Raw genomic sequence first — 115,343 nt, forward strand, 5'->3', positions numbered from 1 at the left:
GCGCGTTCGAGAAACAATGTGTCCGCACGCATTGGGTTTTCCAGAGCGATGCGCAGCCCTGGCCCAGGCCGAACCCCCAACATCACCGCGGTTTCGCCGTTCTGTAAATGAAGATCGAGCAGCGCGACCTTGGCCTTCGTGGTCTCGGCCAGTTGCAGGGCGAGATTGATAGCGATACTCGTTGCCCCGGCGCCCCCTTGTGCGCCGCAGATCGAGATCACTTGCCCACCACGATCGGTCGCGGCGGGCGCCGTGTCGCCGAGCAGCTTCGGACGTAGCTGGTGCAGCACCATATCGCGCGTGAGCGGCCTCGGAAGGTACTCGGTCAAGCCGATTTCCATCAGCTCGCGGTAGAAGGTAATCTCTCTGCTCTCCCCGATCAGGGCCACCAGGACATCAGGTGGGCAGACGGCGGACAATCGCTCCAGCTCGGTGAAGGGATCATCGATCCCGCTGATGTCGGCCACTAACGCGAATAGCTCGGTGTCGGTCTCGAGCATCCGTATAGCGTTGCGAATGGTGCCACGCCTGATCGATAGGTTGCTGCCTTCGAGCCCTTTGCGCAACGCCGCTGCGCTCAGCTCGTCGTTTACGAAACAGACAATTCGGTCGCGCGTTGCAACAGATGGAGCTTCATCAAGCGGGTTGACTATAGCCATAACGCTCATCGCCGTTTCTCCTGCGGCTTTACCGCCTCAACCTCATCAGCTGCATGAACCACCACCGTGTCACTCTCGCGGGCCATTCTCGGCAAGACGCCACAGCCCGCAGTTGAATCTTGCTTCCTGACTGAGTATTCCTGAACCTTGCCGCCGCCATAAACCACCACCGCTGCAGTTTGGCCGGCAACAGCATTCTGGCGGGCTATTTCCGCCGACACGTCGCAGCTGGAAATAGTGCGACTGTCCGCTATGTCGCGTGGCTCGACGGCTGATCGCATAGCCAAGGAGAGCGTTCCGAGATTTTTTGCCACTGCAATCTTCTTGACCTGCTCTGGCGCAAGCTGCAGCGACACAGTTTGTGCGACCTTCGCGGCCCCGGTGTTATTGGGTCCGCCGGTTTGCACAATCTCCTGGTCAATCGCGATAATTCGAACATTTTGCAGAATGGTTTCGCTGAGAGCGCGACGCGCAACATCTGCGTTCGCGGCTACTTGGGTCAGGACAACATCCACATAGTCACCCGGCTTGATCAGCCCCGAGACACCAGATTCTGCGTCAACCTTGATGCTGATGGCACGGGTACCCGGCTCCAAGACGCTGGCAAGGAAACCGCGATCTCCCCGCAGCAAGACGTTTTCGGATGTGATAGGACTGCCCGTGTCGAGGTTCTTGCGAACCAGAGAACCGAGAAGTCTGGTCCTATCGTCGCTCGTATCACGGATCGCCCCTGTTGGAACGCTATCCAACGGATCGGCGCGAAAATCTTCCTCGCGTGTCAACGTACCAGCCTTCAGCGGACGTGCCGCGACAAGGTAACGAGTGAGAGGGGCTGCTGGCGCCTTCTCCGTGGCCTGTACTACCGGGGCCTGTGCAAGCGGCAGGTTCAGGCTGTAGGCAATAAGCCCGAGCGCAGTGGCCGCGAGCAAAAAAACCATTATGATCGAAAGACGCAGAGTAGATGACATGTTCAAAGCCCTTGACTGAAAATGGTACAAATACCGCCGCACGCAATCGCAACCCCGTAAGGTAGCGGCGCGCGTCGCAAATGGCGCCAACGTTCTATCGCGTAAACGCGGCGCGCGAACGACGATCTCGCTGGCGCGAGCCTGGGATACGGCAGAAGACGCATCATCAGATGCACCATGGCAAGGACGCCGCCGGCCAGAGCGGTGATAGTCAACAACTGAAGCACGCCCATCAGTGGGAGGCCAACCGACAACGCGACCAGCAGTTTGACATCGCCGCCGCCCATCCATCCCCGTTGGTAGATGACTAGGAGCAGCAAAAACAGGATTGTCGCGGCGACCAAAGATTCTGCCAAATGCATCGGGCCGGCAAAATGCCCGGCGAGCCCGAGGAGCGCCAGCACCAGACAAATTTCATTTCGGATCAATCGTGTCGCGATATCGATCGTTGCGACATAGAGCAACAAAAGGATTTCAAGAAACGACGCCGCGGGAGCAATCCAATCCATGGGAGCAATCCAGTCCATGAAATGCATGCCTGAAACGGGCGTGGCATTGGGACATCCACTGCCACGCTGTGGACGGATCTGTCATGAGACTCAGAAACTAGTCATGGCAGTCCAGTCATCGTAGTTGCGATCGCGCCGAACCCGGTGTTCAGCGCTCCGCTGAGGGTATTAGTACCGGTACCAGTAAACAAGAGAAGCACGACGGCGCAAACACAAGCCCCGACGATCACGTACTCGAGCGACACCACGCCGTCCTTGTCCGTGCGCAGACGCTCCAACGCTTTGGTGGCCTCAACATAATATTTCAACATAGCAGAATCCCTCCTTCGAAAGAGTGACGCGGCATTGGGATATCCAATTGCCGCGCTCCAGACTCCGCTTATGGCAGACCAGACATGGTGGTGGCGATCTTGCCGAACCCGGTATTCAGCGCTCCGCTAAGGGTGTTCGTACCCGTACCAGTAAACAGGAGAAGCACGACGGCGCAGACACAAGCCCCGACGATCACGTATTCGAGCGACACCACGCCGTCCTTGTCCGTGCGCAGACGCTTCAACGCTTCCGTGGCCTTGAAATAATACTTCAACATGAGGGAATATCCTTCTTGCAAGATGAAACGCAACTCTTACTGCTCGCTGACAAATCCCTGCCAACTGGGTAAACTTTCTGTTAAAGCGGCCGCTCAGTCAACGTTTACAGTGGTTTAACCTTAACCGTGACATCCCGGTGTCGCGTGGGGGCAACAACGCAAATTGTTGAGCAATTTCTGCGTTTTCTCGTTCAAGCGGCGAGTGACGACTGAGTGGTTACTCCCAAAGAGTACTGGCGAAATGTACCAGATTGATGCGCGGCATCCCCCGGCGGCGCTGTTATCGAGAGGAGAATGGCTGCGCAGACGCACGCTTGCCAATCTGAGCAAGCTGCCGAGGCGGCACGCTGATCGGCTCCGATCCGGAGGAATTGCAGATCGAGCTCGCTGCCGCATGGTTGGTTATGTCCCGGCGTCGCTGGAGAAGATCTGTGGTGGCGATGACGCTCGATTGGTAAGCGCTAGGCGGGAACCCTTGCTTCGGGACTGGGATGGCTGTGCGAAGAAGCCTCCGGTTAGGACGGAGGCTTCGGGTGGGATTGGACAGCAAAAAGGACGTCTATTTGGACGGCTCATCGGCGGGGTCGGTGAGCCGGCTGGAGATTCTTGAAGGGCCGTCAGGACGTCGTGTGCGGTCGGAAGCTGAGAGAGCTCGCATCGCCGCGGAGAGTCTGTTGCCCGGCGTCCAGGTATCCGAGGTAGCGCGCAAGCACGAGTGACGCGCTGGCAGGTCTACGATTGGCGACGGCGGCTTCGACAGCGAGGTATGTTGCCGCCGTGCGAGGCGTCTCCACCAACGTTTGCGCCGCTGGTTGTGGAAGATGCGTTGGAGAAGCGTCAGGCTCCGGCGGTCAAGCTTGAGATTGCGATCGGCGATGTCGTGCTGCGGACTGACACAGCCATAGATGCTGACCAGCTATCCCGGGTGATCCGTGCGGTGCGAGCGTCACGATGATCGCCGCCGGTGCTGATCTGAAGATTTACGTTGCCACGCGGCCGATCGACTTCCGCTGTGGCCACGACGGGCTTGCGGCGAAGGTACAGGAGATGCTTCGTCTCGATCCGTTCAGCGGAGCTGCCTTCGTGTTCCGATCGAAACGAGCGGACCGGATCAAGATTTTGGTCTGGGATCGAACGGGCCTGGTGTTGGTGCACAAGCGTCTCGAAGGTTGCAAGTTCGTTTGGCCAACGATCGCAGACGGCGTGATGCGGATATCGCCGGCGATGTTCGCTGCCCTGTTCGAGGGGCTGGATTGGAGGTTGGTTCGCCCGGAAGAAGCGCGGCGTCCTCAGGCGGCTGGATAACTGCGGCAGAATGACTCGGAAGCTATTTTGAACGTGGCACGCGCGGCGGCGATGTGCTCGAAATAGCGCATGAGCATCGCGACACTGCGCGACGAAAACGAACGCCTAAAGGCACTTCTGGCGCAAACGCAGGCGGCCTTGAGCGAGCATCAGGGGGCACTGGCGGCATCGGAGGAAGCGCGGCGTCGGCTGGAGGTCATTCTCGGCGAATTGCGACGCGACAAGTTCGGCTCGAAATCCGAGAAGCTACGACCAGATCAGTACCATTTGCCGCTCGAAGACGTGGAGATCGCGCAAGGCATTCTGGACGCGGCGCAGGAAAGAGCCGAGAAGGTCATCCAGGGTCGATCGCGCAGCGATCCGGATCGAGGCTCCCATCGCAATCGCGGCTGTCTGCCTGCCCATTTGCCGCGAGTGGATCGGATCATCGAGCCTGCGAGCACGCTCTATCCGTGCGGTTGCGGCGCCATGACGAAGATCGGCGAGGACGTCAGCAAGCGACTCGACGTGATCCCGGCGCAATGGCGCGTGCTGGTCACACGCCGCCCGAAATACATCTGTCGCCGCTGCTCGGGCCCTGTCGCGCAGGCGCACGCACCGGAACACGTCGTGCCCGGCGGGCTGCCGACCGAAGCGGCTATCGCTCATGTGATCGTCTCCAAGTTTGGCGACCACACGCCGTTTTATCGTCAGGCCGAGATCTATGCGCGTCAAGGCATTCGGCTTGATCGGGCGACTCTGGGCAACTGGTCCGGCCGCGCCTGCTTCCATCTTCAGCCCATCGCGGACCACATGCGCCGCCACCTGGCCGTGGCGGATCGCCTGTTCATGGACGAGACCACGGCACCGGTGCTTGATCCGGGGCGAGGTCAAACGAAGAAAGGCTACTTCTGGGCGATCGCGTCAGACGACCGTGGCCACAGCGGTCCAAGTCCACCGATCGTGTTGTTCCGATATGCCCCCGGTCGCAGCGGCGCCTTCGCGGAGCAGTTCCTGGACGGCTTTGGCGGAAGGTTCCTGCAATGCGATGCCTATGACGGATATGACCGGATGACCGAAGTCGTTCGACCGCAAGGGCCTTGGACGCTCGTGCATTGCTGGAGCCATTTGCGCCGGCGCTTTGTGAAATTGGCCCGCAACAGCAAGTCGCCGATCGCCGAGGCCGCCATTCGGCACATCGCCCAGCTTTACGCCACCGAAGCCATGGTGCGCGGCGCATTGCCGGACATCCGGCTGGCCGCGCGCAAGGAGCACTCGCTGCCCATGGTCGCTGCGTTGAAGTCCTGGTTCGAGAAACAGCTGTCGATGATCTCCAGCGGTTCGACGCTCGCCGAGGATATCCGCTATGCGCTCAATCATTGGCAGGGGCTGACCCGCTTCCTCGAAGACGGGCGTCTCGAGCTCGACACCAACCCGGTCGAGAACGCCATCCGGCCGATCTGCTTGACCAGGAAAAACGCGCTCTTCGCCGGACATGAAATCGGGGCGGAAAACTGGGCTTTGCTCGCCTCGATCGTCGCCAGCTGCAAACTCAACGACGTAAACCCTGCTGCCTACATTGCCGAAACACTCGAGGCGATCATCGACGGCCATCCCCACAGCAGGATCGAAGACCTCATGCCGTGGCGATTCCGCAAAGCGTCAAGCCCGCATCAATAGGGTGACGGCTAAGCGCTTACCTCGATTGCCTGATCGGCACGTACTCAAAGGTCGGCTTCGTGCAGCGGTGGATGGGAACGAGAAGCCTGGGCAAGATCTTGGGCCTGGACAAACGGAGGAGCATGAGCCCTGCGAGAGGCTCGATCGGCTGCTCGAACGCAGGTTATCATCGAGAACGGCCATGGCGCGGCGGCATCTCGCGGATGGCACGCTTAGATGATCCAGGCTGCCCGGCGCGACAGTCTGAGCAGCCTGATCCGGGTTGCTACTGCGACTTCCGCCCAATCGTTATTCGGATGAACGACGCCGGACCCGAATGCTCGTGTAGGCGGCAGATGCTGCAGTCCGCAAGTCAGGCCATCATGGCGCCAGCAACTACAGATTATATTACAGCGCAACAAACATCGACCCTGCGCACAAGCTGTACGGTTTCTCTCGGTCGCAGAACGGATGCTCAGAACAACTGGATTTTACCCATCAAACGCCAGCCTAACCACCTACTTGCTGGTTCGATATCCTGTAAAAAACTGGCCAAGCTTGGGGATCAGAAAAGATGTATTCGCAGCGTAGACGCGATATTCGGGAAAAACCGCCTGTAAAATCGCTTCTTCATTGATCATACGCCGACATTGAACCATCAGGATTGCCATGGCCATCAGTACGGCAAGCGGAGAAAGCACCTGCAATGTGATACCGATCAAAGCAACTCCTTCACAGAGGTAGAGCGGATGCCGGACGATCCGATAAGGTCCTTCTGTCACCAAGCGCCTTGCCTCGGCAAAAATGCTGAAAGATTTGCCCAACCAGCGGAGCACCACAAAACAAAGCGAACTGCCCATCAGGATCAACGTCGTCGACACGACCGACCAAACAGGATCCAACTCTGCCTTCGGTAGCAAAGCAAGTAGCGTGCTCAAGAACGTGCCCAGCAAGGCCGAGATCCGCGGCTCGATGCCCTTGGACTTCTGTATCGGTGCCAACCGGGTAATCGTTGTCGCTGCAACCAGACTGAGGAAAAGGACGTTAGCAAGCCTGGCCAAGATTATGAGCAGCTTGTGGCTGCTATCCAACGGAAGGAGGCCGGGAATTCCTGCAATGCCAATCACAACAAGGGTGGTAAAAACAACCACGACCGTCGCTCTCGCAGTCCAATCGAGCCAACGATTGACTGTCAACTCCACGGTCGCCGTCTCCGCCTGGGATCGATCGATCTCATCAAATTTGATATTCATCATCGTCTCGATCTCATGCTTTCGTCGTCGGCCCAAGTGTTCCACAAGCCCTAGAGTTTTGCCTCCGTTCGGCGCCCAAGCAAGATAGGTCATCGGTAAACAGCTTCGGGCTGCAAATTAACCGGACGAATGACCGAGGCTGGGCGAACGATTGGGCGCCTCCTCTGGGGGCCGCACCGCCTCCGCCAGCGCCGCTGTATCCGATTTGGACTGGAAGCTCCGCTCGCCGATGAAGGGATAAAGCAACTGAGGTAGGTAGCGTTGCGGCATCGGCCGATCCAGACCGTAGGTCGTCGGTTTTTGCCCTCGCGGCAAATGAAGGCTTCCAAACAACGCGTCCAGGAAGGACAGCTGGCCGGCGAAATTCCGGTCCCTGGCCTCACGTTGGTTACTATGATGCCAATGATGAAACTCCGGCGAAGCAAACAGGAAGCGCAACGGGCCAAACCCCAAGCGAACATTGGAGTGAATGAGAACAGCCTGCCACTGATAGAGCACGGCATAGACTCCAATTGCCCATTCGGAGAAACCCAGTGCGAAGAGCGGGATTAGCGAGGCCCCCTTGGTCAAAATCTGGTCGACCGGATGGACCCGGGCCGCGGCCAGCCAGTCAAGCTCTTCGATGCTGTGGTGAATGGAGTGGAATCTCCATAGCCAGGGAACGGCATGGAACATGCGATGGGTCCAATAGAATCCCAAATCAGCAAGGACGATGACGGCCGGCAGTTGCACCCAATAGGGCAAGCCACCGACCACGGCCTGAAGGGATGCCGGGACAATCCATGCGGCGGTAAAGATGACCGCCAGGACAACGGCGAGCAGACCAAGCTTGATCAGCACACCATTCAAGAACAAGAAGATCAGATCGTTGGCCCAATTGCGACGAAAGACCTTCTGCGGATGCATGGCGAACAGCCGCTCGAGCGGTATGAACACAAGAATGGTGATAAATATAACCTTAATGCCAAATGGATCCATCGAGTTCCTCGCTGGACGTCACCCTATCGCTATTTGCCGCTGGCATAAAGAGCAAAGGAACGGCCTGGTTAAGCGGTCCGGATGTTGACCATCTGCCGACGAAACGATCGGTAATCTAAATCGGTGCGCCAAGCGCGAACATGTTCTGGTGGCCAAGGCGTTGGCCATTTGCAACCATCGTTGGTGCCCACGAATGTTTAGGCTCGCCGTCAGATAGACTCATGAAAGCCTGCAGATGCGCGGTCGCAGCGCACTTGGCGGCGTCGCTACCATGGGGGGATCCAAGCGTTACAGTCGATCTGCTGGACGATCCTTCAGGCTGATCAACTAATCTCGGCGGAGCTGGTCTAGCTCATTTCGCCTCACGAATAACTCGGAAATGTCGTCAGAATATACGCCGACCCACTCCGATGACGCGCGAAATTCCTGAGACTCCATAGAGTTTGGCGCGACGAGACCGATAGAGACGCGGTACTTATCCAAGTATTGAATAAATTCACGCGGGCGTGCTGCGACAATTGTCCAATTTTCATCCATAAAGCCGTCATCGAAAACATTTCTACCGTCGACAAAGGTAGGAAGTCCTCTAAAAATCAAATAGCCGCCGAAGTTGTACGAATTATAGATATTGCCGTTTAACTGATGCCCAAAAATGTAATCGACGGCCCCCTTTGGAGAAATCTCCCTGAATCGCGGGCGCTCAAGAGAATCACCAAAGATGCAGATTCCAAGGATCATGATCGCGATTATTCCATAAGCCCCGTTGAGACCGCGCCTCCCTAGATGAGACGTTGTCGTGAAGAATTGCGGGCGAGTCGCAATTTGCTCAGAGAGGCGCAAAAATTGAAATTGCTTTGTTAACGGGGTCGCGAGCAGTAGAGGCGCAAACAAATTGAATAAGAAGATGAATCTCACCGCGGTGAGCATATACGCCGTGATTGATATCAATATTGTTAGTCTACAAAACCGAACTTTGACCCCGTTCAGCAAAGCGAAAAATAGGAGCGCTAGAACAGCGAACAGTGTAATCGGCGCCGTCTCGAAGCTCACGGCGCGCCACTCGTTAATGTAAGGCTTGGCTTCATGTGCCCCGATGAGTTGGAAGTCCATCAGGAACGGGCGAGCGCCGTAGGGCGTCACGCACGCGGCGCCGACCGCGGCGACAAAGAAGACAGCCCATCGTCGGGCCGCTAATAGACGCTCACTCCGTGGACATTCAAATAGGGCTTCTGTAGCGAGCGCGACCGTCAGGGCAAGCCCTACCACAAAGCTGCCGTGGACGTTCGCCCACAGCGTCATGACCGGGAGCAGCATCAAGCTCGGGGTAGTCTTGGTGTCGACAGCTCTCACCAGCGCCGCGACCCAGACCACCATCAGGCCATCGGCAAATACCTGCGGGCGAGCATGCAGGTGGTTGACCGACAGCACAAGCGCCGCTGTTGCGACCACGATTGCCACCGTGAGCCGCATCGTGCGTGCTAGCATAAGGAAAAGCAACGCGTAGGCGAGCGCCACAGCTCCGCCGGTAATCATCGCGACTCCGCGGAAGCCTGAAAGACTATACGCGCCGAAAAAGAGCAGATCGCTCAGCCAGTCTCTCGCTATCCAGGGATGCCCACGAAAGGTATGCGAGAATTCATCGACTTGAGGAAACGATCCGCTTTCCCAAATCTTGCGCCCAGTTGCTATGTGCCAATACAGATCCGGATCTAATAGAAGCCGATCGGCAGGAAGAAGCACGATGTACAAGAGTAAAAGAAGCGCGACCAACAGCACGAATATGAACCTTGTAGCCCGCTGAACGTCTTGATCGCTGGCGCGCGGCCTTTCGGGCTTCTCGCTGACCGTAACCGGAGCCACTGCATATCCGGCGTCGGACCTAGCCAAATCATCGAGATGGCTCATGCTCCCCTCTGCTCCTTCGCATTCCCGGGAATTTGCGAGCATATTGTAGCAATCGTCAGAGAATTTAGAAGGTGCTAAGCGAAGCTAGTCAGAGCCTCCTTTGGGATCTGCGTCTGAATCCCTTCGCTTCCATTAGCTATCGCTATTTATCGATCGCATAAAGACTGAATCGTCGGCCGTGCATCAAACCGGTTAAGCGGTCCGGGATGCTGGCGGGCTGATCTCCGACAACGTAGAGGTAATCGTAGTCGGTGCGCCAGGCGCGAACATGCGATGGCACTGTTCCTCCCGCCGGAGCGCTGTTCAATTGCGAAATAGTTGTTGGTAGGTAATCAAGCGCGTCTTCGATTTCGAATGCGGATTTCGAAGTCGACTTCTTGACGGGTTGCTGACCGGACAGCGTGTATAGCGACGGCACGAACGCAGTCGCATAGTGTACTGCCAGGGTTGGGGCATAGAACATCGGCGCATTTATGCGGCCGACCTCAACATCGCTGCGCGCGACCAGGATTGTTGCATCGGCACGAAGTAGCCGAAACGACGCGATGATCTCGGCGTAGTCGGAACGGTAGGCGGACCAAATCGAAGCTACATTCGCTTCATTAATGAGTATGATGCTTACAGCCAATAATGCGGCCACCGATCGAACAGCGGCTGACGGCCAGTGCACCGTCAAAAACGCCGGCAGGATTAGCATTATTGCAGGAATCAGGCGAACGTCAGCATAGGCACCGCCGAACAGACGGGCCGGCATCAACAGGTACGCAACGAGAAATCCGGATCCGATAAAAACGGCTGGTCGGGTCATACCCAGTATGCGGTTGTACCCCAGGAATACCAATAGCCCGGCAATCGAAACCGCAAGTGCGATCGATAGAAATATGTTGTAGCAGTTCATGACCAGCAATGGCCACATCAGCTTCAGTCCGAACCACCACGTAAATACTGGCTGCCCGGGCGCGCCGCCCGACCACATCAGAAACAGGTACGCCGCGACTGCCGGAAACGCCATCGCACCAAAGATTCGCGCGGCCTGACGATATCCGCGAATTTGGCTTGCTTCGTAGCAGCCAATCGTCAACCCATAGATACCGAGCGCGAACAAGTGTGCGAAGAACAACACGATGAAAAAGCAGGTGTGTAATACAACCAAAAAAAGCCAAGGCGCTTCGCGAAAGTGAATCCAAAACACGAAAGCCCACATTGCGATGCCACATCCGAATTCCCAGTTCATCAGCCCCCAAAGAAACGGCAAACTGTAAAGCGCGATCAGTGCGGCGAACCCCGACAGGTGATGACGCCCACGAACCTTCAGTTCCAGCGCTATCGCGCCACTCACCACCAATGTTTGGCTTACAAGTAGGAAAAGGCGGGCGGCCGTCTCGACGCTTACGAACCGCGCTAACACTGGGACAATGAGGTCGACCGCAAGATTCGGATAGAGCCGCCAATCTATTTCGTAAGCCGGATTTGGACGACCCGCAGCAGCGTCCACAAGAAGATGCATCCGGGCGAGGTGGTTAACATAATCGATCATCGCGGGAATTTCGACTGACAGCACCGGAACCACCGCCGCTGCAAACAGCAGACCGACGAGGATCAGACTTCGCTGATTTACGAGCTCCCCTGGCATAAAAAGTCCGCCTCTCACCCCTACACGGCTTTGGCCATCGCCGTCCCTCGACATCATCAGGTTCCTTTGGAACGCTATTCTGGGCTACTTTCCGAAAGCTGGTTTTCAGGCGAGCATGACGCTCGCCATGTGATCCGCATAAATCGAGTACGATTCGACTGATTACGCACCGACGACCTAGCTCAATAGAACCAGCAGGGTTGCGAACTTGGTCGCAAACCAGCGAAGCTCGGCTACGGCTGGTAACTGTTCCGTCAGGTGAAAGCCTCAATTCCTGGTTTTTCGCTTGTGCTGCGGCGGGGCATAGAAGGATACACAGCAGACAATGATTAATACCGGCACGCCAAATGACAAGTGAGGCCTTCTACGAGTGCTGCGAACCGGGGAAGCAGCAACAGCGACGACCCCCGGCAGTGAAGCGGCTCGGCTTCGGCATCTAATCATCCTGGTGGTCTTGCTTTTAACATTCTATCCGTGTGGGGCTTTAAATCCTCGCCGGGCGATCACATAGAAATCGGAAACGCCAAACCACGGCTGCGCAGGTTGCGCGAGGCTGGCGTTCCAGACGCAATTCTAAGTTGTCATAATCAGTAGTAGACTAGGACGCGAAACCCGGCAGAATAATCCTGCTTGTATAGCGAGTCGGATACTTATGGTACCCGCTTAACCTCACCGATTGTTCGGCGCCCAGCCAGTGTCACCGAATAGCGAAGCGATTTTAAGAAAACGTCCTTCGTCTCGGGGACCGACGGAACATCACGCGTATTGTTGGACATAGGTCCCGCTTGCAGGAGACAGGCCGCTATGATTGTCCAAAGGCCCTTATTCGCAGCGGCAAAGGTGGACTTCGTCCTACCGGCGTGGTTTTGGCTGGGGGCCGGTGTGTACGCGCTCCTGCTGGTCAACGGCGACGCTCTTCTGATGGATCCCGATACCCATTGGCACATCGCCGTGGGGAAATGGATCCTTGATCACAGCACCTTTCCGCGCGTCGATACTTATTCCTTTACGAAAGCAGGCGAACCGTGGATCTCGACTTCCTGGCTGGCGCAAGTTCTCTATGCCGGTAGTTTCGAGATTGGCGGCTGGCCCGGGCCGATAATCCTCGCTGCGACCTGTGTCGCCGGGACGTTCGCCTTTTTCGCCTTCATTCTCGGCCGACGCATTCGCTCGCCCCATGCAATCATGATCGCGCTGGCCGCTTTGGCAGTTACGGCGTCTCACTTGCTCGCGCGCCCACATGTGGTTGCGTTGCCGGTCATGCTTGCCTGGGTAAACGGACTTGTGAATGCAAGCGAGAGACGCGAACCACCGTCGTTCTGGCTTTTGCCACTAATGGCGCTCTGGGCAAACCTTCATGGAGGATTTGTTTTCGGGCTCGCTTTGATTGTACCACTCGCATTTGACGCCTGGTGGAATGCAGAGGGTTCGCAACGAGGACCATTGGCGCTGCGTTGGATCGTTTTCGGCGCCTGCGCATTTGTCGCTTGTTGCGCGACGCCCTACGGGTGGGGGTCGATCCTCGCGGCCCGCAAAATTCTAGCACTCGGGGAGTTGCTGAATCTCATTTCCGAATGGAGCGCGGCGGATTTCAGCCACTTCAGCATATTCGAAGGGGCTATATTGGCCTTAATAGCGTGTTCGCTTTATTTCGGCCTAAAACTTTCGCCGCCGCGAATTATCTTGGCGATGGGGTTGTTTCACATGGCGCTCTCCCACGTTCGAAACGCCGATATCTTCGCCTTTCTGATGCCGCTTGTGGTGCTGACGCCTGTGGCTTCGCAATTCAGCCTCAGAGCGGATCGTACCGGCAAGATGATCTTTCCGACCGTGCCGGCCGCGATGCTGGTCGCCGCTTTCGGTGCGTCGACATGGTTATTTGCGGCCCATCATAGGTTTTCCCCGCCGCTCGTCCATTCGCCTGCGGCTGCCATTGACGTGCTCAAACTCCAAGGTGCCAAGCGCGTTCTCAACGACTACCCGTTTGGCGGGTATCTGATCTCGCGACAGATCCCGGTCTTCATCGATAGTCGAGCCGAGTTATATGGTGAACTATTCGTCATGGCTTATTTCCGAGCGCTGCAGCTTAAGGACGTGAACCAGTTCCTGAGCTTACTCAAAGAGTACGAAATTGATGCAGTACTCTTGATGCCGGCAACACCGGCGACAGGTCTGCTTGATCATCTTGACGGTTGGCAGCGCGTCTACTCAGACGAGACCGCTGTCGTGCATATCCGCGACGCGGGAAATGCACAGAAAGACGGAGCTCTTAGATGATTAATTCATTCCGCGATCGTCAGCTCGTTCATTCTTGCGTTTCAGAATCGACTCCGTCCGGGCTAACTGCAGTTGCGCCTCACGAACGGTACTCTCTGCTGATTAACTTCTCCGTCGCCGCAATTGTTGTTGTCGCGATCTGCCCAGTACTGTTGGTCGCTCTTCCGGCGATGATGGACTATCCCTTCCACGTGGCCCGCATGTATGTGCTAACTGCAGCGGGCACGCCAGATGCCAACCCTTTCTACGAGGTTAGTAAAACACTCTACTCCAACCTCGCTATGGATCTTCTTGTTCCGCCGCTTGCGCGGATTATCGGCGTCGAACCGGCCAGCAAAGTCTTCCTGATTGCGTGTCAACTTCTGATCGTGAGCGGCGCGATTGCGCTCGAACTGGCAGTGAAGCGGCGGCATGAAATCTCGGGGCTCGCTGCGGTGATGTTGCTATATTCCTTCCCATTCGCGTGGGGATTTATCAATTTCCAGTTTGGCCTTGGGGTCGCACTATGGGGGTTGGCTACTTGGGAATTGATGCGTGATCGCCCGGTCGTTCTGCAACTGATCGTGCATTCACTTTTCGTCACGGTGCTCTATGTTGCGCATCTGTTCGCGCTGGGGCTCTACGCGGCAACGCTCGGCTTTCTTGTACTCTCGCGCTTCAATTGGCGTACCAGCATCGTGCAACTCGCCATCTTGTGCGCGCCCACGCTGGGTGTCCTTGCGGTCTTTCTCGCCTCACCCACTCATGTAGGAAACGGCCCTACCGAGTGGAATGTCTCGAAGTTGTTGTCGATCTTTGGATTCCTCAACGGCAACAACGGGGAACTAGCCGCGGTTGAGGCTGCTGCGTTGATCCTACTCTGCTACGTTTTGTTCCGTACCGGGAGGCTATCCCTGTGCCGCTCGGGTCTCTGGCTTGCAGTTGGCTTCGCGCTGTTATTCCTTGTGATGCCATTCCGCCTGCTCGGGGTATCGGGTGTCGATTTTCGCGTGCTGATCGCCGCCCTCCTGATTCTTCCGGCTTACAGCACGATCTCGATGACGGGGCGTGCTGCTGCCCTGGCGGTCGCCGTTCCAATCGGCATCGCACTCATTAACGTGGCGGTTACCACGGCCGTCTGGTTCAGCTATCAAGATGATTACGCAAAAATCAAAGCATCGTTCGCACTGCTCGACCGCCCGTCTCGCATTCTGGTCGGGCGCAGCACTGATGCACCGCTAGGATTGCTTCTATCGCCGATGGATCACGCCCCGACTCTCGCCGCCTCGGCTAAGGCAATGGTGACGACACTCATGGCGCTGCCAGGAGTCGTGTCGATCAATGTTGTTAAAGAACACCGAAACGAGGCAGTCGCTGACGCTCTCTACTTCGTCCCCGTGCCGCTCCCGATACTTGTGTCCCTGGCAACCGGCACGGACGACTCACGCGTGCCACGATTCCTGCACCATTGGACGAGCGAGTTTGACTATCTCTATCTGGTGGGACCGCACAACGCAAACCCTCTTCCCGGTCGGATTGAGGAACTTACTGGTGGAAGCTTATTCACCCTGTACCGGATCAGCCCGATTCAAAAGCCGTGACGGTGTTCAACGCTTCGGTGATGACAGTCTCCCGCGTTGATACAATGCGTCGTTTTTTCCTGAGCCGCTGCGCTCGACGAAGTTGGCCTGATTGGCAGCCTTCGCTGCTTAACTACATGTGGGATCATTAAACATGTCCCGCGAAAGCATTCAGGGCTTCCCTCCTATTTGCAATCACATGTTGAGGGTCGGAGCAGCTACTGCACAGGAAAATAATGCTGGGAAACGGTATATAAGACGGAGCTCTTAGATGATTAATTCATTCCGCGATCGTCAGCTCGTTCATTCTTGCGTTTTAGAATCGACTCCGTCCGGGCTAACTGCAGTTGCGCCTCACGAACGGTACTCTCTGCTGATTAACTTCTCCGTCGCCGCAATTGTTGTTGTCGCGATCTGCCCAGTACTGTTGGTCGCTCTTCCGGCGATGATGGACTATCCCTTCCACGTGGCCCGCATGTATGTGCTAACTGCAGCGGGCACGCCAGATGCCAACCCTTTCTACGAGGTTAGTAAAACACTCTACTCCAACCTCGCTATGGATCTTCTTGTTCCGCCGCTTGCGCGGATTATCGGCGTCGAACCGGCCAGCAAAGTCTTCCTGATTGCGTGTCAACTTCTGATCGTGAGCGGCGCGATTGCGCTCGAACTGGCAGTGAAGCGGCGGCATGAAATCTCGGGGCTCGCTGCGGTGATGTTGCTATATTCCTTCCCATTCGCGTGGGGATTTATCAATTTCCAGTTTGGCCTTGGGGTCGCACTATGGGGGTTGGCTACTTGGGAATTGATGCGTGATCGCCCGGTCGTTCTGCAACTGATCGTGCATTCACTTTTCGTCACGGTGCTCTATGTTGCGCATCTGTTCGCGCTGGGGCTCTACGCGGCAACGCTCGGCTTTCTTGTACTCTCGCGCTTCAATTGGCGTACCAGCATCGTGCAACTCGCCATCTTGTGCGCGCCCACGCTGGGTGTCCTTGCGGTCTTTCTCGCCTCACCCACTCATGTAGGAAACGGCCCTACCGAGTGGAGTGTCTCGAAGATATTGCCCATCTTTGGACTCCTCAACGGCAACAACGCGGAACTAGCCGCGGTTGAGGCTGCTGCGTTGATCCTACTCTGCTACGTTTTGTTCCGTACCGGGAGGCTATCCTTGTGCCGCTCGGGTCTCTGGCTTGCAGTTGGCTTCGCGCTGTTATTCCTTGTGATGCCCTTCCGCCTGCTCGGGGTATGGGGTGTCGATGTTCGCGTGCTGATCGCCGCCCTCCTGATTCTTCCGGCTTACAGCACGATCTCGATGACGGGGCGTGCTGCTGCCCTGGCGGTCGCCGTTCCAATCGGCATCGCACTCATTAACGTAGCGGTTACCGCGGCCGTCTGGTTCAGCTATCAAGATGATTACGCAAAAATCAAAGCATCATTCGCACTACTCGACGGCCCGTCTCGCATTCTGGTCGGGCGCAGCACCGATGCACCGCTAGGATTGCTTCTATCGCCGATCGATCACGCCCCGACTCTCGCCGCCTCGGCTAAGGCAATGGTGACGACACTCTCGGCGCTGCCAGGAGTCGTGTCGATCAATGTTGTTAAAGAACACCGAAACGAGGCAGTCGCTGATGCTCTCTACTTCGTCCCCGTGCCGCTCCCGATACTTGTGTCCCTGGCAACCGGCACCGACGACCCGCATGTGCCACGATTCCTGCACCATTGGACGAGCGAGTTTGACTATCTCTATCTGGTGGGACCGCACATCGCAAACCCCCTCCCCGGTCGGATTGAGGAACTTATTGGTGGAAACTTATTCACCCTGTACCGGGTCAGCCCGATTCAAAGCCGTGACGGTGTTCAACGCTTTGGTGATGCGGTTCACCTTGCTCCCAAGTCTTATCCAGCCCTGAGTTCGCCCCGGGGTCGTTGAATTTGCCCATTTGGGCGGCGATAGCGATGGGAGCCGGCGCGGAGCCCTCAGCATAGCGCAGCGCCGGATCAAGGACATCTGCGAGACGCGGGTGAGATGCGGCTATGGCCGGTCCATGTCCTGCAACGAGCGACTGCTGGGCCATCAACGTCAACGCATCTATCGTCTTTACGGGAATTAAGCCTGGAATTGTGCCATAAAACGCCGAAACGTCGCATCAGGGCCAAACTGCGCGGGGATCGAACCAATGCATGTCGAGACCTGGGCGATGGATTTGATTCACGACCAGCTTGCCATCGGCCGCGAGATCCGCGTGCTGACCGCCGTCGATACTTTCAGTCGCTTTTTGCCAGCGGTCGATCCCACGCTCTAGAGCGTTTCACGTTTTGATGGAAGCGTATCCGGCGTTTTCGAAGTAGTTGCTGCATTCGTTGGGCTGGATGGTTGTGATGAGGCCGCCGATATGGCGACAAATGTCGTCGATCGTGCGCTTCTGGGCGGAGCGCATCCAGTGCTTGATCTTGGCGAAGGTTTGTTCGATCGGATTGAGGTCGGGGGAGTATGGCGGTAGGTACCAGAGCCTGGCGCCGGCGGCTTTGATCAGGCTGCGCAGGGCAGCCGATTTATGGCTGCCGAGATTGTCCAAGATGACGATGTCACCCGGCTGAAGCTGCGGGACGAGAACCTGCTGGACATAGGCGCGGAAGCATTCGCCGTTGATCGGGCCATCGAACAGGCAGGGTGCGGTGAGACGGTCACAGCGCAATGCGCCAAGGAATGTCAGCGTCCGCCAGTGACCATGTGGCGTGAAGCTGCGCACCCGCTCGCCTTTTGGTCCCCATCCGCGCAGTGGGGCCATATTGGTTTTGATCCAGGTCTCGTCGATAAAGACCAGGCGCCGGGGATCGAGTTTGGCCTGCCATGAGCGCCAGCGCTGGCGTCTACGCGCGATGTCGGAGCGAGCTCGCTCGAGGGCGAGCAGCGTTTTTTTTGAACCGCAGTCCCTCGCGCCGTAGAAACAGCCAAACCGCATTGTGGGAGACCTTGACCCCGCGCGCGAAAAGCTCGTCCTTGAGGGCGTGAAGCGTCAAATGCGGCGTCTGACTGATCCGCTCCTTGATGAAGGCGCGATGTGGCTCAAGCACGGGCTTGCGATGGCCGCCCATCTTTCCGGGCGCTACCGAGCCGGTCGTCCGATAACGCTGCGACCAGTTCACAACCGACGAAACCGCAACCCCAAACCGTGTTGCTACCGAGCGGCAGCTCTCGCCCTTTACAACTGCCGCAACCGCACGCTTACGCAGATCATTGGAAATTGGTCGGACCATCGGATGCTGGCCTCCATCCCAGCCAGCATCTTGAATCATATTCGTCTCTGATCCGGAATCCCTTCCGATTCAATAAATTCGTGAACCGCTCTAGCTATCGAGGCGAGGAGGTCGTGTTGACACGGGAGCGCATCTGCAAAACCGTTGGCTACCCAAGAGGATCCGCGGCGGCCAGGGATCGGAATTTATCTCCCGCGATCTTGACATCTGGGTTTAACAAAAAGCCGTCGCGTCGGACTTCTCGCGGCCAGGCGAGCTCGACCAAGTTGAATAACCTCGAAGTGTCTGATGCAACAAAGGGTCTACCGCACCAACTCCCACAGCCCGAGTGCAACTGGATAGGAGCCGGCGGCAACGTTACGGGATCTGCGCTCGGTCTTAAGTAAAGGGTTTTTCTCAGCTGCGACCGCTAATGTCGTTACAAATGGTCTCATCCCTCTTGAAAGCTTTCCGCAAATCAAACTTGCCCTCATTCGCCACCAGGCTAAATGATCTTTCAATGGCAGATTCAAATAGAATACGTTCGGGAGGAGCTGGATCCCGTATCGCAGGAAAATAAAGTTGCCAATTATTTATCATTGCGTGATCAAGGACAACCCAATCCGCCGCGCGAATAACAGCTCTACATTCCTCTTCAAATTGATTTGCGGTCGTGTAATTGGGAATAAAGATATCTGATCTTGAAGGATGCCCACGAGCCGTGAGAAACGCCAAGAGCGGATCAAGAGGATAATAAAACACAGTACTGTCGATGGGCAGGTCAGCGACCCGACGAATGATTAGCCTTACGTCTTCGCGCAAAACTTTCACCCTGCCGCGGGGCGTCTCAATATTTGGTAATTGCATCACCAAGTAACTATTTATCAGAAGGACTGCGGTTGACAGCGCCATTGCAAGAACGAGTGCCGCTATAGTCGCAAACCGAATCGGCCTGAAAACGGCAACAAAGCGTCGGCCCGAATACAAGATTACTGGAAGCACCAAGGGTGCTGCGAATGTGATATGAACAATGTCCGGCCGCACCAACAGTCCGACAAATGCAGCCAACGCAAATGCTAGGCAAACGTGCAGCGTCCGGTCGCGGATAGCCGCGGGCCACTCGCGCGCAAAGTGAACCATCGCCAGCAACGCCGCGATCGGAAACGTAAGGGTCAGTGGCATGTTTTGAGCGTCAGCCGCAAAGGCATAGGGCACACTCTGAATATTGGCATAATGTAGCGCCGGATAGACAATAACGCAGTTAAAGGCTGGACCGAGCCCGCCTTGAAAGGCAACGTATGTCATGCATAACGTTGGCAAAATTGCAGCTGCAGCCATGTAATTTGTCAGAGCGATTACATCAAACCGTTTTCCTTCAGTGAGCGCCAATAAGCCAGCTGTAACTGCCAACGAACCTCGAGTCGGCGTAATCATTGCAGCCGCTCCTCCAGCCAAACCGGCGAAAATCAACCATGAAAGCCGACGCGCGTGGATCCACATGAGTGCGCCGAAAAGCGCCGATATACAGAACAACGTCGTAAACCAATGGTGGCTAACTTGCACCCAAGCGCCTTGCGACATAACGACGAAAGCGGCGACGGCGACAGCTGATGCTAACGTGCTGCGCGAGACACGAAGGGCTACGCAATAGAGAACGCAAGCAATTCCGACGAATGTGAAAGCTGCAAGCAAGCGCGCGGAGAAAAGTGAAACGTCGGTTAGTCGAAACCAGCCCGCAGTTAAGAGAAATCCACCAGGCGGCAGAAACTGAAAAAAATCACGATAAAGCTTTTCGCCGCGAAGCAGGCGATCAGCACCTTGCAGGAGCACGCCTTCGTCACCGAGCATGATAATGCTTCGCAGAAACGGCAAACAGCTCAATCCACTCAATACCGCGACTACGACGAGCGCGACGTGCTTGCCGCGGATCCCTATCGCAAATGACTTGGGTTCTTGCATGCCACGGTTTCCCCAATTGCCGAACAATGGCTTCGATAATCTCCAGCTACTGACTATTAGCTTCTCTGTTTCGCGCTGTGCCGATCGACAAGAGGTGGCCAAAACTAACCCAGCGGACGCCGAAACTTGGGTCACGAGCGGTCCAATGTCCTGCAGCTGTAAGGCTCTTGAAACTACTGGCCAAGCAGCTAACCGACACGGCCCCCTCTCACCGTCTATCCGCGGATATCTACGACTCCGCTTGCTTTCCATTCTTTCAGCGACGTTCCAGTTGCGCACCCAACGTCGAGAACGCTCCCCATTGGAAGATTATTCCGTAAGATCTGAATCATGGCACGTGCCAAACCGTGTTCGAGAGTAGCGTGTACTCCGCGAATGCGGCGTCGTACCAATGATGAACTGCCACGCTCGTCTGATCGCACCGGCATTGCATTTCCCCTGAATCACAGCGTATCAACTGGAATGGGTTTGCGATGTCTGCCGCGCCCCGGAATCCAATGTTGTTTCCACCGCCTTGTAGCCAACCGCTGCCCAAGACATTTCATTGACCCAAAACAGCCGAATATCATTGAGCCCTGCCTGCTGCATGAGTAACTCGACCTCATCCTTACGCCAATAGTTTGCAATGCGCGGAATCATCTGGTCGAACACAATGTGATGCAGGTGGGGAAATGAGAATCGTCTAAGTAATCTAAAATATTCGACACGCGACCAGCCAAGGCGAAGGAATATCCAGAGTAAGGCGGTCGGGATGAAAGCCAAGTGCCGGACAACGGAAACGGGCATCTTGCTGAAGACATAGTTTCGCAATGGGTTCAGCACCCAGACGTAGTGCTCCATGTTTTCGTAGCCGTATACCCAGATCAGAACGGTACCACCAGGCTTGACGGCTTGCCGCATGCGCTGGACTGCTCGAACGGGATCTGCGAGATGGTGAATGACCCCGATACTGAAGGCAATGTCGAAGACGTTCTGTTCGTCGAAATCGTACGCGCTTCGATGGAGAACCTCGACGCTCGGAAATCTTGCGAGATTGCGACGGGCGGCCGCTAACGAGCGCTCATCAACCTCGATGGCGACGCCACCGACGGCGCCATGCATCATAGGCCAATAGCTGTTACGACCCATCCCGCATCCGACATCCAGAAAGCGCTTGCCATGCCAATCCTTTTCAAGATCCAGCGGGGCCGTCCAGCGCCGAAACTGCTCTTCTTGATCGGGCGTCAAGTCGTTGAATTTCTCCCAAGAATAGCCGAAACGATCAGGCGAGCCGCCCTTCACATCAACTGGATCTTGTAGCACGCGAGGTTCGGTCATTACGTCGTCTCTGGTCTGCCAAATGGTTCGGCGAAAACTCAAAGCGTAGAGGAAACGATTCCAGCACCCACGATAACAGCCAGGCCTATTCGCTCACAACTTTGAAGATGTACTGCACTACGAAGAGCAACAATGCAGCACGAGTGGGTAGAATAAGAATACGAAGTCGAAGCAGACTAGGCCCGCCACAGTCTAGCTTGGCGACGTTATCAAGCACGATGGCCGCAGCGTCACCTGAGAACACGCCGAGCTTAACGGGCGTGCATCGCAGCGACATTAAAACCGAACTGCACCAACAACAGAACGTTGACGAACAGAGAACTAGGCCACGCACTCTGTGACCCTCGTTTCTTTGAGCAATCCATGTTGCACGGCCAACCATGCCCAGAGGATCAAACGATGGTCCGCCGTGCCTTGACGATGCTCCCGCCAAATCCGTTCTAGCTGATCCTGGCGAAAGCCGGGCAGCTCTCTGACCGTAGGCGTTCTCGGGATTTCTTTCAGCCAGGATGCGAGAGGAATGCCGAAACCCTTCTTGGGCCTGTCAATGATTTGTCGGGGCAGGAGGTCTCGCATTGCACGTTTCATGATGTATTTGCTGACGCCATTGCGTAGCTTGAAATGAGAAGGCAGCCGGCGACAAAAATCGACGAGGTCGTTATCGAGGAAAACGGCCCGCGTCTCTAGCGAATTCATCATCGCGGCTCGATCGACTTTCACCAGAATATCTTCCTGCAAATAAAGGCGCGTGTAAAACTCGAGTGCCTTGTCGAGCGGATTTGCCAAATTACTACTTTCCCACAGCTCAATAGCCTCCGAATACAGCTCCTCAGCGCTCGGCGCTTCGTGCATAATTTCGGCCAAAAGTCGCGGGTCTGCGGGCGACAACCAAATCGGGTTCCAAAGCGCGGCCTTGTAGTTGAGGCCGAGCAGCGTGCGTCGCAGCTTGAAATCGAGACTCATATTGGTTTCCGATTTCGGCAGGCGATTGGCGAGCTTCTCCACCATCTGATGCAACGGCCGCGGCACGCAAGCTGAATACCATTGCGCCGGCTTCACCGCACGGAAGGGGTCGTAGCCAGCAAGAAGCTCGTCTCCGCCATCGCCGGACAAAGCTACTGTCACTTCTCGACGGCAAAAGTGCGAGAGGAGAAATGTAGGGATCAGCGAGGCATCGCTGATCGGGTCATCCATCCGACGCAAGATTTCAACAAACAGCTCTTTTGCGACATCCAAGTTCAGCAGTTCGACCCGATGCACGCAACCGAAATGGTTGGCGACGTTGCGGGCGTATTCTGTTTCATCAAATGAAGATTCGTTGAAGCCAACGGTAAAGCATTTGACATTCGACTCAGATCGAAACTGCCTGGTCGCCCAAAGAATCGAACTGGAATCAAGCCCGCCACTGAGAAAGACCCCAAGCGGAACATCTGCAATGAGACGACGTCTGACCGCGTTCAGAAGGAGCTGCCGAAATGTGTCCGCGAGCCGCTCGTCGTCACGTTCGTGGAGATTGTCGTCCGGCTCGAGGCGGAACTCCCAGTATCTTTGCACATCGCAGTGGTGATCGTCGAGATTGACGCTCATCTGGCAGCCGGCGGGCAGCTTCAAGACCTCTCGATATGGAGTATGCGGCGCTGGTAGAAAGCCGTAAGCGAAATACTTCGCAATCAGCCGCGGCTCGAAGTTGAGCTCGAGTTCATGGTGTTCCTGAAAGCCTTTGAGTTCGCTGCAAAACGCAAAAAGACCGTGCTGCTGCGTATAATAGAGCGGCTTTTCGCCGAACCGATCGCGCGCCAGAAATAACTTGCGCGTCGTCGCTTGTCGAGTACCGCGAATGCAAACATTCCATTGAGCCGAAGCGGAAGTTGATGACCCCACTCCTCGTAGCCGTGGACCAAGACCTCCGTGTCGGAGTGGGTGGTCGTGAATATATGGCCGGCAGCCTCAAGATGCTCGCGGAGTTCCGGCGCATTGTAGATCTCACCATTGAAGACGATTCCGACCGATTCGTCCTCGTTCCACATCGGTTGTGCGCCGCCCTTGATATCGAGGACCGAGAGCCGGCGATGTCCTAGAAAAACCTGCAGAGTTGCATCGACGTGATAACCGGCGCCATCCGGACCGCGATGCCTGAGACGCTCCGTCATCGAGACGATATCGGATTTCTTTCCGCGGCCAACAAATCCTACGATGCCACACATCAGCGTGTTTTCTGAATATTCGCGAAATTGGTCTCGTCGCGGATTTCATAACCGAAGCGGCCCTGCGATTCGAAATAGGTGCGCGTCACGATTTCAGCCAGAAGTCCCAGCAACATGCTGACTGCCCCCATGAGGAGCGCCGTTGCAGAGAGGACAGGCAAAGGTGTTTGGATAAGTGAAGTGCCTTCAGCGAACTTTAGAAAAAATGAATAACACAAAACCAGCACAGAAATGACCAGGCAAAATGCACTGAACGCTCCAAACACGTAGATCGGCTTTGCAAGGTAGCGATCGAGGAACGTAATAAGCAACAGGTCGAGTAGAACTTTAAGAATGCGTTCCAGTCCGTATTTCGATGTACCAAACTTTCGCGGATAATGGCGAACCTCAACTTCTTCAATGTTGGCGCCCATCCATTTAGCGTAAATCGGGATGAAGCGGTGCATTTCACCGTAAAGGCGCACGCCATGAATCATCTCAGCGCGAAATGCTTTCAAGGTACAGCCATAATCGTGTAGGGAAACGCCGGATATTTTAGAGATCACTCGGTTGGCGACACGGCTAAGAAAATTTCGTCGGAGTTTTGCATCTTTTCGATTTTTGCGCCATCCACACACGACGTCTGCGCCGTTTTCAATTAGATCCACAAGCATCGGAATATCTCGCGGATCGTTTTGCAGATCGGCATCGATCGTGACGATTATTTCGCCCACAGAGTGATTGATACCGGCCTGCAGCGCGGCGGTCTGACCATAGTTGCGGCGGAATCGGATAACCCTGAGCCACGAATGCTGCGCTATGCAGGCCTTCAATTTCTTGAAACTGCCGTCGGTGCTGCCGTCGTCGACACAGATAACTTCGAAGGATCCGCGTCCCTCAAGAGCAGTATTGAGGGACGCGATCAGCAGGTCTATGTTTTCGACCTCATTAAAGATCGGCGTAACTATCGATATCCGGGGACGTATACTAGAGCTCTCAGAAAGAGGACGGACCGAACTATCGTTCTTCTCAGGGATCTGTATGTTCATCTGCACTGATCCTCAATCCATCCCGTCCGGCCGAGGCCGGCGCGTTTTTTGGCGAGGAATAGCCGCGTCGGCTCGGGCTCGAAGAGCAACGTCATTGTGCTAGTTCGCCGCCAATGCGGCTCTCGCCCGAAATTCGTCGGCAGGCCCGGGTTAAATTCACTCCACAAACCTTTTGCAAGCATACCAGCGCCCGATTGAGAAATGAGCGCAGAAACGGCCAAGCCGGCCATCGACAGGAGTTGCAACGCCCGCTATGCGATAGTTGAACGATACCGCAGTTCTACAAATCCGCAATGAGACTTGCTCGTTAACCTGAACGCCCGCGCGGGTTACTTGAGCAATTCCTGCCCCTTTTTGGCTCCCTGAGAGATCCGGCCGCTTCGGCCGAAATCGCAAGCCTGGATCCTTGCGCTTTGGTTGGGTTCGCTCTGCATGCGAGGACCTGACGACCGCCTTCTCGCCCAACGTCTGTTGCGTTGCAACAGTCTAATTTGACAGCGAGGGGGTTGCCCAAGCCCACCACTCGGTTCCCCGCACTTCCTGCCGTCCTGATATCTTGAGGCCTTTGATGGGGTGGAGTAGGCTTAGTGCATTCACTAAGTTTTTCTTGAGAGTTAAATGACTGCTTAAATAGGTATTTTACATGCGCCACCCGATCGACACCGCTCAAAAGGATGGGAGATTCGTCATTCTAGAGGATGACGTAAGCGGACGCTTCGAGTTTGGTCAGTGGTCGGCTAAGCGGCGTGGGTGGGTTAGGGATAATGGCGAGCCAAGCGAGATCACGGCGAGGCATTGGCAAACAATGCATCTCCCAGAAGAAGGTCATGAATTTATTCTGCAAGATGAATGTGTTCCGACAAAGGAAACTGGATCGATCGCCTCCCCGGCGTCGCTAGAGCCCCGCTCCTTTCGTTTTCCCTCGGGCCTGGCTGCGCGCGCGAGGGCGACGGAATTAACTGGTCAGGTTGCGAACGCGGATGCAGTCACTGGCGTCCGGGTCGAAGCGCTGGCCGCGCAGAGCAAGCCGGAGCGCGGAGCCAGGCGCGGCGCTGGTTTGCCGTCCCCTCGGTCGCCGCAGCGATGGTTGGGGCGTCGCTCATCGGCTGGCACTTCCACCCAGAGTTGGTGGCCGATGTGACGCGATACATTGGTGAGCAGGATAACGTCGGGCCGGCACAGCAGGTGGGGAGGCCGTCGAGCAAGAAACACAGGTCGCAAGCCAAGACCCGCAGAAAGCCGATTCATCGGCGCGGGATCTGGCTCTTCATCAGCAAGCCGACCGGGCGATCTCACAGGCACAGCACGGTACTGCGCAGGATAAGCAAGCTGCGGTGGCAATGCAGCCGGAAGTGCAACGATCTTTTGAAAACGAGCGGCGCCGCGCAGAGGCGCTAGCAAATGAACTGGCGAGGGCGCAGCAGAGCTATGAGATGCAGTTAGCGCTGGTGAACAAGACGCGCGATCAGGCGACGCAGCTCAGTCAAGCCGCGGAGAGCGGGATGGCGGAGCTGCGACAGTCGCTGCAGAAGGAACGCGACAGAGCCGAGACGCTGACTGCCGAGCTTGCGAAAACGCGGCGCGACCTCGAGACCCAGCTGACGCTGTCAAGGAAGGCCGGTGACGAGGCGGAGCAAGCGGAGAAGGCCGCCGAGAGCGAGACGGCAGAGCTGCGACAGCCTCTGAAGAAGGAGCGCGACCGGGCCGAGGCGTCGGCGCCGGGGCGCGAAGAACCGACGCAGTCCACGATCGGGGCGCGAGTCGAATGTGCGTCGAACAGCCAGATCGCCCAGGTGACTCAATCCGCGGAGGCGATTGCGACAGAGCAGCCAGCGGTCGGTGAAGCGCAAGACGGTCCGGAAGCGGCCAGGTTGATGTTGCGCGCCAGCGTCCTGCTCGGCCAAGCCGATATCGGCGCAGCGCGTATCGTACTCGAGCGCGCTTTCGAGACGGGTAGCGCGCAGGCGAGCTTCATGCTCGCGGAAACATATGATCCCCTCGTTCTTTCCGCGTGAAAGACCCACGGAACACGCGGCGATGTGCCGAAGGCGCGCGAGCTATACGCAAAGGCACTTGCTGGTGGGATCCGGCAGGCCAAGGATCGATCTGGGGCATTGCATTAGAGCATTTCCCTGCTTAATTGAACCGGGGGGATTCCGGTTTTTGGCGGATTGTGATTCAAGATGCTGGCTGGATTGGAGGCCAGCATCGCATGGCCCGACCTCTATCCCTAGATCTTCGCGAGCGTGTGGTGGCGTCGGTTTTGGCAGGCGAGAGTTGCCGGTCTGTGGCGGAACGGTTTGGTGTTGCGGTCTCGTCAGTGGTGAAGTGGTCACAGCGACAGCGGACGACCGGCTCGGCTGCGCCTGGCAAGATGGGCGGTCACCGTAAGCCCGTGCTTGATCCGCACCGCGCCTTCATTGTCGAGCGGATCACTCAGATGCCGCATCTGACGCTGCATGGTCTGATCAACGGCGAATGCTTCTGCGCTTATGTGAAGCACCTTCTCCTGCCAACGCTGCGCGAAGGCGACATCGTCATTCTCGATAATCTCGGAAGCCACAAGTCGAAAGCTGTCAGGCAAATGATCCAGGCTGCTGGCGCCAGGCTCTGGTACCTGCCGCCATACTCGCCCGACCTCAACCCGATCGAACAGGCATTCTCCAAGATCAAGCACTGGATGCGGCAAGCTCAAAAGCGCACCATCGAGGACACTTGGCGCCACATCGGTCACCTCATCCAGGACATCCAGCCTCGCGAATGCGCCAACTACTTCGCCAACGCAGGTTATGCTTCCGTCAAAATGTGAAACGCTCTAGGGGGAGGATGTAGCGCTTCAGCGCCCTGCTGAGCTTAGCATCCAATGCAAGGCAACGCAGTACTGCGATGGCGTCGCTGCTATTTCTGCCGGAATGACTGATTGAATGACATCACGAGCGGCCCAACGATATACTCAAAAGCCGTCCGCTGCACAGTCGGGATCATCACTGTTGCCGGCATGCCCGGGTACAGCCGAATGTTCGGCATGCCGGCGAGTTCGTCCCGATCAACCCGCACGAACGCCGTGAAATAGGGCGCGTTGGTCTTCGAATCGGTCAACCGATCGGCCGAGACCTGAATCACGTCCCCATGAATGATCGGAATGATGCGCTGCTTGTACGCGGTCAGGTGAACCTCCGCGCGCGTGTCCGGATGCACGTCGCTGATGTCATCGACGCCGACTTGTGCCTCAATGGTCAGTGAATCCTCATCAGGAACGATGTCGAGGATTTTATCGCCGCGCTGAATTACGCCACCGACCGAGAAGACAGTGAGGCCAACAACTCGTCCCGTGTAGGGCGCGCGGATCTGCATGCGGCCGAGAACCGCTTTGGCGTTCATCGCCTTTGGGATCACCTTGAGGACAAGCAGTGGCGATGATGCGATCGATTGGGTTCGAGATAGTTGTTGCATTCGTGTTCGAACAGATGGTCATGAAAAGCTGCCTTCTCAAATTGTATCGATGAATGCATGGTAGAGGATCGGTCGATTTGTTTCGTTCGCTCCACCAGACGTGGCGACACGAGGACTGGGGTAGCATCGCCTCTCGCCATTCCGGGCCGGTGGTTGCCTCTTCTCACGCAGCAAGCTTTATCCCGTGCGCGAAATCCCAATATAGCTTTCGTGCCCGCGCATAAAAGCGCCCAGGCGCGAGGTGCCGATCGTCGATCCGGATCACGGGCGCGACCTTTGCGAAATTTCCGGTCGAGAAGATCTCGTCTGCAGTGACGAAATCGGAATAGCGCAGCGTCGCCTCCAACACCGTGACGCCGTCGCTACGCAAAAGTTCGATCACGCGCTGCCGCGTGATTCCGTTCAGGAACGTGCCGTTCGGCGCCGGCGTATAGACGACGCCGTCTTTGCCCATGAATACGTTGGAATTGCCAAACTCCGCAACGTTACCCAGCATGTCCAGCATCAGGCAATTTTGGAAACCGCGCGAGGCGGCCTCGATGAGCGCGCGAGAGCAGTTCGGGTAAAGGCAGGAGGCCTTGGCACCAACAGGCGCGGATTCGGCGGTTGGTCTGCGGAACGGCGACAGCGTGATCGCGCTGCCGACCGGCTTGGGGATCGGCGCTTCGTAGATGCAGAGGCACCAGTCCGTCGTTTCCGGATCGAACAGCACGCCGCCGCCGACGCCGTTCTGCGGCCAGTACATCGGGCGGATGTAGAGCTCGGCATCGGGCGGGAAGCGCGCGATACCTTCACGCGCCAGTCCAAGCCACATATCGAGGTCGACGACTGGTTTGAGGCCGAAGTAGACCGCGGACTGATTGACGCGGGCGCAATGACGATCGAGATCGGGTGTAACGCCTTCAAAGGCGCGCCCGCCATCGAAGATGGTCGAACCGAGCCAGAGCCCGTGGGTGCGCGGTCCCATGATCGGCACGTTGCCTTCGTGCCATTGGCCTTGGAAAAATGTCCATGTCCGCGAATGGCTGACGGACATCGTGGTGAAAACCATGACGAAACCTCCATTCTGGGAGGACGGGTTATGGACCGTAGATCACCAGCTCGGAATCCGACAGATCGGCAAGCCGAGGGCAATGCGGGCCCTTGAAGTATTTGCGGCGTTCCCTAAACAGCCCGACCAGGCCCTTCATGCGGCCATTGGCGTCCAGAGCGACGGAGATCCGGCCGCGCCAGAGCAGGAAACGGCCAAGGGCGGCGGCGCAGGCGATGTAGTCCGCCACATCGGTGCAATAGATCAGCTGCATGGCAATGGGCGCAATTCTGCGGATTCGCATCGGCTGCAGGACGAACGGAAAGGCGCGGCCATCGGGGGCGCGGCATACCAGGCTGAGGCAGCCGTAGGCTGCGTGACGTGCAAGCAGCGCGACGTCAGTTTCGGACAACCCGCCGACTGCCTGTGCATCCCGCCGGATGACTTCGACACGCATACCCTTGACCGCACGGGACAGCGCTGGAAAGGAGAAGAACAAGCCGCGGCAATAGCGGCGGAATCCCTGCGCTTCGATGGCTCGCCAAGTCCACTCCGCTGGACTGATATTGACATAGGTAACGTCGTTATTGCGCTGCGCGACCTTGGTCAGCATCGGCGCATAGATGCGAAAGGCAGGTTCCACATACCAGCTGGAAAGGTTGCAGCGGATCGAGACACGGTCGCCATAGTTCCGTGCGGTGTGAATAAGCAGCAGAGCGCCGACGGGCGTCCGATGATGCTCGAGCTCGAGCATGTAACCGAAACGCGGGAAACCGTCGGGCGTGTCGCGCTCGGACAGGCGCCGCAGTCCGTCGATCCAGTAGTCGCGCGAGCGGATCGGAAAGCCGCGTGTCAGAAGATCAGCAATGGCGTCAAGATCGGCTAATGCTATTTCGCGGCATCGGATCATGGTCCGAACTTTCACTCTTAATATTCGAGCCGCGCCGTGTTCTTGGTCACGGCGAGCGCGCCAGGCGAGCAGATTGGGCGGCAGCCAACTTGCGTCCATGGCGACGCGCCGGACTCCCGGTTGCAGACAGAGCCGCTTCTCGCGCTGCTAACGGCTTTGATCGTCCCGCTCGGTGCGACACCAGGTACAGTAACCAGTTGCGATATATGCGCTTGGCTGGCAGATGCCAGACGTTGATCAGGTCCTTGGCCACTGGATCGACCGGAAAGTCGGCGAAAAGCTCTGGGCGTCTGTCGGAAAGGGCCTTCTGTCGGAACGCGATCTGTATCTCTAACGCTTCGTCGCCGAAGTAGCCCTTCGGTATCGTCGGACAGACGTCATTCTCTTCCCGGAGGAAGCGCCCCATATCTCTCCTATATTCGCCCAACAGGCTCTGGGTTTCGTATTCCGGGTGGCCCTGGAAATGGACGAAAAGGCTATTCCCCTGCTGCTTGACGAAGCAGTCGACCCCGGCCTCAGCCGACCAGGTGAGAACCGAATATCCGCTATTCGCGAGATCCCCCTCCTCCACCTCGTTCCACCGGGCGTGCGGTATTCTGAATGTCTTCGGCACATCTTGCAGCAACGGATGATGTCTCGTCTTTGTTTGAGCGAAGACACCGAAACATTTGTTGGGCAGCTTGCGACGGGCAACGCCGTCCATGTGCAAGACGGCCGCATGCACGGCCAGGCAGGAAAACACCGACGACACGGTATTCTCCGCGGCCCAGTCGGCGATCGCTGCGAAAGTCGCCCAATATGGCTCTTCCGTCAGACTGGCGGCCCTGGGTTCCGCGCCGGTGACGATCACGCCATCGAGCCGCCTGTTCAGCAGATCGTCGATGCCACGATAGTATCGCCGCACGTAATCGCGGCCCCATTCCGAACGGGGGGTCGCCGCCATCGTATAGAAATGCAGCCTGACGAAAAGGCGTCCGGCCGCCGCATTGATGAGATCGAACAGCTGGCGCTCGGTCGACATCAAGGCAGCATCCGACATGTTGTTAATGACCCCGATGTCGAGGCACTCCACCCGGTTTCCCGGTGATGCCGTCGCGTAAGCGCCTGCGCTCGGCGCTCTCGAGAAGAGGTGATGTTCGTGCGAATCGATGTCGATCAAGACAGTCATGCGAATGCCTTCATGGTTCACGACGCATCAATTCGCAGCACAGAGGGCCTGATCGAGGTCCGCGATGATGTCGTCGATGTGCTCGATTCCGACGCTCAGCCTGATCATCTCCGGCCGCACGCCGGCTTTGTCCTGTTCTCCGGGCGACATTTGCCGGTGCGTTGTCGACGCGGGATGACAGGCGAGTGTTTTCGCGTCGCCGATATTGACCAGCCGCTTGCTGAGCTTCAGCGCGTCGTAAAACCGCTTGCCCGCCTCGAAGCCTCCAGCCACGCCAAAGGTCAGCAACGAGCAGGCCAGGCCACCTAGATACTTCTGCGTCAGTGCATAATAGGGGCTGTCGTGAAAGCCCGCATAGTTCACCCATGCGACTCGGCGGTCATCTCGCAAGAACCGCGCGACCTTCTCGCCATTTTCGACGTGCCGCTCGATGCGGAGCGCGACTGTCTCAATACCCTGGAGCAGAAGGAAAGCGTTCATCGGCGCCAGGACGGCGCCGGTGGTCCTCTGGGAGACGGCGCGGCAACGCGCAATGTAGGCGGCGGCCCCGTAGCGCTGGGTGAAAACCAGCCCGTGGTAGGATTTCTCCGGCTCGTTCATCATCGGGAAGCGCCGGCGGTGCTCCGCCCATGGGAACCTGCCGCTGTCGACGATAATTCCGCCGAGCGTAGTGCCGTGGCCGCCCATGAATTTCGTCAGCGACTCCACGACGATGTCTGCGCCATACTCGATTGGCCGGAGCAGAATCGGTGTCGGCACCGTGTTGTCGACGATCAGCGGGACGCCGTACTTGTGCGCGACTTCGGCCATCGCTTCAATGTCGCAGACGTTTCCGGCCGGATTCCCGACGCTTTCGCAGAACACCGCCCTCGTATCGTCGTCGATCAGTCTTTCCACGCTCTCCGGCCGGTCATCCTCCGAAAACCTCACCGCAATGCCCTGCCTCGGCAGGATGTGCGCGAACAACGTATGCGTGGTGCCGTACAGCTGCGGAACCGAGACGATATTGGTGCCCATCTCCGCGATATTGACCACCGCATAGTTCACCGCGGCCTGACCACAGGCCACGCTGAGTGCCTCGACGCCTCCTTCCAGGGCGGCGACGCGCTTCTCCAGCACGGCGTTGGTCGGATTGCCGATCCGGGTGTAGCGGAATCCGTCCGCTTCGAGATTGAAGAGCGCGGCTCCATGATCAGCACTGTCGAATGCATACGAGGCCGTCTGGTAGATCGGCACGGCGACGGCCTTCGTTGCCGGATCACTTTCGAAGCCGCCGTGGACGGCGAGAGTCTCTCTTCTCATGAAGGCTTGCCCTTCGGCCTTTCCCTGCCGGGCCAGCTCCCGACTTCCGTCGCGCATCAGAGCTCCCCGGACACCGAAGGTCCCCCCGCGAATCCCAGAAGGTCCCGCACCGCGATCGGCCACTGGGCGACGTCTTTGCCGTGCGTATGGAACATGGCGACGGCGAGACGGTCCATTCCGAAAGCCACGCAGGCGGTGTGGGCCGGCTCGGAGGCTGCATCGACAATGCCCCAAGCCGTGCCGAAATGATCTCGGTGGTAGTTGAAGCTCATGCAAGCGGTGGGTCGCTGCTCGGAGCGTAGCGGCACCAGCAACTCGAACTTCAGCGACTGCTGCTTCTGGCTCACCGCCATCATCTGACCGATACGGCCGAAGAAGGGGTCGTTCGCATAGTCGACCTTGAAGGTCAGTCCGAGATCCCGGGCGATGTCCTGGGCGCGTATCATCCAGCGCTCCCGGAACGACGAGACATGATCGGGGCTGCCGATACAGACGAATTCGCGCATTCTGAAGGACTGCAGCCGGTCGAGATGGCGGGAGGGCTCGCGACGGAAGCAATCGGCCGCCACGTCGAAACTCCAGCCGCCAGCCGGCACCGGACCTCGGCTCGCCGCGATCGGATAGACCGGGTAGCAGGCGGCCGGCGACAGAACGAGATCGGCCGCTGACAGCGACGCGGTCCAGTCGCCCCCGGCATCGAAGCGGTTGACCGCCGCGTCGATCTCGCTTGCCGTGCCGTGCAAGCCACAGACGCAGCCGAGGAGGTTGGGAAAGCTCTTCAGATAGCCCGACCTTTCGAGCTGGGCCCGGTTCATGACAGGGGGGAAGCGCATCACCTCAGTGTTCGGTTCTCGATTCCGCGAGATCACCGCCCCAATTCGCTCTACGACCTCTTCATAGAGCGCGGTGCGGCCGTAGACACCGGGGGATCCCATCTCATGGAACAGCTTGTCAGCGAGATGGTCCAACGGATCGGCCGGAAACGGAGTGGAGTCCGCCGGTGCTTCGACAATGGTCAGGTTCATCAGTCCATTCCTTTGGGGAGAATTTAATCGCGCAGGGTCTCCGGGACGCTGCTCATCAGCGTGGCGGTGCCGATGCTGGCGAGGATGCGATCGTTGTTGATCATGATCGGAGCGGACAGCACGTCGCGCAGGTGGCGGCCGATACTTACGTCGGTGTCGTTGCGGTAACCGGACAGGCCGCAGGCGCGCATTGCGTGCATCACGGCCGCGACGGCGAGCTCGGAGGCCTCCACCTTGAGAAGATTGATCGAGGACTGGAAATCGACGGACGACAGCGCGCGCTCGTCCCGTTCGCGAGATTCATAGAACTGGAGATTGGCAGTGATGACGGCGCGCAGTTTCGTCAGTGTCATTTTGGCGGCGGTGAAATGCGCCGCCCCGGGAGGCATATTGCCGCCCGCCCCGCGCGCGGCCTTACGGATGAAGAGCTGCGCTCGATCCACCGCCGCAGCCGCGATACCCGCCCAGACCGAGGACCAGCACAGGTGGGCGACGGGTGTCATCGTCTGCGCATGGATCCTTTCGTAGGGCACGGGGAATATCCGGTCGGCGGCGCCCCTGAAATTCAACTTGAACCCGGCGCTGCACGTTCCGCGCATGCCAAGCGTCTCCCACGCGAGAGTGGGCTCCAGCGTATAGTCGTCGCGGGTGATGGCCAGCAGCACCTGATCGGATCCGGCGGAGGAGTCGGAGCGGCGGGCGACAGTGACGATGGCGTCGGCTTCGGCCCCGTACGAAATCACCGTCGCGTCGCGCACCAGCGAAATCTCGGTATCAGCGCGCTCCACTGCGGCCGAGCTGAAGCGTATGTTTCCGCCGTTCTGGCCTTCCGTGGTCGATGACGCCAGCAGCAGCTGTTCGGCAGCCACACGGCGCATGAGGCTTTCGTGCCAGCCGCTGCCCGCGCCGTGGCGGACCAGACACGCGATCTTGGTCTGATGCATGGCGAAGATCATCCCGACAGAGGCGCACGCACGGCCGAGCCCGTAACACATATCGGCCACCTCGGAGATAGATGCACCGTCCCCACCGAACTCTATCGGTATCTGAGCGCCGAGAAGTCTCTCCCTGCGCGCCGCATCGATCGCCTTCCGCGGGAAGCGCGCCTCGCGATCGACCGCCTCGGCCTCCGTCGCAGCGACCTCCGCGACATTCGCCAGCCGTTGCCCGAACAAGGAATCGTCGGGACAGAAAGCTGCTCGGCCGACTTCCATTGCGTAATTGCGACGCTTGACCTCCTGCACACTCATGCGCCAGAGCCTCCCTTTTTCATCATGGGACGATGCGAACCGGGTCGAGACTGGTCCCGCTCAAACTGCTAGCCCACTTCCCTTGCTGCGTCGTTGGCGCAGAAGTGGGTGTCAAGGAGCTACCACTCCCAGGCGAGGTACCTCCTAAGCAGAGCTATTGACCTGAGGAGCAGTTGGGTATCGTTGACTAGATTGTGATCACGCTCGACTACGGCGAGGAGCCAGTGAAATGCACGACTTTGTCGTCAACGTTCAGAACCGTGTTCTATCCGTCGTCAGAAGCGTCCTCCAGCAGAACGCGATCACCGCCGATGTCCACCTGGAATCGCGCTTGGTGGATATCGGGCTGAGCTCGATGGGCATGGTCGAGCTGATGCTCAAGGTTGAAGCGGAGTTCGATCTCATCCTTCCCCAACTCGAAATCACGCCCGAAAATTTTCAATCCGTGAAGACGATGGAGCGGATGATCCTCAACCAGCTCGGATCCGTGGCGGGATGAAGTCAGTTGAACGGCGATTCTGCCTCGACATCCAAGCAAGCCGCATCGACCATAATCGCAAAATCGCTGCGGGGACGATTACGCCAACCGGCAAGCGGCTGCACACGGACGCCGATCCAGCCAACCCGCATGATCGCATCGTGAAGACAGCCGTGATCCCGCGGGCGACCGGACGCACCGCTCCGCGGCGCAGACGCTCTACTGCCAACACCTGGCTGCAGGGCATCGCACTGACCGCGCGGCTCGAAGATCAGCCGCGTCGGTTGTTCGCCGACGTCGTGGAAGAATGGGCACAGCGTCAGCCCGACCGACTTGCCTTGCTCTCGGATGGCCAATCCTTCACCTATGGCGAACTCGCCGCCCGGATCAACCGGTATGCGCGGTGGGCGCGGGACCTTGACCTTCGCGCCGGCCGCACCGTCTGTTTGCTGATGCCGAACCGGCCGGACTACCTCGCCTGCTGGCTCGGTATCAGCAGCGTCGGCGGAACGGTGGCACTGATCAACACGAGGCTGGTCGGCCGGTCCCTGGCCCACTGCATCGACGTCGCGCAGGCCGACCATCTCATTCTGGCTTCCGATTGCGTAGATGTGTTTGAGAGCGCACGTCCGCACCTAGACCGCGTGCCGCAAAGTTGGGTCCTCGGGACCGGCGACGAAAGCGATCTGGATAAGGCGCTCGTCGCCCTCGAGGCACGTCCGCTGTCCTCCGCCGAACGTGGCCACGTCTCGATCGATGGACGCGCGCTCCTCATCTTCACTTCGGGCACCACGGGGCTCCCGAAAGCGGCGAATGTCAGTCATCGCCGGATTCTCACCTGGGGCGGATGGTTTGCCGGATTGACGGACGCGTCCCCCGACGATCGTCTCTACGATTGCCTGCCGCTCCATCACTCCGTCGGCGGCGTCGCCGCTCCGTGCAGCATGCTCCGCGCTGGAGGTTCGGTCGTGATTGCGGAGAAATTTTCCGCAGGTAGCTTTTGGGACGATATCGAGCGTTTCGACTGTACCATCTTCCAATATATTGGCGAGCTCTGCCGCTATCTGTTGAAGGCGCCGGCATCCGAGCGAGAGGCGCGACACGGGCTGCGACTGGCTGTCGGTAATGGATTGCGCGGCGACATATGGGAGGTGTTCGCCAGCCGGTTCGCAATTCCGCAGATCCTCGAATTCTATGCCGCGACGGAAGGCAATTTTTCCCTTTTCAACGTCGAAGGAAAACCCGGTGCGATCGGCCGGATCCCGCCAGTGCTGGCGCATCGCTTCCCCGCCTCGATCATCAAGGTGGATGCCGACACCGGCAATCCGCTCCGCAGTGACGCCGGGCTCTGCATTGCCTGCGCCCCTGGCGAGACCGGCGAGGCTGTCGGGCATATCGGCAGTGCCGATCGCGGTGGCGCACCTTTCGAGGGTTACACAGACCAGGCCGAGACCGCGAAAAAGATTCTGCGCGACGTTTTTGCTGAAGGTGACGCCTGGTTCCGCACCGGTGATCTAATGATGCGCGATCAGCAGGGCTATTTGTACTTCGTCGACCGTGTCGGCGACACCTTCCGTTGGAAGGGCGAGAACGTCGCGACCAACGAAGTGAACGACGCAATCAGGGACTGCCCCGGCGTTCTCGACGCCTCGACCTATGGAGTTGCCGTACCGGAGGCCGATGGCCGCGCCGGCATGGCGGCCCTGGTGGTGGATCGACGTTTCGATTTCGGGATATTCGGAGAACATCTTTCGTATCGGCTTCCGCGGTATGCAGTTCCAGTCTTCGTCAGGCTTTGCCGGGCGCTCGATGCGACCGACACGTTCAAGCAGAACAAGCAGCGGCTGATCCGCGAGGGGTTTGATCCTTCGGTGATTGACGATCCGCTGTTCCTGCGCGATCCGGTGACAGGCGACTATCGTTCGATTGACCAGGCGGTCTACGAGCGACTCATTGCGGGCGAAATCAGGGTCTAGCGTCGGCTCGGAAAGCCGAGATGTGAGGTGCACCATGTCAGTCAAGTCCAAGATTTTTGCCACGATGAAGCTGATCGCCGAGGAACAGACGGTCACGCTTCCGCCGCTTGAGGACGATCTGTCGCTGAACGAAACCGGGTTCGATTCGCTGGCATTCGCCATCCTGGTTGCGAGGCTGGAGGATGAGCTCGGTATCGATCCATTCACTGTCGCCGAGGACACAGCTTTCCCGTCTACCCTCGGTGAGTTTGTGAGAGCCTACGAGAATGTCCCCGCCTGACATCATCGCGCTGCGCCAGTATCTCGGGCAGGAGTCCAAGAATCGCAGCATTTCCGATGCCCCGTTGTGTCGCCGGCGGGCATGATTCAGCACAGCTCCTTGACTGGCAGATCCTGCGAGTCGTCCGGCCACTCGGTGCTGCTTGCGATTTTGCAGACCCTCCCCTCGGCTCAAAACCACTCAGTCTCGACTCCCGGCCGTGCAGTCATTTCAGCGACAGCCCATTCAAATACTCGAGTATCGTATCGCAGGCCGTCTCCGCTTCCGCGAAGGTCGCAAACGCCGAACCGGCAATCCTGATCGCGCCGTTCCCTCGATAGAGCGGCCGCCACGACGCCACATACCCAGGACGTCCATGAAAGCCGGCACCAGCAGGGGTCTCATACGTGATCACAAAGGAAAAGCCGTCGCGGGCCGCGCTCCAAATTTCCATGTCCTCGACGGCACGGTGAAACTGAAGGGGCATCAGGATGCGTCCGCGCACTCGCTTTCAACCACAGAGTCTCAGTCCCGTTGGCAAGCCGACTTCGGAGACGGCCCTGGCCACTTGGGGGGCAGGGCAGGAAAGGGCCAGGGCCGCCGCTCCAGATGTGCCGAGTGCAGTCGGCACACCTTTGCGTCTGCATCTGGATGCCGTTGGTTACCCGCGACTTGTTCTACCTGACAACGGACGAACCGCGATGAACCCAGAGCTGCAGATTCCGAATAATTGCACTTTCTTTCGGCCGTCTCGGCTGCAATTCTGGATCAACCGCCACTCCTGACGGACTACCCATTTAGCTTTCCGGACATTGGTTCAGCCAATCAAGCAGCGCTTGATATTCAGTGCCCCTGAAGCTGCTCGTCCAGCCTGATCGGGAGCGCGCCGTGACGGATACACCTGCATCGCTGGCCCGCCGATGCCGATCTGAAGCTTACGACACTGCGCACGTATCAGGATCAGGTCCCGAACCGGCAGATTGCCCGGATGGGTCGTGCCGGCGCCCTCAGCCGCATCGCTGCCGAGCCCGGGCCTTTCCCGCCGCGGCCGGCGCTTCCAACAGCCGATCGCAGCTTCGACGAAGAATGGTGATGCATGCAGACCTTCTCAGCGATCGCCATTCGTCGGACTCAATCCGGAGTGCGGAGGTTTCTCCCGCGCGGCCGTCGCGCGATCATGCTGCGAGATGGCGAGGGCCGCGAGCACCGTCCGATTGCTGATGTCAAGCTTTTGAAAGATGTTGTGTAGGTGAACTTTAATAGTGCCGTCGGCAATGTTCAGCCGCCGCCCGATTTCCTTGTTCGACAATCCTTCGGAGACCAGATGCATGATCTGACGCTCGCGTTCCGTCAGCGCTGTCAGCCCATTCTCCGAATTTGCGCCCTGCTCGTGCGACAGGATCGATTCGGATGGGGTGGACGGCAGCACGTTGTGACCGTTGGCGATCAGCCGGAGCGACTGAACCAGCGCGTCAGGATCGGAGTCTCTCAGGATGATACTGCAGGTCACGGGCGTCGACGCGAGCACCAGTTCGCAATCCTCACTTGCGGCGAAAAACACCACGTGCGTCGATCGATTTTCTTTGACGGTCGAAAGAATTTTCGCGGCGGCAAGCTCGGGCATCGCGGGATCGACAATCGCGATATCGGGCGCCAGGTCCCGGATCGCCTCGATGCAGCTCGCCGCGTCGCTATAAGTTGCAACGATGTTGAAATCGGATGCGGCACCGAGCACGCTGCTCATTCCCCGCAAGACGACCGGATGCCGGTCTGCAATGACTACACTAATACGTCGCATTGGGCGTTCCTCAGCGTGTCGCCTCCAAATCCTAAACTCCGCGTACCCTTCTGCTATTTCACCTGCTCTTGGGAGACTCGCCCGAAATTTCCACAAATACAAGCAACTGTCGACATCGCGGGCAATACCTAGAGTCAATAGGCTCGCTCATGCCCTTTTCCCGAGTCCCACCCCCAGCAATTTGCGACTCGAAAATGCCCCTAAGAATGCGGTGATCAGGCTTCGGCGCGCTAGCCTCTATGGCTAGCTAGTCCGGATTACGGCGTTATCGTCAATCGTGTCATGCCCGCGGAGTGCTTTCGCGCAGAAGTCGTATCGACGGACAAAAGCTTCGTCAGGTTTTTCAATGTTCAATGAACCTTGCGACCTAATTCACGCTGAAGCTGTGCCAGAAAGTTATTTTATCCACGGTACTTGCGCAGGTGCATTCAGCTCCCACCCTATAACTAACGATATATAGGGGGATCTGAAATTCGCCTCTAACATTCAGAAAATCTTAATAAACGTGGATTCTCGAAATTCACCGACGAGGTGAGGCAAAATAGAACAAAATAGGAAGGGAGGATCGCAATCGAGGTAACTCAATATTTCTGAAGACCAGAACCCGAGGGAGGACGACCAACGAACAACAAGGGATCATTCGTCCATCGAGGAACTAACAATTTGAGTTCAGTTCAACCGCCCATCGCTGTTGTGTCATTGCGTAGTAGGCTGGAGGGTAAAATGAGGAGGCGGCAGTCTTGCGAGACGGTTCTCATTGGAAAGAACGTTTTGATTAGAGAAGGCATTGCTAAAATTCTGCACGCGGCAAATTTTCACATTCAGATCTCGGCGTCGAGCCCCGAGGAGTTGCCAGGCTCACTTAAAGCGGAGAAACTGATGTTTCTCATCGTCCACACGGGCGAGGGTTTCAATCTCGCGATAGCGCAAATCGGATTTGTGAAGGATCGTTATCCGGACGCGCGCATCGCGATCGTATCCGACAATTACCGACCTGTTGACCTTGCCTCCGCATTTCGTGCAGGCGCCAACGGCTACTTCGTGAACGTTAATTCGTGCGACGCATTCATAAAATCCGTCGAGCTAGTGACGATGGGCGAGACCGTCTTCCCGCCTGCGCTCCTGTCATTTGCCCTTGATGCCAATCGCGAGCGCGGAGCGGCCGAACCGAGCGAATGTGAACAAGTTGTTCTCGCCGTTGCGGAGGACGCGATCTTGCCGCAGCTCTCTCCTCGAGAAAGGGCGATTCTATCCTGCCTTATCGAAGGCGATTCCAACAAGTGCATTGCCCGAAAGATCAATATCGCCGAGGCAACGGTAAAGGTTCACGTCAAGGCGATCCTGCGCAAGATCCGGGTCCAGAACCGGACACAAGCGGCGATCTGGGGAATGAACCATGGGTCGCAGGTACGAGCGGCAGGCGGTCGCGCCCACTCAGCCATCGATGCAGGCGGAGGGATCGCGAAGACTCTCGAGGTGATCTCCGAAATCAAGCAGCTCGAGGAGCCGGCTCCATTGGTACCCCACGCCAGTCACGTCGCGGTACCCTCTATTGACGGCCTACTCAGCAAAGGCGCAGTGCAAGGAGCTCGCGCTGCGGTACGGCCCTGCAAGTAGATGCAGTGACCCGGAACGGCTGCGGTCGCGGGCGTAAAGCCACGACACTGTCGCCGACTTGCCGACGTCCAGGTGCTTGGCAAGATCTTCCCTGCTGCTGTTGCGCGAGCAGCAGGCGAGATCTCCGAACACGCTAATGAGGCCCGGGCACAACGGCTGCGGAGCCTATCGCTCCCGCAGCGCCTCCTGCTTGTAACTCGATAGGGAACCAGAAGCGCGGCGGCAAAAACGAGGCCAAATCCCGGGCCGAGCTGCTTCAGCGGCAGAAACGTCGCAACGGCAACGCCCCTCCGGGATATGCCGCCCAGAACCAAGAAAAGCCAGTCGCGCCGTGGCGGCGAGCGACAGTGAAGTGCCATGAGCGCCAGAGCCAGCGTCGCAAGTATGATGGCCGCCAAAAACAGGTTGGCGCCAAGCGCCGTGCCCATCCACGATTCTGCCGACCTGGATCGCATCTTCCGCGCCTCGGCCTCAAGGGTTTGAGGTGACTATTCGCAAGCGCTTATGTCTAGGGTAAATCAATTAAAAAGTCTGAGTTCGGCGCCCCGCATTGGCGCAGCGAAGTGTTTTCCGGATGCAGATGTCAGTATGCCCCGATTTCAGTCGCTTCGACATCGCCCGCAAGTGCTTGGGGGCTAGCACATCGCAACCGTTCGGGCCACGACCATCTCGACCGCGACACCGGCTTAATCAGGCTGACGACCACGCTAATGCACGCCTCAGGGGAATGGGTGGTCATCCGGTTTGCCCGATCATCGACACCGGAGCGTCACGTTGGGCGCGGCGCTGACCTATGGCCAGACGCTATACCCTTTCTACCCTGATCTGGATGCGCCGGACCTCGCCAGTGCCGTCGGTGCCCGGCAGCAGGTTCGTTCACATTGGAGCAACGTGTTCGCGCCCAGCCGACCGAGGCGCCGCCGGACTTACACTGGCCCGCGGGCTGGACCCACCAGCCGCGGTCGGCTGGGCGGACCGCCGCCATCCCGCTCACCGGGGAGGACTCGGCCAGGTCGATCAGTGCGATCACGCTTAAAAAATGAGCTGTCCTCGACACGAGAATCGTCAACGGCCATCCAGACAGGGACATCCATCAACTGCTTCCATCGGCTTATTGGCTGTTAACATCTCAACGCCGCGACTGAGAACGGCGCGTTACCCTTCTGTGGCACCTCTTGCCGGTTGTCCTCAAGTCCGCCATCGATGGTCGCGAGCAAGGCCGTCCCGGGCACAAGCAGTTCGGACTCCTTGGCGGCGCACCACGAGGCAGCGCGAAACAGAACTGCCTGTTTGCGCTTTGATGAGGGACGCAGGGTTTACCGAGAGGAACTCGAGCACGAAAATTCAGATCTTTGGTGCTGCTTACCTTAACATCTGGTGGCGGACCTCCGCGCGGCCCTGGCGCGCAAACCGATGGACTACCCACATCGCTCCCTCAGTCTTCGGTCCTAAAGGCTCTAATCTACAGACGTATGATCTGACGCAATTAATCGGTCTTAGCCCTTGCGTCGGTGACTTCTCCCCTCGATGTCGCCACGTGTCGTTTGTGAGAACGCCAAATCACAGACGAGGCCCGCCCCAGGAAAAATACCAATGAAACGCATGTCAGTAATTACGCCTAGCTTCGCGGCCGATTTTGAGATATGCGCGGAACTCCACCGCTCGGTCATCGAGTATTCGCCTGAATCCGTCCACCACCACATTATTGTGCCCCGTTCAGACATGAAGCTGTTCGCCCGGCTGGCCGGTCCGCGTACGCACATACGATGTGAGGCCGACTTCCTGCCCAATTCTTTTGCGCGCCTACCGTCCACCAAATTCACAATTAATCTGCGACGGCCGTTCCCGCCCGTTCGCGGCTGGATCCTGCAACAATTAATCAAGCTGGCCGCAGTCGCCGCAAGCGAGGATGACGTGGTAGTATTGGTGGACTCTGACATCGAGTTCATCCGGCCATTCAGTCTGCAAACATTTGTTCGCAATGGAGTGGTGAGGTTCTATCGAAAGCTGAACCAGATTGACCATACCCTGCCGCGCCACGTCATCTGGCACCGGGTCGCGCGCACGCTGTTGGGATTGCCTCCAACACAACCGCCGTACAGCGACTACATCTCTTCTTTACTGGCTTGGGATCCGGGGATCGTACGGCGAATGCTCACGCATGTCGAGAAAACCACAAGCCGTAGGTGGACTTCCACAATCGGTGGACAGCTTCATTTCTCCGAGTGGACGCTCTACGGGGTATTCGTCGATCACGTTATCGGCGCACCGGCCAACTCATTCGTCTCGGGCGATTCTCTTTGCCTTTCATATTGGGATACCACTCCGCTTGAAAGGGACTGCGCGATCGAATTCCTTCGGGGCGCCCGTCCTACCGACATCGCTGCGATGATCTCAGCGAAATCCCACACTCCATTGGCGGTCCGGCGCGCGGCCTTCGCCGGATGTCGGACCCACGAACCAAAGGCGATAGATCGAACGGGCTGAGTACCTTCCTATGCGGCGTTCACGAATGCAATCGCGCTTGGTTCTTGACAATGATTGCCGGTCGGGTGGCCGTCCCGAACGTAAATAGCGGCCGAAAGATCGACAAAAAGCAGCGGCGCAATGACGACTACCTTTTTCGCCGTTATCGGAACATCCGGAGCAGACCGATGAGTTTTGCGGCGGAGCGACAAGCGAAACCGATGCTTATGGATGCGGTGCAGAAGCTGGTAGGGGAGTAACCGGGACGATGCCGCCAGGCTTATGAATGCTATCGTCTTTGCAAATTCCAAGCGGGTGAGCCTGCGATCGGTTGAAGGCGAGGTAGGTATCTGCAAAACCAGTGTAGCGCCTGCTCATTGGCGCTGGCACTTCCAACCCAGCGCTGCCGCGCCTCAATGACCATTGTAGCTACCCCCTTGCGCTACCCACTTATAGCAATTCCCACTCCGGAACCTGGATGATAGCGACATTGCGGCTGCTTTCATTCGGACAAACAGAGGACTGGTGGTCGAGTGCCAAGGTTATGAGACCTTTACCAACTCCCAAAGGGTTTAGGATATGCTAGCAATGCTTCGCCGCGGTGCCTACTCAACCGCAGGCTTCTTCGATGGCCAACTGCAGCTCCTAACACGAACTGGTCCGAGTGCTACCGCACTTCTCTTTCATCGTTTTTTTGCTGAGAGCGAAACACGCCGAGCGGGAATAGACCGGCTGCGCCGCAATCTCGATTGGCTTTGTTCGAAGTTTTTCCCCATCTCTTTGCCAGAGTTCGTGGCCGGGCAACGTCAGGGTTCACTGCCTGATTCGGCTGTGCTCGTGACGACGGACGATGCGGAGCTTGACCTTCTTGAGGTTGCGGAAGAATTCGCTAAATACAAAACTCCGCTTTCGATTTTCGCTTGCGCGGGATGGACGGCGATTGCGAGCGCGGGAACTGGAGTCGACTTGTTGGCGCGCGCGACTGCAAACATTGCGTGGTATGAGGGCGACGAAGTCGAGGTTTCGTTTGGCTCTCGCCGGATGACCCTGCGGCGGGATTTAAAGGACCGCAATATCGATAGTCTAATCGCGGAACGGGAGCACGTATTGCCCTGTCTCGAGGAGTTGTGCGTGAAGATTGAACACCTGGCCTTGCGCGACCCGCGGTGCGGCGTCCTGGCCTCGCGGAAAGCCAGGTGCTGTACTTGGGAGCAATTGCGGTGTCTCGCCAGCGCCGGCGTCAGCATTAGCGCGCATTCCGTCACTCACGTCAACTTATCCCAGACCTCGCCTGTGCGATGCAAGTTTGAAATCGCCGAAAGCAAGCATTTGTGCGAGGCGCTAGTGGCTCGTTGTGACGCGTTTGCATACCCTTATGGCGGCAGCCAATACCACAGCCAAACTACGCGGCGCGAACTGGAGTCATCGGGGTTCACAGCCGCCTTTCTAACGCGGCCGGATTTCATCACAATCAGCAGCGACGCAATGACATTGCCGCGGATCGCTGTGCCCGACGAGCCCATTTCCGCCGCGGCGTTCCGTGCCTATGTTTGCGGCGCCCCCGTTCTCGTGAATCGAGTCAAGCAAACCGTCAGGCGTGATTGGTAAAGGGATGCCGAGAGACAATTGGATTGGATTTCTTCGACGCGCGCTCTCATCCTGATTGTCGCGCCTTCTTCAAATGGAGCGCCATTTGAAGCAGCTTGTTGTCTTCAACGCCAGGCCAGGTCGCTGATCCATGGCATCAATCTTCCGTCAAGGCCTTGCACTCTCCGGTGCGCGCTACATCGAGCTGATCGCCGGGTTATTGACGCCGGTGGTTCTGGTGCGAACGATCGGCCCTACAGCCTTCGGCGATTATCGGCTGTTCTGGCTGCTTGTAACTACCGTGTCCCTGTTGATCGCCTTTGACATGCCGCGCAGCCTGCTTTTCTTCTTTGTTCGTTTGGATTCAAGAGAACGCCGGCTTTACCTCGGGCAGACGGTGCTGTTCTTGCTCGCCACAACGATGATTGCGGTGTTTATAATTTTTGTCTTTGGTGGTTCCCTTCCCTTGGACATGAGGGACCTGCTGCACCAGCATGGATTCTTACTCGCGGCTTTCCTGATTGTCTCGAATTTGGGCTTGTTGCTGGACGTCTTACCCAACGCCGCTGGACAAATTCGGTGGCAAGCGCAAGCTGTTTTTGCCACGTCTTTACTCAGGGCCGCGCTCATAATTTCCGCAGCACTCATATTTCGACGGCTTGAAGAGGTGTTGGTTGCCGCCTTGATCGCTGCCTGTATGCGACTTGGATTGTTGGCTTATTTCATTGGGCGATATAGCGGCATTCTACTTTTCCCCTTGGACAAGCAGCAGTTCCGTGTGCAGCTTCGCTATGCCCTTCCATTTGGCGTGGGCGGCTTGCTATGGAACATGCGGAAGCAAGCCGAGCAATGGATTGTGGCCACGGTATTTTCATCAGGAACGTTCGGCATTTTTTCAATTGCAACTACGCTCCTTGTGCCGTTTGAAGTTCTGAGAGCCGTTCTGGGGAACCTGCTTTTGCCTAGAATGAGCCATCTCCATTCACTTGGCCGCCACGAAGAGTTATTGAACCTGAACAATCAGGGCAATGTGATCATCAGCGCGGTCATGTTCCCCGCTATTGCGGCGCTGTTCGCCTTTTCTAATGAAGTCATCCAGTTCCTGTTCACGAAGGAGTACGTGAGCGGCTCGCCAGTGCTACGCATCTATCTGGTTCAGACGTTGATATCGACTGAGATCACCACCCTGCTGAACGTGTTCGGACAAGGTTCAGCTAATATGCGTTACGAAGCCGCAATTCTTCCCTTTGCCATAGGAACCAGTCTGGTCAGCGCTTGGTATTACGGTTTGCCGGGCGCAGCCATAGGATCGGTTCTGGCCACTTTCGTGATGTACGCACTGTGCCTGAGAAGACTTTCGACGGTAACGAACGTTCCTATCGCTCGATTGCAGGATTGGAAAAGCCTTGGAATAATTTGGAGCGTATCGGCGGTCTGCGCGATCATCGTACGTTTTACAGCCGAACTCGTGAAACCGTCGGCCCCAATTGCTGCAACGGTCGGGCCTGCAGCAATTTTGGTGTTCTATGCCGCTGTCTTGTTCGCGACGGGGTATTATCGAACAATTCTGGGAATTTCTCAGGGATCAACAGAAGCGAGCGGTCTTTACGCGGTGGACGATCGGCGGTGACGACTGCAGGAGCAATTCGGATAGTCAAGAGCCTCTTATTCTCATGCTGCTATCTTAAATGTACGCAAGAAGATCTCGAGATTTATCAATGACCAAAGAATTCTTTCGTGGTTCTGTCGACCGCTAAGGTGCTCTGTCGCAAGCGTACGAAGCTTTGGGCCGCTCATCATCTGCGCTAATCGGGACGTTTCGCTCACCAGCATGTCCTGCAGGAAATCACGGTAAGGCCCCCTGAACCAATCACCGATCGGCACACGGAAGCCGATCTTTTTCCGCCGCACGATTTCCGGCGGTAAAATATTGTCCATCGCGGCGCGTAGCACCTTCTTCCCACCCTTGCCTCCAGTGAGAAATTCGTCCGGGAACCGCGCTACGACGCTGGCCAGCACCGTATCCATGAATGGCATCCGTCCCTCGATCGAGCCGGCCATCATCATCCGATCGCCGCGCTCCAACAGGTTATCCGGAAGCCAAGAGGTCTGATCGAAGAACAACGTACGCCGCAGGTTGGATTCTATCTTCGGCGAATAGGGAAATAGGTCGGGTGGCGTTGCCGATAGGTTCCGACCCAGCATCGCTTCGCTTTCGCGGACCGAGAGACCACCGAACCATACTCGCATGCGGCTCACAACGTCGCGCTCGCCCGCGGCCAATGCAAGGACCTTCATACGCCGCATCCCATAAGGCAATGAACGCACAATCGGATAGATCACCCGCTCGTGCAACAGGTGCGGCATCAACCATTGGTACAGACCTATCCACCGCTCAGCCCGATGCTTTGGATATCCACCCATTAACTCATCGGCACCTTCGCCCGTGAGTACCATCTTCACGCTGGTGGAGGCCAACTCCGAAAGCATGAAGATTGGGACATCAGATGCCTCACTGACCGGGGCACCACGGCGCGAGACGGCAGTCGACCAATGTGACATGAAGGCGGCGGGTTCGACGAATAGTTCGTTGTGAATCGTACCGAACCGACCTGCAACGACACGAGCATGATCAGTCTCCGAATACTCCGCCTCGCGAAATCCTACCGAGAACGTTCGCACAGGCTCCGTGCTGTGTTTGACCATCGTTGCCACGACCGCCGACGAGTCAATCCCACCGGAAAGGAAAGCGCCAAAAGGCGCATCGCTACGCATACGAATTCGCACCGCCTCATCGAATGTCCGTTCGAACAAGTCGATCGCCTCGCCGATTGACATGATATCCGGCACTGTCGTCGCAAGGGGTGGCGTAAAGTACCGCGTCGTTTTCAGCGTTCCGGCCTGCCATACGGCGTAGTGACCAGGCGGCAGCTTTTTCACCGCACGAAAGAACGTGGAAGGCCCTGGAACATAGCGATTAAGAAGGTAGTGGCCGAATGCTTCGTAGTCGAACGCCCGCTCGAAACCGGGAAACTGAACGAGCGGGTCGATCTCCGAGCCAAAGACAAGACCGCCTTGCAGTTCAGCGAGAAACAATGGCTTTTTTCCGAAAGCATCGCGGGCTAGTATTAGGCGCTGCTCCGCTTCATCCCACAGGGCAAAGCTGAACATGCCTCGAAACTTGCCCACTGCGTCGAGTTGCCAGGTGCGATACGCCTCGATAAGCACCTCTGTGTCCGAGTTTGTGCGAAAACGATGGCCTAGGCCAACGAGCAGCTGTCGTAGCTCAACGTAGTTATAAATTTCGCCGTTGAAGATTAAGGTGAAGCGATTATCCTCACTCGACATCGGCTGCGCGCCGCCGCCGATGTCAATAATCGAAAGCCGGCGATGACCGAAACCAATCTGAAATCGCTCATCAGACGTCTCGCGAAGCCAGTAGCCCGAGCCGTCCGGCCCTCGATGAGACATCCGGTCGGTAAGGCTCACAAGCGTCTCGCGATCGCGCCTCTGCGCTGCCCCGAGAACCCACCCGAATATCCCGCACATGACTCAATGCCCTGTCTAGAGTAAGGCGGGTTCAAGACCACCAATCAAATTGAACAAAGTCATAAAGGCTGAGAACGTGGTTGCCCGAGATCGAGATCGCACGCATTAGAGCGGCTATCGTGTCGGCTCAATTGAAGTACGGTAGCGGCGCTGCCGGGCTGACGAGTCTCTCAGTCCGAATGCTTTCTCATAAGCACTATGCAGCTTTATTATCTCGTGGTCCCAGGCGAGTTCGCCGGAGATCCGTTTCCGGCCAATCGCACCCATACGGTCACGCCGTGCAGGATCATCCACAAGCTCGAGTATCTTGTCCCCGAAGTCCGCAGTATCCACGTTTTTTGCATACAAAGATGCATCGCCAGCGGAAAAACGCCCTTCGGTGAGATCAAATTGGACAATGGGCTTGCCCAACGCCATGTACTCCATAATCTTGTTCATGGTCGACTTGTCGTTCATCGGATTGGGGCGATCTGGATTCACGCAGACGTCCGCAGTCGAGAGTATTGTGAACAGCGTCGTATCATCCACGCGGCCGGTGAATGTCACCATTTCGTCCAGCTCAAAGGCCGTTGCAAGCTTCTTCACCTCCTCCAGTTCTGGTCCACTTCCGACAATGACGAACTGGACATCATCGCGGTTTCGCCCCTGGCGGATATGCTTGATCGACTCAAGGAGCAGATCGAGCCCTTCCTGTTTTCCAATGACGCCCACATACCCGACAAGGAATTTCCGGCCCCCCTTCCAGGACGGATCTGGCGGTAGCGACCGCACGCGCGAAAGGTTGGGACCGGAGCGCACGACGAATACACGATCCGGTTTCATTCGCCCTCGTTCAAGGGCGATCGTCCGATATGATTGGTTTGTTGCTATTGACACGTCGGCTAATGCAAACGTCAAGCGCTCAAACAGTAGCATGGCGCGCCACAAGAGGCCGCGCCGCCCGAACTTTGCCTCGTAAAGCTCCGGATTGATGTCGTGATGATCAAAAATGAACGACTTCCCGAACAGAAACTTATGAACTGCTGCGACTGCAAAAATCAGATCGGGCGGATTGCAAGCGTGGATTACATCAAAACCGTGACGGCCAAGAATTTTCAAACTGAGGACGAACTCCCAAAATAATGCCGTGCTGTACTCGGCGAGATACCCCAGCAGCCCATGCCCCTCTCTCGGCAACCAGTGGCGGTAAACGGCTATCCCATCGATGATTTCAAATGAGGCCGTCGCTTGCGGTCCCTTGGGACAGATTATAGTTACTTGATAGCCGTGCCGCGAAAGAGTGGTGGCCTCCGACCATACCCGGCGATCGAACGGCACTGGAAGATTTTCGACGATAATGAGCACCCTGCGGCGAACCGAACCCTTGATACCGGATCGGGTAGCCGACGTCACACCAGCCGATCCCTCAGAAGCGACATCCGAACGGGTCAATTCGTAAAACTCGCCCTTCACGCCGGCCGACTTGCGTGGCTTGTGGCTCGCGCCACGATCGTTATGAAAGCGTGTTAACATCAATGATCCATTTGCTGCGTAACGCCATGCTCTTCGCCCATCCTCTCGTGTCGACGACGAGATCGAACAGTTCCGACTCGGCGACCGACTTTGCGACCAGCAGCTTGCGGAGGGCCGGAAGATTCGAGAACGCATAGCCGAGATTCTGACCCAGCAATTTGGATGGCTCGACGTGCGGATCATAGATCGACAGATGAATGCTCGATTGAAGGAATTTTCGAGCCAAGTCGATATTAGGACTTTCGCGAAGGTCGTCGCTGTTCTCTTTGAAGGCGAGGCCCAACATGAGCACCTGCCCCCCCGCCGGAACCGCTTTCAAGCAGTTCTCAAACAGAAAGTTCTTGTGCGCGTCATTCGACCTTAGAAGCGAATCGACAAGGTGAGTATGTGCTCCGACATCGCTCGCGATGTATTGGAGCGCGCGAACGTCTTTTGGCAGACATGAGCCGCCGAATGCGCCGCCTGGCCTCAAGTAGTAGGGTGAGATGTTGAGCTTCGTGTCAGAGGTGAATATCTTGTGAACAGTCACCGCACTGATACCAAGCCTGTCGCAAACGCGGCCAACCTCGTTGGCAAAGGCAATCTTCAGGGCGTGAAATGTATTATCGACGAATTTTGTCATCTCCGCCGCGCGGTACGTCGTATAAAAGACCGGCGCGTCAATTCTTCCATTCAACTCGTCAAGGGCCGTGCACCTTTGCCCGTCCTTGGTCCCAACCACTATCTTCGGCGGATTGAAGAAATCTTGTATCGCCACTGATTCGCGCAGGAATTCAGGGTTGTAGACAAGCTCGACCTGACCGATCCGATCTCTCAATGCGTCCTCGAAAATCGGGAGCACCAGTTCCTCGATCGTACCGGGACGCATCGTCGAACGAAATACGACAGTCAACGGCGTCGCTCGAGCCGGACCAACCAATTCTGCGATATGATGAGAAACCTCGACGACAAAGCTCATATTGTGAGATCCGTCCGGCGCGCTGGGCGTTCCCACGCAGACTATGGCCATGGCGCAATTGTCGAGATGACGGTCCGGATTCTTGGTCGCGCTAAGCAAGCCTTTCCTTACGGCACGTGCTACAAGCTCGTCGAGTCCGGGCTCCGTGACTGGCGACTTTCCGGAATTGACGATCGCCACTTTTTCGTCGCTGATGTCAACACCGAGGATCTCGTGGCCTTGCTTTGCAAGGCAAGCAGCCGCCGTCATGCCGACATAACCAAGCCCAAACACAGCAATTTTCATCGCAATTCACCACTTCTACTCATGTTACGATAGCCTTAGGCGCGTCGGGCAAGTACGAGCAAAAGGGGTTGTTATCGGAGCTGAGTGGCTACCCAATCGTGAGTATTTCGGTAACGAACTGAGTCTAGATTGCAGCCGTGCCGTCTGCGCGGCCAGAACGCAAACGCATTCGCTTCCGGCGGCATCGCTCATTGAACATCTGTAATACTGGCGATTGGCTTATGAGCTGCCGCGAGGGAGGACCACCAGGTGAGGCGAACGAGAGTAGCTCCTCGGGCACACAGCCCTATCGCTTCCGTCGCGCTCGGGGCCAAACACGGCGCTGATCCGGGGCGGCGCTTAGTCCTGGCTTTGCTCGAATTCACGCCGCGGGAGCGCGCGTCTGGTGCGGCAGTGCAAGCGTCCCCGCCCGATCCGGCGTCGCGATCGTTGCTGTACGCAACCAGATCAGTACGCGATTCCATACTCCCCAGGTCATTCCATCCATCAGATACTGATAGTCGTCCTGACTAAGGCGCCGGGCGAGAAGCTCAGCGATCTTGCGGGATCGGTTAATCTCCGATTCAGCGGTGCTGTCTCCGGATCTGAGCAGCTCCGGTCCTGCAATGCGATCGACCTTTGAGACGAACGCGTTGAGATCCTTCCGCGAAACGCACTGGCCATTCTGCAGTCGTGTTTTCGCTAACCGACGGGCCGCCGGCGGTGTGTTCTTTGAGAGATAGACGCGAAGGGTCGACGGCACCATGAGGGTCGCCAGTTCGGCCTCGGGATCGACTTCTCGCGCGAGTTTCATAAGATCCTGGGCCGTTCTGATCTTGAACTGGCACTCCATCTCCACCCACTTGCCGAAGGCACCATGAGGCAAGCTCGCCTTCACGCGAAGCAGTTCGCGGCCGATTTCGATCGCGTTCAACGTGGCCGCTTGACGGAGGGATCTGATCCGGTCGGCAACTTCACTGAGCTCGGTTGGGGAAAGAACGACTTTCGACATTATCTTCTTCCTTTGCCGCATCGAGCCGCGGCTGTACCGACCCCAAAACAGCCTCAACGATCTCGCGCGGCAGCGAAGACACGCCAGGTTGGGATCGGATAGGTTTGGATCGGATTGCGTTGTAGCGCAAATATGCCGCGCCGGACCGCACATGGAAGTGCGAAAAGCAACTAGGCGGCCGAAAATGCAGGGTACTGCCTTCGAGGTACTCCCGCCATCTTCTCTTCCCCAAGGGTGACAATATTCGAGGTCGCCACGCCTCTTCGGCGAGATCGCAGCTCTTTCAACTTGCGCAATTCGGCAGGGCACGCGGCCGCACGCCGGCCCTCCTACGCAATGCCAGCATAGCCCAGCTCAACCACTGTTACGCCGTCGGGTTCGAGATGGGGCCCGAGAAAAAACTGCTGCCGCTTTGGAGCAGAACTGACTGATCCCACGACTTGCCGCTGAACTATGATGGCCCTCGCCTTCGCGGCCGATGGCGATTTTGCGCCTTCAGCCGCCCTGTTCATTCGCGATCCCATGGACGCCAGTACTGCTCTTTAGACCTTGGACCATGTCGGCTTCGGTGGTGGCAGGTCGACCTGGCCCGTGCGATCCCGGCTCGCGCTGCAGACCCACGCACAGCCGCAATTCATTGCTTTTTCCCCTGCACTTGAAAGCCCGACAAGGCTGTCGGCCCCGTTGGCTCGGCAGGAACAACGACGTTGACCCGCAAGACGTCGAACAGCGCCAGGCATTCGGCGCGCCCCAGCTCGGCGGGCGTTTGATCCTGCAACATCAGTCGCACGCATTGATCGACGTTCTCGACCGACCCGCCGATCGTACTGGACACGGGCGCGTCCGGTGCGGTGGCGAGCTGCTTGGGGTTCATCGCACCCTCGTAAGCGGCTCCCAGCGGGGCCAAAGCTTCTCCCTTTCCGGACGCCACCGGGGGGTCCACGTTGAGCACGTCGCCGGGAAGGAGCTCGGTGCTCTGGTCTGCCTCAATCGTCGTCGTTTTTCCGTTCAGCGTCCGAGTGACGGTCAGCCTGCGGCTATCAACAACATTGGTCGATGACGCGTTTATGATGTTGCTGCGCGCTTGCCCGTCCACCATGAGTTTCCGGCTGGTACCAAGCTTGACCGAAACCTCCTCCAGACCCATCACATTTTGCTGCAACTGGGTATTAACCGCCGTTTCGTGCTCGTTCTTAAGGTCGAGGATTTTCTGGTCGATTTGGGTCACGTTTTGACGTGTCTGCAATAGCAGGGACTGGTAGCCCTGTTCCGTCATTTCAATCTGCCCATCCATGCGTTCTAGGCTCCACTGACGACTCTTGGGCGAAAGTCCATCTTTCAACAGGGTCTTTACCGCGCCGAGCTCATTTTGAACGCTTTCCCGTTGCGTCTTGCTCGCTTGAATCTGGTGAGTGATCGTGTCGAGTTGCTCCTGGTAAAGGTTGCGCGTCTGCTCGAGATTGCTGACCCGTTCCTTCACGGCCTCCACATTGACTCGAAGGAGCGCGCGTTCCCGCTGCAGCAGTTGCGCCACGGTGGGGTCGTCCTTGGCCTGTCGCACAAGTTCGACGGGAACCATCATGTCGTCTTTCAACGTGAGCTCGGCGTTCAGGCGCGCGCGTTGGGAGAGCAGTTGGTAGTAGCGAGTGATGAGATAGCGCGCATCACCGCCGATCGAGATGTTCTCGCGGCCAAGGCGCACGAGAGAGCCAAGATCCGTTTCTCGAAACCATCCGCCGGCAAGGCTGATGGCCTGCAAGGCGGTCAGGCCGTGCCGATAGGGGTATTCGCCGGGCTTTTGCACATCACCCATCAGATAGATCGGCCGCGACTGCACGACGCCAACCGTTGTTCCCGGCTTGGAAGAGAAGCCAGCCTTCACGAGCCGGTCCGAGATCGCCTTCGATAGCTCAACCGCCGTTGAGCCAGCGGCGCGTAGCTCCCCTATGGGCGCGATCGAGATGCTGCCACTTCCACTGACTGTGTATTCTCCGCTCAGCTCCGGAAACTGGAACACCTTGATGTTGAGCTTGTCGTCGGGGTGCAGCACGTAGTCATCGGCGGCGACAATGCCGGTACTGCCAAGCAGGCAAAATAGGACCACTGCACTTTGCCAGACTTTGCTGGCCAGGACTGAACTTCTCATTTTAGCACCTCACGGATCTTGCTCGACCACCTGACTTGAATGAAGTTTTGCATGACATGATCGAGGGGCACACGCCCGCCCGCGGCCGCGGCTTGCGCCCCTGCCAATTTGTCCCCGTATCTACCGATCACGAACTTGTCGGCCATGTTCAAAACCGCTCCGACAAATTTCGTACGGGCGCCTCCGCACAGATTCAACGTGCGTTGGATCAATTCCGCATCAAGTGCTCCCCACTCAACAACGAGCAGCAAACCGTCGAGACACTCTGCGGCCATTCTAACCTGCGGGCCTGATGCAAGGGGCGGCAGGTCAACGACGACGAAATCGTATGACGGTGTCGCTCCGCGGACGACAGTATCAATCTGCTTCCGCCATGAAATATCAGAGGCGGCAACGTCCGGTCCGTCGATCGCACGAAGATCAAAGCGTCGTTCCGACAACGAGCACACCAGACCCCCTTGTTCGGCTTCTTTCGCCGGTAAGAGCGATCGTTTCCCGCCCACGCTGTCGATGACGAGAACCTTGCTTCCAGAGAGCGCCATCAGATCAGCGAGCCTTGCCGCCATGGTGGTCGCCCCCTGTCCCGCCGCCGCTGCAGTCACGCCGATGCTGCGCAGTCGTCGGACCGACTGAATGACTACGCTCGCGCGGCGGAGCACTCCGTCGGCGGTGCCAAGGTCCATGCGAGGAACGACCTCAAGGCACTCCATGCCCAGATGATACTCGAGCTGCTCGGCAGTGCGGATCGACCGGTCTCGAAAGTCCAACGCGAGGGCCAGCGCAACACCGATTGCGAGCCCTCCGAGCGTCACAAGGAGGACGGTCTTGCTGCGCGACAGCCCATCGGGCCGGATCGGCGGATCGGCCGCCGAAATGACGTAAGCGCTGGGCCCGAGCCCCTGAAAACGCTCATCCAGAACCGTCGCCCCTACGTCCGACTTGCCGAGTACCTGGATGCCGCTTCGGGCAATCGCGTTGGAGATGGTAGCGGCGTCGTTCGGATCGGACCACGTAAACTTGACGAGAACCGTGTGACTGTATCCGACCTGCCCAACGGAAAGGTTGCTCCTCAATGAAGTAAGCGCGCGATCGAATGCCAGCTGGCTGGCATCTGCTTGCGCTATCGAGCCGCTCGTGAGCCAATTGCTCAAGAACGCACCCGGCCCGCCGGCGATCAACTCAGCGGCCTCACTCGGCTGCAGCGATTCGATCGCGCCGGTCAGCGTTGCGGGCGATTTGAGAATCTGGATCATATTCTCGACCAACGGCATGTCCGCTGGCCCCGGAGAAACGACCGGCGGCGGGCCGGAGTGCAGCTCATTGTTGTACACCAGGAGCTGTGTGGAAGCGGTGTAGGTTAGTGGCTTGCTAGCGTACAGGATCCCAAGCGCAAAGCATGCGGCCGCCCAGAGCGTCAGCATCTTCCGTCGGCGCAGAAGACTTGCCATGCCGAATAGACGATCTGGCCCGACCGGCTCGCGGTTATCGTCCTCAACACCGCGCGTCGGCATGAGCGGTCGAGTCTCTTCCAGCATTCCTGTAGCCCTTCGTAGCATGAAACGCCGTCGCTGGCGTCGATGATCCAACCAGTTAACGCGCGGAGACGTTCTCCATTTCCGGCTTTGGCCCGATTTTTCCGCCGTCGTCCCAATAACCGCCCGCGTCAGCGGGGCGCGGCGCGTCTGCCTGCACTGTTGCCGCCAAATCCATGGGAGCGGGCGCCGGATCTCCATACCTCCCGATCGTCCGCTCGTCGGCCATATTGAGCACGGCTCCGACGAATTTGGCGCGCGCCTCGCCGGAAGAGCGAACCGCCTGACGGAGAAGATCGGAATCGGTCGCGCCCCACTTCACGACCAGCAGCAATCCGTCGACCGCATCAGAGGCAGCCCGCACATCGGCACCGGAGGCAAGCGACGGCAGGTCCACGATCACGAGTTCGCCCGAACCCGTCGCCTCGCGAACCAGATCTTTTAGGCGCCCCCAGTCGTACCAACGATCTGCATCGGACGGCGCGCCGAGCCGGACAACACGCAAACTCGCTTGTTCGTTCAATGCGACGCCCCCTTCGGGAACGGGCTTGCTATCGTTAGAACCGGCAGAACCGGTGTTCACACTCTGCATCGTCGTGCCTGCATCGGTATCACTCTGCTGGCAGCTGGCGTCGATAAGCAAGACGCGCCGTCCTGCACGCGAAGCGAGCTTCGCAAAATGAAACGCGACAGTCGAAGTGCCTTCCAACGGCACTGACGAGGTGACAGCCAGACTCTGCAGATTCTGGAGCGGGTTATCCTGGATGACTGCCGCGACGCGCCGCAGAGCTCCAGCCAGTATTGCCGGATCGAAGCCGGCCGGTATGGAGGCCTGTTCGAACGGCACAGCCTGGCCGGGCGGGGGCCCCTGCTCCGGCCCCCGGACGCGCTTCTCGCTACCCAGGCGAGGAAGCACACTGATGCATTCCAGACCTACACAATGTTCCAGCTCCTCGGGCGTATGAATTGTGTTGTCCAGAACGTCCCGGAGCACCGCTCCGGCCGCGCCGACGCCGAGGCCAAGCAGCGCTGCGCCGACAAGAAGCGCCCCTATGGGGAGGCCGTCTGGCCTGATCGGTGCCTTCGCCCGGGAAATTACGGTGGCGATCGGCCCAAGCCCTTGATGCAGCTCGCGCAGCGTAGGCCTTTCGTCGAAAACGTGGATTCGCTCTTCCAGGTAAGAGCGGGTGATTTGATCCACGATGCGAACCGCCTTCTGAGGATCGGAGGCCTTGAAGCTCACCCCGACGAGGTGACTTGCCCCGGATTGCCTGATGGTCAGGTTGCGGCGCAGGGCCTCGAGCGTGACCCCAAACGTCAGACCTTGCTCATCCACCAGCGAGGCCGGCTGCGAGAAGATCAGAGCCTTCAAAAATTGAAGAACGCCGCCGCCGCGAGAAGAAAATTCGGGATCCTTAGTCAGGTTCAATGCATCGATGGCTCTTGCCAAGACCGCCCTCGAACCAAGCAGCTCGACCTGGTTTTGTAGCAGCGGAATGTCGACGCTGCCAGGCAAGATCACCGCCAGCGAACCCGTCGCAACCTGCCGGTCGTAGACCAGCAGCTGGACCGCTGCCGTAAAGGTCACTGGCCTCACGATTGCATAGATCAGCGACGCCGCAACGAACAAAACGCAGCTCAGCAACAGTAATCGCTTGTGTCGGCCAATACTGCTCAGTCCGAAAAACACCTTCGGCCGCGGCGCGATGCCAGGCTGAAATCCATCGACGAGGTCGTGGCTCAAAGGGCGGTAATTTGTCACGCGCATGTGCATCGATGCTTATCCCCCCAACGTGGCGGCGCGGCCGGCGGCCGCGGTCCGTGCGCTTGTGGTATTCGATCCACGCGCCGATTGTTCCCAGCGCAAACATGAAATACCAGTTGAAAGCCAGGTAATAGATCATGTTGTCGGCGGACGACTCGAGCGCATAGGCAGCCAGAATGCTCAGGGCCACCGCGATTGCGTTCGGGTCGTATCGCAGACCCTCTAGGATCCATCGCGCGGCCGAACCGAGCAACCAGAGGTACGCAGCCAGGCCGACAATGCCCATCTCGAAGAGGAGCTGCAGATACAGGTTATGGGCGTCGATCCCCGCAGGATCGGCAAGCGGAAAGAACTCGGGTGTCGACGTTCGGAACGAATCCAGCCCATGGCCGAGGATCGGCTGTTCGACGATCGATGGAATGGCGGATCGCCACAACGCTTCGCGCCAGGCGGCCGAATTGAACTGCGAGTTGGCATTGAGCTGTTTGAGGCTCTCGATCTCCTGGCCGTTCCCCAGATCAGACAGCCGGTCTGAGATGGGCGTCGGCGTAACGAGCAACAGCGGCAAGGCAATGAACCCGACCAGAAGCCGCCGATCCAGCCACACGGCATAAAACAGAAGCGTGAGGCCGCCTGCTGCCCACGCGCCGCGGGTCTTTGTGAATACGAGAAGGAGAATTAGGACCAGCATGTACAATGCGATCAGACAACGCTCGCCGCGCGGCCAGCGGCCGGACGGCGATGCCAAAACGAAAAGCGCCAATCCGATCAACAGCACCAGATAAAACGCGAAGATGTTGGGGTGCGTAAACGTGCTCGCCAGGCGAAAATCGTCGGCGTAGGAACCTCCCATCAAGATCTCCCAAACGCCATAGCCGGATGGAACGATGGACGAAGCGAAGATCAACAGCACGAACCGCCGAAGATCGGCCGGCGACCGAAACATGTATAGCGGCAGGACGAACATCGCCCAATTCGAGAGAATACCGACCGCCAGTTTCGCCGCGGACGTGAATTGTGGCGTGTAGAGTGTTGCGCCGAAGGTGACTATCAGAAAGGGCGCCCACATCGCGAAGATCGCGAACGGCACCGTCGACGGGCGCCGCACCATGTACAGAAGCGCGATCGCGATAACCAGAACATTGACGACCGCGCCGAAGCTAATAGTGGATCCTCCAAGGTCCGTGGACGACAGCCCAAATATCGGATCGCAGACGGAACGCGTAAGCAGGATGGCGAACACGACCCATCGCAACAACGTTTCCACGTTGCCCGACCGAATGGACGTTGCTGTGAAGGAGAGCGGCGCAAGCGCCGTTTTGGCGGGACAATCGAGGCCGGCGGTGTCGGTCATCATTGCAACGTTCCGGATCGCTGGTTGTCATGCCAGCCCCGATGATCTGGCCGGGTTCGCTCGCCCGCCGTTCGCATAGACCTCAGCCAATCCTCCGCTTCGTTCTTCCAGTCCGCGGGCACGGCGGCGGCCGCTCGCGCGGTACCGAGACGATCAGTCCAGCGAGGTGCAATCAGCGCTGCTGGTACGCGTGGCAGCTCCCGCCATAGTCGGTGCTTAACGACAAGCGATGCGAAGATCGAGGCCGCTCCTTGCCCTGATCCGGCGCGCAACAATTGCTTGGCGAGGTAGCGCTCGTGCGTCACCTCGGTCGAGCTTACCCCTTGCTGTGCAGCTATTGGAGCGTACCGGTCGACGATGATCGCACGGCCCGTACGCATGCGCTCGACGTCCATCGACATCGACGATAGTCCCAGTCGATAGGCGAGCAAAGGGCGATCGACCGCTACCAGCTGCGAATGCTGGGCCAACCTGATCCACAAATCCCAGTCTTCGGAACCCTGGAGCGTCGGGTCGAAACCGCCCACCCGCCGGATGAGATTCAGGTCCGCAATCACCGAAGAGCCGCTGGGGATGGTATTTTCTTGCAGCAGCTCCGAAAGAACCTGCCCACCTCTTACGCGATGATGCCCGATGATCTCTAGCCCGTCGTTGACCGCGACCAGGCCGGTGCAGGCCCACCCAGCCGCATTCGAGCTCAGGGCGCGAAGCTGACTGACAAGCTTGTCCGGCGCCCAGAGATCGTCATCATCGCAGAACGCGACCCAGCGCGCAGACGCGTGAGCTATCCCGGCGTTTCGGGCCGCGGACATGAGCTTCGGCCGTTCGTGATGAACAACCTTGATGCGCGCGTCTTGCGCCGCGCGACGATCGAGCCAGGTACTGGTCCCGTCGGTTGAGCCATCATTGACCACGACGACCTCCAGAGAGACCGCCTCTTGATTCAACACTGCTGCGATCGCTGCGCGCAGAAGGCGAAGCCGGTTATGGGTCGGGATGACCACCGTCACGTCTATCATGAAGCACCCGCCTCGCCGTCCGTTTCACGTCCATTGTCAGTCATCGGCTCGTGCCCCTCGCATGCATTGAGCGACCTCGTCCGGCACAAAGCCCTCATCGGTTCATCGTATCTACGCCGATGTGAAAGTCGCCGGTTGTACCGATAACGTTTCATCGACCGGGGCGATGCACGTCGGATCCGCGGGTGATGGAGCTGCCGTGTCGTTGCCGCGGAAGAGACCCGCCAGCTTACGGCACTCGTTAACGATGTCGTGCAACTCGATAGCCCGGTGTCGCGCGGCCTCCCCCATGGCTCGAATGCGGGAATCCGGCGCAATCAGGCATTCCCTTATTGCGTCCCGCAGCCGGCCCACGTGGCCTGCCGGAACGAGCCAGCCGCTTACCCGATCAAGCACAAGCTCTGGGATGCCTGCGACATAAGTCGCAATGACGGGCCTGCTGAGCGCCGCGGCTTCCATGAGAACGACCGGCAAGCCTTCTGCGAAACTGGGAAGAACCAGCGCCCTCGCACCCAGGATCCGCTCGCGAACCTGGGTGTTCGAGAGCCAGCCGGTGATGGCGACTTGCCCCTCCAGACCGAGTTCCTGGATTCGTCGCTCGAGCGCTGGCCGCAACGGCCCATCGCCAACGATCGTCATCTCGAAACGCAGGCCTTCGCGAGACAGTGCGGCAAGCGCATCGAGCAGGATCAGCTGCCCCTTCTGCTCACACAGACGACCGACGCTGACGAGTTGGGTGCTCGAGAGCTTGACGGGCGCAGAGGGTGACCAGAAAGGGGCATCGAGCCCGCAACGCACCAGCTTGATCTTCCGCCACTCCGCGGCGGGAACCCAGCGACAGATCTGGCTGATCGTGAACGAACTTATGGCGCAGACGAACGCGGCATGCTTGACCTTCTCAGATAGCCCAATGTACTCGGGCCGGTCGAATTCGTCGGGGCCATGAACCGTAAAGCTGTAGGGAATGCCGGACGCGAGGTGTGCGAGCATCACAACTTCAGCGCCATTGTTCCCGAAATGCGCGTGAAGGTGGCTGACCCGCTGTTCGAGCGCCCACCGGGCGAGAACCAAAGCTTCCATGAGATAAGCGAAATGGAAGAAGATTGGACGGTTAGAGCGGCGCATCATCCTCAGCGCACCACGAACCGCACTGAATAGCGCCGCGGGTCTGTGTATCAGCGGGGACACGAGCGCATAGACTAAGGCCAAGGCGCTTTCGTCGAGAATGTACCTGGTCCGCGCCTTCTCCCTCAGGTCTGCCGGATCCACGACCTCGCGCGAACGCCCCGGTAGATTCCTTCTAACAGATACCCGCAAGACTTCGATCTCACCATTGGCTTCGAGCTCGACGATTTCCCGTCGAATGAAGCTATGCGAGACCGCAGGATAGGCGGAAACGAAATAGCACAACTTCATGCCCTGTCCCACTATGCGCCTGAAAGTCGATTATATAATTGAGATTGCATTCCATGCGTTTCCGCATTTTCTCCGCCGTGTCCGTCTCTCCACGTAAACCGTTCACGTGGGCGCATGCTTGCCGCCGTGGCGGCCCCAAAAGAAGCGTGTCCGTTCCGATTGCGGGAAATCGCTGCCAGCCGTGGCACAGGCCGAATTGTAGTGTCCAAGGGACCGATTCCGTGATGTTGGCCCCGATATCCGCCTGCCGAAAAGATCACCGGGCCCTATAAACGCGCCCGAAGGGCATGACGTTCGCTCTGCATGCAGGCGGCCGGCGTGGGGCGAAATGCGCACCAGGTTGCGTATTTGATCTCGTGGCTCTCGCATTGAAACGACGAACGGCTCTCAGTGCGTCAATCCGCACGGCCTATCGATCGATCCGACACTTCATCCCGTGCGTCGTGGGGCATGCAATCTGCCGCAAAGGGAACAATGCGGCCGCAACGTGGGGGCAACACCGCGCATTAATTTCGAGTCGGAGGGTTGACCAGAATCATGTTTGAATTAGCTAATTCACTGCTAGTACTGCTGGCGTTGCTGATCTTGATGCAGGCGTTGCTGCTGTTTGCCCAAATATCGGCATCAAAATTTAGCGCGCCCGAGCCCATCTCCATCGCGAATTGTCCCCGCATTGCGGTGGTCGTGCCGGCTCACGATGAAAGCGCCGTCATCGGGCGCGCAATCCAGTCGATCAGGGCGCAGTTGCCTCCGGCCGGGCGTTTGCTCGTAGTCGCCGACAATTGTACCGACGATACCGCACGCCTGGCGATGAGGTTGGGCGCCGAGGTGATCGAGCGGCGAGATACGATGCGCGTCGGCAAAGGTTATGCCTTGGATTGCGGCGTACGGTTCCTGGCACGAACCGATCCGCCGGATGTGGTCGTGTTCGTCGATGCCGATTGCGTGGTCAGTGCCGGCACGCTCGACAGTCTTGCGCGGCTCAGTCTCGCCTCCGGCAACCCGGTGCAGGCCAGCAATGTCGTGCTGTTTCCACCGTCGGCCGGGTCGCTCCAACGCATCGCGCAGTTTGCATGGCGCGTGACGACCGGACTGCGGCCGCTTGGGTCGCGCTGGCTCGGCTTGCCGTGCCAGTTGATGGGTACGGGCATGGCTTTTCCCTGGTCGGTGATCAGCACGGTCGATCTCGCGACCGGCCACCTCGCTGAGGATAAAAAGCTGGGCGTCGAACTGGCGCTTGCCGGGAAGGCGCCAATCTTCTGCTGCGATGCGCAGGTGACGAGTTGGTTTCCGGCTGGAAGGAATGCAGAGCAGCGACAGCGGCTGCGATGGGAGCTTGGACATCTGGCGATGATCAGAGACTACGTCCCGCGGCTCCTGGCGCACGCGGTGTCACGCCGGAGCGCTTCGCTGGCCCTTTTTGCGCTTGACCTTTCCGTCCCGCCGTTGGCGCTTTTCACCTTGCTCCTGGGTGCCGCATTGTGCGTCGGCTTTGCTTGGCTTGTCGCAACTGCTCACGCGATGCTGTTCGTAATCGCCTCGTTGTCGGCAGTTCTGTTTGGCTGCGGCATCGCGCTCGCGTGGTGGCGAGCTGCCCGAGATATCGTGTCGCCACGCGACTTGCTGGCCGTACCGGTCTATTGTGCGTTAAAGGTGCCCACTTTGGTTCACTTCCTTACCAGACGCCCACTGGACTGGATCCGAACGGAAAGGTCATGAGGGTTTGGTCGGATCGCGAGGCTTGCTCCAACCGCGTGCGCGCCGCGCGGCCCCTAGCCGGCGTCGTCGCCCTGGGGGCGGTATGCTTGTGCGTCATGACGGCGGGATTTTCTCCTGTGGTGTCACTATCGCGGGGCGGATTTGTCCTCGGACAGCGGCCATTTTCGCCGTCATCGTCCTGGAACAGGCCGGTCGGGGCCGACGCGGCATTTACCAAGCTCAACTGGCCCGCGCCGAATGGATACAATTACAGCGTGGCATGGGAGAGCTATTCTCCATCGATCCGCCAGGGTTCGGCCTCGGATCCCCTGGTATCGGTAGCCTACCCGCCCGGTTGGGGTTACGTGGGCGGTTTAATCCACGTCCGAATGCCGCTTGAGGCCAGTGGCGCCGCCGGTACGGACGGTGAACTGCTCGTGATCGAAGGTGAAGTCATTCATAATTTCTGGCAATTCAAGCGACAGGGCGTGCATCTCGCCGCAGCTCAATCGTATGGCGCGGCAAACCTTCTGAAGGACAGCGGCTGGGGAGAGCGACGCCGAGGTGCGGGGATCACGGCTGCGGGGTCGAGCCAACTGGCCGGTCTTCTTGTCCAAGCCGAGACGGACAGCGGCGAGATCGAGCACGCACTGCAAATCTCGATTGAAAGGTCGCTCGCCAAACCAGGCCATAGCGGCGAAGCGATCGCATCGGATGGCACGAATCCCACCGGGATTATCCAGGAAGGGGATCGACTGGCTATTCCGCCGAATATCAACATGCCAAGCGACTTGTCACCCCTGGGCCAGAAGGTATTCCGCGCTTACCAGAAATTCGGCGCCTTCGTCGTAGACGTCGCGGGCGGAGTAACCAACCTGCGCGCCCAGGCGAACGCGTACGACGAGCAAACGATAGCTCGCCTCCGGCACGATCTCCTCAAGCTTACACCTTTGCTCGAGCGCGTTCAATGATGTGACCATCTCGCCGCGCGGTCCGCGGCACAGACCGGATCGATGCCGTCAAACAGCAACTCCGGAAACTGCCGGTCTCAATGACCAGCGGCTGGCCGATCGATCCATTCTTGATGCTACGCACCTTGTTCGGCCTCCTGGCGAGCTGCGTAACAGCAGGAGCAATCATTCGCAGTAAGGGCCGCATTAAGTCGGCTGACGACGTACCTCAACTGGCAATGGTTACAATTTTTGGGCACCATATCGTATTCGCTTTACCTGATCCACAACCCAATAACCGGTGCGACCTTCCGATTGGGAAACGGCTGATTGGCGACGGTTCCCTTGCAGAGGTCGTCATCTGGTGCGTTTCGATAGCCGCCTGTATAGGCGTTGCCTACCTCATGTGGCGGACGATCGAGCGCCCTAGCATGGCGTTATCCAGAATGCTTTTCTCGCGCGCACAAGCTTCACCAGACAAGCCTTCACTTGCGCGCGTTGTATAACCGCAGGCCATCCAATATGGAGAGGCCGGCGATTGTCGACGTCGTCGAGCACTGACCATGCCGACGTCGGATAAGCGCTTTGAACGACGCCGGGATCGACGCGTGGCGGGAATCCCGCAAATTGTAAAAGCTCCAATCACGCCGAGGAGGCATGGCGAATTCGAATGGATCGATTATCGTCGTCGCGGAAGGGAGAATGGAGGAAGTACCCCGGACGCAGTACCCTGCATTTTCGTCCGCCTAGTTGCTTTTCGTACTTGCATGTGCGGTCCGGCACTGCGGATATTTTTCACTAAAGACGATGCGATCCCAACCTGACATGCTCTTCGCAATCGCTCTAGATCGTCGAGGCCGCGCTCTTGGCTGAGGTTTATTCAGTCCAATCAATGGAAGACGATAGGTGTTGAAACGCACGGCAGCGGCCGAGCTGCTCGGTCTCTCCTTCGACGCCGTGACAATGGACGCTGCGGTGGCTCGGTGCCTTGACTTCTGCTCGGGCCCACGCACCTCGCGTACTGTGATCACGGCCAATGCCTCGCATCTTTGTCGTGGGCGTGGGCGGCAGCTTTGACGTGTTGGCAGGTTTCATCAAGCGAGTCCGCGCTGGGTGCAGTCACTCGGGATGGAGTGGTTCTGGCGGCTCACCCTTGGGGGCGCCGCAGTGCCTTCGCGCAGTCCAGGGCCCTACTCGGGATGACGTATCCACTCTGAGTACCACCGAATTCGCGAGTGGCGGCAAAGCACAGCGAAAATCGGCATGGTACAAAGGGGTCCCAGGCTGCTTTCGAGCACCCGACGATCTAGCCTTACTATGCAATGGAGTAAAGCAATATGGATGCTCGTCGCGAGACCCGCGTCACGACCCAACCAGCAACTTTGACCGCTTCCAGTAAATCAGCGCGTTGGACGCCGAGCCGCCGGCGCGGGACTCGATCACGCATCAATCTTCGGGCTGGCTCTGAAAACCTGCCGTCGGACTATGATTGCGAACGACAGGAGCGGCCCGTGCTTCGCGATCCGGACTCTGGACGAAGTCGGCCGTCCCTTGCATCATCGACGCGGGACGAAATTCTGGCGGCCATCCCGGGCTTGCGTGCCTTCGCGATGTCCCTTTGCCGCAACATCGACCGCGCCGACGATCTGGTGCAGGAAACCCTGCTGCGTGCTCTCACTAATATCAATTCCTTCCAGCCTGGCACAAACCTGCGCGGCTGGTTGACCACCATCCTGCGCAATCAGTATCTATCCGAGGCTCGTAAGCATCGCCGGGAAGTGGAGGACACAACGGGTCATTACGCGGACACGCTAAGATCGCTTCCCGAGCAGGACGCCCGGATAGCATTGGACGAATTCCTCGCGGCACTTGCGACGCTTCCTCCCAATCAGCAGGAAGTGCTTATGCTCGTCGGCGGCTTGGGACTTCGGAACGAAGAGGCTGCGGTAATCTGCGGAATCAGGGTGGCGACAATCCGAAGCCGTATCTATCGGGCGCGAACGCGGCTTAAGGAGCTCCTCCGAACGATCGACAACGAGGTTGATCCGGACGGATCACCCGCTCTGTTCTAAATCCAGTTCGCATGAAAGATCACCCCATGAGCATGCTTGCGATCGATCTGATTTCGGGCATATACCGCAGGCTTCCGATAGTTAGCGGGCTAACACCGCTAGCCTTTAATCCGGCGATGAATCTCCTATTCAAGAGTGCGCCGTCAAACGCGTTCGCCACTTTGCATGACGGTGCGCCTATTAATGTAGCTATGAATGACTATCATGGCCGCATTTTATACCTGTTTGGGACCAATGATCCGAAGGTCCAGCAGACGGCGGTTGCCCTTTTAAGGCCAGGAGATGTCTTCCTGGACATCGGCGCGAACTATTCAACGATCGGACTCTCGGCATCGCATGTGGTGGGGCCAACCGGGGCCGTCCACCTTTTTGAGCCTCAAAGAAGGATATCGAACTCCGTCGAGCTCGCCATCAAGGCGGGGCACTACACAAACGTTACCCTGCATCGCGTCGGACTTTTGGACCGTGATGCCACTCTCTCGCTTCGGTCTCCCGACCATCACTCCGGAAGGGCTACGTTCGCTCAGCACGGGACAACCCCGACTTTTGACCATCAGGAAGTATGTGAGGTTCGCGCAGTCGACACCTATGTCGATCCATTGGTACGTGGTCGACCATTCGGCGCAAAACTGGACATAGAAGGTTCTGAACCCAAGATTATGCCTTGGCTGCTCTCGCAACGAAATCTTGTGTTTTTGATCTTCGAGGCGGCTCACAATCAAAGGCAGTTGTATGATGAGGTTAGGGATCTAGGATTTTATCTGTTAGGTTTGAAGCGGCACCCTCTAAAGATGCGCTTGGTGCGAGTTGACGATTTTTCCGAAATGAAAGCCTTTCATGATCTCGTGGCAGTTCGACCAGCAGCTGCCCTACAGAAAGAACTGCATCCACGCTTGCTCAAGCTCGTTCGATGACGGTTGTAGACGCACGCGAAACAGAGCGTGGCTCGCCCATTTGGATTGCAATCCTCCACATATCACGGATAGCACCGCCGGTCTGGTTTGACCGAGGTCGCAAGGCTCGCACGCGCGGCTGACGCCGCTCCCCAATGTAGCAATCAACGAATGATGCCGCTGGCGTTCAGTAGTCCGGCACACGGCGCGCGATTCAGACTCAATCAATCGTGTTGTCGCGCGGCTCTCCGCCGCTGCGCACGCGCGGTTCATCTCTCTTGCGGGGGCCGTCGTGCCGACAGCCGATCCAACCTCTGACGCCTGCTTCTGAACCAAAGAAGACTGAGGTGCTCACCTACCAGATGTTGCTATCCCGGCCACACTTGGGGCAGGTATTGCTTCCACATATGTGCGCGCATAAATCACATTTTGAAATTTTTTTTGCCATACTTCCTAATTAACCACCCGACCTAGCAGTCGGGGGGGCCAGCTTCCAAAATTTCCCACTGCTTTGAATCCGCTCGCGGTTCGAGACTGGTTGCGCCGAAATGCGCTCGCGGTCGAACACTGTGTTGCGTTGGAATCTGCTCGCGGCGTGCGAGCATGCGATATGTCGTGCACTTCAGTGCGCGGCAGTGGAATTTTGTTTACCCAACTAAAGGAGTGCCACCTTGACTTTCAACTTGGCGACCTCACCGTTTGCGGCGACGTCTTCGTGGAACACGCCGGTCAACAGCAATGCGACCTATACCCACCTCAATTGGTATCCATCGACGGGCTATAATTACGGGGCGTCTTGGAGCAGCTATTCGCCCTCGGTTTACGTCGCCTCGTCGACCGATCCTGTCGTTCAAGTCAGCGTTCCCGCGACCTGGGGTTGGCCGGGCGGGACGGTCAGTGTTCACATGCCAACCGCCGCCAATGGTGCGACCGGCACAGACGGCGAGCTCGTCGTCGTCGATGGCGATATCGCCTACAATTTTTGGCAGTTCAATCGAACAGGCGCGACGACCGCGACGGCCAAGGCGTACGGCGAATCGAATGTCGTGACAGGTACCGGCTGGGGCACGCGCTCACCATTCCTGAGCGCGGGGATCACGGCCTCAGGTTCGAGCGAACTCGGCGGGCTTCTGGTCCAGGCCGAGACCGACACAGGCACGATCAATCACGCGCTCCAGCTCACGGTCGATGGGAGCCTTGTGAAGTCGGGATTTACGGGCAGTGCCATCGCCTCCGATGGCGGCTCCAGCACCGGCATCGTTCAAGAGGGTGATCACCTGGCGATCTCGCCCAATACACCGATGCCAAGCGGGCTGTCAGCTCTCGGGCAGGAGGTATTCCGCGCGATGCAGAAATACGGCGCCTATGTAGTCGATGTCGCTGGTTCGGGCGGTGCTGCCATCCGCGTTCAGGCAAATGCCTATAACAGCACGACGATAAACGCCTTGTCGCACGACATGGGGTCGATCGCGCCAATGCTGGAGGAGATCACGGGCGGCACCCCGACAACGTCGGGCACTACTACCTCGACTTCCGGTGGCACGACATCGTCGGGCACTACTACCTCGACTTCCGGTGGCACGACATCGTCGGGCAGCACCACCGGCTCCACGTCGTCGGGTAGCACCACTGTCACCGATCCAACTGGCACCACTTCCTCCGGCACCACGTCCTCGGGTAGCCCTACCGCATCGGGCCCGACGACGCCACCCTCGATACCGTCAGTGACCAGGCCGGTCCTCACCATTGCGGATCACTCGCTCACGGTGGGCGGGAGAGGCGGCACAGTGGATCTTGGGGCCAAGGTGACAACGACCGATTCAAACGATCTCGTGACGGTGAACATCACAGGGTTGCCGAAATATGAATCGATCACTGACAAGCTCGATGGTCAAACATTCCGCGGAAATAACATCACGTTGACGGCCGCGCAGGTCGACAGCGGATTGGAGCTGACATCGAGCTATCGCGGCGGCGGCCATCCGGTTGCGACACTTAGCCTAACGGCAAGTGCGAAGGATCCGTCAACCGGCGCAGTTTCAACTGCTTCGCCGCAGACCATCACCGTGACCGATCCTCGACCCACGGCCGTCACGACCACCACGTCGTCGCAACAGCACCACGTCGCGACGGACCAGCAGCATGCTGCTACCACCACCACGACGGCCGCGATGCCGACGTCGCCACACACGATCGGCTCCGCGGTTCATCACCACCACCAGCACCACCAGCACCACCACCACCACCACCACCAGCACCAGCACCACCACCAGCACCACCACCACATCGCGATGGATCATCAGCATGGTGATACCACCACGAGGGCCGTGACGCCGACGCCGCCACTGACGATCGACACTGCGGTTCATCCGCAGGCGACCGCTGCGAATACGGGGTCCTTGGCAAGCCGGGGCTTTGCGCTGCTCCAACAGCATTTTGACCCGGCCACCAGCACTCTGGCAACGACCACGCCGCAGTCGATTGCTGCGGCGGACCATCCGATTGCGACCGGCATGGCGTCCTCGGCAAGCCAGAGTTTTGCGCTGCTGAACCAGTATCTGGCCGGCCACACCGGCCATGTGGATGCCGGTCAGATCGTGTCGGCTGTGTCGCAAGCGATTGGTTTGAGTCACGAACCGTTGCTGGCCCGACCGCAACATTAATGCCGGCCCGCACCCAGGCCCGGCGCCTGGGTGCGGCACCGTCGATCTGAGTGAATGCATGAGAAGGAACCACGTCCGCGGTCGGTAGCCGCGAAAGGTTGAGTAAAAATGGCGATCCAGAATGGAAATGCCCACGCCGAGGATCTCGGGTTTCGATCCCTGGCTCTGTTCCTGCGCCTTCATGGCCTCAACGCCGAGCCCGACCAGCTCCGCGATCGCTGTGGAGAGAGCGCAATCGGCATCCATGCGATGTTGCGCTGCGCCCGCGATTTCGGGCTGAAGGTCAGTTCGCGCACGACACGTTGGAAGCGGCTCGCAGGCATCCGCCTGCCCGGAATTGCAGCGCTGCGTGATGGCGGATTTCTGCTGCTCGGGAAGGTTGAGGGCGATGCGGCGCTTGTGCTGCATCCAACCGCGTCACATCCGAAGTTGATGCCGCGTGCGGAATTTGAGGAAATCTGGGACGGGCGGTTGATCCTGGCCGGCTCTCAAAGCCTCGCCGCTCGGGCACATCATGCCTTTGCCGGTCTGATTGCGCGCGGGCGTGATCTGGTTGGCCAGGCCAGTGACGCCCTGACGCGTGCCTATTCCGCCGATCGTCGCGAGATGCCTGTCCAGGAGGCGGGTCCTGAGCCTGAGAGTGGCGATCAGTCGGGGCTCATTGCGGTGGCGATATTGCTGCGTTGCCATGGCATTGCGGCCGACCCGGAGCAAATTCGGCATCGCATGGGGGCGTCGCGGATCGGTGTGATCGAAATCCTGCGTTGTACCAGGGAGTACGGGCTGAAGGCGCGTGCACAGCGGTCGAGCTGGAACAGGCTTGCCGTTACGCCGCTGCCCGCAATCGCCGTGCTGCGCGACGGCGGCTTCCTGATCCTGGGCAAAGTCATCGACGACAAGCTTCTTGTTCAGCGCCCATTGTCCCCCCGACCCGAGTCCATGACCCAGGCTGAGCTCGAGGTCATCTGGGACGGCGACATCATTTTGATGACCCGGCGCGCCGCGCTGACGGATCTCTCCCGGCGCTTCGATATCAGTTGGTTTCTCGGCGCGGTCCACAAGTATCGCCGTCTTCTCGGCGAAGTGCTGATCGCGTCGTTCTTCCTTCAGGTCTTTGCGCTCGTCACCCCGCTGTTCTTCCAGGTCGTCATCGACAAGGTGCTCGTGCATCGAAGCATCAGCACGCTCGACGTCCTGGTTGCGGGCCTCGTGGCGTTGACCTTGTTCGAGACCGTTCTCGGCACGTTGCGCGTCCATCTGTTCGCGCACACGACGAACCGCATAGACGTCGAGCTCGGCGCCCGGCTGTTTCGCCACCTGATGGCGTTGCCGATCGCGTATTTCCAGACGCGCCGGGTTGGCGATTCTGTCGCACGCGTTCGCGAGCTCGAGAACATCCGCCAGTTCCTGACGAGCTCGGCGCTCACGCTCGTCGTCGATCTGTTGTTCACCGTCGTCTTCCTGGCGGTCATGTTCTACTATTCGACGTCATTGACGCTGATCGTTCTGGCATCGTTCCCGTTTTACATCGGAATTTCCGTCGGGGCCGCGCCGCTGTTTCGCCGGCGCCTCGATGAGAAGTTCAATCGTGGCTCGGAGAATCAGGCTTTCCTGGTCGAGAGCGTGACAGGGGTCGAGACGCTGAAGGCGATGGCGGTCGAACCGCAAATGCAACGCCGCTGGGAGGAGCAACTCGCCGGCTACGTCGGTGCGAGCTTCCGCGTGCTCAGCCTGAACAATACGGCGAGTCAAGCGGTTCAGATGATCAACAAGCTGGTCACCGCCGCGACGCTCTACTTCGGCGCAAGGCTCGTGATCGGCGGCGACTTGACGGTCGGCGAGCTGATCGCGTTCAACATGCTGGCGGGACGGGTGAGCATGCCGGTGCTTCGGCTCGCGCAGATCTGGCAGGATTTCCATCAGGCCCGTCTGTCGGTCGATCGTCTCGGCGACATTCTCAACACCATTCCCGAGCCAAGCTTCAGTTCGGCCCGCGCCGCGCTGCCGCCCATCCGCGGCAAGGTCACGTTCGAGCATGTAACCTTCCGCTATCGCGCTGATGGGCCCGAAGTGCTCCATGACGTATCCTTCGGCATCGAGCCCGGCCAGTTCGTCGGTATCGTGGGCTCTTCCGGCTCGGGCAAGAGCACCATCGGCAAGCTGATCCAGCGTCTCTACGTACCGGAGAGCGGACGCGTGCTGGTTGACGGCGTCGACCTCGCGATGGTCGACCTGACCTGGCTTCGACGTCAGATCGGCGTGGTTTTGCAGGAAAACGTGCTGTTCAATCGCTCGATTCGCGAGAACATCGCGCTCGCCGACCCGACCATGCCCATGGAGCGCGTCATCGAGGCAGCGTCACTCGCCGGTGCTCACGACTTCATCCTGGAGCTGCCCGAGGGTTATGACACCATCGTGGGCGAACGCGGGAGCAGTCTATCGGGTGGACAGCGACAGCGTGTCGCGATCGCTCGCGCACTCATTACCAACCCGCGCATCCTTATCCTCGACGAGGCGACCAGCGCGCTCGATTACGAGAGCGAGCGCGCTATCCAGCAGAACATGAAACGGATTGCCGCTGGCCGTACTGTATTCGTCATCGCTCATCGGCTGTCGACCGTCCGCAATGCGAACCGAATCATCACTCTCGAGCATGGCCGCATCGTCGAAGACGGCAGCCATGATGAGCTGATCCGCTCGAACGGGCGATACGCCAACCTCCACTACCTGCAGGCCGGTATCCATGACGTCCGCTAGCCGAAATATTGTTACGTTTCCCAGAGCCCAGGTTCGACGGCGTGAGCATGAGATTGCGTTTCTGCCCGCGGCGCTCGAGATCACCGAATCGCCACCGTCACCGATCGGTCGCGCGATCGGGGCGAGCATCATCGCGATTTTTTGCGTCGCACTGCTGTGGGCGTCGTTCGGCAGCGTCGATATCGTTGCCACCGCGACGGGCAAGATCGTGCCCGGCGGGCGTACCAAGCTGATCCAGCCGTTCGAAACGGGCGTTGTTCGCGCCATCCACGTACGCGACGGACAGAGCGTCAAGGCCGGCGACGTCCTGATTGAGCTCGACCCGACGATGACGGAAGCCGATCAGGAACGCCAGAGAAGCGATCTCGTTGCGGCCGAACTCGACGTTGCGCGGCTGCGCGCTGCACTCACCGACGATCCGCTTGCCGCCTTCCGAGCACCGCAGGACGCGAGCGCCGCGGAGATCGAGATGCATCGGCAGTTTCTGATCAGCCAGCGCGCCGAGCAGAACGCGAAGCTCGCCGAGATCGAGCGCCAGCAAGGTCAGAAGGAAGCGGAGCGGGCGACCACGTCGGCGAGCGTGGCGAAGCTCCAGGCGACCATACCGGTGCTCCAGGAGCGGGTCGACATTCGCAAGGGTCTCGTCGACAAGGCCCTGGCTTCGAAAGTTGTCTATCTCTCCGAGTATCAGGAGCTGGTCGGTCTTCAGCAGGATCTGGTCCTCCAGCAGAGCAGGCTCCGCGAAGCTGATGCCGCCATCGCCTTGCTGAAGGAAACGAAACAAAAGACTGCCGCGGAGTATCGGCGTGCAACCTATGACGCACTTGCGAAAGCCGAGCAGAAGGCGGCGAACGCTGCGCAGGAAGTAGTCAAGGCGGAACGGCGCACGAAGCTTCAGCATTTGACTGCGCCGGTCGACGGCGTCGTGCAACAGCTCGCCGTTCACACGGTGGGAGGCGTGGTGACGCCGGCGCAGGCACTGGCCGTCGTGGTTCCGAGCGAGAGTCAGCTCGAGATCGAGGCCATGCTCTCGAACCGCGACATCGGATTCGTCCATCCCGGACAGAAGGCTGAGATCAAGGTCGATACGTTCAATTTCACGCGCTATGGGCTGCTGCACGGGGACGTGCTCAGCGTATCGACCGACGCCATCACGCGGGACAGGCAGGGCGGATCGAACGACCGCGCGCCGGGCACAGCGCAAGGCAGCAGCGAGCCGAAGGGCCAGGAACTGGAATATGCGGCGCGCATTTCCCTCGACCGCACGCACATGCAGGTGGAGGACAAACTCGTCAAGCTCGGCCCGGGCATGGCGGTAACGGTTGAGGTCAAGACCGGCGCGCGCAGGATCATCAGCTACCTTCTCTCACCCCTGGCGAGATACAAGCAGGAATCGCTGCGAGAGCGGTAGAAATGAGTCGACTGAGCTTGCGGCCTTTCGCGGTCGGCGGTCATCCGCGGCCCGCGGCAGCATCAGGGGATCGCGAGATACAAACCGGAAGGGGCCGCGATTACTAAAGGTCGGCTAAAGCCAGCGTATCAATAGGCATTCCAATAAGCTTTTTTCGAAATGAAGGTCATGATCATGATTTTGAGGTCGAGAAGGACTGACCAGTTCTCGATATAATACAGATCATGCTCCACCCGGCGCTGCATCTTCTCGAGCGTATCGACATCACCACGATACCCGTTGACCTGAGCCCAACCTGTAATGCCCGGCTTGACGTTGTGGCGGCGGGAAAATGACGAAATCAGCTCATTGAACAACTCGTTTTGCGAGGTTGCGTGCGGACGAGGACCGACGATCGACATGTTGCCGATCAAGACATTGAACAATTGCGGAAGCTCGTCGACATTGGTCCGGCGCATAATACGTCCAACACGGGTCACGCGCTGATCGTGTCTGGTGACCGGTTTGAATTTGTCGCCACCCTCCATGACGGTCATCGATCGGAATTTTAACACGCGAATGGGCTCGTTGTTGTAGCCGTGCCGTGTCTGTCGAAAAAACACCGGCCCACGAGACTCGAGTTTGATTGCGAGCGGAACAATTACAAAAAGGAGGCTGGTTAGAACAAGGCCCGCGCTTGCAACGGCGATGTCCAGTCCCCTTTTTATTGCTCGGTCGTAAGGAGTGAGCGGAGATTGGAATATCCGCATCGTCACCATATTGCCGAACTGAGTGATCCGCGATACGGCCATCAGATCCATGGACCCAACAGGCACGACGTGAACGTCTACTGGCAAGTCTGATAGGGCGGCGGCAAGCGCGCGAGCAGAGCCAAAATCTGATTCTGAAATCAAAATGACAACGTCATCCACCCGGAGAGGTCGGCAGTCCGCGACCAATTGGCGGACATCAGGTGGTGGCTGGACGGTGTCGGGGGGCGCCCGAACTGAGGAATCGGCGTGAGCCCGCGGAAAGTCGAACGAGCGGATGGTCCGAATTCCGGTGGCGTTAACTCGCGCAGCAAATTGCAAGCAATGACCCGGATCTCCTATGAGGATAACGCGCCTGGCATCGATCAACCCAGACGCAATTGCAGGCTGTAGAACTGAAAACCATATTGCCCGTGTGCAGAGCACCGTAAGAAGAACGCTCCCAGCCTGGACGATGACAGTCGCCCGCGAGTAATCCTCAGAGATTTTCAGAACGAATATCGTCGAGACGAAGAAGGAGAATACGAGGAGGACGCTACTCGCGCCGCTCGATAGAAAAAGGTGACGGGGCTGCGTCAGGATTCGGGAATATTGCCGAAGTCCTATGGAAACCAGCAACTCCAATGTGGAAATCAGAAGGGATTCCTGAATGTACCTGGCGGAAGTCGGTGACTGCAGCAGGACCAATCGATGATAGAGGAGAGCTGCGAAATAGGCCGCACCGGTTACAAGCAGGAACTCGGTACCTGCCGCCAATACCAATAGAGCAGCCAATCTCCTCTTTCCAACGCCGCCTGCGGTCGTCCTGCCATCATCGAACGAATGTGACTGAAGCTTGGGAGAGGCCGGCAAATTGGTGAAGGACGCATAAGTCATGGCAGTCCGCCGCCCGATCACTCGCAACTTAGGCCGAATTAGTACAGTGCGGGTCGCGGGATGGAAATTGGCAATAACTGGATGGGTACGGGCAATAAGTGGGTAACCACGAGCTCATTGAGCCGTGGTCGAGCAGCTCAGCCATTTGGCTCTCGCCCTCATAGATCCGGACGGCTCTTCCGCGAGGGTAACCTGCGTCATATCCGCGCCTGCGCCCCTGTGCGAGGTGATGCATGAAACGGCAGACGGAAGCATGCCGTCAGGGGTCTCGAACTCCGACCAGCCCATGTGCCGACTTTTCTGGCTGCGCTAGACTGCCCATCCACGCCCGACGCACTTCCCGGTAGAAGCGGTTGAGCGCAGGGTAGTTGTGCGGCCTGCCGTAGTAGTGTCGACCATGAGGCGAACGTGAAAACACTCGTCTTTGGTCCGCCTTCGGGATGCCCAATTACTTGCCCCTCCACGAGAGGCATTCTCATCCTCTCGCACCAACAAATGCATACGGCCGCGCAAAGTTCTTCATGAGGAAATACTGAAGGATCTTCATCGCTTGCACGACGAATGGCGGATCGGCATTCTCCACTACTTCAATCCCAGTTGGCGCACACGAAAGCGGCCTCGTCGGAGAAGAACCGGTGGGCGTTACCAGCAACCTATTACCGCTTGTCGCGCAGGTAATAGTTAAACGGGCCCCAAAAGGTGCCGATCTGGGAGGCTACTATGACACCACCCGTACGTGACTTCATTCATGTGATCGATTTCGCATCTGAGTATTTGAGTGCCTTGCGCGAGCAGCTCAGGCAGCCCGGTATGCTCACCGCCAATCTTGTAACGGTCAGCGGCGATAGCATCCTGGACGTCGGTCGCACATTCGAAGCGCTCCGGCCCAAGGTTGGCCGACCACCTGAGCCGAATCGCATGAGCTGAATTCGGGACGAGCCTCGGTAGCCGGCATACCGTCCATCAGAGGTAGCTCGTAATGACCCGAAATCTCCGCGCCGGGGAGCAAGCCTGTAGGTAAGATGCTATCGCCATGGGGATCTGCGATGCCACACTATCGTGTATACGTTCTGGACGAACACGGCCGATTGGGGGGCGTGGTCAACCTTAACTGCCCGGATGATGCTTCCGCAACCGAGCGGGCCGGGCGGTTGGCGGATGGTCATGAGGTTCAGCTTTGGCGGCTGGTCGCCGAGCTCAAATTTGACGACCCGCAGCACCGAGCCAAGCGGCGGCGAACCATCCGGGCACCAATGCACTGAGCGCTCGATTGAAACCCGCGCGATCGCCTCGGGACAGCTCCGCTTAAAACTTCGCATGCGGTTCGACTGCGAACCACTCGCCGGCTCGCGCTGGTTCGAGAGCAGCCCAGAGTGCGGCCGCTCAGCAAGACCAAGCGACAGATGGGCCGCCGCAGGCGGCAAAATCAGGAACGGGAAAATAAATCAACTATACATTCCGATCCCGCCGATCGGCACCGCGCTCACTGCGCGCCATGTCGCGGCGGCAATTCGCGAACGTCTGCAGCAATCACAGCAACCCGAACGTCCTGCTCTCCCATTATAAATCCCCTCGCTCGCGCTTAAACGGCCCCTGCCCCACGAAGTCGGTAGACTCGGGATCACAACGCGACTTCCTCGTTGGACGCCTACTGCCGCCGACGCATCCCGACCTTAGCACGTTGCGCCGCCTGCCGGAGGCCAGGACGTCGCTTCCATGGCAAATATCTCTGCCGCGAAGGCGACAGGAACATCACCGGGACACGGGTAACACCATGACCGTCGCAGCGGCTGACGTGCGCCAAGCGGCCCCCGCGCTTTAGAAAAGGTGTGATCCCGCTGGGCCGTGACTTGCAAGAACCCTTGGACGGGGCAGATCAGTCTGCTCATCTAGGACGGTCACGTGTCGATCCGGTCGGGCTCTTCGCCAAATCGCGCCACCATCCGGCGAACAGCGCGAAGCCAACACCGGCGGAGAGCGCATCGAACCACAAAATCCTCAAATCTCGCGTGCCGTCCCGGCACCCATAGTTGGATGATTTCAATCAGGCCGATCAGGACAACGGTGACCGCTGAAACAGTCCAGCGTCGTTGCGGATAGGCGAGCCCGAACAAAATCCCGACCAGCAGGAAGGAAAGACGTGATCGCCTTGTTGTTCGAGAACAGGGTGAGGCCGAACGTCCGGAGGTCCGAGCGTTACGAAAGTGACTGCGACCGCGAGCAGCCACGCTGCGAGCCGAAGAAGAGCGGCAATAACCACTAAAGCGCCTCGATTGATAGCCCCAGGCGCTTCATTTCTGAGCGTCGATTTCAAGAGCATGCTCCTTTACCCACCGCAAAGGCAACATCAATACTCGTGCCCCTCTCAGCAAATATTCTTCGTAAGCTTGCGCCCTTGCCGCGAATTGGGCGATCGAGTCGGCTGGAGCAACCCCAGCTTGATCAGATCGACCTGCCACTTTCCACGCTGAGCTTATGGCGCTGCAGCAGGGCTGTTCGTGTGCAGTAGCATTCGTCCCGGCCGGAACGCCGGTTACTCTGGGGCAGTCCCGAGTGCTGCGGACACCAGTTCGACCAAATTCATGCCTCGCCTAAACGGTGGAACACCAAAAGTTATCACCTCCTCCTGACACATGCGTGCAGAATTCAGTCCTCTAAAGGGATTGATCGGACGCTGAGCCACGATCCAGACGTGGCCTCCTGCAACTCCTCGACGCTGCGGGATTGCGCGCTCTGGAGCGGCACCCGCCGGACCAGGTGCAAACTCATTGGACGCTCGGCATACAACTTTAAATAGCTGCTGATACAGGCTGCCCGACAGCGAGTCTCCATCCATGGCAGCTGGATTAAAGCGTTGTTTCTTGGCAAAGGTTGAGGCAATGAAATGGCGGTCCAGGAAGGCGCTACCCTGGGGCCAACTTGTCGATTAGTCGCACGCAGTCCATAGAATGGGACCGCAAAACCCTGAGCGGCTGGGTAGACCTCCAGGGAAAGCCGGCGAAGGTCTCAGCAGACCGGGAAACGATCCTTGCCCATGCGCCCGGCCTTTGTGACGTGCTCACCCGGGAACTCGACCGCTATCGGGCATTTTCGAGAAGCTCCTGCCGTTCTTCAAACAGCAAAAGTCAGATTTCTCGCAAGGTTGATTGTGTTGCACGTGACGAACCCGCTTGTTTCGGCAAACGGCCTACCAACCGTGTGATCGCAAAATAAACGGGAAGAACTTTGATCTGTTTACGGCTTCGATGATTGGGACAATCCGTAGCCTAATCCAAAAGTGGTGGGGAGGGTCCTCCATGCGAGTTATATGATTCGCGTAAATATGGAGAGCATAATGATGCATCTGATGGAAGTCGCCTCCGCGCGACAGATCATTGCAGATGGGTCGCACCGTCATGCTCAACGAGGAAGTGAATATCTCCCTCACACGGGGAAGATGTGCCCTCCTGTGGATGGCAGCGGCCATGCTCGTTATGACATGGGCGTCGGAAACGGAGGCTTCCTCGGACCAGGCGTGGCACCTCGCACATGCGCAACAGGCGACGACTGCCCGCAATCCCGGTTTTGACGAGTTCGAGGCGTTGCTTCCGCGCCCAGGCGGCAGCGAGAACTCCATGCAGGTTGCGCAAGCGACGACCAGCGACACAGGAGCCCCTCAGCAGCCTCCGGAACAGCAACGCGACCGGGCCCGATCACTATCCTGCGAACTTGCCCTTGCAAAGCGCGACATCGAATTGCTGCAACATCTCGAGCAGGAGCGCGATCGGGCCAAATGGCTGGTGCAGGGTCTTGACGCTGCGCGGCGCGAGGTCAAAGCCGAAAAGGCGTTGACAGCGAAAGCGGTCGAGGAAGCTTCCCGACTAAAGGAAGCTTCCCGGCCGAATCAAGCGGGGGAGAGTGGCGCTGCTGAGCTGCGGGCATCGCTACAAGAGGAGCGCGAGCGATCGGCGCGGCTGGAGCAGGATCTCGCAGCCGCCCGGCGCGATGTCGAAACCCAGACTACTTTGGCGACGAAAGCAAGTGAGGAAACTTCCCGACTGAAACAGGCAGGAGAGACCGAAGCCGCGGAGCTACAGAAGGCCCTACAGCAGGAGCGCGCGCGAACGGCGCGGTTGGGGCAGGATCTCGAAGCCGCGCGGCAAAACGTCAAGTCCCAGGCTGCCTTGCTGGCAAAAGCAAACGAGGACGTTTCGCATCGAAGTCGGGCGGCGGAGGCTGGTGCCGCGGACTTAAGGCAATCAATGCAGAAGGAGCGCGAAAGGGCCGACGCGCTTGCGCATGATCTTTCTCTGACGCGAAGCGCTATTTATGCATACCAGGCGCAAACCACGCTATTGACGAAGGCCAGCGACGACACGTCGCTGCAAAAATCGGGAGACGGTCGTGACTTCGGCGAGTTGCAGAAATCCGTGCAACAGGAGCGGGAGCGGACCGGTCAGCTCGAGCAGGCGCTCGCGGCCGCTCGACGAGACATCGATGCGCAGACGGCGCTGGCCGCAAAGGCGGGCGACGAGGTCGCCAGGCTGACGCTAGCGGCAAAGGCTGACGCCGAAGAGCAGAAACGGTCGATACAGAAGGAGCACGAGAGAGCCGATGCGCTGGCGCAGGATCTCTCGATGGCCCGCAGCAAGATCTACGCATACGAAGCTCAAGCCGCCCAAGCCAGTGAGGAAGCGGCACAGCTCAGACGAGCGGCGAGCGATACGGCCTCGCTGGAGCAATCGCAGCAGCGGGAACACGAGCGCGCTGAACAGCTATCTCAGGATCTTGCGAAAACGAGCCGCGAGCTCGACGCACAGACCAGAATGGCGTCCAACGCGAGCGAGGAAGTCACACGGATCAAGCAGGCCGCCGAGCGCGACTCGGCCGCGCTGCGGAGCTCATTGCAGCGCGAGCGCGAGCGCGCCGACGGATTGGAAAGGGATCTGGCGTTGGCGCGTCAAGATAACGGCGCACTCGTGGCGAAGGCTCCCTACGCCGCGTCTCCGCCGGCTACGACCGGCAAGGCAGTACGCCAGGAACCGGTGTCAGCGCCGGCGCGGCCAATCCAAAACCGGCCTGTCCAAGACCGAGCGGTCCAGGACGGAGCGATCCAAGACGTGGCCGTCCAAGACAAGCCGGTCAAAGATCAGGCCATAGCGGCGCGCAGCCAGGGCGATGCTCAGGTCAATCCTAACGACGGGGTGCAAGCGGTGAAATTGATCGCGCGCGCCAGCGCGCTGCTTGAACAGGGAAACATCGGCGCGGCGCGGATCGTGCTGGAGCGCGCCGCCGAGCTAGGGAGCGCGCAAGCAAGCTTCCTGCTCGCGGAAACCTACGATCCGCTGATCCTTCGAAATTTTGGAACGTACGGAACGCAAGGCGATCCCACTAAAGCGCAGACTCTTTATGCGCGGGCCGAGGCTGGAGGAATCAAGGAAGCGAAAACGCGAGCGGAAGCGCTGCGCCGATAGCACGGTCTGGTGAGGCGATCTCCAAAGCGACGATGCAATCAAGGATCGAAAGCGCCGCCACGGCCGCCGCATGTGTAGAGGAGTTGGTCGATGAAAAGGCTTACAGGATTGCGTCGGCTGCTCTTGCTCGCGGCGCTCGCACCATTGCTCCTGACCCCTCAGCTCGGGGCAGATGCGCAGCCGCAAGATATACGACCGCGCAAGGTTCGCCTGGCGCGGCCCGAGCCGCCGCTGCCACGGCCTGAGGTGGTCTCCATGAACGCCTGGACGGTCGGCCTCGCCGGGGGTCTGCTCGAGGGCGCACCAATTCGCCTCGCGGCCGAGATCGCCCGTGTGGTCGACGATGGGGATAACCTGCATGTTCTGCCGGTCGTCACTCGCGGTGCCGCGGAAAACCTCAATTCCCTGCTCTATTTGCGCGGCATCGATGCGGCCATCATCAACTCCGACGCGCTCGAGGAATACAAGAGCCAGGTTCCGGACATCCAGCGACGAATTGCGTATGTCCTGAATCTATTCCCGTCCGAGCTGCATATTTTCGTTCGACCCGAGATTCGGAGCTTGAGTGATCTCGCCGGGAAGAAAGTCAATTTCAATACGCAGGGCACCGCTGCGGCCTATTCGGGGCCGCTGATCTTCAGCCGCCTCAATCTCGACGTCGAGAAGACGTTCATTCCGCACCAGATCGCACTCGAGCAGATGCGCAAAGGCGAGATGTCCGCCGTCGTCTTCATCACATCGAAGCCGGTGGATGCTTTCGTGCGAGGCCGTTGGGAGCCCGGCTTCAAGTTCCTGCCCCTCCCATACGAGAGCAAGTTCGAAGACTACTATCTTCCCGCCAGCCTCGATGCGACCGACTATCCCAATCTGATCAAGCAGGGCGAACGCGTTTCAACGATCGCCGTGCCGACTGCATTGGTCGCTTTCAATTGGCCGGCAAAGTCCAATCGCTCTGAGCGCGTCACACGCTTCATCGATCACCTATTCTCCCGGATCGACAGATTGCAGGCCCCCGGCTTCGATCCGAAGTGGAAATCCATCAACCTCGCTGCGACGGTTCCGGGTCTCGCGCGCGTCCCTGCGGCGCAGGCATGGCTGGATCGGCAGCCTCGCGCAACACAAGCATCACAATGAAACGCGCCGCGATCCTCCTTCTTGTTGCACTCGGCGGTACAGGCCGCATTGCGCTGGCCCAGGATCCCGCGACGGAGCTGCGTTCCTGCCTTCAGAAGGAACACGCGGACCGCCTGGGGTGTCTGAATAAATTGACGCGTTCCATCGCGCCTCAAAATGGCATGACGCCCGAAGACGACTGGATCGTCAGCCTGACGACCTCCCCCATAGACTACTCGCCGATCGCGACCGCTACGACGTCGTCACGCAGCGGGGCCGGCGAGTCCACGATGCAATTATCGATCCGCTGCCGCGCTGGCCGGACGGAACTGGCGCTCGCGGGCCCGGGCATCTCACGCGGAAGCGGTGATGATGCAATTTCCTATCGCGTCAACGACAATCCGGCAATGCAGGTCGCAGCGGCCGCGCCGGCCTTCGGTCCTGGCGTCGCGTTCGCGGGCGATGTTGTTCGCCTGGTGCAGTCGCTTCCGGACGGCGGGGACCTTATCGTCCTCCTCTCGGCAAGGGGCGGGTCTGCGCATGACGGAACGTTCTCCCTCGCCGGGCTGGACGCGGCGCGCGCGAAGATGGCCTCGGCATGCAGGTGGCCGCGCGCGATTGCAGCACCTAATCATTGATGGCGAACAGATGATCTTGTTCGATGGAGGCACATAATGATCAACTTTCATCTTAATGCCAAAGCGGCCGCGATGGCAGCGTTCGCCACTCTGCTTGCTGCATCGCCTGCGGGCGCGGAGCAAGGCGGCAAGTACTGGACGCCGGCAGACGGGCAACCCGCCCTGTACAGGGCGAGCCATGCGAGGCAACACATAGTGAAGCAGACGACGGCGAGGCGAAAACAGTCCGCGTTTGCCCGGATGGATGATCCGGCCGCAACCAAGAAGCAAGAACATCACCTGATCCTTCAGGTGAATACCAATGACCCCGCCGCGATGAATCTCGCGCTCAACAACGCAACCAACGTGGCGGAATATTACAAGGACGCCGGCGAGAAGGTGAAGATCGAGGTGGTGACGTTCGGGCCCGGCCTGCACATGTTGCGTGAAGACACATCGCCGGTAAAGGCGCGCATTGAAGAGATGGCCCTGAGCACGCCCGAGGTTTCGTTCAAGGCCTGCGGCAACACCCGGGAGAAGATGCAGAAAAGCGAGAGCAAGGACATACCGATTGTTCGGCAGGCGGAGGTCGTGAAGTCGGGCGTCGTGCGCGTGATGGAATTGCAGGAAAAGGGATGGACCTACGTCAAGCCGTAAGAAAAGGTTCGAGCCTGCTCGCACGGGCGCGGAAGCCGCTGAAGAACAGATGATTTCGCGTACATCGCGTTCATTACCCCCGAGGTAATCGAACTGGGTCCCGCATCGGCGCATCTTCGGTCATGACAGGAGATGACCATGATCGCACTGCTGCTCTACCGGACCCTTGCAGACTACGTGTTGCCTCGCATCGCCTCTTGGGCCGTCACGTTCGCGGCTCGGATGCTGGCCCGGGGACTCAACATGCCCGAGCCGCTGGTGCACTCGACGGGTGACTATGTCGTCGCGCAGGTCACGGCGCTCGAGCACAGCGTCGGCAGGAGCCTCTTCCCCGTCCTCAGCCGGCTGCTCCGCGCCTGGTGGCGCGGACTGCACTGAGTTCCCCCGCGCCCAACCCAGCCAAAGAGACCTCTGATGATCGACGCATCCACCTTCCTGCGCCGCGCCCTGCTCGCCGACGCCCTCTTCAGCGGCGTTGCCGCACTCGGCTTCACCGTCGGCGCCGGTACGTTCGCGACGGTATTCAACCTGCCCGAAGCGCTGTTGCGCGAAACCGGCCTGTTCCTGATCGCCTACACCGCACTGGTGGGGTGGCTCGCCTCGCGCACAGTGGTGCCGAAGCCGCTCGTGCTGCTGGTCGTGGTCGGCAACGCCGCCTGGACGGTCGGCAGCATCGCACTGCTGTTCTCGGGCACGGTGTCACCGAACCTCGCCGGCGAACTCATGATCATGGCGCAGGCAATCGCGACCGGCGTATTCGCCGAGCTGCAATATGTGGGCTTGCGAAAGAGCGGGAGCGCAGTGGCTGCCTAAACAACAATGTACCCCCATGTCCCGCCTTCGGCCGGGCATGACGGTGGGCCCAAAGGGGCGACGCGCGGGTTATGCCCGTGCGCGGCTCTTTTTGGCAACGGCATGGCCGTTGAGCTTCTTCTTTTTGGCACCCTTCTTGAGACTCTTGGCACCCGTCTTCTGCGCCTTGCGCTCCGCGCGCGCCTTCACCTTGGCACGTTCCGCACGCGCCTCGGCGCGCTGCTTCTTGCGCTTGTTCTCACAGGAAGGGCACTTGCAGCCGATCGGCTTGAGATAGGCTTTGAAATAGTCGGTGCCGTAATCATAGTTGATCTCCTCGCCCGGCTCGATGTTCTTGATGGCGCGGATGAACACCTTGCGCTCGCGCGGGCGGACGTCGGATTCCGCGTTGGGCCGACAGGAATGGTTGATGTAGCGCGCGAGATTCTTGCGCACCGAGCCATCGATGGTCCAGCGGCCGTTGAGCTCGAACAGATATTTGTTCTCGATCTCGTCGTGCTCAGGAATGCGGCAGTCCAGGATCGGCCCGAAATAGCGGATGATCCGGGTGCCTTTCTTGATCGGCATGGTGGCGAAGAGGCCAAGTCCGGTCTTGGAGCGGCCGACGCGATAGGATTTGCGGGAAGCGATGGCTGGCATGATCGAGAGGCATGAGGACGCAAATAGGGCCGGATGCCCCAAGCGAAGCCGCTCTTCTAGAACGATTCCGCGCCGCTGTCAGGTCTATCTCACCGCGCTCAGGCCTTGCCCACAGTCAACTTGCCCATAGTGAAGGTGTCGATGGCTTGAGTTCCGCAAGACACGGGCGGTGCCTGTCACATTCCGTTGGCCAGCGTCAGGTCGGCAGCCTCCCCGCCACCGTCGACTTCAGGATCGCTTCCAGCAGTTGCTCGGCCGTCGTGCCCGCGGGCAGCCGTTCCAAAATATCCTCTAGCCGCCCGTCGAGCAGCAGCATGGTGAAACCGTGCACCATCGACCAGGCCCGCGCGATCGCCGCGCCCTGCTCGACGGTCAGGTTGTCGCCGCGGATCGGCTCCTGGCGCATCGCGCCGATGGCATTGGCAAGTCCGGCAAAAGAGGATTCCGCCGCCTCGTGCAGCGAGGGCCTGGAATAGTCGAGCCGCTCGGTGCGGAACATCAGACCGTACATGCCGGGATGGGCCTGAGCATAAGCCACATAGGCTTTCGGTCGCGCCAGCGCCCGCTCCAGCGGCGAAGTGACCGCCTCGCAGGACGCGGCCATCGCCGCGTTGAATTGGCGGAAACCGATCGCCGCGAGCTCACTGACAAGCCCCGTGAGATCGCCAAAATGATGCGTCGGGGCCGCATGCGACACGCCAGCCTCGCGCGCCACCGCGCGCAGCGTCAGGCCGGCGAGCCCGTCGCGCTCCAGCACTCGTTCGGCGGCCTGGAGCAGAGCCTCGCGCAAGGCGCCATGGTGATAAGGCGCCTCGTTCTTCACACTCGCCGGGCGGCGAGCCGGGCGAGGTGACGAGGGTGTCTTCTTGGGCGCGCGCGCGCGGCGAGCCGTTTCGCTTTTGGTATCGCTCTTAGCCATTTACAAGCTATATGACGCAATATTGACAGTGTAAAGATTTCACTTGACGTCAGCAGCGATCAGCCCTATGCCATCTTTACGCTGTAAAGATAGGGGATACGCCGTGTTTCAGGATGCGACCGCCGAGCGCCGCAACAACATCGCTCCGATTCCGTTCGAGGCGGACGCGCCTTTCCTCAAGATCATCGGCGAATTGCCGCGCGAGCTGAACGGCACGCTTTATCGCAATGGTCCCAATCCGCAGTTCGAATCCCCTGGCGCACACTGGTTCGTCGGCGACGGCATGCTGCACGCCTTTCATCTCGAAGACGGGCGTGCCTCCTACCGCAACCGCTGGGTCCGGACGCCGAAATGGCTCGCCGAGCACGATGCCGGCCGGGCGTTCTTCGGCAAGGGCTTCGGCAACAGATTGCCGGACGCGCCCGCCCATGTCACCGACGGCGGCGTCGCCAACACCAACATCATCTTCCACGCCGGCAAGCTGCTCGCGCTGGAAGAGGCGCATCTGCCGACCGAGATCGAGCCGGGCACGCTGGCGACGCGCGGCTATCATAATTATCAGGGCCGCGTCGCCGGCAGCTTCACCGCGCATCCGAAGATCGACCCGGTCACCGGCGAGCTGGTGTTCTTCGGCTACAATGCGGCGGGGCCGCTGACATCGGCGCTCTCGTACGGATTAATCGATGCGTCCGGCAAGGCAACGCGCTTCGAGAGGTTCGAGACGCCCTATGCCAGCATGGTGCACGACTTCATCGTCACCGACAATCACGTGCTGTTTCCGATCCTGCCGCTCACCGGCAGCAAGGAGCGCGCGATGACCGGCAAGCCGCCCTACGCCTGGGAGCCTGAGAAAGGAGCCTATGTCGGCGTGATGAAACGCAACGGATCGAGCAAGGACATCGTCTGGTTCCGCGGTGAAGCCTGCTACGTCTTCCACATCATGAATGCGTGGGAAGAAGGAAATCGCATCATCGCCGACGTCATGCAATTCGACGAAGCGCCGCTGTTTCCGCATCCCGACGGCTCGCCCGTCAAACGTGAGACACCGTTCGCCCGCCATTGCCGCTGGACCTTCGATCTCGCGGGGAATACCGACCGCTTCCAGCAGACTTATCTCGACGATCTCACCGGCGAATTCCCGCGCGTCGACGATCGCCGCGCGGGCTTGAAGAGCCGTCACGGCTGGTACGCCTGCGCCAATCCGAAGGCGCCGATGTTCGGCGCGCTGTGCGGCATCGTCCATGTCGATGGCACCGGCAAGCGGCTCGGCCAGTATCTGCTGCCGGGCGGCGACACCATCTCCGAGCCGGTCTTCGTCGAGCGGTCGAAGGATGCGCCCGAGGGCGACGGTTGGTTGCTGGCTGTGGTCTGGCGAGCGCGGGAGAACCGCAGCGACCTCGCCGTGTTCAACGCCACCGACATCGAGGCTGGCCCCGCCGCTCTGGTGCAGCTCGGCCATCGCGTGCCCGACGGCTTTCACGGCAATTGGGTGGAAGCGCAATAGCCCGCCTCCTCGCCACTCCGGCACTGCGGACCCATCATCAGCGAGACCGCGCATGCACGTCCCCGCGATTACCGCAAACTATCTCGCCGTCCTGGCGCTGATCTACGCTGCGCTTGCGCTCCAGGTGATCCGGCTGCGTCGGAGCAACGGTGCCGCCTTCAACGACGGCGGTAACGAACGCCTGCGCAGTGCGATCCGCGCCCATGGCAATTTCATGGAATACGTCCCCATGATCACGCTGATGATCGCGTTTCTCGAAATGTCCGGCGTATCGCCGTTGCGCGTTCATTTGCTGATGGGGGCCCTCGTGCTGTCGCGGCTGTTGCATCCTCTCGGCATGTACGCGACGCCGGGCTCGCGCAGATTCGTGATCTGCCGCGGTGGAAGCATCTTCCTGACCATCGGTCTTCTGGTCTCCAGCGCGCTGACCATCCTGTCGCGCCTGCCCTGGGCTGCCGTCGCCGACGAAATATCCGACCAAGCCATTGCAGCAATTCAGTTTTTACAGGTCATTCACGTCATTTTGACACTGTAAAGATTTTGCTTGACCCGGCGCCGGCCCTGAACTACCAATCTTGACATCGTAAAGATGGCTTCGATCGAGGCGAACATGACGATCTTCCTGATCCTTGCTCCCTACGGCGCCTACACCTTTCTGATGCTCATGACCTCGGCCACGATCTCCGTATTCGCGGCCTGTGCGATCTGCCTCGCCACGATCGCAATCGACGTTGCGCGCGGCCGTTCTGTGAAGATCCTGGCTGCGGGTTCGGCGATCCTGTTCGCCGGCATCGGCCTTTTCCTCGCGCTGCACGATCCCTGGCTCAGCACGCTCGGCGTCAAGCTCTCGGTCGACATCGGCATCTTCGTCATCTCGCTCGGCTCAATGCTGGCGCGCCGCCCGTTCACGCTGCAATACGCGATCGAATCCGTGCCGGCCGAAACCGCGGCGATGCCAGGCTTCCTGACTGCCAACTACTTCATCACCGGCGCATGGACCCTGGCTGCTCTTCTGATGATGGCCGCCAACATCGTGCTGCTCTACTTCCCGGGCCTGCCGGTTTGGCTCGGCATCGCCGTCGCTTTCGCTGCCCGCAACAGCGCGATCTATTTCACCAAATGGTATCCCGAATATCGCCAGCTCAAGTATGGTGCGCCCGGTGGCGCGCTGCCCGAAGTCCAGTGAGACAGGATCGACAATGAAGGACGCATTCGCCCGCCTCGCCTCCGACTTCCTGTCGGCCATCGTCTTCCTGGTGATCTATCTCATCACCGACAACGTCATCCTGGCGACGTCGGTGGCGATAGCAGGCGCGATCGCGCAAGTGATCTATGCCCGCGTGAAGGGGCGCGAGCTCGGCTACATGACCTATGCGAGCCTCGCGCTCGTCGTCGTGCTCGGGACGGTGACGCTGCTGACCAACGACCCTCGCTTCATGTTGGCAAAGCCTGCGATCGCGCATTTCGCGATCGGCGCGATCATGCTCAAGCGCGGCTGGATGCTGCGCTACATGCCGCCGGTCGTGGTCGAGACCGCGCCGGAATATGTCACCGCTGCGGGCTATGCCTGGGCGGCGCTGATGTTCGTCCTCGGCGCCGGCACGATCGCCGTCGCCTCCACCGGCGACCTGAAGCTGTGGGCGTTCTACATCTCGGCGGTCGCAGGCGGCGCCAAGGCCCTCGCCTTTGCCGTGCAGTACGTGGTGTTCAGGCTGGTCGTCACCAGCCGCCGGCGCGCTGCCGCCCGCGCCTGAAGGACCCCAGCGGGCGTTGAAGGGCCGTTAGGAACCCGCCCCGACTTGCGCTATAGGCTCAGCCCAGGACTGGCTGTGGATCATCGCAGCCCGCCGGGATCATGTTCGGGAGACGCGAATGGCCGTGGACGGCAACTGGAATCTCACCATGTCGACGCCGATGGGCGAACGCCAGGCAACGCTGAGCCTGAAGACCGCGGGCGGCACGCTCACGGGCACGCAGGGCGCGGACGGCAATACCGCCGATATTTTTGACGGCGCCGTCTCTGGCGACAACGTCTCCTGGAAAGTCTCGATCACCAATCCGATGCCGCTGACGCTCGAATTCACCGGCACGGTTGCCGGCGACAGCATCAGCGGCGAGATGGGCATCGGCCCGATGGGCAGCTTCCCCTTCACGGGCACGCGGGCTTAGGCCTCTACCTCGCCCCGCTCTCGCGGGGCGAGGTGACGACTAGCCCAAATTCAACTCCTTGAAGAAGTCGTTGCCCTTGTCGTCGATGATGATGAAGGCGGGGAAGTCGACGACTTCGATGCGCCAGATCGCTTCCATGCCGAGCTCGGGATATTCGAGCACCTCGACCTTCTTGATGCAGTGCTCGGCGAGGTTCGCCGCCGCGCCGCCGATCGAGCCGAGATAGAAGCCGCCATATTTCTTGCAGGCCTCGCGCACCGCGGGCGCGCGGTTGCCTTTCGCTACCATCACCATGGAGCCGCCGGCGGCCTGGAACTGGTCGACGAAGGAATCCATGCGGCCTGCGGTGGTCGGACCGAACGCACCGGAAGCGTAACCCTCGGGCGTCTTGGCTGGACCGGCATAGTAGACCGGATGATTCTTGAAATAGTCCGGCAGCGGCTCGCCCTTGTCCAGGCGCTCGCGCAGCTTGGCATGCGCGGAGTCGCGTGCGACGATCATGGTGCCGCTCATCGAGACGCGCGTCTTGATCGGGTACTTCGAGAACGTCGCCAGGATGTCCTTCATCGGCTGGTTGAGGTCGATCTTGACCACCTCGCCGCCAAGCGACTCCTCGACCTCAGGCAGATACTGCGCCGGATTGTGCTCGAGCTCTTCGAGATAGATGCCGTCTTTGGTGATCTTGCCCAGCACCTGGCGATCGGCCGAGCAGGACACGCCCAGCCCGATCGGCAGCGAAGCGCCGTGACGCGGCATACGGATCACGCGCACGTCGTGGCAGAAATACTTTCCGCCGAACTGCGCGCCGACGCCGAGCGACTGCGTCATTTTGTGGATTTCCTTCTCCATCTCGACGTCACGGAAGGCGTTGCCATCGGGCGAACCGTGGGTCGGCAGCGCATCGAGATAGCGGGCAGAGGCGAGCTTCACCGTCTTCATGCAGAGCTCGGCCGAGGTGCCGCCGATCACGATGGCTAGGTGATACGGCGGGCACGCCGCGGTGCCGAGCGTCAGGATCTTCTCCTTGAGAAAAGCGAGCAACCGGTCCTTGGTCAGCACCGAGGGCGTGGCCTGGAACAGGAAGCTCTTGTTGGCGGAGCCGCCGCCCTTCGCCATGAACATGAACTTGTAGGCGTCGTCGCCCTCGGCGTAGATCTCGCACTGTGCCGGCATGTTGTTGGCAGTGTTCTTCTCCTCGTACATCGACAAGGGCGCGACCTGCGAGTAGCGCAGATTGCGGCGCAGATAGGCATCGCGCGCGCCTTCCGACAGCGCCGCCTCGTCGTCACCGTCAGTGAGGACGTTGCAGCCCTTCTTGCCCATGATGATTGCCGTGCCGGTGTCCTGGCACATCGGCAGCACGCCGCCGGCCGCAATGTTGGCGTTCTTGAGGAAGTCCAGCGCGACGAACTTGTCGTTCGGGCTTGCCTCGCCGTCCTCCAGGATCGCGCGGAGCTGCTTCAGATGGCCGGGACGCAGATAATGGTTGATGTCGCCGAAAGCCGCCTCGGACAGCGCCCGCAACGCCTCGCGCGACACCACCAGCATGTCCTTGCCCAGGACCTTCTCGACCCTGACACCCTCGGACGTGATCTTCTTGTAGGGCGTCTCGTCCTTGCCCAGCGGAAACAGCGGGGTGTGCTTGTAGGGCGGCACGGGCTTCGAGGCGTCGGGGAAGGCGGTTGGTGCGTTCATGAGGCAAATCTCGGGGTTCGCGAGCCCTCGTTCGGGCCCTGGCTGAGAAGCGTTCTAAGCTTTTTTACCGCAAAGGGAAGGCGTTCTGGCACGGCCGGAGCATCCCGATTCGGGCCGCGGCAACCGCTTTGGTGGCCGGCTTCGTCGATGGGTGGTGTTGATCGTGCCCAACGGAGGCGGGTTGCACCCCCTTGCACTTCGCGCGCGGCAACGGTTGAATGCGCGCCCTCAAGGGGCTTTTCATCATGATTTTCAGATTGGACTTTCGGGGCGCGATGTTGGTCGCCGCCGCAATCACCGGCCTTTCGACGCTTGCCTCGCCTGCGCGCGCGGACCAGTGCGACGACATCGCAAAGCAGCTGGCCGGCGGCATCGACGGGCTGAAGGTCAATTTCAAGGCCGCCAACATCATTTACCTGACGCATCCGGCGGCAAGGGAGCTTTCGCTCGGCTGCCGCGCGCGGGGACAGGCCTATTCCAACGAGCTCTACGCCAAGGGCGACCGCAAGCCGACACCGCAGTTCTATGATCTGGTGGGGTCGGCGGCAGCGATCATCTTCACAGTGACGAAGGACGACACCACGACAGGCGCAACGCGCTGCCTGAAGCGCATGGGCCTCTTGCGCGGCGACAAGATCACGATGCGCTACAAGCGCCTCAACATGGAATGCACGCGCACCAAGACGGACGCATCGATCGCGATCACGCGGCTGAAGGACGAGTAGCGCGGCGCTTTCACGACAGACCCGGTGCGCATGGGGTCTAGATACCGGTTGCTGCACACCCCGTCAGCGCGAGTTGAGCACCGCCCGAAGGCCGACCCGCGCTTGATGTAACGGCCGCACCAGATCCCTCGCATTTTATCGATTGGCTTGACGGAAGTTTTGTCTCCTCCGGCGCAGGGTCAGTTGTTTCAATCTATGAGGATCCGTGGATGAGCGTTTCAAGCGTTGCACCGCCCCCTGTCACGATCGTGGTGGCGAGCTACGACACCACCAAGCAGCCGGACGACCAGACCAAGGCGAAGGACAACGACCCGACCAACCAGCCCACGCAATCTGCGCCGCTGCCGCCCGGCCAGGGCACGCGGATCGATCAGCTCGCCTGACCGCGCCTGCCTGCGATGAACAGCCCGGTCCTGACGGCCGGGCTTTTCGCGCGTCCGGCCGCATCTTTGCCGGATAGCACAGCCAGACTCATGCGAGCCTGCCGGGACCGCGCATGATCGCACGCCTGTTGTTGCAAAACACGATCTTCACCGCCGCGATGGGTGCGCTGTTGTTGGCATCCGCCGGCACGCTGCATTGGCCGTCCGCCTGGGTGTTCCTTGTGACCTCCGCAACGATCGGCCCGCTCTGCGGGTGGTGGCTCTACCGGTTCGATCCGGCGCTCCTCGCAGAGCGTCTCCGTCCAGTGATCCAGCGCGATCAACCGGCCGCCGACAAGGTCTTCATCATCGCCTTCATGGCGGGTATGCTGGCGTGGCTCATCGCCATCGGTCTCGACCGACGCGCTGCTGCTTCCAACGTACCGCTCGCCTTGCAGGCTCTCGGCTTTTTGCTGTACCTCGCCTGCACGTTGTTCACGATGTGGGTTTTTCGCGAAAACTCGTTCGCCGCGCCGGTGGTGAAGCTGCAGGCCGAGCGCGACCAACACGTGATCTCGAGCGGGCCCTATGCCCATGTCCGCCATCCCATGTACAGCGGCATGATCCTGTTCTTCACCGGAGTGCCGCTGCTGTTGGGCTCATGGTGGGGGCTAGCCTTGGCGCCTGTTTTTCTGGTCCTGCTTGCAGTCCGCATCCGGATCGAGGAGCGCACGTTGCGCGCGGGACTGCCGGGCTATTCGGACTACGCGGCGCGGGTGCGCTATCGGCTGCTGCCGGGCGTGTGGTGATTTAGGCGTCCAGTTCGCGATAGCGTCGGAATATGCCCTGCTCGTTGAAGGGAATGCGGCGCTTGCTGGCGAGGTAGGCCTTGATGTTCGGCCGCGCGGCAACGCGGTCGTGCAGGCCGACGAGACCGGGGATGTTTTTCTCGAACGCCTTCATGCGCTTGGGAAACGCGTAGCGCAGCCCGTCGACGATCTGGAACAGCGAGAGGTCGACATAGGTCAAACGACGACCAGCGACATACCCGGCGCCATTGCCGTCGAGAAGCTGCTCGAAATACCCCAGATATTTCGGCACGCGCTCGTCCCAGAATTCGGCCGTGCGCTTCTTCGCCGGCGCCTTCTGGTCCTCGTAGTACAGCGACGGCCCGAGCGGATGATGAGTGTCGTGAATCTCGAGCACGAGGTCAGTGATGGTGAGCTGAAGCTGGTGCACCCAGATTCTTCCCGCTTCCGTCTTCGGCGCGAGCCCATGCCGCGCGCCGAGATAGAGCAGGATGTTGGCGGTCTGGCCGATGACGAGCTTGCCCGCTTTCAGAAATGGCGGCGCAAAGGGCGGCGTACCCTTTTGGGTATCCATCATCTTCATCATCGCGCCGGAGCCGAGCGGGCCCCGCGCGACGTCGACGTAAGCCGCACCCGCCTCCTCCAGCGCCAGGCGCACATATTCGCCGCGGCCCTGGATTTCGGGCCAGTAGTAGAGCTCGTATTTCATGGGACAGTCCTTTGAGAGGCGCGCGGGACAAGCCTATCACGTGACGCAAGTTCCGTCGTCGTAGGCAGACAACAAGCAGCCAAACAAAAAAGGGCGCCGTGCCGAAGCACGACGCCCGCGTTTTCCGCTGTGCGCGATCAGTTGGTCTGCTGTATGGCCGACAATTCCCAGGGACTGCCGGCGCGGCGCGCGAACGTCCAGACTTCGGTGACCTCGCCCGGCTGCTCGCTGCCCGCGACGATGGCGCCGGTGTTGCGATCGACCGTCTTGTCGGTGAGCGCGAAGCGCATCGCCACGGTGGCATAGTCGGTTTGGCCTTCGCGCCAGGCTTCCGCGAGGTCGCCCTGCAACAGCTTGACGTTGGTCACCTTGTTGACGGCGTTGCGCGCGCGGTTCTCTGCGAGATCCCTTTCGAAATAGGAGACCATTTCCGGCGTCGCCAGCGTGTGCAGCTTGGCCACGTCCTCATTCGACCAGGCCGACTGAATCTCGCCGAGCAGGCGTTCGAACGCCTGGTAGTCATCAGGCTTGATCTCGAGCGGCGCGTTGTTGGCGCCGAAGCCGAAGCCGCCACCAAGGCCGCTGCGATAGTTCGTCTGCGGTCCGGGACCGGCAGCAGCATCCGCGCCGGCATAGGCCGCCTGCGGCGCGTTGCGGCGCTGCCACCAGGACATCGCCAGACGAACCACGAACACCACGAGTGCAATCTGGATGATCAGACCCAGAATCGAGGACAGGCCGCCGAGGCCGCCGAACAGGCCACCACCGAACAGCATGCCGAGAAGGCCTGCACCGAGGAAGCCGGCGGCGAGACCTCCGAGGAAGCCGCCGCCCCGGCCGAACAGGCCGCCGCGCGCAGGCGCGGCCGAGTTCATCCCGACGCCGGGCTGGCTGTAAGTGCGATTGAATTGCGAGGCGGAGCCCGGCGCCGTCGTGGTCGACGGCGGGGCCGAGAAAGTGCGCGAGCCGCGCGAACCCGACGAGAACCCGCCACCGACGCGGGCGTCGGCGGACGAGATCGCAAGCGTCGTTGGCAGCGCGAGCGCCAAAACGATGGCAATCGTCTTCACGAGACTGCGGGACCATTGCGAGAAATTCATGTGCGTTTCCCAAATCCCCGGCATGGGGACGTGATCCTAAGATGGGCAGCCTTCTGCAAAAGTGAAGCCGGTTCCGGAACCCCCTCCTGCGGCCCTCGGTCGCGGGGACGTGGCAAAACCCCATGTTTGCCGAGGGCCTGGTCAAATACTGGCGAAGCTGCGGTCGCGCGTTACCGGCGATCTTTCAGCGAGAAAGGGCCGGCGCGCCGTCCCGCCTTCATCCCTGCTTCGTCATCGTCTCCTTCACCGCCGCCACGAGCTGGCTCAGGGTGAACGGCTTGGGCAGGAAGTCGAACTGCTGGCCCTCGGGCAGGCTCTTCTCGAAGGCATCCTCGGCGTAGCCGGAGACGAAGATGAATCTGATGTCGGGGTTCCTCTCCCGCATTGCCTTGAGCAGCGTCGGGCCATCCATTTCAGGCATCACGACGTCGGAGACAACGAGATCAATCCCGCCGCTCTGCTCTTCGAGCACCTCCATCGCCTCGACGCCGTTCTCGGCCTCGACCACGGTGTAACCGCGCGAGCGCAGGCCGCGAGCGTTCAGCGCGCGAAGACCCTCTTCATCCTCGACCAAGAGGATCGTGCCCTGCCCCGTGAGGTCGGTGCGGGGCTTCGCATCCACCGTCGCAGGCGCGGCCTCTTTCGGGGCGCCATGCGTCGCGCTCGGCACCGCGGGAAGCTCGACCTGCACGTCAGGCTCGACGTGGTGGCGCGGCAGGAAGATGTAGAACGAGGTGCCCTGCCCCGGCTCGGAATCGACGTAGATGAAGCCGCCGGTCTGCTTGACGATGCCGTAGACGGTGGAGAGGCCCAGTCCGGTGCCCTTGCCGACTTCCTTCGTGGAGAAGAACGGCTCAAAGATCTTGTCCCTGATATCGGCGGGGATGCCGGTGCCGGTGTCGGCGACCTCGATTCGCACATAATCCGCCGCCGGCATGCCCTTGTAGGCGAGCTTGCCGGCCTCGTCGGTGGCGACATTGGCGGTGCGGATGATCAGCTTGCCGCCGTCCGGCATGGCATCGCGCGCATTCACCGCCAGGTTGACGATGACCTGCTCGAACTGGGAGACGTCGACCTTGACCGGCCAGAGATCACGGCCGTGGATCAGGTCGAGCTTGACCTTCTCGCCGATCAGCCGGCGCAGCAGCATGGTGAGATCAGACAGCGCGTCGCCGAGATCGAGCACCTGCGGCCGCAGCGTCTGGCGCCGGGAGAACGCGAGCAACTGCCGCACCAGCGTCGCAGCACGCGTCGCGTTCTGCTTGATCTGCATGATGTCCTGGAACGACGGGTCGGTCGGCTTGTGCGCGTTCAGCAGGAAGTCGTTCGCCATCATGATGGCGGAAAGCACGTTGTTGAAGTCGTGAGCGATGCCGCCGGCGAGCTGGCCGACCGTCTCCATCTTCTGCGACTGGTTGATCTGGTTCTCCAGCGCGCGCCGCTCGGTGGTCTCGAGCATGTGCACGATCGCGGCTTCCGCGTCGTTCTCGGCCGCATCGACAGGCGTGACGAAGAACTGGCCCCAGCGCTCCTTGCTTCCTTCCAGCGCCACCTCGACCGGGGCGATGTCGGCCTTGCCCTCGGCGGCCTGGTTGATGGCGGCGATCACCAGATGGCGGTCGCGCGCATTGATGGCGCGGAAGATCGACTTGCTGGCGCTGTCCAACCCGAGACCCTGCGCGAGCTTGGCGTAGCGCGCATTCGCCCGCACGACGTTACCAGCGCGATCGACCGTGGCGATCGCCATCGGCGTATGGTCGAAGAAGCGCATGAACCGCACTTCGGCGGCGCGATCCGGGTCGCTCCGCTCATCGCGGGCCCGGCTGATGACGAGCGTGCGCGACGGTCCAGGCGCGCCGTCGGCGCCGAAGGCGAGCTTGTGATAGAGCCGCACCGGCATGGTCTTGCCGGTGCGCATGCGCAGATCGATGTCGAAGACTTCGGTCTTCACCTCGCCCGGCACCGCCACGATGGCACTCAGCAGCGAAGCGCCGTCGCCCGACACGATGTCGGCGAGCCTCAAGCCGCCCGAGCCGATCTCGGCGAGATCGTAGTCGAGCCAGTTCGCCAGCGTCGCGTTGACGTAAGCGAGCTCGCCGGCAGGATTGACCGAGAAGAAGCCGCACGGCGCATGATCGAGATATTCGATCGCGTGTTGGAGCTCCTGGAACACATCCTCCTGGCGCTCGCGGTCGCGAGTGATGTCTGCAATCGACCATACCGCATATTTGGCCTCGCGCTTTCCGGTGCCGAGCGGACGCACCCGCATGCGCAGCCAGCGGCCCTGGCTGCCGTCCTGGCCGGAAATGCGAACCTCTTCCTGCTGGCGCTTGCCTTCGCGCGCCGCCTTGAGCAGGCGGAACACCGCTTCGGAGACGTCGGGATTACCGATGAAGACGCGCTCGACCGGCCGGACGTCCTGAGGACCGGCCGCGCCCGTCAGCGTCAGGTAGGCCGCATTGGAATAGACCACATGGCCGCGCGGATCGGTCACCGCGAGGCCGTCGAAGGCGTAATCGGAGATGCGGCCGATGATGGGATCATCGAGATTGCGGTCGGCGAAGCGGATGATCCCGGCGGCAAAGGCAAACAAATTGAACAGGCCGATCATCGCCAGCACGGCGAGGATGCCGAGGATGTAGGGCTGCGCCTGCGCGCGCCCCAGCGTCATCAGCCCGACGGCGACCGCAACGAGGCCGGTGGCCACCAGAAGCACCAGCGCAATGCTGCCCGAGCGCGGCGACGGCTCATGCGCCGCAACGGGCTCGCGTGACAGGTCGTGGTCGGTCTCGGCGGTCATTTCACGCTAGTGCAGCCTATCGTCAGAGAATCAACGTGCCACGGGGCACGTGGGGTCCTCCCTGCCTGAATCGGACCCGCGGACGCAAGGGCGGCAGGAGCGAAACGTACCCTGATTCCCAGTTTACAGCCATTTCCGGTACTTTTCGGGGGTTTTATTGCCGCGCCGCGCTGAAACCGCGCTTCATCCGCATGACGTAGCCGATGACTTCGGCGACCGCATGGTAATGCTCCATTGGAATCTCCTGGTCGATCTCGACGGTGGCGTAAAGCGCGCGGGCCAGTGGCACGTTCTCGACGATCGGGATATCGTGCTCGCGCGCGATCTCCCGGATCTTGAAAGCCAGGTTGTCGACGCCCTTGGCGACGCAGATCGGCGCCGACATGCCGCGCTCGTAGGCCAGCGCCACCGAATAGTGGGTCGGGTTGGTGATGATCACCGAGGCCTTGGGAACCGCCGCCATCATGCGCTTCTTGGAGCGCTGCTGCCGCAATTGCCGAAGCTTGCCCTTGATGTGCGGGTCACCTTCCGACTGCTTGAACTCTTCCTTGATCTCCTGAAGCGACATCTTCTGTCGCTGGAACCAGCTGCGATACTGGAAGAAATAGTCGCCGATCGCGATGATCGCGAGGGCGGCGACCACGGCGCCGAGCAGATGGACGGTCATGCCGGTGGTGGCGCCCAGCATGGCCATCGGATCCAGCTTGACCATCGCCTCCGTGCGGTGCCGCTCTGGCCACAGGATCGTGGTCATGACGGTGCCGAGCACGACGATCTTGCCGATGCCCTTGAGAAAATTGACCCCGGCCTGCTTGCCGAAGATGCGCTTGAAGCCGGCCGCCGGCGAGAGTTTGCTGAGTTTGGGGGTGAGGGATTCGGCCGACCACACCAAGCGGTGCTGGAGCATGTTGCCGGCAATGGCCGCGATCACCAGCATCAACAGCGGCACGCCGACCGCAGCCAACACCGCGACCTCGATCTGCTGCATCAGCGCAAGCAGGTTTCCCGGATCAGTTTTGATCATCCAGGAATTGGCCAGCAGATTGCGCATCGGCGTCAGCAGCCCGCTACCGACCGAGCCGGAGAAGGTCGAGACCACGAGCGTGCCGCCCGCGATCATGAACCAGGTGTTGATCTCCTGGCTTTTCGCAACGTCGCCGCGTTCGAGCGCCTGGTCGAGACGCTTTTGCGTCGGGTCTTCTGTTTGACTTTCCGGATCGTTGTCTTCTGCCATCGATCCCTCTTATTTCAACGGGAGCATCTGGTGCATGACACCGATGAAGTAGTCGAGATAGGTGCCCATCATCGCCGTGAGCACCACCGCCAGCACCATGAAGCCCGCGAAGATCGATAGCGGCACGCCGACGAAATAAACCTGCATCTGCGGCATCAGCCGCGCCAGAACGCCGAGACCAATATTGAAGACGAGGCCGAACACCAGAAACGGCCCGGAAAGCTGCAGGCCGAGCAGGAACGCTGCGGAAAAGGCCCGCGTGGCGAGCGCGGCGACGTCACCACTCGAGACGGTCTCGCCCGGCGCGAAGATGGCGTAGCTGTCGTTCAGCGCCGCGATCACCAGATGATGGCTGTCGGTGGCGAACAACAACGTCACGCCCAGCATGGTCAGGAAATTGCCGACCAGAACGCCTTGCTGTCCCTGAGTCGGATCGACCGAGGTGACGAAGCCGAGCCCCATCTGCTGCGCGATCACGGCGCCGGCGACCTGCAGCGCCGACAGTGTCACGCGTGCGGTCGCGCCAAGCACGATGCCGATCACGATCTCATGCAACATCAGCACCAGCATCGGCGCGAGCGAGCCCATGTCGACCTGATAGGCATTGCGATGCAGCGGCAGGATGATCAGCGTGAGTAGAAGCGCGATCGACAGCTTCACCCGCGTCGGGATGTTGGTCTCGCCGAGCCCCGGCAGCAGCATCACCATCGCACCGACCCGGGCGAAGGCGAGCATGAAGGCCGCGGCAAGCGCCGGCAACAGCGAGACGTCGATGCGCATGACCGGCGCATTGTGCCTCAGCCGCCGATGATTCGCGACGAGATCCGCAGCATGTGGGAATGAAGTGCGTCAGCCATGAACGGCAGCGCCAGCAGCATTGTGGCAAAAATGGCCAAGATCTTCGGCACGTAGACCAGCGTCTGTTCCTGGATCTGCGTCAGCGCCTGGAACAGCGACACGATCACGCCGACCACGAGCCCGACCACCATCAGCGGTGAGGATACGATCACGATCGTCCAGATCGCGTCGCGGGCGACGTCGAGGGTCTCAGGTCCGGTCATTTCAAATTTCCGCTGCTGGTTGTCTTGACGGCTTGAAAGAAGCGAATGGTGAGTAGCGAATGGCGAATGGGGGCCGCTCGCCATTCGCCACTCGCCCCCGAGATCAAATCGGCATCTTCATGATGTCTTCATACGCCGCGATCACACGGTCGCGGACCGAGACCAGCGTGGACACCGCGACATCGGTATCGGCAACCGCCGTCACCACGTCCATCACGTTGGCCTTGCCGTTGGCCATCGCCACCGTCTGCGCGTCCGATCTGCGGCCCGATTCCATGACGCTGCCGACGGCGTCTTTCAGCAGCGCAGCAAAGGATTGCCCGTTCGGTTCGCTGCCCTTGCCGGCGGCGGTGTTTTCCAGCACGCGCGCAAGGTTGGCATAGGCATTGGCCGCGATTGTCGGTGTTGCCATGGCTTTGAGGTCCTGTTCAGCTCTTGAGGATGTCGAGCGTGCGCTGGATCATCCGGCGCGTCGCACTGATGATGTTGACATTGGCCTCGTAGGACCGCTGCGCATCGCGCATGTCGGTCATCTCGACCACCGAATTCACGTTCGGGTATTTGACGTTGCCGGTGGCATCGGCCGCCGGATTGCTCGGCTCATACTTGACGCGGAAGGCGGACTGGTCGGGCCTGATCTTGCCGAGCGTGACGACCTGCGCGTCGAGCGTGCGGTCGAGCGCCGACGAGAACGTCGGTACCTTCCGCCGATAGGGATCGCCGCCTGAGGTCGCCGAGGTCGAGTCCGCGTTCGCGATGTTCTCGGAGATCACCCGCATCCGCCCGGCCTGCGCCCGCAACCCGGAGGTTGCGATCGCCATGGAACGGGCAAAGTCGCTGCTGTCATTCGCCATGATACGGCTCCTCTAGCTCTAGCCCTTGCCGATCGCGGTCTTCAGGAGATGCAGGCTCTTCGAATAGAGCGAGGTCACCGCCGCGTAATCCATCTGGTTGTTGGCGGACTTCATCATCTCCTCTTCGAGATTGACGGCATTGCCCGCAGGGCGGGTCTCGAAACCCGCATTCTTGTTCTGGTCGAAGCTGGAGACCGCACCGGACGGCGTCATATGGGAGGCGCTGGTGACCGTCATCGCCAGGGTCCCCATCGAACCCGTGGCGGCGCCGGTCTTGTCGAATTTCGGCTCGACCAGGTCGCGCGGCCGGAAATTGGGGGTGTCGGAGTTGGAGACGTTCTCGGACAGGACGCGCTGGCGTTCCTGGTGCCATTGCATCTTGGTGCGAAGCGCCGACAGCACCGGAAGATCGTTGATGGACATCGTTGCGGCTCCTTCCGCCCCTTGCAGACCCGTGCTCCGGGGCTAGGCAGAATTTGCCGCGTGTATGGTTAACAGGTGGTTAAGGCATGGCCGGATCCGTGTCTCGGGCCGGGACATAGATCGCGTTCCCCCGTGATTCGGCCCATTCCAAAAACCGTATTAACCCAGCCGTTTGGCCGCCCCTCCGTAGAGGCCAAGAAGTCATTTTGGATCGAGCGATTCATAGGCTATTAAGAGTTGGGGACGGCAAAACCTGCCGTGGGACATTAAGAGATCGCAGTTTTGGGGCATCGCAAGCTGGTGGCCGGCACCGCCGACCATAGGCACGCGAGAAGCGCCATTTACCGGGGACAGGTATGAACGGTAGCCCTATCACCTTCATCGTCGCGTTCATCGTCGTGCTGGCGTTGATCGGCGTCGTCTTTTGGCTGCTCCGCCGATTCGCCTCGACCCGGCTCGGCGCCAACACCCAGCGCGGCAGGATGCCCCGGCTCGCCGTGATCGACGCCGCCGCGCTCGATGGCCGCCGGCGCCTGGTCCTGGTCCGCCGTGACAATGTCGAGCATCTCCTGATGATCGGTGGCCCGACCGACATCGTCGTTGAGCCGAACATCGTCCGTGCCGCAGCCGGCCGCGATCAGATTCCGCCGCGTTCCAGCGCCGCCGAGCCGCCGCGCCTCGCCCCGATCCCGGATGCCGGCGGTTGGGCCGACGAAGTGCCGCGGCCCGAAGTGCTCGACCATCCCGAGCCGCAAATGCCCGAGCCGCCGCCGCGGCCGGCACGCCCCTCGTTCGCCGACGAGCTCCGCCGCCCGGCCGCCCTGGCCGAGCGCCGCAGTGAGCCGCAGCTCGGCGGCTTCTCACCTGAACCGATGCCGCCGCGGACCGAGCGTGAGACCCGTCCCGAACCGATGCCGCCGCGCATTGCGCGCAGCGAGGCGCCGTTGATGCCGCGTCCCCCGCGCCAGAATGAGCCGGCGAAGATATCACCGGTGCGCGCCGAGCGCGCCCCGGCGCCGCCGCCTCCGCCCATCCCGCAGGCCCCGCCAGGACCACAAGTTGCTCCGCCCGTTCCGCCTCCGGCCGCTGCTACGGCCGCGCCGTCCAGCGCCGAACAGAATCTCGCCGAGATGGCCCAGCGCCTCGAGGCGGCGCTCCGTCGTCCAGGCGGCGAGACCATCGCGCCGCCGGTCGCGCCGGACCCGCCCGTCCCCCCACCTCGCGCAGCACGCGTCGAGCCGTCGTCCCCTCCGCCGCCGGCGAGACAAGCTGCGGAGAAGACCAGCTTTGAAAATCTCGAAGACGAGATGGCCTCGCTGCTCGGCCGTCCGAAGCCATCTTCGTGAGGCTGCCGTCCTTCCCGCGTAGAGTGTTCTTTGTTTCTGTCCTGATCGCCGCGGCCTTGCTCGCAAGCCATGCGCATGCGCAGGACATCAGCATCAATCTCGGCGGCGGCGGTGCTGGCGGCGGCGGCGTCACCGAGCGCGCGATCCAGCTGATCGCCCTGCTCACGGTGCTGTCGATCGCGCCGTCGATCCTGATCATGATGACCTCGTTCACGCGCATCGTGGTCGTGCTGTCGCTGCTGCGCACCGCAATGGGCACTGCGACTGCGCCGCCCAACTCGGTGATCCTGGCCCTGGCGATGTTCCTCACCTTCTTCGTGATGGGACCGGTGCTGCAAAAATCCTACGACGACGGCATCCGTCCGCTCGTCGCCAACCAGATCAGCGTCGAAGATGCGCTCCAGCGCGCCTCCGTTCCCTTGCGCGGCTTCATGCAGAAGAACGTGCGCGAGAAGGATCTGAAGCTGTTTCTGGACCTCTCCGGCGAGCCGCCGCCGGCTACACCCGACGAACTCGCGCTGCGGATCCTCGTTCCCGCCTTCATGATCTCCGAGCTGAAACGCGCCTTCGAGATCGGCTTCCTGTTGTTCCTGCCCTTCCTGATCATCGACCTCGTCGTTGCCTCGGTGCTGATGTCGATGGGCATGATGATGCTGCCGCCCGCGACGATCTCGCTGCCGTTCAAGCTGATCTTCTTCGTGCTGGTCGATGGCTGGTCGCTGGTGGCGGGGAGTTTGGTGCAGAGTTACGGGGGGTAGTTGGGCCTCCGCCCTACCCCTCGACCTCATACTGCTTGCTGAGGTGATCACCGATCTGCACCAGCATGGCGACGCTCTCGGGGAAACCGGGCTTGTCCCGTGTCGCCTGGTCGGCGTCAGCGCGGAACTCCCAGCTGTCCCCGTCGCGGACGATCGAGATCGTCAAGCCCTCGGGTCCGTCGGCATGGGCCTTCAACTCGGCCCGCGCCATGGCGATGAGTTCGGCTTCGGTCTTGGCAGGCTTGGTCATGTCAACGCTCTCCCGGCATGAAGGCACAGAGTGCCGCCTCGTCGGGCAACTGTCGAGAGGTCAGGAGTAGCAGGAGTCCTAAAGCACGAGGGGCGCCTTGGGGTTTGCTTGAGCATGATCTTTTCGGCAAAAGCGCTACGCACTTTTCCGGATCATGCTCTACCGCGTCATCTTGATCTGCCGCACGACGGGAATCGTCGGCAGCGAGCCGGTGTGCTCGGTGTCGTCCTTGGCCTGCGGCGAGGCCGGGGCCCGGGCGGTGGCGTCGGGGAAGCGCTGCTTCATCTCGCGCAGGAAGCCGTCGAGGGTGTCGACGCTTGCCGCGAGCTTTGCAATCTCGTCGAATTCGGCACTGGAGGCGGCAGCCGGCTTGCTGGCGATATCGAAGGCGAGCCGGTCGGCGCTCTCGCTCATCAAGGGAGCGTATTTCTCGCGAAAGCGCGACAATCCGATCGAATCGTCGGCGAGCGCATAGCCGACCGCGGCGCGGATGATGTCGCTCTTCTCCACCGCGTTGAGCGGCTTGAAGTCGCGGAAGCGTTCGCCATAGTACAGCTCGATCTGCTCGGCGGACTCGCGCCAGCGCCGCGCCGCCCAGAAGATGTCGGACCGCAGCCGCAGCACCTCACGCCCCGAGACGTTGGAGACGATGTCGAGCGCGAGGTCATGGCGGCCGACGTCGCTCTGGGCCCGGGCCTCCAGCAGCAGGCGCTGCTGCCGCAACTCGCCGGCGAGATCGCTGATGCGGCTCGCGCGCAGCGCGGTGATCGCCATGTCCGGCTTACGGTTGGCGAGATAGATCATGGCGAGGCGCGCGGCGACCTGGGCACGCGCAGCGCCTTCAAGACGATGATCGACCTGGTATTGCAGGAGCTCGGCGGCCTGATCGAGCAGATCGATCGAGGCGAGACGATCGGCCAGGCGGCGGATCAGCTCGTCGCCGCGGCGGCCGATCGGCGTCAGTTCACGGAATTCGTAGAACATCCCGAGTGCTTCGATCGGCGGCAGCTCGTCGCCCTTGGGACCCAAGAATATCTGCGTGAACAGATCCGACGCCAGGTCCTGCGCCTGGCGCGAGGCTTCCGCGTTCGGCTGCAGCTTGGTCGCGGTGCGCGCGGCTGTCAACGCGTCGCGATAGCGCCCGGCATCGGCATACAACTGCGACAGCATCTGCAGCGTCTTGACCTCGATCGAGTCGCCGCGCCAGGTCATGGACAACGTCTCGAGCTCGCGCAGCGCATCTTCCTTGCTGATCTCGTTGCGCTTCTGCAGGAGCGCGACCTGGAGCTGCTTGGCTTCGGCCGCGGCCTGGCGATCGGTGGATTCGACAGCGACGTTGTAATCGTCGAGCGCGTCCTTGTCGTGGCCGAGCGCCTCAGCGAGCCTGCCGCGCAGCACGGCAAAGCCGGGCGCGGCCTCCGGCGACACACCGACCACCTCGATCTCGCCACGACGTTTCGAGGCGCCGGCGTAGTCCTTCACCTCGAGCGAGGCACGCATCGCATCCATGGTCACGATGCGCTGGATGTCGAGCGGCAGCGAGGCAATGGCAAATTCGACGTTCTTGAATTTCTCGCGCGCGTCCGCCCATTTGCCCTGCCGCGCATAGGCGAGCGCCTTCCAGAGCTGGGAATCGTGGCTGTTGCCGATCACGGGATTGGCGAGATCCTTCAGGCCCTGTGCCGGTCGCCCGATCAGGATGCTCGAGATCGCGTGCATGATCAGCGCCCCGCTCTCCTCCTTGTTGAGAGGATCGCTCAGCATCAACTCGGTCACGGAGTTGGCTTCGTGATACATCGCGCGCGACATGTAGAACTGCGCGAGATCGAGCCGCGGCAGCGAACGCTGCGCCGGATCGACGGCCGAGATCGCCGTGATCAGTTCGCTCTGGCGCGTCCAGAAATCTTCCGACTGGCCCTTGCGCCAGCCTTCGGGATTGAAGATCGGCCGCACCGCAGTCGGTGCCCGCTCGGCCGAGACATCGACCGGCGACAGCGTCAGTCCGCCCTTCTTGCCGAGAATGACCTTGTCCAATCCGACCTCGACGCCGACCTCGTCGGAATTCGGCCGGATCGCGATGCCGTGCGCGGATTCCAGCAGCGAGAGATCGACGAGATCCTGCCGCTTGATGAAGCCACGGACCGGCCGCCGAGCGGTGACGACATAGAGCACGTCGCCGGCGTCAGGATCGGTGAGCTTGTGTAGCAGGCCGGGATTCGCAAAGGGAATGGCGATGTTGGCGAGCGCGGGATCGGTGATGTTGCGCGACATCATCAGCGGCAGCGGCGTCGCCTGGATCTTGTCGGCGAGCGTGAGCAGCCAATTGGTCTCCTTGCCGACCTCCTCGCTGGTCAGCGAATAGACCAGCGGACGGGTGAGACGGATGCGCACCGCCTGGCCCTTTTCGAGCGGCATGCGACTGACCTCGCCGATCATCGCACCACCTTTGCTGCGGATCGCGTCGACATCAACGGGCTTTTGCGAATCGAACACCAGCCACACCGTGTCGCCGCGGCGGAACGCGGCAGCTGGCGTCGCGACGGAAAGCGGGAACGTCACAAGCAGTCCGTCGCTGTCACGCCGCGCATCGACGCTGGCCGTCACGGGCGGCGGTGCAGCCTCTGCAGGCTTGGCTTCGGCTTTCACGGGCGCTTTGGGCGCATCCTTGATCGGCTCCTTGGCCGCTTCCTCCGGGACCATCGCCTTGGCGACTTCCTTGGGCGCCGCGGCAACCGCAGGCATCGCCGGCATCGCAACTTTCGGTGCTTCCTTGGATACCTCCTTCGGCCCTTCCGCGTGCGGAGCTTCGGTTACCGGTGCCGTCATCGCCGGTGCCGGCTTCGGCGCCTCAGCGGCCGGCATCGCGGCGGGTGCCTCCGACTTGAGCTCGGCCTTGATCTCAACCTTGGCTTCTCGCGCGATCGCCTCCGAGGTCGGTGGCGCGATCTCCTTCGGCTTTGGAGCTGCCGGCTTTTCCGCGGCCGGTCCATGACCGCTCGCTTCCACCTGCGCGATGGCGGCCTCGGGCGTCGCGGCCGTCTTGCCCTTGTCGGGCTGGAAGGCGATGTCGACCACGTAGTTCTTGTCGTCGCGGAAGGAGTGCACGTCGGAATCGCCAATCAGCGCGATTTCGACGCTGGTCTGGTCGATATCGCTTTTCTGCTTGATCGAGGCGACGTTCGGCGGCGCCGCGACGACAGCATCGGCGAGGTCGAAGTTGAGATTGGCGTTGAAGGCGAGCGTGAGCTTCTGCTCGTTCAGAACGGAGGAGACGCCGACGCCGTCCGGCATCTCGAACACGAAGCGCACGAAGGTCGGCTGCACCGATGCGCGCACGCGGATCGGTGGACGCTTCTTGCTCTCGGCCGCCGCGCGTTGGGCGCGCAGCGCGCGCTCTGCGACGCGGGCGCGCTCGGCGAGTTCCTTCACCACGTCCATCGGCAGGCTCGGCGGCGGCCCCTTCCAGCCTTCCGGCAGCAGGTCGATGAAGGTGCGCTCGCCCGCATTCATGGTGTTGACGGTGACGCGACGCGCCAGCGACAGACGGATCGCGCTGCCGTCAGGATCGCGGCGGGCAGAGTTGACGTAATCGGGCGCGCCTTCCGGCACGCGCTCGACGGGCACGTCGACAGGGCGGTCGAAACGGATGATGAGAATTGACCCCGCGGTCGTGACCTCGGAGGGAACGTCCTCACCGAGCTTGATCACGAGGCGGGCAAAGCCGCCGCTCGCTGAAAAGCTCGCCTCGCCGCGGACCGCATCGCCGGCCCGGGCGGCGGGCGCGCCGAGGCCGATCAGGAGGCAGGCTGCCAGCACCGGCGCGTTGCGGACATGGCGCGACAGCCCCAGCGCCAGGGCGCGGGCTCGCGACACAAATCCAGCGGCAGCCTCTCGCCCCATTGGCGGCATTTCTTCCGGTTCGACGGTCCACGCCGGCACTGGTGCCGGCCCATGCCTTCGAATGTAGGTTTTCGCAATTAAGGACTTCTTAAGTATGAGCCCTCAATTCGGCTTTTGCGTCGGCTTGCCGTCGATCTTCGGGAGATCGCCGGCGGAAGCAGCCTGATCCCCGCCCCCGTTGGCTCGGCGCGCCATCTCGACCGTCAGCCGCTCGGCGGCTTCCGACGACATCAGTCCCAGAATGTCGGACATCTTGCGCGGGGCGATCGCCGAGGCGATCTCGATCAGCACGCTCATCTCGAGCCGGTCGAACACCCGCGCGGCGTCCTTGGGCTTCATGCCCTCATACATGGTCACGAGGCCCTTCAGGCGCTGGGCCTCGGCGGCCTTCTGTTCGGCCTGGGTCGCCGTGATGCGGGACTCCACCGCCTTCATCTCCTCGACCTTGCCTTCGATGCGCTTCTCGGCCGATTTCAACAGGCTCTCGCGGATGTCGATCTCGCGCTGGCGGGCCTCAATCTCCTGACGGCGCGACTGCAAGCGTTCCAGGATCGCGCGCTCCGAGGCCGAAACCTGCGGCTGGGCCTCGTCCATCTTCACCGGGGTGCCCTCGGGCTTGGTCTCGGGCGCAGCCGGCTTCGGTGCTTCCTTCGGCGCGCCATGCGTCGAGCCGGTGATGTCGGGGTCGTCTCGCCCGGTCGGAAAGTTCAGGTTCTCCTGCGCCCAGGACTTCTTCATCGAGTTCGGCTGGTAGTCGAAGACATAGCCGCCATTGATCACGAGCCCCGCCACTTTCAGCACGGCGAGACCTGCGACCGCAACCAGGACGACCGGAATGACGCGGATGTTACGGAAGGACTTCATACCCTGACTTTATGCGGCGAGACCGTTGGACCTTCGGCGCTCGGAGAAGGCTTCGGCAGCAGCTGCAACCGCCTTGGCCGCAGACGGCTTGGTGGCGGGGGCGGCTGCGGCTTCGGGATTCGTCACGGGGCGCGCCGCGATCGCGATCTTGGAGAGCCGGCGCACCACGTTGTCGGCTTCGCCAAGCTGCTTGTAGAGCTGGTCGGACATGTGCGTGGCGGCGGCCAGCTGGCTGCCGAGATTCTCGTTGACGTCGCGCACCGCCAGCTTGAGCCCGCCGATCGCGCGCTCGGCGATCTCGGTCGCGGTGATCAGCTCGCCGATCACGGCCTTCAGCGAATGCTCGTCCGCCTTCAGCCGCGTCAGCCGCTTGTTGAGCAGCATGCAATAAACCGATCGTGAGCATGAGCAGGATAGCCACCAGCGTCTCGATCGCCATTCCCAGGAAGTGGTTCATGGGGCCTCCATCAGCTTGTTCTGTTCGTCCACCTTCTCGAACATCGCAAGCGTCGTACTTGGCTTGCGCAAGGGTTTCGTCACGCGGATCGCGACGCGGTCGCCGACCCGACCCATCCGCCCCTCGGTCAGGGTGACGTCGCCGCAGCGCACGGTCACGTTGGCGTCGGCGCGCATGTCCAGCGGCAGCGTGTCTCCGACCTTGAGCCGCATCAGCTGCTTGAGCGGGATGTCGGCTTCGTAGAGCACGGCATCGACCGCGATCTCGGCCTGGTTGATCTCGGTTGCGAAATGGCCTTCCCAGATCGGGTCGCGGCCGAACTTCTCGCCCATGAACATCTGGAGCAGCACGCCCCGGATCGGTTCGATGGTCGCGTAGGGAAGCAGCAGCTCGATATTGCCACCGCGATCTTCCATGTCGATGCGCAGGCGCACAAGGATCGCGGCGTTAGCGGGACGGCTGATCGCTGCAAAGCGCGGATTGGTCTCGAGCCGGTCGATGGTAAAGGTCACTGGCGACAGCGGCCGGAACGCCTGCTCGGCATCGGCCAGCACCACTTCGACCAGGCGCTTGACCAACTCGGTCTCGATCGTGGTGTAGGGCCGGCCTTCGATGCGAAGCTGGCTCGAGCCGCGGCGACCACCGAGCAGCACGTCGATCATCGAGTAGATCAGGTTGGAATCGACCGTCGCCATGCCGAAGTTTTCCCACTCCTCGGCCTTGAACACCGAGAGCACGGCAGGCAGCGGGATCGAGTTCATGTAATCGCCGAAGCGCACCGAGGTGATGCGGTCGAGCGAGACTTCGACGTTGTCGGAGGTGAAATTGCGCAAGGACGTCGTCAACAACCGCACCAGGCGGTCGAAGACGATTTCGAGCATCGGCAGACGCTCATAGGAGACCATCGCCGAATCGATGATCGCGCGGATGCCGGAATGATCGTCGAGGGTGACGTCGCCGACGGTAAAGCCGAGAAGATTGTCGATCTCCTCCTGCGAGAGAACGCGCTCGCCGGAGTTCTTGCCGTTGCCGAGATCGCGGCTGCCGTCCTCGACCATGGCCGCCCATTGCAGGGCCATGGTCTCCGAAAGTTCGTTTTCAGCAGCAGCCTTCGCGGCCTCCGCGGGATCCTCGGAATCGAGCGACGCCTCCCATTGGGCGGCAATCGCATCCTGGTCCATCTGTTCGGTGCCGGCCATGACGCTAGCCCGTACCCTTCCGCAGCGTCGTCACTGGAGCACGACTTCCTTGAACAGCACCGCGCTGACCTGGATCGGCGCGACGGCGGCGTTGACCCGCTTGGTCAGCTCTTCCTTGAGACGGAAGACGCCGGCGGAGCCGTTGAGGTCGGAGGAACGAAGCTCGCGCACATAGGTCTGGAAGATGTCGGTGACCCGCGGCATCGACGGCTTGATCGCCTCGATCTGCTTCTCTTCCTTCAGCTCGAGCACGATCTTGAGCTTGAGATATTGCACGCGCTCGCCCGGCGCGCCGGCGAGGTTGACCATCATGTCGGGCACCTCGACGAAGGCTGGCGGCTTCGGCGGGGGCGCGGCCTCGGCATGATGCTCCTCGTCGCCGTGACGGAAGAACAGGAACCAGGTCGCAGCGCCGCCGCCGAGCAGGACCAGGGCGGCAACGACGATCAGGATCAGCTTGAACTTGCTCTTGGGGGCAGCGGCTTCCGCACCTTCGGCGGCTGCGCCGCCTTCCGCTTCACTCTCTGCCATGGTCGTCCGGGCTCGCTGATCTCATAGAGGGCGAGAGAGCAAAGCCTCCTGGCAGACAGTGACGCGATACGAATGTCCCGGCGCAAAGCGCTCCTCTTCGCTGCAAACGCTACGGTAATAATGGTTAACGGAACCTTTCGATTGGGCCCCTGCTAGGAAAAATCTGCCGGGCAAACATGGCTAACAGAACCTTTCTGCCCCCTGCCGCGAGCCCCGAAAAAATCACCAACCCATTGTAATTACATATCATTTCAAATTGGCACGACTTTCGCTGAGAGAGGGCCGAGACCGAACGGTTTGGGAGAACCAGACGGCCTCTTTCACGGGATCGGCCAAGGCGCTTGGGAGAGCGAAATGGCCGGGCTCACTCGAGGGGAGATTGACCGATGCAGAACGCGCTTCTGATCGGCTTGTCACGGCAGATGACGTTGGAACGGCAGATGGATGTCATCGCCAACAACGTCGCCAACGTGAACACCAACGGCTTCAAGGCTGACCATTCGCTGTTCGAGGAGTTTCTCCGCTCGAACGCTCATGAGGACAATTTCGTCGGCTCCGACCGCCGGGTCTCCTATGTGCAGGACCGCGGCACCTATCGCGACGTCGGCCAGGGGCCGATGGAGGCCACCAACAACCCGCTCGACATGGCGATCAGCGGCAACGCCTTCTTCGCCGTGCAGGCCAACGGCGCCGAGCGCTACACCCGCGACGGCAAATTCGCGCTCAGCAGCACCGGCCAGCTCATGACCTCCGACGGCAATCTCGTGCTCGGCACCGCCGGCCCGATCGTTTTCCAGCCGACCGACCACGACATCAACGTCGCCCCGGACGGCACCGTGACGGTGCTGGAGGGGACCGCCAAGACGGACTCGATCCGCGGCAAGATCCGCATGGTGAGTTTCGACGATCCGGCCAAGCTCACCAAGCTCGGCGCCAATCTGTACGACGTCGGCTCCGCCAACCAGCAGCCCGACGCCAAGTCCACCCTGCAGCAGGGCTACATCGAGAAGTCGAACGTGAATTCGGTCGGCGAGATGAGCCGCATGGTCGAGGTGATGCGCAGCTACACGGCGATCGCCAACCTGCTCCAGCAGCAGAGCGACCTCCACAAATCGGCAATCGAAAAGCTCGCCGACGTTCCGGCCTGATTGAGGGAGAACTGACATGCAGGCGCTTCACACCGCAGCGACCGGAATGGCGGCACAGGAACTGAACGTTCAGGTGATCTCCAACAACATCGCCAACCTGCGCACCACCGGCTTCAAGAAGCAGACCGCGGCGTTCCAGGACCTCATCTACGAACACATCCGTCGCGTCGGCGCGCAGGCTTCGGACCAGGGCACCATCCTGCCCGTCGGCGTCGACATCGGCGGGGGCGTCAAGACCGTCGGCACGCCGCGCAGCATGACCCAGGGCACGCTGTCGCAAACCGGCAACGATCTCGACCTCGCGATCTCGGGCGAAGGCTTCTTCAAGATCCTGATGCCTGACGGCACCTTCCAGTACACACGCGACGGCACGTTCCAGATGGACAATCAGGGCCGGGTCGTCACCGCGGGAGGTAACCCGGTGCAGCCGACCATCACGATCCCGAACAACGCCTCGGGCATCACCGTCAACGAGCAGGGCCAGGTGACCGTGACGCTGCCGGGCTCGTCGACCAACACCATTCTCGGCCAGATCGGCGTGACCCGTTTCATCAACAAGGCGGGCCTGCAGCCGGTCGGCAGCAACCAGTTCGTCGAGACGACGTCGTCGGGCACGCCTCAGGACGGCACCGCGAACTCCGAAGGCTACGGCAAGATCACCCAGGGCAGCCTCGAACAGGCCAATGTCGACGTCGTCTCGGAGATGAGCGACCTGATCGCCGCGCAGCGCGCCTACGAGATGAACGCAAAGGTGATCAGCGCCGCCGACCAGATGATGCAATCGACCACGGCGCTGTTCCGCTGAGGTGATGAACATGATCCGCACCGCGCTTCTCACCCTCTCCGCGCTGCTCGTGCTGGCGCTGCCGGCGCAGGCTGCCGACGACGGCATCGCAACGCCGACGCTGCGCGCCAGCGTCACCGTGACGTCGGACGTGGTCCGGGTCGGCGATCTCATCGACAATGCCGGTTCGGCCGCGCAGATCCCCGTCTATCGCTCGCCCGATCTCGGCACCACCGGCGCGCTGCCTGTCGCCCAGGTCCTGAGCGTGCTGCGCGCCAAGCAGGTGATCGGCGTGATGACCGGCGACATCACGGAAGTCCAGGTCACCCGGCTCGCCCGCACCCTTGCCAGCAAGGATCTCGAAAACGCAGTCGCCTCCGCACTCGAGCGCCGTTTCGGCCTTGGCGACGCCGCCAACATCACGGTCACCTTCGACCGTGGCATGTCCGACATGCGGCTCGATGCCACCAACACCGGCGCGCTCCAGGCGGTTGCGACCCGCTACGATGCCCGCAGCGGCCGCTTCGACATCTCCTTCGAGGTCGGGAACGAGGGTACGGTCCCGACCAAGCTGCACTTCACCGGCACCGCGATCGAGACGGTTGAGGTTGCCGTTCTGACCCGCGACATCGACCGCAGCGAGATGCTGAAATCCTCCGACGTCGCGCAAGAGCGCCGGCCGAAGGCCGAAGTGACCGGCGAGCCCGCGCTGCGCGAACGCGCCGTCGGCATGCAGCTGCGCCGGCCGATGCGCGCCGGCATGCCGATCCGCGTTGCCGACCTCGCCAAGCCCGAATTCGTGTCGCGCGACCAGAGCGTCACCGTCATCTACCAGGTCCCCGGGATCTATCTCACCACGCGCGGCAAGGCGATGGAGGGCGGTGCCGAGGGCGACACCGTGAGTGTCCTCAATCCGCAGACCAAGCGGACGCTGACCGGCGTCGTCACCGGCCGCGGCCAGGTCACCGTGCAGGGCGCCAGCCAGTCCGCGCCGATGCCGGCCGCGGTCGAGCAGACCTCCTCGCTCAAGCGCGACGAAGCGCCCGCCCCGGTCGACACCGAGGCCCTCGTCCGCAACCTGGTCCAGGCGCCTTCGTCGCCGGCCCAGATTGCACAAGCCCAGATTCCGCAAGCTCGCGTCTCGCAAGCACAGGCAAAGTAAGAGTTAGTCATGTCCGCTTTCAGTTCGGCTTACCGCCTTCGTCGCATCGCGATCTCTGCCCTGCTGCTGACAGCCAGCGCGCTGGGCGGCTGCTCCTCGATCGACCGCTTGTCGCAGATCGGCGAGCAACCGAAATTGTCGGCGATCGACAATCCGACGACGCAGCCCGGCTACAAGCCGGTGCAGATGCCGATGCCGAAGCCGGAAGTCGCCTCCTACAACCCGAACTCGCTGTGGCGTAACGGCAGCCGCGCCTTCTTCAAGGATCAGCGCGCCACCCATGTCGGCGACCTCCTGACGGTGACCGTGAACATCACCGACAAGGCCAATATCGAGAACGAGACCCAGCGCAGCCGGTCCAACAAGGAAGATTCGGGCATCACCGATTTCATCGGCGCGAAAACGCTCGGCGCGCAGGCGCAGAAGGTGCTGCCCGGCCGTATCCTGACTGCCGACTCCACCGCCTCCAGCGATGGCAAGGGCTCGGTCAACCGCACGGAAGCGTTGCAGACCAACGTCGCGGCCGTCGTGACCCAGGTGCTGCCGAACGGCAATCTCGTGGTCGAAGGCAAGCAGGAGATCCGCGTCAACTACGAGATCCGCGAGCTCGTGGTCGCCGGCATCGTCCGCCCCGAAGACATCCAGAGCGACAACACCATCGATTCCAGCAAGATCGCCCAGGCCCGCATCGCCTACGGCGGCCGCGGCCAGATCACGGACGTGCAGCAGCCCCGCTACGGCCAGCAAGTCATGGACGTGCTGCTGCCCTTCTAGCCCTCTCTAGGAGCTCCCACATCGTGTTCGCGAACCTAGGCGCGAACGACGATGTACTACGCGGCCCTCGCTAGCTCCCCTGGCGAGGGCCGCATGTATTGGGCCTGACGTGTCGCTGTGGCTCCGAGTCAGCTCCGTGCAATCGTATCGACGCAATGACGGTGGAGAGAGCGCTACGTAAACGCCGCCTCCGCCACGCCCAGGCCGTCCAGCTCCATCCGCACCTTGTCGCCGGCTTTCAGCCACAGCGTCTTCACCAGGCTGCCCGTCAGCACGAGCTGTCCCGCGTGCAGGCCCTTGCCTTCGGCGGCGAGGTGGTTGGCGAGCCAGGCGAGGGCGTTGTGGGGGTGGCCGAGCACGTCAGCGCCAGTGCCGTGGCTGACCTCCTCTCCGTTGACGATGGCGCGGCCCTTGACCGCTTTCAGGTCCGGTACCGACGAGCGCGGAACCGAGGCGCCCAGCACACAGCCGGCGGCGAAGAAATCATCCGCGATCAGCGTCGGCGCGCCCATCGTCTCCCACTTCACGTAGCGGTCGTCCACGATCTCGATGGCGGGATGGTAGCTTTCAACGGCTTC

General features: G+C 60.2%; 93 protein-coding genes and 7 pseudogenes (2 of these 100 only partly in view). 44 read left to right on the plus strand and 56 right to left on the minus strand.

Translation table 11 applies throughout. The features are described from left to right. The 5 genes from ACVW16_RS06140 to ACVW16_RS06160 form a co-directional block, all read right to left on the minus strand. A protein-coding gene (locus ACVW16_RS06140) for an AAA family ATPase (RefSeq protein ID WP_456802269.1) crosses the window boundary here: on the minus strand, positions 1 to 668 show its 5' portion. It extends 529 nt beyond the left edge of the window; 668 of the gene's 1,197 nt are visible here — the first part of the coding sequence; the start codon lies at positions 666 to 668; the stop codon falls past the left edge of the window. Next, positions 665 to 1,627 carry a Flp pilus assembly protein CpaB gene (cpaB, locus tag ACVW16_RS06145; protein WP_456802270.1) on the minus strand — a complete coding sequence of 321 codons (963 nt, stop codon included), beginning with the start codon at positions 1,625 to 1,627 and terminating at the stop codon, positions 665 to 667. The genes ACVW16_RS06140 and cpaB overlap by 4 nt, the downstream gene beginning before the upstream one ends. A gap of 2 nt (positions 1,628 to 1,629) precedes the next feature. Beyond that, complete coding sequence (locus ACVW16_RS06150; protein WP_456802271.1) at positions 1,630 to 2,136, minus strand: A24 family peptidase; 507 nt, start codon at positions 2,134 to 2,136, stop codon at positions 1,630 to 1,632. 101 nt (positions 2,137 to 2,237) lie between these two features. After that, entirely contained in the window at positions 2,238 to 2,447 is a 210-nt protein-coding gene (locus tag ACVW16_RS06155) for a Flp family type IVb pilin (RefSeq protein ID WP_456802272.1), read from the minus strand. Positions 2,448 to 2,515: 68 nt separating this feature from the next. Further along, positions 2,516 to 2,725, minus strand: coding sequence for a Flp family type IVb pilin (locus tag ACVW16_RS06160; protein ID WP_456802273.1), 210 nt, complete (start codon positions 2,723 to 2,725; stop codon positions 2,516 to 2,518). Between the two features lie 951 nt (positions 2,726 to 3,676). Between ACVW16_RS06160 and tnpB the strand changes: the two genes are divergently transcribed. Both tnpB and tnpC read left to right on the plus strand, forming a co-directional pair. Next, positions 3,677 to 4,030, plus strand: coding sequence for an IS66 family insertion sequence element accessory protein TnpB (gene tnpB / locus ACVW16_RS06165; protein ID WP_456802274.1), 354 nt, complete (start codon positions 3,677 to 3,679; stop codon positions 4,028 to 4,030). 69 nt (positions 4,031 to 4,099) lie between these two features. Continuing rightward, positions 4,100 to 5,689 carry an IS66 family transposase gene (tnpC, locus tag ACVW16_RS06170; RefSeq protein WP_456802275.1) on the plus strand — a complete coding sequence of 530 codons (1,590 nt, stop codon included), beginning with the start codon at positions 4,100 to 4,102 and terminating at the stop codon, positions 5,687 to 5,689. A gap of 497 nt (positions 5,690 to 6,186) precedes the next feature. On the opposite strand, the gene ACVW16_RS06175 is transcribed toward tnpC, so the two are convergent. From ACVW16_RS06175 to ACVW16_RS06190, 4 genes are all read right to left on the minus strand, one after another. Next, positions 6,187 to 6,924 (minus strand): methyltransferase, encoded by a 738-nt coding sequence (locus tag ACVW16_RS06175; protein WP_456802276.1) that lies wholly within the window; start codon positions 6,922 to 6,924, stop codon positions 6,187 to 6,189. Positions 6,925 to 7,038: 114 nt separating this feature from the next. Next, positions 7,039 to 7,899, minus strand: coding sequence for a sterol desaturase family protein (locus ACVW16_RS06180; RefSeq protein WP_456802277.1), 861 nt, complete (start codon positions 7,897 to 7,899; stop codon positions 7,039 to 7,041). Positions 7,900 to 8,226: 327 nt separating this feature from the next. Continuing rightward, positions 8,227 to 9,804, minus strand: a complete 1,578-nt coding sequence (locus ACVW16_RS06185) for a hypothetical protein (RefSeq protein WP_456802278.1) — start codon at positions 9,802 to 9,804, stop codon at positions 8,227 to 8,229. 142 nt (positions 9,805 to 9,946) lie between these two features. Next, the gene (locus ACVW16_RS06190; RefSeq protein ID WP_456802279.1) at positions 9,947 to 11,437 is read right to left on the minus strand and encodes a hypothetical protein; all 1,491 of its coding nucleotides are present in this window, start codon (positions 11,435 to 11,437) and stop codon (positions 9,947 to 9,949) included. A gap of 882 nt (positions 11,438 to 12,319) precedes the next feature. On the opposite strand from ACVW16_RS06190, the gene ACVW16_RS06195 reads away from it, so the two are divergent. The 4 genes from ACVW16_RS06195 (at position 12,320) to ACVW16_RS06210 (ending at position 17,579) form a co-directional block, all read left to right on the plus strand. Continuing rightward, positions 12,320 to 13,714: a hypothetical protein gene (locus ACVW16_RS06195; RefSeq protein ID WP_456802280.1), complete on the plus strand. Its 1,395-nt coding sequence runs from the start codon at positions 12,320 to 12,322 to the stop codon at positions 13,712 to 13,714. Further along, a complete protein-coding gene (locus tag ACVW16_RS06200) occupies positions 13,711 to 15,294 on the plus strand; it encodes a hypothetical protein (RefSeq protein ID WP_456802281.1) in 1,584 nt (527 codons plus the stop codon). Before ACVW16_RS06195 ends, ACVW16_RS06200 begins: the two co-directional genes overlap by 4 nt. A 250-nt stretch (positions 15,295 to 15,544) precedes the next feature. Next, complete coding sequence (locus tag ACVW16_RS06205; protein WP_456802282.1) at positions 15,545 to 17,206, plus strand: hypothetical protein; 1,662 nt, start codon at positions 15,545 to 15,547, stop codon at positions 17,204 to 17,206. A gap of 247 nt (positions 17,207 to 17,453) precedes the next feature. After that, the gene (locus ACVW16_RS06210) at positions 17,454 to 17,579 is read left to right on the plus strand and encodes a hypothetical protein (protein WP_456802283.1); all 126 of its coding nucleotides are present in this window, start codon (positions 17,454 to 17,456) and stop codon (positions 17,577 to 17,579) included. 6 nt (positions 17,580 to 17,585) lie between these two features. Here the strand turns inward: ACVW16_RS06210 and ACVW16_RS06215 are convergent. After that, a protein-coding gene (locus tag ACVW16_RS06215) for an IS630 family transposase (protein ID WP_456802284.1) occupies positions 17,586 to 18,534 on the minus strand; the annotation gives its coding sequence in 2 pieces (ribosomal slippage) (positions 17,586 to 18,197 and positions 18,199 to 18,534; 948 coding nt in all). 86 nt (positions 18,535 to 18,620) lie between these two features. Here ACVW16_RS06215 and ACVW16_RS06220 point away from each other — a divergent pair. After that, positions 18,621 to 18,748: pseudogene (locus tag ACVW16_RS06220) on the plus strand (IS3 family transposase); the annotation flags it as partial. Positions 18,749 to 18,930: 182 nt separating this feature from the next. Here ACVW16_RS06220 and ACVW16_RS06225 read toward each other — a convergent pair. From ACVW16_RS06225 to ACVW16_RS06245, 5 genes and pseudogenes are all read right to left on the minus strand, one after another. Beyond that, on the minus strand, positions 18,931 to 20,472 hold the full coding sequence (locus ACVW16_RS06225) for a hypothetical protein (RefSeq protein WP_456802285.1): 1,542 nt from the start codon (positions 20,470 to 20,472) through the stop codon (positions 18,931 to 18,933). 453 nt (positions 20,473 to 20,925) lie between these two features. Then, positions 20,926 to 21,789: a class I SAM-dependent methyltransferase gene (locus ACVW16_RS06230; RefSeq protein ID WP_456802286.1), complete on the minus strand. Its 864-nt coding sequence runs from the start codon at positions 21,787 to 21,789 to the stop codon at positions 20,926 to 20,928. 321 nt (positions 21,790 to 22,110) lie between these two features. Continuing rightward, positions 22,111 to 23,547 (minus strand): annotated as a pseudogene (locus tag ACVW16_RS06235) (asparagine synthetase B family protein); the annotation flags it as partial. Positions 23,548 to 23,561: 14 nt separating this feature from the next. Further along, positions 23,562 to 23,993 (minus strand): annotated as a pseudogene (locus ACVW16_RS06240) (asparagine synthase (glutamine-hydrolyzing)); the annotation flags it as partial. After that, positions 23,993 to 25,021, minus strand: a complete 1,029-nt coding sequence (locus ACVW16_RS06245; RefSeq protein ID WP_456802287.1) for a glycosyltransferase family 2 protein — start codon at positions 25,019 to 25,021, stop codon at positions 23,993 to 23,995. The pseudogene ACVW16_RS06240 and the gene ACVW16_RS06245, both read right to left, overlap by 1 nt. Positions 25,022 to 26,361: 1,340 nt before the next feature. Here ACVW16_RS06245 and ACVW16_RS06250 point away from each other — a divergent pair. Then, positions 26,362 to 27,036 carry a hypothetical protein gene (locus ACVW16_RS06250; protein WP_456802288.1) on the plus strand — a complete coding sequence of 225 codons (675 nt, stop codon included), beginning with the start codon at positions 26,362 to 26,364 and terminating at the stop codon, positions 27,034 to 27,036. 197 nt (positions 27,037 to 27,233) lie between these two features. After that, complete coding sequence (locus ACVW16_RS06255) at positions 27,234 to 27,830, plus strand: IS630 family transposase (protein WP_456802289.1); 597 nt, start codon at positions 27,234 to 27,236, stop codon at positions 27,828 to 27,830. Positions 27,831 to 27,919: 89 nt separating this feature from the next. On the opposite strand, the gene ACVW16_RS06260 is transcribed toward ACVW16_RS06255, so the two are convergent. The 7 genes from ACVW16_RS06260 to ACVW16_RS06290 all read right to left on the minus strand — a co-directional run bounded on the left by ACVW16_RS06260 (position 27,920) and on the right by ACVW16_RS06290 (position 35,159). Then, a complete protein-coding gene (locus ACVW16_RS06260; RefSeq protein ID WP_456802290.1) occupies positions 27,920 to 28,402 on the minus strand; it encodes an HlyD family efflux transporter periplasmic adaptor subunit in 483 nt (160 codons plus the stop codon). Between the two features lie 235 nt (positions 28,403 to 28,637). Next, the gene (locus ACVW16_RS06265; protein WP_456802291.1) at positions 28,638 to 29,525 is read right to left on the minus strand and encodes a branched-chain amino acid aminotransferase; all 888 of its coding nucleotides are present in this window, start codon (positions 29,523 to 29,525) and stop codon (positions 28,638 to 28,640) included. Positions 29,526 to 29,553: 28 nt separating this feature from the next. Continuing rightward, positions 29,554 to 30,414 (minus strand): acyl-CoA acyltransferase, encoded by an 861-nt coding sequence (locus ACVW16_RS06270; protein WP_456802611.1) that lies wholly within the window; start codon positions 30,412 to 30,414, stop codon positions 29,554 to 29,556. Positions 30,415 to 30,460: 46 nt separating this feature from the next. Then, entirely contained in the window at positions 30,461 to 31,582 is a 1,122-nt protein-coding gene (gene metA, locus ACVW16_RS06275; RefSeq protein WP_456802292.1) for a homoserine O-succinyltransferase MetA, read from the minus strand. Positions 31,583 to 31,609: 27 nt separating this feature from the next. Beyond that, positions 31,610 to 32,884 (minus strand): O-acetylhomoserine aminocarboxypropyltransferase/cysteine synthase family protein, encoded by a 1,275-nt coding sequence (locus ACVW16_RS06280; RefSeq protein WP_456802612.1) that lies wholly within the window; start codon positions 32,882 to 32,884, stop codon positions 31,610 to 31,612. Positions 32,885 to 32,940: 56 nt separating this feature from the next. Beyond that, positions 32,941 to 33,909, minus strand: coding sequence for an amino acid--[acyl-carrier-protein] ligase (locus ACVW16_RS06285; protein WP_456802293.1), 969 nt, complete (start codon positions 33,907 to 33,909; stop codon positions 32,941 to 32,943). A gap of 23 nt (positions 33,910 to 33,932) precedes the next feature. Next, on the minus strand, positions 33,933 to 35,159 hold the full coding sequence (locus ACVW16_RS06290) for an acyl-CoA dehydrogenase family protein (RefSeq protein ID WP_456802294.1): 1,227 nt from the start codon (positions 35,157 to 35,159) through the stop codon (positions 33,933 to 33,935). Positions 35,160 to 35,388: 229 nt separating this feature from the next. Here ACVW16_RS06290 and ACVW16_RS06295 point away from each other — a divergent pair, with 229 nt between their 5' ends. The 3 genes from ACVW16_RS06295 to ACVW16_RS06305 are packed head-to-tail and all read left to right on the plus strand — an operon-like array spanning position 35,389 to position 37,893. Beyond that, on the plus strand, positions 35,389 to 35,658 hold the full coding sequence (locus tag ACVW16_RS06295) for a phosphopantetheine-binding protein (RefSeq protein WP_456802295.1): 270 nt from the start codon (positions 35,389 to 35,391) through the stop codon (positions 35,656 to 35,658). Next, the gene (locus ACVW16_RS06300; protein ID WP_456802296.1) at positions 35,655 to 37,613 is read left to right on the plus strand and encodes a long-chain-acyl-CoA synthetase; all 1,959 of its coding nucleotides are present in this window, start codon (positions 35,655 to 35,657) and stop codon (positions 37,611 to 37,613) included. The genes ACVW16_RS06295 and ACVW16_RS06300 overlap by 4 nt, the downstream gene beginning before the upstream one ends. A 34-nt stretch (positions 37,614 to 37,647) precedes the next feature. Further along, positions 37,648 to 37,893, plus strand: coding sequence for an acyl carrier protein (locus ACVW16_RS06305; RefSeq protein WP_456802297.1), 246 nt, complete (start codon positions 37,648 to 37,650; stop codon positions 37,891 to 37,893). A 205-nt stretch (positions 37,894 to 38,098) separates the two neighbouring features. On the opposite strand, the gene ACVW16_RS06310 is transcribed toward ACVW16_RS06305, so the two are convergent. Both ACVW16_RS06310 and ACVW16_RS06315 read right to left on the minus strand, forming a co-directional pair. Continuing rightward, positions 38,099 to 38,359, minus strand: a complete 261-nt coding sequence (locus ACVW16_RS06310; RefSeq protein WP_456802298.1) for a hypothetical protein — start codon at positions 38,357 to 38,359, stop codon at positions 38,099 to 38,101. A gap of 621 nt (positions 38,360 to 38,980) precedes the next feature. After that, on the minus strand, positions 38,981 to 39,616 hold the full coding sequence (locus ACVW16_RS06315; RefSeq protein ID WP_456802299.1) for a LuxR C-terminal-related transcriptional regulator: 636 nt from the start codon (positions 39,614 to 39,616) through the stop codon (positions 38,981 to 38,983). Between the two features lie 933 nt (positions 39,617 to 40,549). On the opposite strand from ACVW16_RS06315, the gene ACVW16_RS06320 reads away from it, so the two are divergent. The 4 genes from ACVW16_RS06320 (at position 40,550) to ACVW16_RS06335 (ending at position 46,970) form a co-directional block, all read left to right on the plus strand. Continuing rightward, a complete protein-coding gene (locus ACVW16_RS06320; RefSeq protein ID WP_456802300.1) occupies positions 40,550 to 41,287 on the plus strand; it encodes a LuxR C-terminal-related transcriptional regulator in 738 nt (245 codons plus the stop codon). 1,593 nt (positions 41,288 to 42,880) lie between these two features. Continuing rightward, positions 42,881 to 43,774, plus strand: coding sequence for a DUF6492 family protein (locus tag ACVW16_RS06325; RefSeq protein ID WP_456802301.1), 894 nt, complete (start codon positions 42,881 to 42,883; stop codon positions 43,772 to 43,774). A gap of 567 nt (positions 43,775 to 44,341) precedes the next feature. Beyond that, positions 44,342 to 45,361, plus strand: coding sequence for a polysaccharide deacetylase family protein (locus ACVW16_RS06330; RefSeq protein ID WP_456802302.1), 1,020 nt, complete (start codon positions 44,342 to 44,344; stop codon positions 45,359 to 45,361). A 130-nt stretch (positions 45,362 to 45,491) separates the two neighbouring features. Further along, on the plus strand, positions 45,492 to 46,970 hold the full coding sequence (locus ACVW16_RS06335) for a lipopolysaccharide biosynthesis protein (RefSeq protein WP_456802303.1): 1,479 nt from the start codon (positions 45,492 to 45,494) through the stop codon (positions 46,968 to 46,970). A gap of 41 nt (positions 46,971 to 47,011) precedes the next feature. Here ACVW16_RS06335 and asnB read toward each other — a convergent pair whose 3' ends face one another. The 11 genes and pseudogenes from asnB to ACVW16_RS06390 all read right to left on the minus strand — a co-directional run bounded on the left by asnB (position 47,012) and on the right by ACVW16_RS06390 (position 61,867). Then, positions 47,012 to 48,889 (minus strand): asparagine synthase (glutamine-hydrolyzing), encoded by a 1,878-nt coding sequence (gene asnB, locus ACVW16_RS06340; RefSeq protein WP_456802304.1) that lies wholly within the window; start codon positions 48,887 to 48,889, stop codon positions 47,012 to 47,014. A 114-nt stretch (positions 48,890 to 49,003) separates the two neighbouring features. Next, positions 49,004 to 50,401 (minus strand): glycosyltransferase family 4 protein, encoded by a 1,398-nt coding sequence (locus ACVW16_RS06345; protein WP_456802305.1) that lies wholly within the window; start codon positions 50,399 to 50,401, stop codon positions 49,004 to 49,006. Beyond that, the gene (locus tag ACVW16_RS06350) at positions 50,382 to 51,644 is read right to left on the minus strand and encodes a nucleotide sugar dehydrogenase (RefSeq protein ID WP_456802306.1); all 1,263 of its coding nucleotides are present in this window, start codon (positions 51,642 to 51,644) and stop codon (positions 50,382 to 50,384) included. Before ACVW16_RS06350 ends, ACVW16_RS06345 begins: the two co-directional genes overlap by 20 nt. A gap of 361 nt (positions 51,645 to 52,005) precedes the next feature. Further along, positions 52,006 to 52,635 (minus strand): DUF3102 domain-containing protein, encoded by a 630-nt coding sequence (locus ACVW16_RS06355; protein WP_456802307.1) that lies wholly within the window; start codon positions 52,633 to 52,635, stop codon positions 52,006 to 52,008. Between the two features lie 634 nt (positions 52,636 to 53,269). Then, positions 53,270 to 54,781, minus strand: coding sequence for a polysaccharide biosynthesis/export family protein (locus ACVW16_RS06360; RefSeq protein ID WP_456802308.1), 1,512 nt, complete (start codon positions 54,779 to 54,781; stop codon positions 53,270 to 53,272). After that, positions 54,778 to 56,316 carry a hypothetical protein gene (locus ACVW16_RS06365; RefSeq protein WP_456802309.1) on the minus strand — a complete coding sequence of 513 codons (1,539 nt, stop codon included), beginning with the start codon at positions 56,314 to 56,316 and terminating at the stop codon, positions 54,778 to 54,780. Before ACVW16_RS06365 ends, ACVW16_RS06360 begins: the two co-directional genes overlap by 4 nt. Before the next feature lie 55 nt (positions 56,317 to 56,371). Then, the gene (locus ACVW16_RS06370; protein WP_456802634.1) at positions 56,372 to 57,763 is read right to left on the minus strand and encodes a hypothetical protein; all 1,392 of its coding nucleotides are present in this window, start codon (positions 57,761 to 57,763) and stop codon (positions 56,372 to 56,374) included. Between the two features lie 39 nt (positions 57,764 to 57,802). Next, positions 57,803 to 58,087, minus strand: a pseudogene (locus ACVW16_RS06375) (hypothetical protein); the annotation flags it as partial. 259 nt (positions 58,088 to 58,346) lie between these two features. Further along, positions 58,347 to 59,435, minus strand: a pseudogene (locus ACVW16_RS06380) (O-antigen ligase family protein); the annotation flags it as partial. Continuing rightward, a complete protein-coding gene (locus tag ACVW16_RS06385; protein ID WP_456802310.1) occupies positions 59,432 to 60,451 on the minus strand; it encodes a glycosyltransferase family 2 protein in 1,020 nt (339 codons plus the stop codon). The pseudogene ACVW16_RS06380 and the gene ACVW16_RS06385, both read right to left, overlap by 4 nt. 111 nt (positions 60,452 to 60,562) lie before the next feature. Then, positions 60,563 to 61,867, minus strand: a complete 1,305-nt coding sequence (locus tag ACVW16_RS06390; RefSeq protein ID WP_456802311.1) for a glycosyltransferase — start codon at positions 61,865 to 61,867, stop codon at positions 60,563 to 60,565. 525 nt (positions 61,868 to 62,392) lie between these two features. On the opposite strand from ACVW16_RS06390, the gene ACVW16_RS06395 reads away from it, so the two are divergent. From ACVW16_RS06395 to ACVW16_RS06425, 7 genes are all read left to right on the plus strand, one after another. Further along, entirely contained in the window at positions 62,393 to 63,586 is a 1,194-nt protein-coding gene (locus ACVW16_RS06395; protein WP_456802312.1) for a glycosyltransferase family 2 protein, read from the plus strand. A gap of 95 nt (positions 63,587 to 63,681) precedes the next feature. Next, positions 63,682 to 64,536, plus strand: coding sequence for a hypothetical protein (locus tag ACVW16_RS06400; RefSeq protein WP_456802313.1), 855 nt, complete (start codon positions 63,682 to 63,684; stop codon positions 64,534 to 64,536). A gap of 1,490 nt (positions 64,537 to 66,026) precedes the next feature. Next, complete coding sequence (locus tag ACVW16_RS06405) at positions 66,027 to 66,587, plus strand: sigma-70 family RNA polymerase sigma factor (RefSeq protein ID WP_456802314.1); 561 nt, start codon at positions 66,027 to 66,029, stop codon at positions 66,585 to 66,587. A gap of 26 nt (positions 66,588 to 66,613) precedes the next feature. Next, on the plus strand, positions 66,614 to 67,501 hold the full coding sequence (locus ACVW16_RS06410; RefSeq protein WP_456802315.1) for an FkbM family methyltransferase: 888 nt from the start codon (positions 66,614 to 66,616) through the stop codon (positions 67,499 to 67,501). A gap of 650 nt (positions 67,502 to 68,151) precedes the next feature. Beyond that, positions 68,152 to 70,143, plus strand: a complete 1,992-nt coding sequence (locus ACVW16_RS06415) for a hypothetical protein (protein ID WP_456802316.1) — start codon at positions 68,152 to 68,154, stop codon at positions 70,141 to 70,143. A 108-nt stretch (positions 70,144 to 70,251) separates the two neighbouring features. Further along, positions 70,252 to 72,900, plus strand: coding sequence for a type I secretion system permease/ATPase (locus ACVW16_RS06420; RefSeq protein WP_456802317.1), 2,649 nt, complete (start codon positions 70,252 to 70,254; stop codon positions 72,898 to 72,900). Next, positions 72,887 to 74,311, plus strand: a complete 1,425-nt coding sequence (locus ACVW16_RS06425; RefSeq protein WP_456802318.1) for an HlyD family type I secretion periplasmic adaptor subunit — start codon at positions 72,887 to 72,889, stop codon at positions 74,309 to 74,311. Before ACVW16_RS06420 ends, ACVW16_RS06425 begins: the two co-directional genes overlap by 14 nt. Before the next feature lie 128 nt (positions 74,312 to 74,439). On the opposite strand, the gene ACVW16_RS06430 is transcribed toward ACVW16_RS06425, so the two are convergent. Beyond that, positions 74,440 to 75,936: an undecaprenyl-phosphate glucose phosphotransferase gene (locus ACVW16_RS06430; RefSeq protein ID WP_456802319.1), complete on the minus strand. Its 1,497-nt coding sequence runs from the start codon at positions 75,934 to 75,936 to the stop codon at positions 74,440 to 74,442. A gap of 720 nt (positions 75,937 to 76,656) precedes the next feature. Between ACVW16_RS06430 and ACVW16_RS06435 the strand changes: the two genes are divergently transcribed. Further along, positions 76,657 to 76,863, plus strand: coding sequence for a hypothetical protein (locus ACVW16_RS06435; protein WP_456802320.1), 207 nt, complete (start codon positions 76,657 to 76,659; stop codon positions 76,861 to 76,863). 958 nt (positions 76,864 to 77,821) lie between these two features. Here the strand turns inward: ACVW16_RS06435 and ACVW16_RS06440 are convergent. Beyond that, positions 77,822 to 78,190: pseudogene (locus ACVW16_RS06440) on the minus strand (VanZ family protein). 1,126 nt (positions 78,191 to 79,316) lie between these two features. On the opposite strand from ACVW16_RS06440, the gene ACVW16_RS06445 reads away from it, so the two are divergent. From ACVW16_RS06445 to ACVW16_RS06470, 6 genes are all read left to right on the plus strand, one after another. Continuing rightward, complete coding sequence (locus ACVW16_RS06445; protein WP_456802321.1) at positions 79,317 to 81,389, plus strand: hypothetical protein; 2,073 nt, start codon at positions 79,317 to 79,319, stop codon at positions 81,387 to 81,389. A 90-nt stretch (positions 81,390 to 81,479) separates the two neighbouring features. Beyond that, on the plus strand, positions 81,480 to 82,523 hold the full coding sequence (locus tag ACVW16_RS06450) for a TAXI family TRAP transporter solute-binding subunit (protein WP_456704489.1): 1,044 nt from the start codon (positions 81,480 to 81,482) through the stop codon (positions 82,521 to 82,523). Further along, a complete protein-coding gene (locus ACVW16_RS06455) occupies positions 82,520 to 83,140 on the plus strand; it encodes a hypothetical protein (RefSeq protein ID WP_456735655.1) in 621 nt (206 codons plus the stop codon). Before ACVW16_RS06450 ends, ACVW16_RS06455 begins: the two co-directional genes overlap by 4 nt. 36 nt (positions 83,141 to 83,176) lie before the next feature. Continuing rightward, complete coding sequence (locus ACVW16_RS06460; RefSeq protein ID WP_456704491.1) at positions 83,177 to 83,776, plus strand: DsrE family protein; 600 nt, start codon at positions 83,177 to 83,179, stop codon at positions 83,774 to 83,776. A 138-nt stretch (positions 83,777 to 83,914) separates the two neighbouring features. After that, positions 83,915 to 84,154, plus strand: a complete 240-nt coding sequence (locus ACVW16_RS06465) for a hypothetical protein (RefSeq protein WP_456704492.1) — start codon at positions 83,915 to 83,917, stop codon at positions 84,152 to 84,154. A gap of 36 nt (positions 84,155 to 84,190) precedes the next feature. Then, entirely contained in the window at positions 84,191 to 84,589 is a 399-nt protein-coding gene (locus ACVW16_RS06470; protein WP_456735656.1) for a hypothetical protein, read from the plus strand. Positions 84,590 to 84,658: 69 nt separating this feature from the next. On the opposite strand, the gene ACVW16_RS06475 is transcribed toward ACVW16_RS06470, so the two are convergent. Both ACVW16_RS06475 and ACVW16_RS06480 read right to left on the minus strand, forming a co-directional pair. Further along, complete coding sequence (locus ACVW16_RS06475) at positions 84,659 to 85,228, minus strand: SET domain-containing protein (RefSeq protein WP_456735657.1); 570 nt, start codon at positions 85,226 to 85,228, stop codon at positions 84,659 to 84,661. 196 nt (positions 85,229 to 85,424) lie between these two features. Continuing rightward, the gene (locus tag ACVW16_RS06480) at positions 85,425 to 86,147 is read right to left on the minus strand and encodes a TetR/AcrR family transcriptional regulator (protein ID WP_456735658.1); all 723 of its coding nucleotides are present in this window, start codon (positions 86,145 to 86,147) and stop codon (positions 85,425 to 85,427) included. Between the two features lie 67 nt (positions 86,148 to 86,214). Between ACVW16_RS06480 and ACVW16_RS06485 the strand changes: the two genes are divergently transcribed. The 5 genes from ACVW16_RS06485 to ACVW16_RS06505 all read left to right on the plus strand — a co-directional run bounded on the left by ACVW16_RS06485 (position 86,215) and on the right by ACVW16_RS06505 (position 89,820). Further along, positions 86,215 to 87,651, plus strand: coding sequence for a carotenoid oxygenase family protein (locus tag ACVW16_RS06485; RefSeq protein ID WP_456735659.1), 1,437 nt, complete (start codon positions 86,215 to 86,217; stop codon positions 87,649 to 87,651). Positions 87,652 to 87,703: 52 nt separating this feature from the next. Further along, entirely contained in the window at positions 87,704 to 88,186 is a 483-nt protein-coding gene (locus ACVW16_RS06490; protein ID WP_456738713.1) for an MAPEG family protein, read from the plus strand. A gap of 75 nt (positions 88,187 to 88,261) precedes the next feature. After that, complete coding sequence (locus ACVW16_RS06495; protein ID WP_456704498.1) at positions 88,262 to 88,837, plus strand: hypothetical protein; 576 nt, start codon at positions 88,262 to 88,264, stop codon at positions 88,835 to 88,837. A gap of 13 nt (positions 88,838 to 88,850) precedes the next feature. Then, positions 88,851 to 89,405, plus strand: coding sequence for an inner membrane-spanning protein YciB (locus tag ACVW16_RS06500; RefSeq protein ID WP_456704499.1), 555 nt, complete (start codon positions 88,851 to 88,853; stop codon positions 89,403 to 89,405). 118 nt (positions 89,406 to 89,523) lie between these two features. After that, positions 89,524 to 89,820: a hypothetical protein gene (locus ACVW16_RS06505; protein WP_456735661.1), complete on the plus strand. Its 297-nt coding sequence runs from the start codon at positions 89,524 to 89,526 to the stop codon at positions 89,818 to 89,820. Positions 89,821 to 89,859: 39 nt separating this feature from the next. Here the strand turns inward: ACVW16_RS06505 and ACVW16_RS06510 are convergent, their stop codons facing one another. Then, complete coding sequence (locus ACVW16_RS06510) at positions 89,860 to 91,515, minus strand: fumarate hydratase (protein WP_456735662.1); 1,656 nt, start codon at positions 91,513 to 91,515, stop codon at positions 89,860 to 89,862. Between the two features lie 245 nt (positions 91,516 to 91,760). Here ACVW16_RS06510 and ACVW16_RS06515 point away from each other — a divergent pair, with 245 nt between their 5' ends. The 3 genes from ACVW16_RS06515 to ACVW16_RS06525 all read left to right on the plus strand — a co-directional run bounded on the left by ACVW16_RS06515 (position 91,761) and on the right by ACVW16_RS06525 (position 93,411). Then, positions 91,761 to 92,240, plus strand: coding sequence for a hypothetical protein (locus tag ACVW16_RS06515; protein ID WP_456735663.1), 480 nt, complete (start codon positions 91,761 to 91,763; stop codon positions 92,238 to 92,240). Between the two features lie 209 nt (positions 92,241 to 92,449). Continuing rightward, positions 92,450 to 92,623, plus strand: a complete 174-nt coding sequence (locus ACVW16_RS06520; protein ID WP_456704503.1) for a hypothetical protein — start codon at positions 92,450 to 92,452, stop codon at positions 92,621 to 92,623. Positions 92,624 to 92,736: 113 nt separating this feature from the next. Next, the gene (locus ACVW16_RS06525) at positions 92,737 to 93,411 is read left to right on the plus strand and encodes a methyltransferase family protein (protein WP_456704504.1); all 675 of its coding nucleotides are present in this window, start codon (positions 92,737 to 92,739) and stop codon (positions 93,409 to 93,411) included. 1 nt (position 93,412) lies between these two features. On the opposite strand, the gene ACVW16_RS06530 is transcribed toward ACVW16_RS06525, so the two are convergent. The 9 genes from ACVW16_RS06530 to flgB all read right to left on the minus strand — a co-directional run bounded on the left by ACVW16_RS06530 (position 93,413) and on the right by flgB (position 101,592). Continuing rightward, positions 93,413 to 94,120, minus strand: coding sequence for a glutathione S-transferase (locus tag ACVW16_RS06530; RefSeq protein ID WP_456704505.1), 708 nt, complete (start codon positions 94,118 to 94,120; stop codon positions 93,413 to 93,415). Positions 94,121 to 94,257: 137 nt separating this feature from the next. Then, positions 94,258 to 95,244 (minus strand): Tim44 domain-containing protein, encoded by a 987-nt coding sequence (locus tag ACVW16_RS06535; RefSeq protein WP_456735664.1) that lies wholly within the window; start codon positions 95,242 to 95,244, stop codon positions 94,258 to 94,260. A 193-nt stretch (positions 95,245 to 95,437) separates the two neighbouring features. Further along, positions 95,438 to 98,020 carry a cell cycle histidine kinase CckA gene (gene cckA / locus ACVW16_RS06540; protein ID WP_456735665.1) on the minus strand — a complete coding sequence of 861 codons (2,583 nt, stop codon included), beginning with the start codon at positions 98,018 to 98,020 and terminating at the stop codon, positions 95,438 to 95,440. 154 nt (positions 98,021 to 98,174) lie between these two features. Beyond that, complete coding sequence (flhB, locus tag ACVW16_RS06545; RefSeq protein WP_456735666.1) at positions 98,175 to 99,254, minus strand: flagellar biosynthesis protein FlhB; 1,080 nt, start codon at positions 99,252 to 99,254, stop codon at positions 98,175 to 98,177. Positions 99,255 to 99,263: 9 nt separating this feature from the next. Further along, positions 99,264 to 100,034: a flagellar biosynthetic protein FliR gene (gene fliR / locus ACVW16_RS06550; protein ID WP_456735667.1), complete on the minus strand. Its 771-nt coding sequence runs from the start codon at positions 100,032 to 100,034 to the stop codon at positions 99,264 to 99,266. Between the two features lie 17 nt (positions 100,035 to 100,051). After that, positions 100,052 to 100,315: a flagellar biosynthesis protein FliQ gene (fliQ, locus tag ACVW16_RS06555; RefSeq protein WP_027534765.1), complete on the minus strand. Its 264-nt coding sequence runs from the start codon at positions 100,313 to 100,315 to the stop codon at positions 100,052 to 100,054. A 103-nt stretch (positions 100,316 to 100,418) separates the two neighbouring features. Continuing rightward, positions 100,419 to 100,727 carry a flagellar hook-basal body complex protein FliE gene (gene fliE, locus ACVW16_RS06560; RefSeq protein ID WP_456704510.1) on the minus strand — a complete coding sequence of 103 codons (309 nt, stop codon included), beginning with the start codon at positions 100,725 to 100,727 and terminating at the stop codon, positions 100,419 to 100,421. Between the two features lie 16 nt (positions 100,728 to 100,743). Continuing rightward, entirely contained in the window at positions 100,744 to 101,169 is a 426-nt protein-coding gene (gene flgC, locus ACVW16_RS06565; RefSeq protein ID WP_456704511.1) for a flagellar basal body rod protein FlgC, read from the minus strand. Between the two features lie 18 nt (positions 101,170 to 101,187). Further along, positions 101,188 to 101,592, minus strand: a complete 405-nt coding sequence (flgB, locus tag ACVW16_RS06570) for a flagellar basal body rod protein FlgB (protein ID WP_456704512.1) — start codon at positions 101,590 to 101,592, stop codon at positions 101,188 to 101,190. A gap of 356 nt (positions 101,593 to 101,948) precedes the next feature. Here flgB and ACVW16_RS06575 point away from each other — a divergent pair, with 356 nt between their 5' ends. Beyond that, positions 101,949 to 102,938 (plus strand): flagellar biosynthetic protein FliO, encoded by a 990-nt coding sequence (locus tag ACVW16_RS06575; protein WP_456735668.1) that lies wholly within the window; start codon positions 101,949 to 101,951, stop codon positions 102,936 to 102,938. Next, entirely contained in the window at positions 102,935 to 103,696 is a 762-nt protein-coding gene (gene fliP, locus ACVW16_RS06580) for a flagellar type III secretion system pore protein FliP (RefSeq protein ID WP_456704514.1), read from the plus strand. Before ACVW16_RS06575 ends, fliP begins: the two co-directional genes overlap by 4 nt. 13 nt (positions 103,697 to 103,709) lie before the next feature. On the opposite strand, the gene ACVW16_RS06585 is transcribed toward fliP, so the two are convergent. The 6 genes and pseudogenes from ACVW16_RS06585 to fliL all read right to left on the minus strand — a co-directional run bounded on the left by ACVW16_RS06585 (position 103,710) and on the right by fliL (position 110,897). Next, positions 103,710 to 103,946 (minus strand): hypothetical protein, encoded by a 237-nt coding sequence (locus ACVW16_RS06585; RefSeq protein ID WP_456704515.1) that lies wholly within the window; start codon positions 103,944 to 103,946, stop codon positions 103,710 to 103,712. A gap of 159 nt (positions 103,947 to 104,105) precedes the next feature. Next, positions 104,106 to 107,846, minus strand: a complete 3,741-nt coding sequence (locus ACVW16_RS06590) for a tetratricopeptide repeat protein (protein WP_456735669.1) — start codon at positions 107,844 to 107,846, stop codon at positions 104,106 to 104,108. 102 nt (positions 107,847 to 107,948) lie between these two features. Beyond that, positions 107,949 to 108,710 carry a MotE family protein gene (locus ACVW16_RS06595; RefSeq protein WP_456735670.1) on the minus strand — a complete coding sequence of 254 codons (762 nt, stop codon included), beginning with the start codon at positions 108,708 to 108,710 and terminating at the stop codon, positions 107,949 to 107,951. Between the two features lie 9 nt (positions 108,711 to 108,719). Then, positions 108,720 to 109,167 (minus strand): annotated as a pseudogene (locus tag ACVW16_RS06600) (DUF6468 domain-containing protein). Continuing rightward, the gene (fliM, locus tag ACVW16_RS06605) at positions 109,164 to 110,366 is read right to left on the minus strand and encodes a flagellar motor switch protein FliM (RefSeq protein ID WP_456704519.1); all 1,203 of its coding nucleotides are present in this window, start codon (positions 110,364 to 110,366) and stop codon (positions 109,164 to 109,166) included. Before fliM ends, ACVW16_RS06600 begins: the two are co-directional and overlap by 4 nt. A 30-nt stretch (positions 110,367 to 110,396) precedes the next feature. Next, positions 110,397 to 110,897 (minus strand): flagellar basal body-associated protein FliL, encoded by a 501-nt coding sequence (fliL, locus tag ACVW16_RS06610; protein WP_456704520.1) that lies wholly within the window; start codon positions 110,895 to 110,897, stop codon positions 110,397 to 110,399. A gap of 386 nt (positions 110,898 to 111,283) precedes the next feature. Here fliL and flgF point away from each other — a divergent pair, with 386 nt between their 5' ends. Genes flgF through flgH form a run of 4 tightly spaced genes read left to right on the plus strand, consistent with a single transcriptional unit; the run spans position 111,284 to position 114,765 of the window. Further along, the gene (flgF, locus tag ACVW16_RS06615; RefSeq protein WP_092228139.1) at positions 111,284 to 112,045 is read left to right on the plus strand and encodes a flagellar basal-body rod protein FlgF; all 762 of its coding nucleotides are present in this window, start codon (positions 111,284 to 111,286) and stop codon (positions 112,043 to 112,045) included. Between the two features lie 16 nt (positions 112,046 to 112,061). Then, positions 112,062 to 112,850, plus strand: coding sequence for a flagellar basal-body rod protein FlgG (gene flgG, locus ACVW16_RS06620; RefSeq protein WP_092228140.1), 789 nt, complete (start codon positions 112,062 to 112,064; stop codon positions 112,848 to 112,850). Between the two features lie 10 nt (positions 112,851 to 112,860). After that, positions 112,861 to 113,991, plus strand: a complete 1,131-nt coding sequence (gene flgA / locus ACVW16_RS06625; RefSeq protein WP_456735671.1) for a flagellar basal body P-ring formation chaperone FlgA — start codon at positions 112,861 to 112,863, stop codon at positions 113,989 to 113,991. A 9-nt stretch (positions 113,992 to 114,000) separates the two neighbouring features. Beyond that, positions 114,001 to 114,765, plus strand: a complete 765-nt coding sequence (gene flgH, locus ACVW16_RS06630; protein ID WP_456704522.1) for a flagellar basal body L-ring protein FlgH — start codon at positions 114,001 to 114,003, stop codon at positions 114,763 to 114,765. A 173-nt stretch (positions 114,766 to 114,938) separates the two neighbouring features. Here flgH and ACVW16_RS06635 read toward each other — a convergent pair whose 3' ends face one another. After that, positions 114,939 to 115,343, minus strand: partial view of a 2-keto-4-pentenoate hydratase gene (locus ACVW16_RS06635; RefSeq protein ID WP_456738194.1) — the 3' portion only. Its footprint extends 375 nt past the window's final position; 405 of the gene's 780 nt are visible here — the last part of the coding sequence; its start codon lies beyond the right edge, outside the window — the gene reads right to left on this strand; the stop codon is at positions 114,939 to 114,941.

The sequence above is a fragment of the Bradyrhizobium sp. USDA 4474 genome, assembly GCF_054057515.1.

What these genes read in the sequence shown, in the direction of transcription:
- cpaB (WP_456802270.1), bottom strand. Translation starts at nt 1,627, where the DNA reads ATGTCATCTACTCTGCGTCTTTCGATCATAATGGTTTTTTTGCTCGCG.
- ACVW16_RS06150 (WP_456802271.1), bottom strand. Translation starts at nt 2,136, where the DNA reads ATGGATTGGATTGCTCCCGCGGCGTCGTTTCTTGAAATCCTTTTGTTG.
- ACVW16_RS06155 (WP_456802272.1), bottom strand. Translation starts at nt 2,447, where the DNA reads ATGTTGAAATATTATGTTGAGGCCACCAAAGCGTTGGAGCGTCTGCGC.
- ACVW16_RS06160 (WP_456802273.1), bottom strand. Translation starts at nt 2,725, where the DNA reads ATGTTGAAGTATTATTTCAAGGCCACGGAAGCGTTGAAGCGTCTGCGC.
- tnpB (WP_456802274.1), top strand. Translation starts at nt 3,677, where the DNA reads ATGATCGCCGCCGGTGCTGATCTGAAGATTTACGTTGCCACGCGGCCG.
- tnpC (WP_456802275.1), top strand. Translation starts at nt 4,100, where the DNA reads ATGAGCATCGCGACACTGCGCGACGAAAACGAACGCCTAAAGGCACTT.
- ACVW16_RS06175 (WP_456802276.1), bottom strand. Translation starts at nt 6,924, where the DNA reads ATGATGAATATCAAATTTGATGAGATCGATCGATCCCAGGCGGAGACG.
- ACVW16_RS06180 (WP_456802277.1), bottom strand. Translation starts at nt 7,899, where the DNA reads ATGGATCCATTTGGCATTAAGGTTATATTTATCACCATTCTTGTGTTC.
- ACVW16_RS06185 (WP_456802278.1), bottom strand. Translation starts at nt 9,804, where the DNA reads ATGAGCCATCTCGATGATTTGGCTAGGTCCGACGCCGGATATGCAGTG.
- ACVW16_RS06190 (WP_456802279.1), bottom strand. Translation starts at nt 11,437, where the DNA reads ATGCCAGGGGAGCTCGTAAATCAGCGAAGTCTGATCCTCGTCGGTCTG.
- ACVW16_RS06200 (WP_456802281.1), top strand. Translation starts at nt 13,711, where the DNA reads ATGATTAATTCATTCCGCGATCGTCAGCTCGTTCATTCTTGCGTTTCA.
- ACVW16_RS06205 (WP_456802282.1), top strand. Translation starts at nt 15,545, where the DNA reads ATGATTAATTCATTCCGCGATCGTCAGCTCGTTCATTCTTGCGTTTTA.
- ACVW16_RS06210 (WP_456802283.1), top strand. Translation starts at nt 17,454, where the DNA reads ATGCATGTCGAGACCTGGGCGATGGATTTGATTCACGACCAGCTTGCC.
- ACVW16_RS06225 (WP_456802285.1), bottom strand. Translation starts at nt 20,472, where the DNA reads ATGCAAGAACCCAAGTCATTTGCGATAGGGATCCGCGGCAAGCACGTC.
- ACVW16_RS06230 (WP_456802286.1), bottom strand. Translation starts at nt 21,789, where the DNA reads ATGACCGAACCTCGCGTGCTACAAGATCCAGTTGATGTGAAGGGCGGC.
- ACVW16_RS06245 (WP_456802287.1), bottom strand. Translation starts at nt 25,021, where the DNA reads ATGAACATACAGATCCCTGAGAAGAACGATAGTTCGGTCCGTCCTCTT.
- ACVW16_RS06250 (WP_456802288.1), top strand. Translation starts at nt 26,362, where the DNA reads ATGCAGCCGGAAGTGCAACGATCTTTTGAAAACGAGCGGCGCCGCGCA.
- ACVW16_RS06255 (WP_456802289.1), top strand. Translation starts at nt 27,234, where the DNA reads ATGGCCCGACCTCTATCCCTAGATCTTCGCGAGCGTGTGGTGGCGTCG.
- ACVW16_RS06260 (WP_456802290.1), bottom strand. Translation starts at nt 28,402, where the DNA reads ATGAACGCCAAAGCGGTTCTCGGCCGCATGCAGATCCGCGCGCCCTAC.
- ACVW16_RS06265 (WP_456802291.1), bottom strand. Translation starts at nt 29,525, where the DNA reads ATGGTTTTCACCACGATGTCCGTCAGCCATTCGCGGACATGGACATTT.
- ACVW16_RS06270 (WP_456802611.1), bottom strand. Translation starts at nt 30,414, where the DNA reads ATGATCCGATGCCGCGAAATAGCATTAGCCGATCTTGACGCCATTGCT.
- metA (WP_456802292.1), bottom strand. Translation starts at nt 31,582, where the DNA reads ATGACTGTCTTGATCGACATCGATTCGCACGAACATCACCTCTTCTCG.
- ACVW16_RS06280 (WP_456802612.1), bottom strand. Translation starts at nt 32,884, where the DNA reads ATGAGAAGAGAGACTCTCGCCGTCCACGGCGGCTTCGAAAGTGATCCG.
- ACVW16_RS06285 (WP_456802293.1), bottom strand. Translation starts at nt 33,909, where the DNA reads ATGAACCTGACCATTGTCGAAGCACCGGCGGACTCCACTCCGTTTCCG.
- ACVW16_RS06290 (WP_456802294.1), bottom strand. Translation starts at nt 35,159, where the DNA reads ATGAGTGTGCAGGAGGTCAAGCGTCGCAATTACGCAATGGAAGTCGGC.
- ACVW16_RS06295 (WP_456802295.1), top strand. Translation starts at nt 35,389, where the DNA reads ATGCACGACTTTGTCGTCAACGTTCAGAACCGTGTTCTATCCGTCGTC.
- ACVW16_RS06300 (WP_456802296.1), top strand. Translation starts at nt 35,655, where the DNA reads ATGAAGTCAGTTGAACGGCGATTCTGCCTCGACATCCAAGCAAGCCGC.
- ACVW16_RS06305 (WP_456802297.1), top strand. Translation starts at nt 37,648, where the DNA reads ATGTCAGTCAAGTCCAAGATTTTTGCCACGATGAAGCTGATCGCCGAG.
- ACVW16_RS06310 (WP_456802298.1), bottom strand. Translation starts at nt 38,359, where the DNA reads ATGCCCCTTCAGTTTCACCGTGCCGTCGAGGACATGGAAATTTGGAGC.
- ACVW16_RS06315 (WP_456802299.1), bottom strand. Translation starts at nt 39,616, where the DNA reads ATGAGCAGCGTGCTCGGTGCCGCATCCGATTTCAACATCGTTGCAACT.
- ACVW16_RS06320 (WP_456802300.1), top strand. Translation starts at nt 40,550, where the DNA reads ATGTTTCTCATCGTCCACACGGGCGAGGGTTTCAATCTCGCGATAGCG.
- ACVW16_RS06325 (WP_456802301.1), top strand. Translation starts at nt 42,881, where the DNA reads ATGAAACGCATGTCAGTAATTACGCCTAGCTTCGCGGCCGATTTTGAG.
- ACVW16_RS06330 (WP_456802302.1), top strand. Translation starts at nt 44,342, where the DNA reads ATGCTTCGCCGCGGTGCCTACTCAACCGCAGGCTTCTTCGATGGCCAA.
- ACVW16_RS06335 (WP_456802303.1), top strand. Translation starts at nt 45,492, where the DNA reads ATGGCATCAATCTTCCGTCAAGGCCTTGCACTCTCCGGTGCGCGCTAC.
- asnB (WP_456802304.1), bottom strand. Translation starts at nt 48,889, where the DNA reads ATGTGCGGGATATTCGGGTGGGTTCTCGGGGCAGCGCAGAGGCGCGAT.
- ACVW16_RS06345 (WP_456802305.1), bottom strand. Translation starts at nt 50,401, where the DNA reads ATGTTAACACGCTTTCATAACGATCGTGGCGCGAGCCACAAGCCACGC.
- ACVW16_RS06350 (WP_456802306.1), bottom strand. Translation starts at nt 51,644, where the DNA reads ATGAAAATTGCTGTGTTTGGGCTTGGTTATGTCGGCATGACGGCGGCT.
- ACVW16_RS06355 (WP_456802307.1), bottom strand. Translation starts at nt 52,635, where the DNA reads ATGTCGAAAGTCGTTCTTTCCCCAACCGAGCTCAGTGAAGTTGCCGAC.
- ACVW16_RS06360 (WP_456802308.1), bottom strand. Translation starts at nt 54,781, where the DNA reads ATGAGAAGTTCAGTCCTGGCCAGCAAAGTCTGGCAAAGTGCAGTGGTC.
- ACVW16_RS06365 (WP_456802309.1), bottom strand. Translation starts at nt 56,316, where the DNA reads ATGCTGGAAGAGACTCGACCGCTCATGCCGACGCGCGGTGTTGAGGAC.
- ACVW16_RS06385 (WP_456802310.1), bottom strand. Translation starts at nt 60,451, where the DNA reads ATGATAGACGTGACGGTGGTCATCCCGACCCATAACCGGCTTCGCCTT.
- ACVW16_RS06390 (WP_456802311.1), bottom strand. Translation starts at nt 61,867, where the DNA reads ATGAAGTTGTGCTATTTCGTTTCCGCCTATCCTGCGGTCTCGCATAGC.
- ACVW16_RS06400 (WP_456802313.1), top strand. Translation starts at nt 63,682, where the DNA reads ATGACGGCGGGATTTTCTCCTGTGGTGTCACTATCGCGGGGCGGATTT.
- ACVW16_RS06410 (WP_456802315.1), top strand. Translation starts at nt 66,614, where the DNA reads ATGAGCATGCTTGCGATCGATCTGATTTCGGGCATATACCGCAGGCTT.
- ACVW16_RS06420 (WP_456802317.1), top strand. Translation starts at nt 70,252, where the DNA reads ATGGCGATCCAGAATGGAAATGCCCACGCCGAGGATCTCGGGTTTCGA.
- ACVW16_RS06425 (WP_456802318.1), top strand. Translation starts at nt 72,887, where the DNA reads ATGACGTCCGCTAGCCGAAATATTGTTACGTTTCCCAGAGCCCAGGTT.
- ACVW16_RS06430 (WP_456802319.1), bottom strand. Translation starts at nt 75,936, where the DNA reads ATGACTTATGCGTCCTTCACCAATTTGCCGGCCTCTCCCAAGCTTCAG.
- ACVW16_RS06435 (WP_456802320.1), top strand. Translation starts at nt 76,657, where the DNA reads ATGACACCACCCGTACGTGACTTCATTCATGTGATCGATTTCGCATCT.
- ACVW16_RS06445 (WP_456802321.1), top strand. Translation starts at nt 79,317, where the DNA reads ATGGGTCGCACCGTCATGCTCAACGAGGAAGTGAATATCTCCCTCACA.
- ACVW16_RS06450 (WP_456704489.1), top strand. Translation starts at nt 81,480, where the DNA reads ATGAAAAGGCTTACAGGATTGCGTCGGCTGCTCTTGCTCGCGGCGCTC.
- ACVW16_RS06455 (WP_456735655.1), top strand. Translation starts at nt 82,520, where the DNA reads ATGAAACGCGCCGCGATCCTCCTTCTTGTTGCACTCGGCGGTACAGGC.
- ACVW16_RS06460 (WP_456704491.1), top strand. Translation starts at nt 83,177, where the DNA reads ATGATCAACTTTCATCTTAATGCCAAAGCGGCCGCGATGGCAGCGTTC.
- ACVW16_RS06465 (WP_456704492.1), top strand. Translation starts at nt 83,915, where the DNA reads ATGATCGCACTGCTGCTCTACCGGACCCTTGCAGACTACGTGTTGCCT.
- ACVW16_RS06470 (WP_456735656.1), top strand. Translation starts at nt 84,191, where the DNA reads ATGATCGACGCATCCACCTTCCTGCGCCGCGCCCTGCTCGCCGACGCC.
- ACVW16_RS06475 (WP_456735657.1), bottom strand. Translation starts at nt 85,228, where the DNA reads ATGCCAGCCATCGCTTCCCGCAAATCCTATCGCGTCGGCCGCTCCAAG.
- ACVW16_RS06480 (WP_456735658.1), bottom strand. Translation starts at nt 86,147, where the DNA reads ATGGCTAAGAGCGATACCAAAAGCGAAACGGCTCGCCGCGCGCGCGCG.
- ACVW16_RS06485 (WP_456735659.1), top strand. Translation starts at nt 86,215, where the DNA reads ATGCCATCTTTACGCTGTAAAGATAGGGGATACGCCGTGTTTCAGGAT.
- ACVW16_RS06490 (WP_456738713.1), top strand. Translation starts at nt 87,704, where the DNA reads ATGCACGTCCCCGCGATTACCGCAAACTATCTCGCCGTCCTGGCGCTG.
- ACVW16_RS06495 (WP_456704498.1), top strand. Translation starts at nt 88,262, where the DNA reads ATGACGATCTTCCTGATCCTTGCTCCCTACGGCGCCTACACCTTTCTG.
- ACVW16_RS06500 (WP_456704499.1), top strand. Translation starts at nt 88,851, where the DNA reads ATGAAGGACGCATTCGCCCGCCTCGCCTCCGACTTCCTGTCGGCCATC.
- ACVW16_RS06505 (WP_456735661.1), top strand. Translation starts at nt 89,524, where the DNA reads ATGGCCGTGGACGGCAACTGGAATCTCACCATGTCGACGCCGATGGGC.
- ACVW16_RS06510 (WP_456735662.1), bottom strand. Translation starts at nt 91,515, where the DNA reads ATGAACGCACCAACCGCCTTCCCCGACGCCTCGAAGCCCGTGCCGCCC.
- ACVW16_RS06515 (WP_456735663.1), top strand. Translation starts at nt 91,761, where the DNA reads ATGATTTTCAGATTGGACTTTCGGGGCGCGATGTTGGTCGCCGCCGCA.
- ACVW16_RS06520 (WP_456704503.1), top strand. Translation starts at nt 92,450, where the DNA reads ATGAGCGTTTCAAGCGTTGCACCGCCCCCTGTCACGATCGTGGTGGCG.
- ACVW16_RS06525 (WP_456704504.1), top strand. Translation starts at nt 92,737, where the DNA reads ATGATCGCACGCCTGTTGTTGCAAAACACGATCTTCACCGCCGCGATG.
- ACVW16_RS06530 (WP_456704505.1), bottom strand. Translation starts at nt 94,120, where the DNA reads ATGAAATACGAGCTCTACTACTGGCCCGAAATCCAGGGCCGCGGCGAA.
- ACVW16_RS06535 (WP_456735664.1), bottom strand. Translation starts at nt 95,244, where the DNA reads ATGCCGGGGATTTGGGAAACGCACATGAATTTCTCGCAATGGTCCCGC.
- cckA (WP_456735665.1), bottom strand. Translation starts at nt 98,020, where the DNA reads ATGACCGCCGAGACCGACCACGACCTGTCACGCGAGCCCGTTGCGGCG.
- flhB (WP_456735666.1), bottom strand. Translation starts at nt 99,254, where the DNA reads ATGGCAGAAGACAACGATCCGGAAAGTCAAACAGAAGACCCGACGCAA.
- fliR (WP_456735667.1), bottom strand. Translation starts at nt 100,034, where the DNA reads ATGCGCATCGACGTCTCGCTGTTGCCGGCGCTTGCCGCGGCCTTCATG.
- fliQ (WP_027534765.1), bottom strand. Translation starts at nt 100,315, where the DNA reads ATGACCGGACCTGAGACCCTCGACGTCGCCCGCGACGCGATCTGGACG.
- fliE (WP_456704510.1), bottom strand. Translation starts at nt 100,727, where the DNA reads ATGGCAACACCGACAATCGCGGCCAATGCCTATGCCAACCTTGCGCGC.
- flgC (WP_456704511.1), bottom strand. Translation starts at nt 101,169, where the DNA reads ATGGCGAATGACAGCAGCGACTTTGCCCGTTCCATGGCGATCGCAACC.
- flgB (WP_456704512.1), bottom strand. Translation starts at nt 101,592, where the DNA reads ATGTCCATCAACGATCTTCCGGTGCTGTCGGCGCTTCGCACCAAGATG.
- ACVW16_RS06575 (WP_456735668.1), top strand. Translation starts at nt 101,949, where the DNA reads ATGAACGGTAGCCCTATCACCTTCATCGTCGCGTTCATCGTCGTGCTG.
- ACVW16_RS06585 (WP_456704515.1), bottom strand. Translation starts at nt 103,946, where the DNA reads ATGACCAAGCCTGCCAAGACCGAAGCCGAACTCATCGCCATGGCGCGG.
- ACVW16_RS06590 (WP_456735669.1), bottom strand. Translation starts at nt 107,846, where the DNA reads ATGGGGCGAGAGGCTGCCGCTGGATTTGTGTCGCGAGCCCGCGCCCTG.
- ACVW16_RS06595 (WP_456735670.1), bottom strand. Translation starts at nt 108,710, where the DNA reads ATGAAGTCCTTCCGTAACATCCGCGTCATTCCGGTCGTCCTGGTTGCG.
- fliM (WP_456704519.1), bottom strand. Translation starts at nt 110,366, where the DNA reads ATGGCCGGCACCGAACAGATGGACCAGGATGCGATTGCCGCCCAATGG.
- fliL (WP_456704520.1), bottom strand. Translation starts at nt 110,897, where the DNA reads ATGGCAGAGAGTGAAGCGGAAGGCGGCGCAGCCGCCGAAGGTGCGGAA.
- flgF (WP_092228139.1), top strand. Translation starts at nt 111,284, where the DNA reads ATGCAGAACGCGCTTCTGATCGGCTTGTCACGGCAGATGACGTTGGAA.
- flgG (WP_092228140.1), top strand. Translation starts at nt 112,062, where the DNA reads ATGCAGGCGCTTCACACCGCAGCGACCGGAATGGCGGCACAGGAACTG.
- flgA (WP_456735671.1), top strand. Translation starts at nt 112,861, where the DNA reads ATGATCCGCACCGCGCTTCTCACCCTCTCCGCGCTGCTCGTGCTGGCG.
- flgH (WP_456704522.1), top strand. Translation starts at nt 114,001, where the DNA reads ATGTCCGCTTTCAGTTCGGCTTACCGCCTTCGTCGCATCGCGATCTCT.